The sequence below is a fragment of the Synechococcus sp. MU1617 genome, from assembly GCF_020514235.1.
Lineage (GTDB): Bacteria > Cyanobacteriota > Cyanobacteriia > PCC-6307 > Cyanobiaceae > Parasynechococcus.
In genome coordinates this window covers 597,160-692,291 of sequence record NZ_VTLB01000001.1, presented here as the reverse complement: position 1 = coordinate 692,291, position 95,132 = coordinate 597,160, and the positions used below count along the sequence as shown (strand labels likewise).

Annotated in this window: 96 protein-coding genes, 1 tRNA gene and 2 pseudogenes (1 of these 99 running past the window's edge); 41 read left to right on the top strand and 58 right to left on the bottom strand. The window is 60.7% G+C overall.

Annotated elements, in window-relative coordinates:
* A pseudogene (locus tag FZZ90_RS03875) lies at positions 1-123 on the bottom strand (photosystem II D2 protein (photosystem q(a) protein)); the annotation flags it as partial.
* 188 nt (positions 124-311) lie between these two features.
* On the opposite strand from FZZ90_RS03875, the gene FZZ90_RS03870 reads away from it, so the two are divergent.
* A complete protein-coding gene (locus FZZ90_RS03870) occupies positions 312-848 on the top strand; it encodes a photosystem I assembly protein Ycf4 (RefSeq protein WP_115009215.1) in 537 nt (178 codons plus the stop codon).
* Between the two features lie 4 nt (positions 849-852).
* Positions 853-1,524 (top strand): peptidylprolyl isomerase, encoded by a 672-nt coding sequence (locus FZZ90_RS03865; protein ID WP_226424414.1) that lies wholly within the window; start codon positions 853-855, stop codon positions 1,522-1,524.
* A gap of 2 nt (positions 1,525-1,526) precedes the next feature.
* Here FZZ90_RS03865 and ilvN read toward each other — a convergent pair whose 3' ends face one another.
* Both ilvN and FZZ90_RS03855 read right to left on the bottom strand, forming a co-directional pair.
* On the bottom strand, positions 1,527-2,057 hold the full coding sequence (gene ilvN, locus FZZ90_RS03860; protein WP_226411007.1) for an acetolactate synthase small subunit: 531 nt from the start codon (positions 2,055-2,057) through the stop codon (positions 1,527-1,529).
* Positions 2,029-2,994 carry an alpha/beta fold hydrolase gene (locus FZZ90_RS03855; RefSeq protein ID WP_226424413.1) on the bottom strand — a complete coding sequence of 322 codons (966 nt, stop codon included), beginning with the start codon at positions 2,992-2,994 and terminating at the stop codon, positions 2,029-2,031. Before FZZ90_RS03855 ends, ilvN begins: the two co-directional genes overlap by 29 nt.
* A gap of 37 nt (positions 2,995-3,031) precedes the next feature.
* On the opposite strand from FZZ90_RS03855, the gene FZZ90_RS03850 reads away from it, so the two are divergent.
* Genes FZZ90_RS03850 through FZZ90_RS03830 form a run of 5 tightly spaced genes read left to right on the top strand, consistent with a single transcriptional unit; the run spans position 3,032 to position 6,392 of the window.
* The gene (locus FZZ90_RS03850; RefSeq protein WP_226424412.1) at positions 3,032-4,162 is read left to right on the top strand and encodes a N2,N2-dimethylguanosine tRNA methyltransferase; all 1,131 of its coding nucleotides are present in this window, start codon (positions 3,032-3,034) and stop codon (positions 4,160-4,162) included.
* A 28-nt stretch (positions 4,163-4,190) separates the two neighbouring features.
* Entirely contained in the window at positions 4,191-4,292 is a 102-nt protein-coding gene (petM, locus tag FZZ90_RS03845; protein WP_226424411.1) for a cytochrome b6-f complex subunit PetM, read from the top strand.
* A gap of 56 nt (positions 4,293-4,348) precedes the next feature.
* Positions 4,349-5,311, top strand: a complete 963-nt coding sequence (locus tag FZZ90_RS03840) for an NAD(P)H-binding protein (protein WP_226424410.1) — start codon at positions 4,349-4,351, stop codon at positions 5,309-5,311.
* Between the two features lie 53 nt (positions 5,312-5,364).
* A complete protein-coding gene (locus FZZ90_RS03835; RefSeq protein ID WP_011364934.1) occupies positions 5,365-5,580 on the top strand; it encodes a hypothetical protein in 216 nt (71 codons plus the stop codon).
* Positions 5,580-6,392, top strand: a complete 813-nt coding sequence (locus tag FZZ90_RS03830) for a methyltransferase domain-containing protein (RefSeq protein WP_226424409.1) — start codon at positions 5,580-5,582, stop codon at positions 6,390-6,392. The genes FZZ90_RS03835 and FZZ90_RS03830 overlap by 1 nt, the downstream gene beginning before the upstream one ends.
* Here the strand turns inward: FZZ90_RS03830 and FZZ90_RS03825 are convergent.
* Positions 6,340-6,987 (bottom strand): pseudouridine synthase, encoded by a 648-nt coding sequence (locus FZZ90_RS03825; RefSeq protein WP_226424408.1) that lies wholly within the window; start codon positions 6,985-6,987, stop codon positions 6,340-6,342. The genes FZZ90_RS03830 and FZZ90_RS03825 overlap by 53 nt on opposite strands.
* Positions 6,988-7,187: 200 nt before the next feature.
* Between FZZ90_RS03825 and infA the strand changes: the two genes are divergently transcribed.
* Entirely contained in the window at positions 7,188-7,457 is a 270-nt protein-coding gene (gene infA, locus FZZ90_RS03820; protein ID WP_006041809.1) for a translation initiation factor IF-1, read from the top strand.
* A gap of 12 nt (positions 7,458-7,469) precedes the next feature.
* Here the strand turns inward: infA and trxB are convergent, their stop codons facing one another.
* The 3 genes from trxB to FZZ90_RS03805 form a co-directional block, all read right to left on the bottom strand.
* Entirely contained in the window at positions 7,470-8,852 is a 1,383-nt protein-coding gene (trxB, locus tag FZZ90_RS03815) for a thioredoxin-disulfide reductase (RefSeq protein WP_226424407.1), read from the bottom strand.
* Positions 8,853-8,958: 106 nt separating this feature from the next.
* On the bottom strand, positions 8,959-9,207 hold the full coding sequence (locus FZZ90_RS03810; RefSeq protein ID WP_226399074.1) for a hypothetical protein: 249 nt from the start codon (positions 9,205-9,207) through the stop codon (positions 8,959-8,961).
* A 96-nt stretch (positions 9,208-9,303) separates the two neighbouring features.
* On the bottom strand, positions 9,304-10,659 hold the full coding sequence (locus FZZ90_RS03805; RefSeq protein WP_370631026.1) for a DEAD/DEAH box helicase: 1,356 nt from the start codon (positions 10,657-10,659) through the stop codon (positions 9,304-9,306).
* A gap of 141 nt (positions 10,660-10,800) precedes the next feature.
* On the opposite strand from FZZ90_RS03805, the gene FZZ90_RS03800 reads away from it, so the two are divergent.
* On the top strand, positions 10,801-11,034 hold the full coding sequence (locus tag FZZ90_RS03800; protein WP_226424406.1) for a hypothetical protein: 234 nt from the start codon (positions 10,801-10,803) through the stop codon (positions 11,032-11,034).
* Positions 11,035-11,068: 34 nt separating this feature from the next.
* On the opposite strand, the gene FZZ90_RS03795 is transcribed toward FZZ90_RS03800, so the two are convergent.
* A complete protein-coding gene (locus FZZ90_RS03795; RefSeq protein ID WP_226424405.1) occupies positions 11,069-11,647 on the bottom strand; it encodes an EF-1 guanine nucleotide exchange domain-containing protein in 579 nt (192 codons plus the stop codon).
* Positions 11,648-11,763: 116 nt separating this feature from the next.
* Between FZZ90_RS03795 and FZZ90_RS03790 the strand changes: the two genes are divergently transcribed.
* The 4 genes from FZZ90_RS03790 to FZZ90_RS03775 are packed head-to-tail and all read left to right on the top strand — an operon-like array spanning position 11,764 to position 15,660.
* On the top strand, positions 11,764-12,912 hold the full coding sequence (locus FZZ90_RS03790) for a Re/Si-specific NAD(P)(+) transhydrogenase subunit alpha (RefSeq protein WP_370631025.1): 1,149 nt from the start codon (positions 11,764-11,766) through the stop codon (positions 12,910-12,912).
* A complete protein-coding gene (locus FZZ90_RS03785; RefSeq protein ID WP_115025338.1) occupies positions 12,912-13,208 on the top strand; it encodes an NAD(P) transhydrogenase subunit alpha in 297 nt (98 codons plus the stop codon). Before FZZ90_RS03790 ends, FZZ90_RS03785 begins: the two co-directional genes overlap by 1 nt.
* A complete protein-coding gene (locus tag FZZ90_RS03780) occupies positions 13,208-14,629 on the top strand; it encodes an NAD(P)(+) transhydrogenase (Re/Si-specific) subunit beta (RefSeq protein ID WP_226424403.1) in 1,422 nt (473 codons plus the stop codon). Before FZZ90_RS03785 ends, FZZ90_RS03780 begins: the two co-directional genes overlap by 1 nt.
* A complete protein-coding gene (locus FZZ90_RS03775) occupies positions 14,629-15,660 on the top strand; it encodes an alpha/beta fold hydrolase (protein ID WP_226424402.1) in 1,032 nt (343 codons plus the stop codon). The genes FZZ90_RS03780 and FZZ90_RS03775 overlap by 1 nt, the downstream gene beginning before the upstream one ends.
* A gap of 35 nt (positions 15,661-15,695) precedes the next feature.
* Here FZZ90_RS03775 and FZZ90_RS03770 read toward each other — a convergent pair whose 3' ends face one another.
* From FZZ90_RS03770 to FZZ90_RS03760, 3 genes are all read right to left on the bottom strand, one after another.
* Positions 15,696-16,841, bottom strand: coding sequence for a fatty acid desaturase (locus FZZ90_RS03770; protein ID WP_226424401.1), 1,146 nt, complete (start codon positions 16,839-16,841; stop codon positions 15,696-15,698).
* 223 nt (positions 16,842-17,064) lie between these two features.
* Positions 17,065-17,427 (bottom strand): ferredoxin, encoded by a 363-nt coding sequence (locus tag FZZ90_RS03765; RefSeq protein WP_226424400.1) that lies wholly within the window; start codon positions 17,425-17,427, stop codon positions 17,065-17,067.
* 2 nt (positions 17,428-17,429) lie between these two features.
* Entirely contained in the window at positions 17,430-18,677 is a 1,248-nt protein-coding gene (locus FZZ90_RS03760; RefSeq protein ID WP_226424399.1) for a 1-deoxy-D-xylulose-5-phosphate reductoisomerase, read from the bottom strand.
* A gap of 79 nt (positions 18,678-18,756) precedes the next feature.
* Between FZZ90_RS03760 and FZZ90_RS03755 the strand changes: the two genes are divergently transcribed.
* A complete protein-coding gene (locus tag FZZ90_RS03755; protein ID WP_226424398.1) occupies positions 18,757-20,076 on the top strand; it encodes a sodium-dependent transporter in 1,320 nt (439 codons plus the stop codon).
* 20 nt (positions 20,077-20,096) lie between these two features.
* Here the strand turns inward: FZZ90_RS03755 and FZZ90_RS03750 are convergent, their stop codons facing one another.
* Genes FZZ90_RS03750 through FZZ90_RS03735 form a run of 4 tightly spaced genes read right to left on the bottom strand, consistent with a single transcriptional unit; the run spans position 20,097 to position 26,039 of the window.
* Positions 20,097-20,339, bottom strand: a complete 243-nt coding sequence (locus FZZ90_RS03750) for a hypothetical protein (protein ID WP_226424397.1) — start codon at positions 20,337-20,339, stop codon at positions 20,097-20,099.
* Between the two features lie 20 nt (positions 20,340-20,359).
* Positions 20,360-21,841, bottom strand: coding sequence for a cysteine--tRNA ligase (gene cysS / locus FZZ90_RS03745; protein ID WP_226424460.1), 1,482 nt, complete (start codon positions 21,839-21,841; stop codon positions 20,360-20,362).
* A gap of 46 nt (positions 21,842-21,887) precedes the next feature.
* Entirely contained in the window at positions 21,888-24,848 is a 2,961-nt protein-coding gene (gene polA / locus FZZ90_RS03740) for a DNA polymerase I (RefSeq protein WP_226424396.1), read from the bottom strand.
* Between the two features lie 24 nt (positions 24,849-24,872).
* Entirely contained in the window at positions 24,873-26,039 is a 1,167-nt protein-coding gene (locus tag FZZ90_RS03735; RefSeq protein ID WP_226424395.1) for an efflux RND transporter periplasmic adaptor subunit, read from the bottom strand.
* 51 nt (positions 26,040-26,090) lie between these two features.
* On the opposite strand from FZZ90_RS03735, the gene ychF reads away from it, so the two are divergent.
* Positions 26,091-27,182, top strand: a complete 1,092-nt coding sequence (ychF, locus tag FZZ90_RS03730) for a redox-regulated ATPase YchF (protein ID WP_226424394.1) — start codon at positions 26,091-26,093, stop codon at positions 27,180-27,182.
* Positions 27,183-27,200: 18 nt separating this feature from the next.
* Here the strand turns inward: ychF and FZZ90_RS03725 are convergent, their stop codons facing one another.
* Together FZZ90_RS03725 and FZZ90_RS03720 are read right to left on the bottom strand one after the other, a co-directional pair.
* Positions 27,201-28,337, bottom strand: a complete 1,137-nt coding sequence (locus tag FZZ90_RS03725) for a hypothetical protein (RefSeq protein WP_226424393.1) — start codon at positions 28,335-28,337, stop codon at positions 27,201-27,203.
* Between the two features lie 6 nt (positions 28,338-28,343).
* Positions 28,344-29,633, bottom strand: coding sequence for an MFS transporter (locus tag FZZ90_RS03720; protein ID WP_255613574.1), 1,290 nt, complete (start codon positions 29,631-29,633; stop codon positions 28,344-28,346).
* A 77-nt stretch (positions 29,634-29,710) separates the two neighbouring features.
* Between FZZ90_RS03720 and FZZ90_RS03715 the strand changes: the two genes are divergently transcribed.
* Positions 29,711-31,285, top strand: a complete 1,575-nt coding sequence (locus FZZ90_RS03715) for an alpha/beta hydrolase (protein WP_370631024.1) — start codon at positions 29,711-29,713, stop codon at positions 31,283-31,285.
* On the opposite strand, the gene FZZ90_RS03710 is transcribed toward FZZ90_RS03715, so the two are convergent.
* The 13 genes from FZZ90_RS03710 to FZZ90_RS03650 form a co-directional block, all read right to left on the bottom strand.
* Positions 31,279-32,298, bottom strand: coding sequence for an ABC transporter permease (locus FZZ90_RS03710; RefSeq protein WP_226424391.1), 1,020 nt, complete (start codon positions 32,296-32,298; stop codon positions 31,279-31,281). The two genes, FZZ90_RS03715 and FZZ90_RS03710, sit on opposite strands and share 7 nt — an antisense overlap.
* A complete protein-coding gene (locus FZZ90_RS03705; protein WP_226424390.1) occupies positions 32,298-33,857 on the bottom strand; it encodes an ABC transporter substrate-binding protein in 1,560 nt (519 codons plus the stop codon). The genes FZZ90_RS03710 and FZZ90_RS03705 overlap by 1 nt, the downstream gene beginning before the upstream one ends.
* An 89-nt stretch (positions 33,858-33,946) precedes the next feature.
* Positions 33,947-34,120: a hypothetical protein gene (locus tag FZZ90_RS03700; RefSeq protein ID WP_370631017.1), complete on the bottom strand. Its 174-nt coding sequence runs from the start codon at positions 34,118-34,120 to the stop codon at positions 33,947-33,949.
* 164 nt (positions 34,121-34,284) lie between these two features.
* Positions 34,285-35,604: a homoserine dehydrogenase gene (locus FZZ90_RS03695; RefSeq protein WP_226424388.1), complete on the bottom strand. Its 1,320-nt coding sequence runs from the start codon at positions 35,602-35,604 to the stop codon at positions 34,285-34,287.
* Positions 35,605-35,679: 75 nt separating this feature from the next.
* Complete coding sequence (locus FZZ90_RS03690; RefSeq protein WP_226424387.1) at positions 35,680-36,102, bottom strand: SufE family protein; 423 nt, start codon at positions 36,100-36,102, stop codon at positions 35,680-35,682.
* 7 nt (positions 36,103-36,109) lie between these two features.
* A complete protein-coding gene (locus FZZ90_RS03685; RefSeq protein ID WP_226424386.1) occupies positions 36,110-36,553 on the bottom strand; it encodes a hypothetical protein in 444 nt (147 codons plus the stop codon).
* Between the two features lie 11 nt (positions 36,554-36,564).
* Complete coding sequence (locus tag FZZ90_RS03680) at positions 36,565-37,113, bottom strand: 5-formyltetrahydrofolate cyclo-ligase (protein ID WP_226424385.1); 549 nt, start codon at positions 37,111-37,113, stop codon at positions 36,565-36,567.
* A complete protein-coding gene (ruvC, locus tag FZZ90_RS03675) occupies positions 37,110-37,574 on the bottom strand; it encodes a crossover junction endodeoxyribonuclease RuvC (RefSeq protein WP_226424384.1) in 465 nt (154 codons plus the stop codon). The genes FZZ90_RS03680 and ruvC overlap by 4 nt, the downstream gene beginning before the upstream one ends.
* An 18-nt stretch (positions 37,575-37,592) precedes the next feature.
* Positions 37,593-38,681: a magnesium chelatase ATPase subunit I gene (gene bchI / locus FZZ90_RS03670; RefSeq protein WP_226424383.1), complete on the bottom strand. Its 1,089-nt coding sequence runs from the start codon at positions 38,679-38,681 to the stop codon at positions 37,593-37,595.
* A 20-nt stretch (positions 38,682-38,701) separates the two neighbouring features.
* Complete coding sequence (locus FZZ90_RS03665) at positions 38,702-40,054, bottom strand: DUF3370 domain-containing protein (RefSeq protein WP_226424382.1); 1,353 nt, start codon at positions 40,052-40,054, stop codon at positions 38,702-38,704.
* Positions 40,051-41,199, bottom strand: a complete 1,149-nt coding sequence (locus FZZ90_RS03660) for a serine hydrolase (protein WP_226424381.1) — start codon at positions 41,197-41,199, stop codon at positions 40,051-40,053. Before FZZ90_RS03660 ends, FZZ90_RS03665 begins: the two co-directional genes overlap by 4 nt.
* A 28-nt stretch (positions 41,200-41,227) precedes the next feature.
* Positions 41,228-41,974, bottom strand: coding sequence for an RNA methyltransferase (locus FZZ90_RS03655; protein WP_226424380.1), 747 nt, complete (start codon positions 41,972-41,974; stop codon positions 41,228-41,230).
* 9 nt (positions 41,975-41,983) lie between these two features.
* Positions 41,984-42,397 (bottom strand): c-type cytochrome, encoded by a 414-nt coding sequence (locus FZZ90_RS03650; protein ID WP_025362444.1) that lies wholly within the window; start codon positions 42,395-42,397, stop codon positions 41,984-41,986.
* 56 nt (positions 42,398-42,453) lie between these two features.
* Here FZZ90_RS03650 and petG point away from each other — a divergent pair, with 56 nt between their 5' ends.
* A complete protein-coding gene (gene petG, locus FZZ90_RS03645; protein ID WP_071823076.1) occupies positions 42,454-42,570 on the top strand; it encodes a cytochrome b6-f complex subunit V in 117 nt (38 codons plus the stop codon).
* Positions 42,571-42,583: 13 nt separating this feature from the next.
* On the opposite strand, the pseudogene rsmD reads toward petG, so the two are convergent.
* The 5 genes and pseudogenes from rsmD to FZZ90_RS03620 form a co-directional block, all read right to left on the bottom strand.
* Positions 42,584-43,120: pseudogene (gene rsmD / locus FZZ90_RS03640) on the bottom strand (16S rRNA (guanine(966)-N(2))-methyltransferase RsmD); the annotation flags it as partial.
* Positions 43,117-43,758, bottom strand: coding sequence for an imidazole glycerol phosphate synthase subunit HisH (gene hisH, locus FZZ90_RS03635; protein ID WP_226424379.1), 642 nt, complete (start codon positions 43,756-43,758; stop codon positions 43,117-43,119). The pseudogene rsmD and the gene hisH, both read right to left, overlap by 4 nt.
* Before the next feature lie 26 nt (positions 43,759-43,784).
* Complete coding sequence (gene trxA, locus FZZ90_RS03630; RefSeq protein ID WP_009790257.1) at positions 43,785-44,108, bottom strand: thioredoxin; 324 nt, start codon at positions 44,106-44,108, stop codon at positions 43,785-43,787.
* A gap of 180 nt (positions 44,109-44,288) precedes the next feature.
* Positions 44,289-45,452 (bottom strand): GuaB3 family IMP dehydrogenase-related protein, encoded by a 1,164-nt coding sequence (locus tag FZZ90_RS03625; protein WP_226424378.1) that lies wholly within the window; start codon positions 45,450-45,452, stop codon positions 44,289-44,291.
* Positions 45,453-45,501: 49 nt separating this feature from the next.
* On the bottom strand, positions 45,502-46,053 hold the full coding sequence (locus tag FZZ90_RS03620; RefSeq protein WP_226424377.1) for a CAAD domain-containing protein: 552 nt from the start codon (positions 46,051-46,053) through the stop codon (positions 45,502-45,504).
* Positions 46,054-46,143: 90 nt separating this feature from the next.
* On the opposite strand from FZZ90_RS03620, the gene gyrA reads away from it, so the two are divergent.
* The 4 genes from gyrA to FZZ90_RS03600 all read left to right on the top strand — a co-directional run bounded on the left by gyrA (position 46,144) and on the right by FZZ90_RS03600 (position 60,832).
* Positions 46,144-48,741 carry a DNA gyrase subunit A gene (gene gyrA / locus FZZ90_RS03615; protein ID WP_226424376.1) on the top strand — a complete coding sequence of 866 codons (2,598 nt, stop codon included), beginning with the start codon at positions 46,144-46,146 and terminating at the stop codon, positions 48,739-48,741.
* 2 nt (positions 48,742-48,743) lie between these two features.
* Complete coding sequence (crtL, locus tag FZZ90_RS03610; protein ID WP_226424375.1) at positions 48,744-49,982, top strand: lycopene beta cyclase; 1,239 nt, start codon at positions 48,744-48,746, stop codon at positions 49,980-49,982.
* A 203-nt stretch (positions 49,983-50,185) separates the two neighbouring features.
* A complete protein-coding gene (locus FZZ90_RS03605; RefSeq protein WP_226424374.1) occupies positions 50,186-52,891 on the top strand; it encodes an autotransporter-associated beta strand repeat-containing protein in 2,706 nt (901 codons plus the stop codon).
* 138 nt (positions 52,892-53,029) lie between these two features.
* The gene (locus FZZ90_RS03600) at positions 53,030-60,832 is read left to right on the top strand and encodes an autotransporter domain-containing protein (RefSeq protein WP_226424373.1); all 7,803 of its coding nucleotides are present in this window, start codon (positions 53,030-53,032) and stop codon (positions 60,830-60,832) included.
* A 93-nt stretch (positions 60,833-60,925) separates the two neighbouring features.
* On the opposite strand, the gene FZZ90_RS03595 is transcribed toward FZZ90_RS03600, so the two are convergent.
* Entirely contained in the window at positions 60,926-62,521 is a 1,596-nt protein-coding gene (locus FZZ90_RS03595) for a 1,4-alpha-glucan branching protein domain-containing protein (RefSeq protein ID WP_226424372.1), read from the bottom strand.
* Between the two features lie 109 nt (positions 62,522-62,630).
* Between FZZ90_RS03595 and FZZ90_RS03590 the strand changes: the two genes are divergently transcribed.
* Both FZZ90_RS03590 and FZZ90_RS03585 read left to right on the top strand, forming a co-directional pair.
* Positions 62,631-64,253 (top strand): 2-isopropylmalate synthase, encoded by a 1,623-nt coding sequence (locus tag FZZ90_RS03590; RefSeq protein ID WP_226424371.1) that lies wholly within the window; start codon positions 62,631-62,633, stop codon positions 64,251-64,253.
* Between the two features lie 10 nt (positions 64,254-64,263).
* Positions 64,264-65,088 (top strand): carbohydrate ABC transporter permease, encoded by an 825-nt coding sequence (locus tag FZZ90_RS03585; RefSeq protein ID WP_226424370.1) that lies wholly within the window; start codon positions 64,264-64,266, stop codon positions 65,086-65,088.
* Here FZZ90_RS03585 and FZZ90_RS03580 read toward each other — a convergent pair.
* Positions 65,005-65,319 carry a hypothetical protein gene (locus FZZ90_RS03580; RefSeq protein ID WP_226424369.1) on the bottom strand — a complete coding sequence of 105 codons (315 nt, stop codon included), beginning with the start codon at positions 65,317-65,319 and terminating at the stop codon, positions 65,005-65,007. The two genes, FZZ90_RS03585 and FZZ90_RS03580, sit on opposite strands and share 84 nt — an antisense overlap.
* 62 nt (positions 65,320-65,381) lie before the next feature.
* On the opposite strand from FZZ90_RS03580, the gene FZZ90_RS03575 reads away from it, so the two are divergent.
* Complete coding sequence (locus FZZ90_RS03575; RefSeq protein WP_226424368.1) at positions 65,382-65,627, top strand: Nif11-like leader peptide family RiPP precursor; 246 nt, start codon at positions 65,382-65,384, stop codon at positions 65,625-65,627.
* Positions 65,628-65,645: 18 nt separating this feature from the next.
* On the opposite strand, the gene FZZ90_RS03570 is transcribed toward FZZ90_RS03575, so the two are convergent.
* Positions 65,646-65,855, bottom strand: coding sequence for a hypothetical protein (locus FZZ90_RS03570; RefSeq protein WP_226424367.1), 210 nt, complete (start codon positions 65,853-65,855; stop codon positions 65,646-65,648).
* A 70-nt stretch (positions 65,856-65,925) separates the two neighbouring features.
* Complete coding sequence (locus tag FZZ90_RS03565; protein ID WP_226424366.1) at positions 65,926-66,372, bottom strand: hypothetical protein; 447 nt, start codon at positions 66,370-66,372, stop codon at positions 65,926-65,928.
* 90 nt (positions 66,373-66,462) lie between these two features.
* On the opposite strand from FZZ90_RS03565, the gene FZZ90_RS03560 reads away from it, so the two are divergent.
* The 4 genes from FZZ90_RS03560 (at position 66,463) to FZZ90_RS03545 (ending at position 68,198) form a co-directional block, all read left to right on the top strand.
* The gene (locus FZZ90_RS03560) at positions 66,463-66,711 is read left to right on the top strand and encodes a hypothetical protein (RefSeq protein ID WP_226424365.1); all 249 of its coding nucleotides are present in this window, start codon (positions 66,463-66,465) and stop codon (positions 66,709-66,711) included.
* A complete protein-coding gene (locus FZZ90_RS03555; protein ID WP_226424364.1) occupies positions 66,711-67,013 on the top strand; it encodes an MTH1187 family thiamine-binding protein in 303 nt (100 codons plus the stop codon). The genes FZZ90_RS03560 and FZZ90_RS03555 overlap by 1 nt, the downstream gene beginning before the upstream one ends.
* Before the next feature lie 82 nt (positions 67,014-67,095).
* Entirely contained in the window at positions 67,096-67,584 is a 489-nt protein-coding gene (locus FZZ90_RS03550; RefSeq protein WP_226424363.1) for a hypothetical protein, read from the top strand.
* Positions 67,585-67,592: 8 nt separating this feature from the next.
* A complete protein-coding gene (locus tag FZZ90_RS03545) occupies positions 67,593-68,198 on the top strand; it encodes an RluA family pseudouridine synthase (RefSeq protein WP_226424362.1) in 606 nt (201 codons plus the stop codon).
* 109 nt (positions 68,199-68,307) lie between these two features.
* Here FZZ90_RS03545 and FZZ90_RS03540 read toward each other — a convergent pair whose 3' ends face one another.
* Complete coding sequence (locus tag FZZ90_RS03540) at positions 68,308-70,398, bottom strand: HDIG domain-containing metalloprotein (protein ID WP_226424361.1); 2,091 nt, start codon at positions 70,396-70,398, stop codon at positions 68,308-68,310.
* 70 nt (positions 70,399-70,468) lie between these two features.
* On the opposite strand from FZZ90_RS03540, the gene folD reads away from it, so the two are divergent.
* From folD to FZZ90_RS03515, 5 genes are read left to right on the top strand one after another with little or no spacing between them, the layout of a single operon-like run.
* Entirely contained in the window at positions 70,469-71,350 is an 882-nt protein-coding gene (gene folD, locus FZZ90_RS03535) for a bifunctional methylenetetrahydrofolate dehydrogenase/methenyltetrahydrofolate cyclohydrolase FolD (RefSeq protein ID WP_226424458.1), read from the top strand.
* 8 nt (positions 71,351-71,358) lie between these two features.
* Complete coding sequence (locus FZZ90_RS03530) at positions 71,359-72,036, top strand: TIGR02466 family protein (protein ID WP_226424360.1); 678 nt, start codon at positions 71,359-71,361, stop codon at positions 72,034-72,036.
* A gap of 40 nt (positions 72,037-72,076) precedes the next feature.
* Entirely contained in the window at positions 72,077-72,967 is an 891-nt protein-coding gene (gene crtE, locus FZZ90_RS03525; RefSeq protein ID WP_226424359.1) for a geranylgeranyl diphosphate synthase CrtE, read from the top strand.
* The gene (locus tag FZZ90_RS03520) at positions 72,964-73,476 is read left to right on the top strand and encodes a divergent PAP2 family protein (RefSeq protein WP_226424358.1); all 513 of its coding nucleotides are present in this window, start codon (positions 72,964-72,966) and stop codon (positions 73,474-73,476) included. Before crtE ends, FZZ90_RS03520 begins: the two co-directional genes overlap by 4 nt.
* Entirely contained in the window at positions 73,473-74,924 is a 1,452-nt protein-coding gene (locus FZZ90_RS03515) for an AAA family ATPase (RefSeq protein WP_226424357.1), read from the top strand. The genes FZZ90_RS03520 and FZZ90_RS03515 overlap by 4 nt, the downstream gene beginning before the upstream one ends.
* Before the next feature lies 1 nt (position 74,925).
* Here the strand turns inward: FZZ90_RS03515 and FZZ90_RS03510 are convergent, their stop codons facing one another.
* The 7 genes from FZZ90_RS03510 to FZZ90_RS03480 form a co-directional block, all read right to left on the bottom strand.
* Positions 74,926-75,612, bottom strand: coding sequence for a GAP family protein (locus FZZ90_RS03510; protein ID WP_226424356.1), 687 nt, complete (start codon positions 75,610-75,612; stop codon positions 74,926-74,928).
* A gap of 129 nt (positions 75,613-75,741) precedes the next feature.
* Entirely contained in the window at positions 75,742-76,116 is a 375-nt protein-coding gene (locus FZZ90_RS03505) for a hypothetical protein (protein WP_226424355.1), read from the bottom strand.
* Positions 76,117-76,201: 85 nt separating this feature from the next.
* Positions 76,202-76,525: an acylphosphatase gene (locus tag FZZ90_RS03500; RefSeq protein WP_370631016.1), complete on the bottom strand. Its 324-nt coding sequence runs from the start codon at positions 76,523-76,525 to the stop codon at positions 76,202-76,204.
* Positions 76,522-77,877: a cobyrinate a,c-diamide synthase gene (locus tag FZZ90_RS03495; RefSeq protein ID WP_226424353.1), complete on the bottom strand. Its 1,356-nt coding sequence runs from the start codon at positions 77,875-77,877 to the stop codon at positions 76,522-76,524. The genes FZZ90_RS03500 and FZZ90_RS03495 overlap by 4 nt, the downstream gene beginning before the upstream one ends.
* A gap of 14 nt (positions 77,878-77,891) precedes the next feature.
* On the bottom strand, positions 77,892-79,178 hold the full coding sequence (locus FZZ90_RS03490; protein ID WP_226424352.1) for a glucose-6-phosphate dehydrogenase assembly protein OpcA: 1,287 nt from the start codon (positions 79,176-79,178) through the stop codon (positions 77,892-77,894).
* Positions 79,179-79,234: 56 nt separating this feature from the next.
* Entirely contained in the window at positions 79,235-80,758 is a 1,524-nt protein-coding gene (zwf, locus tag FZZ90_RS03485; protein WP_226424351.1) for a glucose-6-phosphate dehydrogenase, read from the bottom strand.
* Between the two features lie 168 nt (positions 80,759-80,926).
* Positions 80,927-82,117: an FAD-binding oxidoreductase gene (locus FZZ90_RS03480; RefSeq protein ID WP_226424350.1), complete on the bottom strand. Its 1,191-nt coding sequence runs from the start codon at positions 82,115-82,117 to the stop codon at positions 80,927-80,929.
* Between the two features lie 161 nt (positions 82,118-82,278).
* On the opposite strand from FZZ90_RS03480, the gene FZZ90_RS03475 reads away from it, so the two are divergent.
* Positions 82,279-82,800 carry an SRPBCC family protein gene (locus FZZ90_RS03475; protein WP_226424349.1) on the top strand — a complete coding sequence of 174 codons (522 nt, stop codon included), beginning with the start codon at positions 82,279-82,281 and terminating at the stop codon, positions 82,798-82,800.
* 173 nt (positions 82,801-82,973) lie between these two features.
* On the opposite strand, the gene FZZ90_RS03470 is transcribed toward FZZ90_RS03475, so the two are convergent.
* Positions 82,974-83,046 (bottom strand) — tRNA-Glu (locus FZZ90_RS03470).
* Between the two features lie 47 nt (positions 83,047-83,093).
* Complete coding sequence (locus FZZ90_RS03465) at positions 83,094-84,245, bottom strand: histidine kinase (protein ID WP_226424348.1); 1,152 nt, start codon at positions 84,243-84,245, stop codon at positions 83,094-83,096.
* A gap of 108 nt (positions 84,246-84,353) precedes the next feature.
* Here FZZ90_RS03465 and FZZ90_RS03460 point away from each other — a divergent pair, with 108 nt between their 5' ends.
* From FZZ90_RS03460 to pepN, 3 genes are all read left to right on the top strand, one after another.
* A complete protein-coding gene (locus tag FZZ90_RS03460; protein ID WP_226424347.1) occupies positions 84,354-84,941 on the top strand; it encodes a hypothetical protein in 588 nt (195 codons plus the stop codon).
* A 217-nt stretch (positions 84,942-85,158) separates the two neighbouring features.
* Entirely contained in the window at positions 85,159-85,458 is a 300-nt protein-coding gene (locus FZZ90_RS03455) for a cAMP phosphodiesterase (RefSeq protein ID WP_226424346.1), read from the top strand.
* Between the two features lie 180 nt (positions 85,459-85,638).
* A complete protein-coding gene (pepN, locus tag FZZ90_RS03450; protein WP_226424345.1) occupies positions 85,639-88,242 on the top strand; it encodes an aminopeptidase N in 2,604 nt (867 codons plus the stop codon).
* Here the strand turns inward: pepN and FZZ90_RS03445 are convergent.
* The 5 genes from FZZ90_RS03445 to FZZ90_RS03425 form a co-directional block, all read right to left on the bottom strand.
* The gene (locus FZZ90_RS03445; protein WP_226424344.1) at positions 88,232-88,447 is read right to left on the bottom strand and encodes a TFIIB-type zinc ribbon-containing protein; all 216 of its coding nucleotides are present in this window, start codon (positions 88,445-88,447) and stop codon (positions 88,232-88,234) included. The genes pepN and FZZ90_RS03445 overlap by 11 nt on opposite strands.
* Before the next feature lie 64 nt (positions 88,448-88,511).
* The gene (locus FZZ90_RS03440) at positions 88,512-88,781 is read right to left on the bottom strand and encodes a hypothetical protein (protein ID WP_226424343.1); all 270 of its coding nucleotides are present in this window, start codon (positions 88,779-88,781) and stop codon (positions 88,512-88,514) included.
* 8 nt (positions 88,782-88,789) lie between these two features.
* Positions 88,790-89,038 (bottom strand): hypothetical protein, encoded by a 249-nt coding sequence (locus FZZ90_RS03435; RefSeq protein ID WP_226424342.1) that lies wholly within the window; start codon positions 89,036-89,038, stop codon positions 88,790-88,792.
* Between the two features lie 355 nt (positions 89,039-89,393).
* The gene (locus tag FZZ90_RS12870) at positions 89,394-89,561 is read right to left on the bottom strand and encodes a DUF4278 domain-containing protein (protein ID WP_226424341.1); all 168 of its coding nucleotides are present in this window, start codon (positions 89,559-89,561) and stop codon (positions 89,394-89,396) included.
* Between the two features lie 254 nt (positions 89,562-89,815).
* Positions 89,816-90,214 (bottom strand): hypothetical protein, encoded by a 399-nt coding sequence (locus FZZ90_RS03425; protein ID WP_226424340.1) that lies wholly within the window; start codon positions 90,212-90,214, stop codon positions 89,816-89,818.
* 84 nt (positions 90,215-90,298) lie between these two features.
* Between FZZ90_RS03425 and FZZ90_RS03420 the strand changes: the two genes are divergently transcribed.
* The gene (locus tag FZZ90_RS03420; protein WP_226424339.1) at positions 90,299-91,030 is read left to right on the top strand and encodes an AhpC/TSA family protein; all 732 of its coding nucleotides are present in this window, start codon (positions 90,299-90,301) and stop codon (positions 91,028-91,030) included.
* Between the two features lie 16 nt (positions 91,031-91,046).
* Here FZZ90_RS03420 and FZZ90_RS03415 read toward each other — a convergent pair whose 3' ends face one another.
* Positions 91,047-91,586 (bottom strand): rhomboid family intramembrane serine protease, encoded by a 540-nt coding sequence (locus tag FZZ90_RS03415; protein WP_226424338.1) that lies wholly within the window; start codon positions 91,584-91,586, stop codon positions 91,047-91,049.
* Positions 91,587-91,630: 44 nt separating this feature from the next.
* On the opposite strand from FZZ90_RS03415, the gene FZZ90_RS03410 reads away from it, so the two are divergent.
* Positions 91,631-93,166 (top strand): NAD(P)/FAD-dependent oxidoreductase, encoded by a 1,536-nt coding sequence (locus tag FZZ90_RS03410; protein ID WP_226424337.1) that lies wholly within the window; start codon positions 91,631-91,633, stop codon positions 93,164-93,166.
* A 43-nt stretch (positions 93,167-93,209) separates the two neighbouring features.
* Positions 93,210-93,410 (top strand): hypothetical protein, encoded by a 201-nt coding sequence (locus FZZ90_RS03405; RefSeq protein ID WP_226399143.1) that lies wholly within the window; start codon positions 93,210-93,212, stop codon positions 93,408-93,410.
* Here the strand turns inward: FZZ90_RS03405 and FZZ90_RS03400 are convergent.
* Together FZZ90_RS03400 and FZZ90_RS03395 are read right to left on the bottom strand one after the other, a co-directional pair.
* On the bottom strand, positions 93,401-93,637 hold the full coding sequence (locus FZZ90_RS03400) for a DUF6737 family protein (RefSeq protein ID WP_226424336.1): 237 nt from the start codon (positions 93,635-93,637) through the stop codon (positions 93,401-93,403). The genes FZZ90_RS03405 and FZZ90_RS03400 overlap by 10 nt on opposite strands.
* A complete protein-coding gene (locus FZZ90_RS03395) occupies positions 93,615-94,217 on the bottom strand; it encodes a PCC domain-containing protein (protein WP_226424335.1) in 603 nt (200 codons plus the stop codon). The genes FZZ90_RS03400 and FZZ90_RS03395 overlap by 23 nt, the downstream gene beginning before the upstream one ends.
* An 84-nt stretch (positions 94,218-94,301) precedes the next feature.
* Between FZZ90_RS03395 and FZZ90_RS03390 the strand changes: the two genes are divergently transcribed.
* Positions 94,302-94,538, top strand: a complete 237-nt coding sequence (locus FZZ90_RS03390) for a CopG family transcriptional regulator (protein WP_115009451.1) — start codon at positions 94,302-94,304, stop codon at positions 94,536-94,538.
* Between the two features lie 8 nt (positions 94,539-94,546).
* Here the strand turns inward: FZZ90_RS03390 and FZZ90_RS03385 are convergent, their stop codons facing one another.
* Positions 94,547-95,132, bottom strand: the 3' portion of a protein-coding gene (locus tag FZZ90_RS03385; RefSeq protein WP_226424334.1) for a transporter substrate-binding domain-containing protein. Its footprint extends 488 nt past the window's final position; only the last 586 of its 1,074 coding nucleotides appear in the window; its start codon lies beyond the right edge, outside the window — the gene reads right to left on this strand; the stop codon is at positions 94,547-94,549.

Below are 95,132 nucleotides of genomic sequence, written 5' to 3'. Positions count from 1 at the left end.
GTAGGCCGTTGGGAGAAGAAGAATGCCGGACCAGCCGACAAAAACGAAGCGGTCGCGCTTGAGCCAGTCATCGAGGACGTCAAACCATCCCCGCTGTGGCGCGCGTCCTACAGCGATCGTCATGAGAGGTGAACGGTGCGGAAAGCCGCAGGCTGTGGGATACGCCGCGACCTTAACAATCTTCAAGCGACCTGCGGGGCTGATTTGCGTGAGCTGAAACCCGCTGTATCGCTCTGTTTCTTAGGGATTTTTTCCTATTCCGTCGTCGGAGCCATTCTGCGGTCACAATGGCGCTTCGTTCTGGCTGGGTCATGTCCGCAGCAGTGCTCGAGCAACCCGTGCTCGGCTCCCGTCGTCTCTCGAATTTTTTGGTGGCCTCTGCCGTCACGATCGGGGGCGTGGGCTTCCTCCTGGCTTCTCTCTCGAGCTACCTCGGTCGCGACCTGCTTCCTTTGGGGCATCCCGCTGCGCTGGTGTTTGTGCCGCAGGGGTTGGTGATGGGCTTGTACAGCCTTGCTGCGGCGTTGCTGGCCACCTACCTCTGGTATGTGATCGCTGTGAATGTTGGTGGCGGCAGCAATCGCTTTGATAAGGATGCCGGTGTAGTGACCATCAGCCGCCGCGGTTTCCGCAAACCCGTTCTGGTGGAAATTCCGCTCAAAGACGTCAAGGCGGTGAAGGTGGAGGTGCGTGACGGCTTCAATGCCCGACGCCGGGTCGCCCTGAGAATCCAAGGACGCCGTGACATGCCTCTCACCCGCGTTGGTGAACCGCTTCCCTTGGCGCAGCTGGAGAAGGACGGTGCTGAACTTGCCCGCTTCCTGGGCGTCAACCTTGAGGGCCTTTGATCCGATGCGTCGTCTTCGTTCCTTGACGCTGCTGCTGCTCATCCCGTTGTTGGTGAGTTGCAGTCCTTCCCCGCGTGCTTCGGTGGTGACGGGTTGTGCCGACGCTCAGGCGGCCTGCCTGCAGGGGCTGGCCACCGTCACCATGCAGACGAGCCAGGGCGAGTTCACGATTGAGGTGAACGGCGATGCCGCTCCCCTCACCTCCGGAAATTTCATTGATCTGGTGCGGCGCGGGACCTACGACGGAACGATGTTCCACCGCGTTGTTCGCGAGCCCGTCCCCTTCGTGGTGCAGGGGGGCGATCCGCAATCCAGTGATCGATCGGTTCCCCTGGGGCAGCTCGGTACCGGCAGTTTTGTGGATCCCGATAACGGTCAGGCGCGGATGATTCCGCTTGAGATCAAGTTCCGATCCGAGCCGCAGCCCCGTTACAGCCGGGTCAGTACCAATCCGGCTGAACTTGATGGTCTGGAGTTGCCCCATGAGCGTGGGGCGGTGGCCATGGCCCGCTCCCAGGCTCCTGATTCCGCCAGCGCCCAGTTCTACGTGGCATTGCGTCCCTTGCCGGAACTCGACGGTCGTTACGCGGTCTTCGGCCGTGTCGTGAATGGCATGGAAGTGGTTGATGCGATCCAGCAAGGAGATCGCATCACCAAGGCTGTATTAACTGAGTGAACTCAGGCCGGCACGCGGTTCTGGCTTGGGGACACTTTCAGCATTTCCGTGTTGACGCCTGAGGCTCGCTCAAGCGCAACCTTGCCGGTGCGCGCGATTTCGAGAATGCCGAAGGGGGCCATCAACCGTTCAAGGGCCACCAGCTTCCCGGGATCCCCAACCACTTCCAGGGTCAGGGCTTCATCGGCCACGTCTACAACCTTGGCCCTGAACACCTGAACGAGTTCGATCACGGCGCCCCGGGATGCTGCCGGTGCTGAAACTTTGAGCAGCATCAGCTCGCGCTCCACTGCTGGCCGCTGGGTCAGGTCGAGGACCTGAAGCACATTCACCAATTTGTCCAGCTGTTTGGTCATCTGCTGGAGCGTTTGGTCATCGCCCTCCACCACCATCGTCAGGCGCGACTGTCCTTCGGCTTCTGCTGGGCCGACGGCCAGGCTGTCGATGTTGAAGCCGCGTCGGGCGAAGAGTCCTGCGATCCGGCTCAGTGCGCCGGATTCGTCCTCAACCACCACCGAAAGGGTGTGTTTCATCGCCGCTGGTCGTCCCCTGCCGGTCTGGTCCTCCCAAGTTACGGTCCAGCCAGGGCAACAACACAGCCAGGAAGCGATCGGGCGCTTCGTCGTGGGGGCAATGACCGCAGTGATCCAGCACCTTCAGCTCGAGTTCAGAGTGGCTGGCGGCTACGGATTCCCCAATGGCTAGGGGCACAAATCGATCCTGACGGCCCCAGATCAGAAGCATGGGTGACCGCAGTTGTTCGAGCAGTGCAGGGGCTGTAGCGCCACGGGGACGGTTGGCCATGCCCAAGCTCATCCCCCTCAGGGCCCTGGCGGCTGTGGGGCGCCGGGCAGGGCGGGCAATCAGCTGCAGCAGCTCTGGGTCGGATTGGATCGATTGCCAATAGGCCCCCTGAAGCCCGGCTTTGAGTAAGCCAGTGCGCGCAATCAAGGGCACCACAAGCTCAAGCGGAAGCAAGTGCAGCACCAGTGCGAGCAGGCGCCGCTGCCAACGCCGCCGCCAGGGAGCCCGTCGTTTCGGCAGCGGTTGAATCAGGGCAGGGTCCGGCAGGGGCGCGGCGACCACCGCCCGCACCCGGTTCGGCGCTAACACCGCGGCGGTGAGCGCTGTTAGGCCCCCCAGGGAATTGCCGATCACCACCGCTGGCCCCTGCACCACCTGATCGAGGAATGCACACGCCTGCAGTGCCCAGAGCCGGTTATCCATCGGCCGCGCCGGCTGGGCGGATTGACCGAAACCCAGCAGGTCCAGGCTGTAGACCCGCCAGCCCTGATCAGCCAGGCGCGGCGCGCAGTGGCGCCAGTGTCCGCTGGCAGCGCCGAAACCGTGCAACAGCAGCAGGGCAGGGCCCGCTTCAGGGCCGCTGACCCGCCAGTGGCAGGGCCAGCCTCTCCACGTCCAGGAGCTCTGGACACCCCACTCGGCAGTCTGGACAGCAGCAGGCGGCACCCTTCTGACCTCAACCGATCATCACTATCGCGAAGGTTTGGCTGAGCTCAGCCTTGGCCCAGGCTTTTTCAGGTCCGAGTCGCGTCCGGCCCGGGACCTGTCGGTGTTGCTGGCCCGTCACCAGATCCTCCACGCCACGCAGCCCCTGCGCTGGCTTGATCTGATGGCCGGTTGCGGGATCCGGGCCCTGCGCTGGGGGTTGGAGGCGCTGGGCAACCCGTCCGTTGAGACACAGCTCTGGATCAACGATGGGGATCCAGATCGGCTGCCGCTGATCCAGGCCAATGTGCAGGGGCTGGAGTGTGCAACTCGGCTCACAGCAGATGCCGCAGACCTGCTGCTGCACCGGTCGATTGTTCAGCGCCACTGGTTCGATTTCATCGACCTTGATGCCTTCGGTTCTCCTGGGCCTCTGATTCAGCCGGCGCTCCAGGCCCTTCGCTTCGACGGCTTGTTGTTTCTGGCCTCCACGGATGGCCGGTCCCCCACCGGCCATGACCGGCCGGGCGCAATCCGCAGTCTTGGAGCCGCCGCTCGCGTCCACCCTTCCAGCTGGGAAATGGCCCTGCGTCAGCAGATCGGGCTGGTGGCGCGGCAAGCCTGGATGCTGGGGCGCGGACTGCAGCCGCTGTTCAGCTTCAGTGAAGGCCGCACCTTTCGTCTGGCCCTGCGCCTGCGGCGCCAGATTCCAGCGGGCGATGAACAGAAGCTTGGGCTGGTGGCCCGTTGCGAAAGCTGCGGTGCCCAACGGGTGCAGCCTCTGCTGAAGCTCAGCGGCTGGCCGGCCTGTGACTGCGCGGCTGGACAGGGGCGGTGGAGCATCAGCGGCCCGTTGTGGATCGGTCCCTTGCAGGAGCCGCAGCTTTTGCAGCAGCTGCTTGCCGATGCTCAGCAGCTGGGGAGTCAGCAAATCAGCCCCGCCACGCTTCGGCTGATGCAGCGCCTGCAGGCGGATCCCGGCGATCGCCCCACGGTCTGGCCCACCGATGAGCTGGCCCGGCGGCTGGGTATCGGCGGGCCGCCAGCGCTGAGGCCATTGGTGAAGGCGCTCCAGGCCGCGGGCTATCGCGCCAGTGCAAGCGGCGTCATGGCAGGGCAGGTGCGAACCGATGCTGAATTACCGAAGCTGTTACAGATCTGCACCAGCCTGCGGGGGGAAGGGATTTAAATGGGCGGGTGATCGCTTTGCCCAGACCATGGCTGCTGAGATTTTTGGAACTGCTGCGATCTTCTGGGTGTTGATTCCCATCGGCCTCGCTGGCGGTGCTCTGCTGCTGAAACTGCAGGGCGAAGACTGAAGCAGTCGCTTCGAAGCTGGGCCCATTAGGCTCCCCTCTTCGTAAGGAAGGCGCCGATGCAAGTGCTTGTGGTGGGTGGCACGGGCACCCTGGGACGACAGATCGCCCGTCGTGCTCTTGATGCCGGCCACCAGGTGCGCTGCATGGTGCGGACCCCTCGTAAAGCTGCCTTCCTGCAGGAATGGGGTTGTGAACTGACCCGGGGTGACCTGTTGGAGCCCGACAGCCTCGATTACGCCCTCGAGGGCATGGATGCGGTGATCGATGCATCCACCAGTCGCCCCAACGACCCCCGCAGCATTTACGAAACGGATTGGGACGGAAAGCTCAATCTGCTTCATGCCTGTGATCGAGCAGGGTTGAAGCGTTTTGTCTTTCTCTCCTTGCTGGGCGCCCATCAGCACCGCGACGTTCCCTTGATGGACATCAAGGCCTGCACGGAGAAACTGCTGGAGTCGTCGGATCTCGACTACACGATCCTTCAGGGTGCTGCCTTCATGCAGGGGGTGATCAGTCAGTTCGCCATTCCTGTTCTGGAGAGCCAGACCGTGTGGGTCAGTGGCAGCCCCACGGCCATTGCCTACATGAACACTCAGGACATGGCCCGCTTCGCCGTTGCGGCACTCGAGCGTGAAGAAACCGTGCGGGGCACTTACCCCGTTGTTGGCCCCAAGGCCTGGAACACCGGTGAACTGGTGCAGCTCTGTGAACGCTGCAGTGGCAGGACGGCCCGCGTGTTTCGGGTGCAGCCCTTCCTGATCAACCTGATGCAGGGGGTGGCCTCCTTCTTTGAACCTGCCGTCAACGTGGCGGAGCGGTTGGCTTTTGCGGAGGTCACCGGTAGCGGTCAGACCCTGGATGCCCCCATGCAAAACAGCTATGCCGCCTTCGGTCTTGAGGCCTCGGAAACCACGGACATGGAGGCCTACATCGGTGAGTACTACGACACGATCCTGAAGCGCCTGCGCGAGATGGAAGCCGATCTCGACAAGGACGCGAAGAAAAAGCTGCCCTTCTGAGCCTTGATCCCTCTTGGTTCTTTTGTACTATCGCCTCAATTGATCCTTTTCTGATGGCTGTCGCTCAGCTCAAAAATCTGCAGCGGCGTCTGCAGTTGTTGTCGGATGAGGCGGAACAGGGCCTCAACCGCGTTTGCGGCCATGAGCTGTGGAAGTCGGTGGGTCCTGATGCGGTGGATGGTATGGCGGATCCCGACCGACGGGCCGAGGCCAACTACTGGTATGGCCAGTGGAATGTTGTGCGTGAGCTGCAGGAGGCAATCGGCTGATGGCGGAGTCGTGCTGTTCGTCCCCAGTGCCGCAGTCTCTGGATCAAACCCAGGCGGTTGAAGCCCGCTATGGAGCTGCTGCCCAAGAGCAGGAAGCCTGCCTTTGCACCCCGGTCGGCTTCGACCCTGCCCTGCTCAGGGTGATTCCGGAAGCTGTTATTGAGCGTGATTACGGCTGTGGTGATCCCACCCGTTGGGTGAAGCAGGGGGACCGCGTGCTCGATCTGGGGAGCGGCAGCGGCAAAAACGCCTTCATTTGCAGCCAAATTGTCGGGCCATCCGGCAGTGTCACCGGTGTGGATCGCAACGCCGACATGCTGGCCCTGTCGCGAGAGGCGATCCCGGTTGTTGCCTCAGCCGTGGGCTTCGACAACGTCTGTTTTGTTGATGGAGCCATCGAAGCCCTGGATGCCCCCACGGCTTCAGGTGAACCCCTGATCGCTGACGGTTCGATCGAAGTGGTGCTGAGCAACTGTGTGCTCAACCTGGTGAATCCATCGGCGCGGGACAGGCTCCTTGCCAACATTCGCCGGGTCCTGGCCCCCGGTGGTCGCGTCGCTATCAGCGACATCGTTTGCGATCAAGTGGTGCCACTGCGTTTGCAGCAAGACCCTGATCTCTGGAGCGGCTGCATCAGCGGCGCCTGGCAAGAGCAGGCCTTCCTGGAGGCATTCGAAGCTCTTGGCTTTGAGCAGGTTCGCTACGCCGATCGCAGCGAGCAGCCCTGGCGTGTGGTTGAGGGTATTGAATTCCGGGCGGTCACCCTCGTCGGCGCCCTCCCCGCCGAGGCCCAGCGCTCGAGCTGCTTCTGATCAGGCGGTTCAGCCGTTCCTGTTCGGCGGCAGTCACCGCACGCCAAGTACCGGGTTGAAGGCCCGCTAGGTCCAGCGGTGGACCGTTGTCCATCAAGTCGATGCAGCAGCGCACCAAACGCAACGTTGGCAGGCCAACAGCCGCTGTCATTCGGCGCACTTGCCGGTTGCGTCCCTCGGTGAGGGACAGCTGTAGCCAACTTGTGGGAATCGCAGCGCGGTAACGAATTGGAGGGGTTCTGTTGGGCAACTGCGGTTGCTCCTGACCCTGAAGCCATTGCGCCTTCGCTGGCAAGGTGCGGCGACCCTGAACCACAACCCCATCGCGAAGCTGTTGCAGTTGATCGGTATTGGGGGTTCCTTCCACCTGTGCCCAGTAGCTGCGCCAGTGGCCAAAGCGAGGGTCAGTGAGGCGCTGTTGCAGTCGGCCGTTGCTGGTGAGGATGAGCAGCCCCTCGCTGTCGGCGTCGAGCCGTCCTGCGGCATACACCTCCGGCACATCAACAAAGTCGCTCAGGCAACGCCAGCGGCTTCCCTCCTCCGGCGTGAATTGACTCAAAACCCCGAAAGGTTTGTTCAGCAGCAGCGTCGTCAAGTCAGCTTGCGTTTTCGCGCATCCTCCACAGGTTGACCACGCCGATGGAGATCAGCAGCAGGCCGAGATCCAGGCTCAACGGGGGGAGAATCACGGCAGTGGGTGTGTGTCGGCGTTGGAGCCTAAGGGCTGTGTTCTCTCTGCGGTGTGCAAGTGGCCTTCTAAACTGACTCCAGCAAGACAGAACTGGCCACCAGCGCATGATCGAAACCTCGGGCGTGATCGAGAAGGAACAGGGAAACGGGTTCTATCTGGTCACCCTCGAGCAGCCTGCTGGTCACCAATGTCTCTGCAGAGCCGCTGGAAAGCTCACCAAGTTCCGGATCAAATTGCTCGCTGGTGACAAGGTGCTTGTGGAGATCAGCCCCTACGACCTCACCCGCGGCCGAATCACCTACCGCGAGCGCAACGCTGGCGCCCCCGGCGGTCGTCCCGGCGGTAATCGCCCCGGTGGTCCCCGCCGTCGCTGAGAGCCGCTGCCCTCAGACGGCAGCCTGAAGACAAGCTTCAATCGCAGCTTTGAACTCACTGCGTTGCTTCACGCCGCGCCACTGCTTCACCATGGCCTTGTTGTGGAAGAGCTGCACCGTGGGTGTGCCGTTGACTCCGGCCTGTTCGGCAATCTCTTGATCCGCTTCGATATCGATGACAACGGCTTGGGCGGATCCACCAAGTTCTTGAATCACCCGCTGCAGTTGGGGCTTCAGTACGTGGCAAGGTCCGCAGCTGGGTGAGGTGTAAATCACCAGCAGAGGCTTTGAGCTGTCGTGATACAGCTTGCGCAGGGCAAAGCTTCCCTTCTGCCACTGAGCTTGGGGGTCGTAGGTGGCTTCTGTGGTCACATCCACATTCACAGGACGTTCCGCCACCGCCGGCTCCACGTCCTCACGCTGCACCCTGGTAGCCAGGTTGTGGTGACTCAGCCAGCGCTCTGCTGCCAAGGCCGCTTTGCACCCACTGCCAGCTGCGGTGATGCCCTGTCGCCATTCGGCATCGGCCACATCACCGGCCGCGAAGACGCCTTCCATGGACGTTTCCGGCCGTCCCGTTTCCGTTTTCAGATAACCCTTCCCGTCCAGATCCAGTTGCCCCTGAAGCAGATCGGTGTTGGGGGTATGTCCGATGGCATAGAAGAGTCCTTTGACCGAGAGGGTGGTTGAGCTGCCCTTAATGCGATTGAGCAGGGTCATCGACTGCATCCAGTCGTCCCCGCTCACGTCGTCGATTTCGCTGTTCCAGTGCACCGTGATCGCGTCGTTGGCCAACACCCGATCAGCCATGGCGGCGCTGGCGCGGAGTTTGTCGGAGCGCACCACCAGATGCACATGGCTTCCGTATTTGGTCAAGTACACCGCCTCTTCACAGGCGGAGTCGCCGCCGCCCACCACGGCGAGTTCCTCGTTACGGAACTGCGGTGTGGCGCCGTCACAGATCGCGCAGGCGCTGATGCCCTTGCTCCAGAAGGTTTCTTCCGAGGGAAGTTGGAGGCGGTTGGCACTGGCTCCGGTGGCAATCACCAGGGCGTGGGTGCGGATGGTCTGACCTTCGACCTCAATGCGATAGGGCCTGGCGCTGAGATCAATGCCGTCGGCATCTGCTTCCAGCAGGTGGGTGCCCCACCGCACCGCCTGGGACTTCATCAAGTCCATCAGATCGGGCCCGAGCACACCATCAGGGAAGCCCGGAAAATTTTCAACATGGGTGGTGGTCATCAACTGGCCGCCAGGGATGCCGCCGCGTTGAAATCCAGTGATTAGCAGTGGTTGCAGGTTGGCCCGTGCTGCGTAGATGGCAGCTGTGTAACCGGCTGGTCCTGAGCCAACGATGACCAGATTTTCGATGCGATCCGTACCGGCTTGACCCACCGCTTAAGCGAACTGACTATGAGTTAAATCTAAAGCCCTGCCGGAGCCTGCGCGAGAAAAGGCTTGAAGACGAATGAATGCGATTCAGAAGAATTTAAGAAAAGATTCAGATTTCAACTTGTGAGTCGTTCGATGTGGGGTCGTGAATCGGGCGTCGTTTGCTTGGGTTGCGCGGAACTGCCAAAACATTGGCCTCAAGCATCTCCACGTTTTCGCCAATGCATGTGATCCATTCGCAGAATTCTTGCGTTATCGCATAACTGTCTTCATAGCGCTCTTCCTTGTCCAGCACTGCGATGCGAGTGGATGCCCAGCCCGTTGCAACGACGATCCGGCGTTCCATTGCAGCATCCATGATTGTCTCCTCGATGTTGATCAGGTTGGCGGATCGGGGGCCCCATTCGGCCGTCCATTTGCACAAATTCGCATTTTCCTCTGGCCAATGCTGTGCTCAGTGCTGCAAAAAAGCGGGCAATTCCGGCGTTTTCAGCCGGATGACAGCGCCGGCTCCGTCCTCCACCGCTTCCAGGGGAAGGCTTGGTCCGCGCCAGGCTCCAACCCCCGGCTGCTCGTCCTCGGCCTCCTGCTCAAGAGGGCGAAGCACATAGGGCTCGGCCACCGACCATGAGCGGGCGTAGTCCATCAGCAGTGGGTCCGCTGGAGCAAAGACGAAGGAGGCTTCCCTGGGAATGGCTTCGCGGGCGGCCAGTTCGGGGGTCATCCGCACGGCTCGGGTGATGCCCTGCACAAAACGGCTTCGGGTCACCACGGTGGTCAGGTAGGCCACCACCCGCAGGCGTGGTGCATCAAAACCTTCCGCGCACATATCGATGCTCACCAGCCAATCGGCGTTACCGCTTTGGAAGGCGTTCAAGCGTTCCGTTGCTTGGGGGCTCTGGGAATGGATCAACTCCACCCGGTTGCCGTCGTCAATCAACACTCGGCTGATGGCCTCGGCGTGGCTGATGTCGCGGGCGATCACAAGGCCAGCAGCCTGCGGCTGCCGCTCGCGCAACTGATTCAGCTTCTGCTGGGCGCGCAGCAGAACCTGCTGGCCAATGCTGCTGCTGTCGGCCAGGCGGATGGCGCGACGCAGGTTGCGCGCGCGCCAGCTTTCCCGTTGTTCAGCCGATAGGGGCGAAACGTCGCGGTCGGGTTGTCCTTCGCGGCTGTGTTCCACCCAGCCGTCCTGAAAGCGGAACTCCAGGGGGCGCACATCCCCTGCGGCGATCAAGTCCCTGGGTTCAACGCAGAGGTCCGGACGGATTTGCTCAACCCACCCACCGTCATCCAGCCGCACGCGCATGCGCCGGGCGGCGCAGAACGCCAGGTTGTCGGCACGAAAGGGGGTGCCCGTGAGCCCCAGGCGCAGCCGCACGCTGCTGGTGATCTCCAGAAAGGTCTGCCCCCAGGCGGTGGCGTCCGGCTCGTCGGGATCAACGCCGAGATGGTGGGCCTCATCGGCGATCGCCATGCAGGCGCTCAGGTCCCATTGCGCGAGCCGTGCCCCCAGAGCCTCACGCTGGCGACCGGCACCCTGATAGGTCACCAACAAACCATCGGCTCCCTGGCTTTGCTCCGGCGGGCAGGGCCACTCCTCCAGCCGCAAGTCAAGACGCGCCGCGGCGGTTTTCCACTGGTTGAGGATTGAGGTTCGGTGGCAAAAGACCACGAAATGGTCCAGCCGGCCTTGATCGCGCATGGCCCGGAATCCCAGCAAGGCCCCGAGGGTTTTGCCTGCCCCTGGGCCTGCAAACACCAACAGGTCGCGGCTGCTGCCCCCAAGCTCGAGCCTGCGCCGCAGCAGCTGGATCAGCTGTTGCTGCCACTGCCGGGGTTGGACGGTGGAGCGGCTGAGCTCGGCTTTGTGCGTTCCCGGGAGGTTGAAGCTGACGGCTGAGATATCACCTCTTGGGAAGATGAGTCTTTTTAACCATTCTTTTGCGCTGTGGCATCTCTACTGTCCGGCCATCAGCCCCATCGGGATCGGGTCCCGCCCATCGCCATGGCCCAACGTCGTTTTTTCAGCAGCCCCCTCGACCAGCAGCGCGACCAACTCGATGGCTGCTGGGAACTCGATTGCGACATCGATCCGTTGATTCTTCGGGCACGTGTCATGCACCGCCGCGGCGAGGTGAACTGGGCCGTCGGCCTCGAACAGGAAGTGCTGCCGATCGTTTGATCTGGCAGCACGTCATGACTCATGAGCGCTTGGTTCAGAGCGCTTCGGCGTGGTTGACCACCAGGTGCTCCACCTCCATCAAGGCCTCTTCCGAGGCGGTGCGGGCAGCGGTGAAATCCCCATTGGCTGAATCCAGCAGCTGTTGAGCGAGCCGATCAAGCAGCTCTTCTTTCCGTTCCTCAAGCATCGCCACGATTTCGGTTTCCACCAGGGTGCGCACCGCCTTGATGCGTAGGTCATCGTTTTCCGCTTCCGCGAAGGTGCCCTGCACGAGTTCCTGGATGAACAGGCGGTGCACTTCACTGCTGCGCAAGAAGCTTTCCGTGGCGTTGATCATCCCGTCCACCAGAGTGCGATCGGGCTCGCTTTCGCCGTCATTGAGCTTGAACTCCCAGTCGAGATGTCGCCGCTGCCAGCCGGCTGTATGCAAGCTCGGCATCACGCTTTGCGAGAAGGTGTCGACGGAGATTTCATAGATCCGCTCCGCCAGCCGTTCACACCAGCCTTTGCCGTGCAACTGGAGGGTGGACTGCATGGTTTCCCGTTCGACGGCATGGCCACCGTGGTGGCTGTGACAGAGGCCGTCGGGACACTCGATTGCGCTGAGACCCATGGGGAGCACAGAGGGTGCACTTCACGTAGCAAGAACGACAGAAGCTCTGTGCGTTCTTCAGGAAGTTTCCTCGATCTCGAGAAGGCGACCTTCTACCCTTGCTCGGGTCGGTGGTTGTGTTCGTCTTGCCCAGACTTGTTATACCGGTGGAGTCGACACCGGGAGAAACCCGTGTCGCGGCAACACCGGACACGGTCAAGAAATTTATTTCGTTGGGCTGCAGCGTCTCAGTCGAACGCGGAGCCGGTACCTCCTCCGGATACCTTGATGAGGCCTACGCCCAGCAGGGCGCGGATCTTATTGAGTCGGGAGACACGTCGGCCTGGAACCAGGCAGACGTTCTGCTCTGCGTTCAAACCCCGAGTGCATCCATTCTGGGCCGCCTTCGCCAGGGAGCGCTGGTGGTGGGTCTGCTCTCCCCCTACGCCAATGAGGAGCTGACGGCCGCCCTGAAGCGCAGCGGCCTCTCCGCCATGGCGCTCGAGCTTTTGCCCCGGATCAGCCGGGCGCAGTCTGCTGATGCGCTGTCCTCGCAGGCCAACATCGCTGGCTACAAGTCGGTGCTGCTGGCCTCCGCCGCGCTGGACCGTTACTTCCCGATGCTGATGACGGCAGCGGGCACCGTTCAGCCGGCCAAGGTGGTGATTCTCGGAGCGGGTGTGGCAGGGCTGCAGGCGGTGGCCACAGCACGCCGTCTGGGTGCAGTGGTGTACGTCAGTGACATCAGACCGGCGGTAAAAGAACAGGTCGAATCCCTTGGAGCTCGTTTCATCGAGCCCCCAGAGATGGAGGAGAAGCCTGCGGAATCTGGTGGCTATGCCAAACAGGCTTCCGACGCCTTCTTGGCGGCCCAGCGTCAGCAGCTGTCTGATCAGCTGGCCGAGGCCGACGTGGCCATCTGCACCGCCCAGGTGCCGGGCCGTCGCGCTCCGCGTCTGATCAGTGAAGACATGCTTGATCGGATGCGCCCCGGCGCGGTGGTGGTTGACCTGGCCGTAGCCCAGGGCGGTAACTGTGCCGACACCGTTCCTGGTCAGACCGTGGATCGCAAGGGCGTGAAGCTGATCGGTGGCAACGATCTGCCTTGCAGCGTTCCCAATCACGCCAGTGCGCTTTACGCCCGCAACCTTGTGGCTCTGCTGGAGCCCACCTTGAAAGACGGCGTCCTCAGCCTCGATCCCGAGGATGAACTCATCGCCGGTTGTCTGATTGCCCAGGACGGCACCATCCGTCGTGGCGATGTCCTTACCCCAGGTTCCAACTGATGTTTGTTGAATTCCTCTGGGTTCTCCTGCTTGGCAGCCTGCTTGGGCTGGAGTTGATCGGCAAGGTCCCCCCCACCCTGCACACTCCCTTGATGAGTGGTGCCAATGCCATTTCGGGCATCACCGTGTTGGCAGCGCTCACCGCCATCATCAAGGCTGGCGATAACACCGTGGTGTTGTTGCTGGGTTCCGTTTCGCTGGGCTTTGCCCTGTTCAACGTGATCGGGGGCTTCCTCGTGACCGATCGCATGCTGGCCATGTTCAGCCGCAAGCCTGCTCGTAAGGAGAACCGCTGATGACTGACCTTCTCAAATACGCGATCGAGCTGGTTGCGGTTCTGTTGCTGGCACTCGGCATCAAGGGTCTCTCCAAAGTGCGTTCCGCCCGGGGTGCAAACCAGCTTGCCGCTCTGGCCATGGGCCTTGCGGTGTTTGGTCTGTTGCTCAACTACCTCGGCACCAGCGGCATCAGCATCGCCGCCTGGACCTGGATCATTGCTGGAACGTTGGTGGGGGGTGTGCTCGGTGCCATCACCGCCCAACGGGTGCCGATGACGTCGATGCCGGAGACGGTTGCCCTCTTCAACGGCTGCGGTGGCATGTCGTCGCTGCTGGTGGCCTTAGCTGCGGCGCTTTACCCAGCGGTCCTTGATGCGGCAGGCCCCGTGGCCGTGGTGTCGATCGTTGTCTCCGTGTTCGTGGGTGCGATCACCTTCACTGGTTCGATCGTTGCCATGGCCAAGCTGCAGGGTTGGCTGTCCACGCCGACCTGGATGCAGAGCAAGGCGCGCCATGCCGTAAACATCGCGCTGGCGGTGGCATCCCTGGTGGGTGCTGTTGAGATGTTGCGCAACGCTGATTCGAGCACCGGCCTCTGGCTGGTGGTGGTGGCCTCCGGCCTGCTGGGGATCGGGGTGACGCTGCCGATCGGCGGCGCTGACATGCCCGTGGTGATTTCCCTGCTGAACAGCTATTCCGGTGTGGCTGCGGCTGCTGCCGGTTTCGTGGTGGGCAGCCAGTTGTTGATCGTGGCCGGAGCCATGGTTGGTGCTGCGGGCCTGATCCTTACCCAGGTGATGTGCAATGGCATGAACCGTTCACTGGTGTCTGTGCTGTTTGGTGGCGCCCTCGGGGCCACGGCGGCCACCGGTGGTGGCGGTGGTGAATACACGAACATCACCAGTTGCAGTGTTGAAGAATGCGCCCTCACCCTTGAGGCTGCTGAACGGGTGGTGATTGTTCCGGGCTACGGCTTGGCCGTGGCTCAGGCGCAACACACGCTCAGGGAAGTGACTCGGGTGCTCGAAAGTGCTGGCATCGATGTTGCCTACGCCATTCACCCGGTGGCCGGCCGCATGCCGGGTCACATGAACGTGCTGCTGGCTGAGGCGGATGTGCCCTACGAGCAGCTTCAGGAGATGGATCAAATCAATCCCGAGTTCCCCGCAACCGATGTGGTGTTGGTGCTGGGTGCCAATGATGTGGTCAATCCCCAGGCCAAGAGCGACCCCAATTCGCCGCTCTACGGCATGCCCGTTCTGGATGTGCAGGACGCCCGCACGGTGTTCGTGGTGAAACGGGGCATGAGCGCTGGTTACTCCGGCATCAAGAACGATCTGTTCGAGTTAGCCAACACCTCGATGTTGTTTGGTGATGCCAAGAAGGTGCTCGGCGATCTCCTGGTGGAACTCAAGGATCTGGGCCTGGGCAAGAAGTGATGGAGCGCGGCGTGGATAACCCCCAGCTGCGCGAGCGGCTGGGGGTTCCGTCGTTTGAGCAGCGCTGGCCCTGGTTCGGTGGTGACCTGCAAACCCTCCGCGACACCCTGCGTGAGGTGGATCTTCCCCACGATCAAGGGGTTCCGATCGAAATTCCCGTGCCAGCCCTTCCCAGTGGAGCTGCGGCTGCAGGGTCTTTGCTTGCCCTGCTCGATCAGCCGGAAGGGGACGCCAGAGGTTTGGTTCTCCTGCTCCATGGCCTGGGGGGATCCAGTTCTCGGGAAGGTCTGAGGCGGATGGGGGTAGCGCTGCAAGCCGCGGGTTTCGCCGTTTTGCGGCTGAATCTGCGCGGTGCTGATCCAGGCCGGCATTTGGCGGGTGGCACCTACGCAGCGCGCTGCAACAGCGATCTGCTGCCGGTGATTGCCCGGGCGCGCATGTTGGCGGCGGGTCGACCGCTGCTGGGGGCGGGCATCTCCCTGGGCGGCACGATGCTGCTCAATGCTGCTCTGGCCTCGCCCGGCGTGCTTGATGGCCTCTTCTGTGCCAGCAGTCCCCTGGATCTGGCCGCCTGCAGCGCCTCGATCGAGCGACCGCGCAATCGGGTCTACCAACGCTGGCTGCTCAAGCGGTTGGTGCGTCAGACCTTGGCGGATCCCTTTGGTGTGAGCGATGAAGAGCAGGTCACGCTGCAAGCAACGCCCCCTCGTTCGATCCGTGATTTCGACAGTGCCGTGACGGCTCCCCGCTGGGGGTTTGCGGATGTGGAGGCTTACTACCGCGAAGCCTCACCCCTGCAGCATCTGGTGCCTGCCTGCAAAGCGATGCCGCCCACCTTGCTGCTGCAGGCTCTTGATGATCCCTGGGTTCCTGCGTCCTCTGCGATGGATCTCGCTGAGGTGCTGCCGCCGGATGCTGCGATTCGCACGTTGTTCACACCTCGGGGAGGGCATAACGGCTTCCATGGCCGTGACGGCTGCTGGGGAGATCAGCTGGCGGCGGCCTGGCTCAGGGATGTTGTTGCTGGCTAAGCCGTGATCCCCTCTGGATGCAAGCCTTCTGCTCTTCAGTAGTAGAACGCTTGATCGGTTGGGTTCTGGTAAACAGCTCCACCGCAGCGTGTTGCAATCCTCCACAGTGCTTTGTGGATCGGGGTTGAGTCGTAGCGCACCAGCTCAGGGAACTTCTGCCTCAGAACTTGAGTTCCTCGCCAGGCGTTGTAATGCGGAATCGATGAATTGACGTGATGGCACACATGGGTTGAGCCGATTCCGTGGTGCAGCAGGTTGAGGATTGGCCCGTAGGGACGATCAACCGTTTGTAGTGCTCCCTTCGACCAACTCCAGGTCTCGTTGGAGAAGTGAGGGATGTCTGCATTCGTGTGCTGCAACCAGGTGTAGGTCGTCAGCCACATGTTGATCACCAGGTAAGGCAGGCCGTAGACGCACAGCACCCGGAGCAGGGAAAACTGCACTGAGGCGATGATCAAAAGGGCAACCATGGCGAGCAATCCGAGATTGGATCGCACCATCCACTTGCCGAATGAATTCGGGAAAAGGCGGCGTTTGCCGTTGAAATTCCGCTTGCGATTCCAAAAATGAGAGGTGGGGGAGTCGTAATCTTCGCCGCCAGTGGCGCCCAGAAAGAGATAGAGCTGCCAGCCAATCACAAGGTGATTGAAGAGAGAAATGATCCCGAAGAGTGTGGGATTCATATCCCTCTTGAGCCGCTCGGTGGTTCGTCCCATCGGTGATGTTGACCGTGGCGGGACGTGGGTTTCTCCTTGCTCCAGGTGATTGCAGTGGGCGTGATGCACTGCATGGCTATGGGCCCAGCTGTAGTAAGGCACAAGCAAAATGCTGTGAAGCACAAAACCCACAACGCCTTCAATTCGGCGGTTGGGGTGGAAAGCGTGATGTCCGCATTCATGGGCGATCACCCAGCAGCCCATCGCGATCGTGCCGGTGATCACGCCGTAGAGGAGCCAGAGGGGTGCGGCGACTGCAGAGAGCGGAAGTCGGGTTCCAATGCCAACGGCCAGCAGCGAAAGGCCAACGGACATGGCCAGACTCGACCATGACTTCGCCGGGCTCAACTTGGAGAGCTCTGCAGGCAAAGCGCTGAGCAGCTCAGCTTTGCTGGGATAGGAGATTGAATCAGCGCTGTCTTCAGGGGCTGTATTTGCTGGTCGGATCGATGTTGCAAATGCCAAATGGAAGCCTCAAGACAAGCGCTCATTGATTGGCGCTTAAGAATTTAATCATAATTGTTTGGGCTGCGGTCCGTGGAAGCCGTGGTGCTGGAGGGGACTAAAGGCAATTGTGTTGATTTTGTTGTTCAGAATTCAGTCTGAATTTCAAGCCCCTTGGCTCGAGGGGCTATTTCTGGAACGTGGATTGAGCCTTTCGGCATTGCGTTGTGGGGTTTTTTGGGGATTAAATCTTGCCTGCAGGGAGATCGTTATTTTTCTCGAAAGGTGTTCTTTTTAAAACCCATTCTTCGACAGGTTGTTGGCCAATAATGTGCTGTTCAATGATTCTTTTGATCCGGTCCGGTGAAACATCCGCGTACCAAATCCCGTCTGGCCAGACCAAAAGAATGGGTCCTCGTTCGCACACCCTGAGGCAGTCCGCTTTGCTGCGCAGAACAATCCCCTCCGGGCGCTCCGTGTTTTCGAGATTCAGTTCACGAACAACGCTCTTCAGTTCATTCCAGGTTTGTGCCCCAAGCGCTGAATCGCAGCATTTGGCTTTGGTGGCGGTTGCGCAGAGCAGGAGGTGATGGCTGACCCGTTGCATGCCTAAGCGGCGAGCGCTCCCATGGGCAAACGGGTGACACCACGGTCCACCTGTTCCCGCACGGCGGTTCGCGCCCACTGATCCACCCGCAGCACGTCGTCCAATTGGGGCTGGGCCATCAGATCGGGTTTATGCCGCTCGCAGGCGGCCTCGATCACCGTGGGGATGTCGAGGAAGTGAATCTTCTCCTCGAGGAACTGCGCCACGGCTTCCTCGTTGGCAGCATTCATCACCGCAGGCATGGTGCCGCCTGCGCGTCCAGCGGCGTAGGCCAACTCCATGCAGGGGTACTTGGCGGGATCGGGGGCCCGGAAGGTGAGCTGACCAACTTCCGTGAGATCCAGTCGCCGCCATGGCGTCTCCAAGCGTGACGGCCAGCTGAGGCAGTAGAGGATGGGTAGCTTCATGTCGGGCCAGCCCAGCTGGGCCAGCACAGACGAATCCGCCAGCTCGATCATCGAATGGATGATGCTCTGGGGATGGATCACGATCTCGATGTGGTCGTAATCCAGACCGAACAGGTAATGGGCTTCGATCACCTCCAGACCCTTGTTCATCAAGGAGGCGGAATCCACGGTGATCTTGCGGCCCATGCTCCAGTTGGGATGACTGGTGGCATCGGCCACGGTGGCCTTTTCAAGGTCGGCGGCTGTCCAGTCGCGGAATGCGCCGCCAGAGGCTGTGAGCTGAATCCGGCGCAGACCTGGCGTGGGTACGCCGGTGGACAGGCGTGCGTTTTCAGCCCAGGGGGTTCCCTGCAGGCACTGGAAAATCGCCGAGTGTTCTGAATCCGCCGGCAGCAGTCGGCTGCCGCTCTTCTTCAGCTCCGGCAGCACCACGGGCCCGGCCGCAATCAGCGTTTCCTTGTTGGCCAGGGCCAGATCTTTGCCGGCGCGGATCGCCGCCAGGGTCGGCAACAGTCCAGCGCAACCAACAATGCCCGTCACCACGAGGTCGGCGCTGTCCCAGGCCGCAGCAACGTTGAGGCCGTCAGCACCTCCCACCAGCTGGGGTGCATCGGTGCCTGAAACGCCAGCGTCCTTCAGACGCTCCTGCAGTTCGGGCAGGAGATCGGCATCCGCCAGGGCCACCACCTCAGGGCGATGCCTCTGGACTTGTTCAACCAAAAGCTTCAGGTTGCGGCCGGCCGTGAGGGCCACAACCCGGAACTGCTCTGGAAACTCCTCAGCGATCTGAAGGGTCTGGGTGCCGATGGAACCGGTGGATCCCAGCACGCTGATGGCTTTCATGCTGTTCCGGCAGTTGCGACAAGTCTCCCACCAGGACCGTTGAACGCTGGCAAGCTGGCGCACAGCTTGTGGAGCGCGCATGGCGAAGGAACAGTGGCGATCGGGACTGGGTTTTGTCCTGGCGGCTGCGGGCAGTGCCGTGGGTCTGGGCAATCTCTGGGGCTTTGCCTACCGCGCCTCCCAGGGAGGTGGCGGCGCATTCCTGCTGCTTTACGTGGTGATTGTGCTGTTGGTCTGCCTGCCGGTGCTGGTGGCTGAAATGGTGCTGGGGCGCAGCACCGGCCAAAGCCCCTTGCTCGCGCCAGTCGCGGCAGCCGGTCGCCGTTGGCAGCCCATGGGCTGGCTGTTCGTCTTAGCTGCCAGTGGAATCCTGGCCTTCTATGCCGTGTTGATGGGGTGGACCGGGGCGACGTTGGTGCAGACCCTCACTCAGGGACTTCCGGCGGATATCGCCTCGGCGGAAGCCTTTTTCGCCGGCCTCAGTGGCGGCCGCTCCGCCTTGATCGGCCAGCTGCTCAGCCTGGTGGCGACCGCTGCTGTGGTGGCCGCCGGCGTACGTGGAGGCATTGAGCGGTTGTCCCGTTGGGGGCTGCCGCTGTTGTTTGTGCTGCTGATTGGTCTCGCGGTTTGGGCCGCTGGTCTTGATGGAGCCTCCGAGGGCTATCGCACGTTCCTGCTCCGCTGGGACAACAGTCAGCTTCACGACCCCACCACGGTTCGCAATGCCTTCACCCAGGCCTTCTTCTCGATTGGCACCGGTATCGGCTGCATCCTGGCCTACTCGGCCTACCTGAGTCGGCGCGCTCACCTGCCACGGGAAGCCGTGGCGGTGGTGGGGATGGACACTGCTGTCGGATTGCTGGCCGGCATGGTCACCTTCCCCGTGGTGATGAGCTTTGGCCTCCAGGATGTGATCAGTGGCTCCACCCTGGGCACGATCTTCATCGCGCTGCCCACGGGACTCGGCTCGCTTGGCGCCACAGGTCAGCTTGTGGCAGTGCTCTTTTTCGCGCTGGCCCTGATTGCTGCGATCACCTCAGCGGTGTCGCTGCTGGAGGTGCCGGTGGCGTGTTTGATCGATCGACTGGGGTGGAGCCGGTCCCGGGCCGTTTGGGTGTCCACGGCGTTGATCTTTGTGGCGGGTCTTCCAGCGGCCACCTCGATGGAGGTTCTCGGCTGGATGGATTCCGTGTTTGGGGGCCTGTTGCTGATTCTGGGGGGCTTGCTCCTGGCCTTGTTGCTGGGTTGGGTGCTTCCAGCTCGTTTTCAAGAGGAGCTCAGCCATTCGGGGAGCCCGATCTGGCTGCAGCGCTTTTTGCTGGTGATGCTGCGCTGGATTTCGCCGCCGGTGATCACTGTTGGTCTGGTGATCAGCGTGATTGATCTGATCCCCAGCTGAAGGATTCGCTTCGCCAGTGCCTACGGCTGATCCGAAGAATTGAGCATGGATTCCATCTTGCGGATCCTGACAAGCATCTTGTCCCAGACCTCCGCTTTCCAGGCTTGCTCCGCATCGCCACTGGATTCAGCCAACTGCTTCTGAGCCGCGAGCTTCGCCTCGAGATCCTCGCCGGCATCCAGGGCCTTCATCAGCTCCATCTCGAGCTTGGCGGTTTCCATGAAGTTGAGCTTCTTCAGCCAGAGCATGGGGAGCGACAGCATTGGGGTTCAGTCTGCCGGGATCAGGCGCGGATCCACTCCGTCACCCCGCCGGGTTTGTCGATCAGCTCCACCCCTTGGGCGGCGAGCTCATCCCGGATCCGGTCGGCCTCCGCAAAATCCTTCGCCGCTTTCGCTGCCTTGCGCGCCGCGATGGCTGCATCAATGGCGCCGTCGTCGAGGCTGGTGGCAGCTTCCGCTTCCGCGAGCAGTCCCAGTACTGCCGCCAGGTGTCGCAATAGCTGCCAACGCCCCTCCAGACCCTTCAACTCCGGCTCAGGCAGGGCGGCGTCTTCCCCCCGTTCCAGCCGGTTGGCGAGGGCCCGCAGGGGCTTGGCCAGATCGAACAGCACGGCCAGTCCTCCCGAGCTGTTGAGGTCATCGTCCATGGCGCTGATGAAGCGTTGTTCGAGCTCCACCAGAGCGGTCTCGACTGGACCTCCATCGGCGGTCATAGCCCCCTCTGTGAGCGGTGCGGCGGTGCTCCAGCCGAGGTTGTCGCCTTGGCGATCGCCAAGGCTCAGGGCTGCATTCAGCCCCTTCCAGCCAGTGGCTGCGGCCTCAAGGGCCTCGGCGGTGAAATCAAGTGGTTTGCGGTAGTGAGCCTGCAGCACAAACAGACGCAGGGTCATCGCCGAGACGCCGCTTTCCAGCAGCGCACGGATGGTGGTGAAGTTGCCGAGCGACTTGCTCATCTTCTGCCCGCCCACATTGACCATGCCGTTGTGCATCCACACCCGGGCCAGGTCCTGACCAGTGGCGGCTTCGGATTGGGCGATTTCGTTTTCATGGTGCGGGAACACCAGGTCGGCTCCACCCAGGTGGATGTCGATCGTGTCGCCGAGTTCCGCCCGCACCATGGCTGAGCATTCGATGTGCCAGCCCGGGCGTCCCTCACCCCAGGGGGAGGGGAAGCTGGGTTCTCCGGGTTTGGCCCCTTTCCAGAGCGCGAAATCGAAGGGGTGCTGCTTGCGGGCCTCTTCGGCATCGGCCACGCGCCCGGCGGCGTTGTCCTGCTGTTCGCTCAGATCCCGTCCGCTGAGCTTGCCGTAACCGGCATGCTTCATCACCGCGAAATACACATCCCCCTCAGCGCTGTAGGCCGCTCCCTTGGCTTCCAGTTCTCCGATTAGTGCGCGGATGCCATCCAGGCACTGGGTGGCGCGGGGCATCCGGTCGGGCCGCAGGATCCCCAGGGCGTCCATGTCCTGGTGGAAGGAGGCAATGTTTCGCTCGCTGACCTCCGTCATCGAGGAGTTCTCCTCGCCGGCCCGTTTGAGGATTTTGTCGTCGATGTCGGTGAAGTTCTGAACGAAGGTCACCTCGAGACCGCGCCAGATCAGATAACGCCGCAGCACATCCCAGTTGATGTAGCTCCGGGCATGGCCCAGGTGGCAGAGGTCATAGACCGTCACGCCACAGCAATAGATGCTGGCCTTCCCCGGGGTTAGGGGTGTGAACGGCTCGGTGCGGCGGGTGAGGGTGTTGGTGAGCCGCAGGGACACAGCCATTCAGAAGCTGCGGCTGAGGCTACGGCCTGTTCGGCTGCGTTTATTTCGCCTCCATCCAGTTCGCGCCGACGCCGGTCTCCACCACCAAGGGAACACTCAGCTCGACGGCCTGTTCCATGGTTTTCACTACCAGCTCTCGCGTGGCGTCCAGGGCGTCCGGTGCCACCTCGAGCACCAGTTCGTCGTGCACCTGCAGCAGCAGTTGGGTCGGTAGGCCCTGACGTTGCAGGGCGTCTTGAAGCTGCACCATCGCCACTTTGATGATGTCGGCACTCGACCCCTGAATCGGGGCGTTGGCAGCCGCCCGCAGTTGCTGCGCCTCCATGCCACCGCGGCGGGCCACATCCAGGTCGATCTCCAAGGGGTCTTTACCCAGCAGCCGGCCCAGGCCGTTGCGATCGAAGTGGAATGGGCGCCGGCGGCCGAGAATGGTTTCCACGTAGCCGCGGCTGAGGGCGAGCCGCTCCTGCAGTTCGAGGAAGGCGAACACCTTCGGGTAGCGCTGTTTGTACTTGGCTAAAAACTCCTTGGCTTCGCTCTGGCTTACGCCGGTTTCCCGGGCGAAGCGCTGGGCTCCCATGCCGTAGATCACACCGAAGTTGATGGTTTTGCCGAGCCGACGCTCGTCCGGACTGACCTCGTCTTTGTCCAGCAGCAGCCTGGCGGTCAGCGCGTGCACGTCATCGCCGCTGCGGTAGGCCTCCTGCAGCACCTCTTCGCCCGAGAGGTGGGTGAGGATACGCAGTTCGATCTGGGAGTAGTCGGCGCTGAGCAGGGTCCAGCCCTCTTGGGGCAGGAAGGCCTTGCGGATGCGCCGGCTGTACTCGGTGCGTACGGGGATGTTCTGCAGGTTGGGGTTGCTGCTGCTCAGGCGCCCGGTGGCCGTCACCGCTTGGTTGAAATCGGTGTGCACCCGCCCGGTTTCCGCCTCCACCAGCTGCGGCAAGGCGTCGATGTAAGTGCTCTTGAGCTTGCTGAGCACCCGGTGCTCCAACACCAGGGGTACCACCGGGTGGTCGTTGCCGAGTTTCTCCAGCACGGTGGCGTCGGTGCTGAAGCCGGTTTTGGTGCGGCGGGATTTCTTGCGATCCAGGCCAAGGGTGTCGAACAGCAGCTCCCCCAGCTGCTTGGGCGAGGCAAGGTTGAACTCCACTCCGGCGGCTGCTTTCGCGTCGGATTCCAGTCTCTGCAGGGTGGTGCCCATCTCCTCGGAAAGGCTCTTTAGATAGGGCACATCAATGCGGATGCCAGTGGATTCCATCCGGGCCAGCACCGGTTCCAGCGGCTGCTCCACCTGCTCCAGCAGCGGCAGCAGTTGGGGGCCCATGGTCTCCAGTTGACGGCGCAGCAGCAGGGCGAGGCGGCGGGTGACGTGCACGTCCATGCCGCAGTACAGGCTGGCGGGCTCCAGCGGCACATCGGCGAAGGTTTGCTTCTTGCCCACCAGATCGGTGAAGGCGGTGGGCTGGAAGCCGAATTCACGTTCGGCCATCAGCTCCAGGCCATGTTTGGCTGCGGCATCGCGCAGGTAATCGGCCAGCAGCGTGTCGATCACCACGCCCTCCAGGGCAACGCCATGCCGCAACAGGATCAAGCGGTCGTATTTGGCGTTCTGCAGGGTCTTGGGGTGGTTGCTGCTGGCCAGCCATGGAGCCAGGGCGGTGAGCACGGTTTCCAACGGAAGCTGCTCCGGGCTGCTGTCTTCGCTGCCTTTGTGGCCCAGGGGGATGTAGGCGAGCGCATCCAGGGCCTCTCCCCAGCAGAGGCCGATGCCCACCAGTTCAGCGCGGAACGGGTTGAGGTCGGTGGTCTCGGTGTCGAAGGCGACAGGCATGTCGCTGTCGGTGCAGGCCATCAGCTTCTGCACCAATGCGTCCAGGGCCGTCTCGGTCTGGATCAGCTGCGGTTTCAGGGCTGGCAGCCCCACGTCGTCATTGGTTGCCGGCTCGGTTGCGGCCTCGACAGCGGGTTGTTCCGAGCTGGCTGCGCGGCGGGTGGTCTTGGCGGCAGCAGCCTCCGCATTGGCCCCATAGCCCCCTTCCGAAAAGGCCGCCACAAAGCTCCCCACCTGGCGCAGCAGGCTGTTGAGCTCGAGGTCTTCCAGGCAGCTGCTCAGGCCATCAGCATCCACCGACGACAACGGCAGGCTGGGTTCCTTGGGCAGGGGAACATCCACGAGAATCTCGGCCAGCTTGAGGGAGAGGTAGGCGTTGTCGCGGTCGGCGCGCAGCTTTCCTTTTAATGCACCTTTGATGGCTCCCCGACTGGCTTTCGGCCCTTCAGCTTCCACCTGCTCGAGGGTGGCGTACACCGCATCGAGGTCGCTGTTGTCCTTCAGCAGGTTGATGGCTGTTTTCGGGCCAACACCACGCACGCCGGGGATGTTGTCAGAGCTGTCACCGGTGAGGGCCTTGAGGTCCACCACCTTGTCGGGCATGACGCCGAGCTTGCCGAGCACCCCCTCTTCGCGGATCAGCGTTGGGCCACTGCTTTTGGCGTAGGGCCCCCCGCCCATATAGAGCACCGCGATGTCGCGGCTGTCATCCACCAGCTGGAACAGGTCGCGGTCGCCCGAGAGGATCCGGACGCCCCATCCCGAGTCGGCCGCTCGGTTCGCAAGGGTTCCCAGCACATCGTCGGCTTCGTAGCCCGGTGCCATGCAGAGGGGGAGCTGCAGGTGCGTTTCGAGGATCTGCTGCAGCTGTTCGAGGTCCTGGAAGAACACCTCAGGCGCCACATCCCGATGGGCCTTGTAGTTGGCGTCAGCCTTGTGGCGAAAGGTGGGTTCGGCCGTGTCGAAGGCGATGGCAACACCTTCGGGCTTCAGGGATTTGCTGTTCTCCAGCAGGGCTTTGAGAAAGCCATAAGTCACGCTGGTGGGCCGGCCGTCTTTGGTCGCCAGACCCCCTTCCCCTCCTTTGCTGAAGGCGTAGAAGCTGCGGAATGCCAGGGAATGGCCATCCACAAGCAGCAGGAGGGGCTTGGCGGTGGCCTCGGGCATGACTTTGGTGGAGACGTGGGTGGATCAATCGCGGCGATCAGCCCAGGGGGGCAGATCGATGAACACGCGAGTGCCTGATTCGAGACCGTTCAGGATCGCAGTCTGGTCGCCGCTGCTGTTGCCCAGTTCCACCGGCTGGAAACGTGGTTTCTGCTGCTCATCCACCAGCAACACGCCAGGTTTGCCGTCCTCGATCAAGATCGCCACCGTGGGCACCAGGATTTTTGGTGCACTGCGCCCAGTCTGGAAATTGATGTCGGCGGTCATGCCGATCTTCAGTGCTTTCTGCGGGTTGACGAAGTTCAGCCTTACCTCGAAGGAGGTGACGTTGTTCTCTTTCGCGGCGCGGGGGGCAATTTCATTCACCGTTGCCTGGAAGCGTTCATCGGGGAAGGCATCCACCCGGATTTCGGCGTTCTGGCCGGTCATGATGCGGCCGATGTCGCTTTCTGGAACGCGGGCCCTCACCTCCAAGCCTTGCGAGAGCTCAACGATCGAGGCACTGGTGGCACCGGCTGTGGCCGAGGCGGCGGTGGTGGGGGTCACAAACGATCCCGGTTCGGCGTAGCGAGCTGTGATCGTCCCTGAGAAGGGGGCACGGATCGTCTTTTCGCGGCTCTCCTGTTCCAGTTGCTCCACCCGTTCTCTGGCTGCAGCCAGGCCCGCCTGTCGGGCCAGCAATTCGAAGCGCGCATCGCTGAAGTCATCAGCGCTGATCGCGCCGCTGCCATACAGCTGGCTGCGACGCTCGAAGTCCTCCCTCTTGTTCTGGTAATTGGCTTCGGCCTGGCGCAGCAGAGCCTGCCTTTCCTGCAGCCGATCATCGAGATCGCCGCGATCCATCACCGCCAGCACCTGCTCTTTCTCCACCACATCCCCCTCATCCACCTTCAGCTGAGCCAGCAGACCCTGCTTGCGCGGACTCACATTCACCTTCAGCTGAGCCTGCAGTTCACCACTGGCAGTGATCACCCCAGAAAGCACGCCACGTTCCGCGGTGGTGGTGAAGGGCTTCAGATCCCGTTGACGGTTGCTCCAGGGTCCGAAACGCAGCAGCAGCCCACCGCCGCACAGGGCCAGCACCAGTAATCCCACCATCGCGGCTTTGGGCCGTCTGGATCGTGCTTTTGCCACTGAGGCCAGCTCTGCTTCAGGCGATGGGGACGCAGGGGAGCGCAAGGACTGCAGCATGGGCCCACAAAACTTCACAACAGTCTCGCCGTTGGCCGGTAGATTCCGCCGATGCTCAAAGCCGGAATTGTCGGATTGCCCAATGTGGGCAAGTCCACCTTGTTCAATGCCTTGGTCGCCAACGCTCAGGCGCAGGCTGCCAATTTCCCGTTTTGCACGATCGAGCCCAACGTCGGCACCGTGGCGGTGCCCGATGAGCGACTGGACCGGCTCACGGAACTGAGCAAGAGCCAGGACACCATTCCAACCCGGATGGAGTTTGTGGACATTGCCGGACTGGTGAAAGGTGCCAGCCAGGGCGAAGGCCTGGGCAACAAGTTTCTGGCCAACATCCGCGAGGTGGACGCGATCGTTCACGTGATCCGCTGCTTCGAGGACGATGACGTCATCCACGTTTCGGGGACCGTGGGTCCGTCCCGTGATGCTGAGGTGATCAACCTGGAGCTGGGTCTGGCTGATCTGGGTCAGGTCGAGAAGCGCCGGGAGCGTCTGAAGAAGCAAATGCGCACCAGCAAGGAGGCGCAGGTGGAAGACGCTGCTCTTGAGCGGATTCAGGCGGTGCTCGAGAACGGTGGTGCGGCTCGCAGCGTCGACTTAAGCGATGAAGAAGCGGCGATGATCAAGCCCCTGGGGCTGTTAACCGCCAAGCCGATCATCTACGCCACCAATGTGAGTGAGGACGACCTGGCTGAGGGCAATGCTTTCTGCACCGAGGTGGTTGAACTGGCCGCCAAGGAAGGTGCCGAAACGGTGCGGATCTCTGCCCAGGTGGAAGCAGAGCTGGTGGAACTGGGAGATGAGGAAACCGCGGATTATCTGGAAGGTCTCGGGGTGACGGAAGGTGGTCTGCAAAGCCTGATTCGGGCCACCTATCGGTTGCTGGGGCTGCGCACTTACTTCACCACCGGTGAAAAGGAAACAAGGGCCTGGACCTTCAAGGCCGGGATGACAGCTCCGCAGGCTGCCGGTGTGATCCACACCGATTTCGAACGAGGCTTCATCCGCGCTCAGACCATCGGTTGGGAGAAGCTGCTGGAAGCAGGCTCACTGGTGGAAGCACGCAACAAAGGTTGGCTGCGCAGTGAAGGAAAGGAGTATGTGGTTGATGAAGGCGATGTGATGGAGTTCCTCTTCAACGTCTGATCACGACCGTTGCCCGTCTTATGTGCCCAACGTCATCCTGATCAGTTGTTTCAGTGGTGAGGCTGTGCCGGATGTTTGTTGTCGCTTGATGCGATCCAGCAAGCGTTGCGCCGCAGCATGCATGCGAACTTCGGCTTCGATGGATTGAGGGGCATAGGCCGTTCGCCTGCGTTGTGTGGCTGAGTTGGTTGTGGAGAAGGCCTCGTCCCAGCTGCAGTTCCAAGCAGCCTGGGCAAACCTGGCGTTGTTTGTTTCGAAATGACGCGTCACCTTTTTGGTGAGCTTGCGTGAATAACCCCAGAAGGATGGGTCGTTCCAGCGTCGCTGACGCTCCTCGTTGAGGATGATTTGGGAGGAATTGCCAATGGTCTTGGGGGAAATGTTGTTTTCCCTGAGGAGTTGGCTGAGCACCCGGGCTAGCCACACTCCTCGGGTTCCTGGACTTCGGTTGTAGTGCTTCTGGGGGCAGGGTTTCCAGGGCAGTGCTGTTGAAAGGTTGATGGTGAGAATGAACTGCTCAAAAGGATCTACGCCTCCTTGGCGGAATGGCAGGAAACTCACCTTCAAACCCTTGGCCTTCGCCTTCAGTAAAGGCTGGAAATAGTTCCAGAAATCAAACACATCTTGCCGGCGTTTGATTTTGCCTCGCTTGGGTTTTTCGTTTTGAAGTTTTCCCTGCAAGGCATCGTCAACAAACTGCTCAAAGGTTTGGTGGTGATAAAAACGCCGCAGTGAGTAGATGTAGCGCGAGTTGATGTAATCGAGCTGGCTGCGAATGAAAATCACGATGTGAAGCTCATAGCCCGCCGCATCGGCCATGGCCTCAAGCTGTCGGATGCAGTTCGGATCTGTGAGTGGTACGGCGAATTGCTCGGCGCTGAGCAGACGATGCGGGCCCTCTGGTTGTTGCTTGAAGAATGCCTTCCAGCGTTTGCTCCTCCGTTTGCACAGCTCAGCGGCCAGTTTTTTCGGTTTGGGTTTGCATTCCAGGGGGTCCTGCAGGCTGACGCCATGGCTGCTCAGAAGATCGCGATTGCGGTGCAGCCGTTCCTGGATGTAGGTGGAGGCTGTTTTGTGCGTGCCGGCGTGCACGATCAGTTGTGGCCGTTGGCTCTGAAGGGGCTGGTCTGCCTGGCCTGATCTGGTCTGCGTCATGGTCCTTCAGTGCGGAGTCATTCTCCTCGTTTCTGCTGAACCAACAGAGCCATTAGCTCTGGCGACCGTTGCTGGCGGTTCTTGCGGGAGTGCAGCGTCAGCGGCTGCCGTTGTCCTGTAGCGCGGCTTGAGGCTGCGCAGGGTGGGGAGCACGATCAGGCAGGCCCCACCCATCAACAGCCAGAGCAGCAGGCCATTGTTCTGAAGATCCAGCAAGGCTCCTCCAGCCAGGGGAGCCACGATGGCGCTGATGGCGAAGCACTGGGAAAACAGCGCCATCGCCAATCCACGGCGATGTGGTGGTGTCTCTTCAATAACGGCTTCCGTGGCCGTGGGCAGGAAAGCGGCCTGGGCGAACGCCATCGGCAGCAGGGCTGCCAGCACCAAGACCGTTCCGTTTTCGAACAGGCAGGACAGGGCAAGCAAGCTGCAGCCCAGGCTGAATCCCGCCAGGCTTAAGCCGAGGCCGAAGGCAACGCTGCGCTCTGACAGCCAACGGCCCACCGGCCACTGCAGGCTCACCAGCAAGGTCAATTGGAGGGCGATCAGGGCACTGCTGTGGCTTTCGCTCAGAGCCGGTCGCAACAGCCCGCCGCGCACCAGATCCAGGGGAAGCGCACTCTGTTGAAGAGCCAGGATTCCGGTGGCCACCACACTGATCAGCAGCACCGGCAGCAGGGGAAGCAACCAAGGCAGCCGGGACGTTGGCGGTGGATCACCCGGCTCTGGGCTATTGCCGCTGAGGTTGCGGTAAGGCGGACCGTCCTGGAGGGGGACAAGGCTGATCAGCACCAACACAGCGCCCATGCACACCGCTTCAACGCTGTACACCGTCCGCAGCACTCCCAGAGTGGCGGCAGCGGTTCCGATCAGCGTGCCGATGCCAATGCCGAGAGCATCGGCACTGCGCACCAAGGCGTAGCCCCGTCCGGAGGGCAGGTTGCCGCAACTCAAGGGAACGGCCAATTCGATGGCAGGCCAGTACAAACCCGCTGCACAGCCCAGCAGTAGTTGTCCGAGCAGGTAGCTGTTGTAGTTGTCGGCCTGCAGCAGGATTAGATCGGCCGCAATGGCCAACAGGGTTGTGCCCCTGACCGGCCAGGAGCAGCGGATGCCGCGATCGAGCAGTGCTCCGCTCAGCAGACGCACCACCGTGCCGATCAGGGCTGAGACGGCCAGGCCGCTGCCCACTTCACGCGCTGAAAAGTCGATTGCATGAAAGATCAGCGGCGTCATGAACATCACCCCGCCGGCACCGATAGATGCCAGAAACCTCAGTCGGGTGACGTTTCTCAGCGGTGATGGAAACTGGTTCCACCACCGCAGAGGGTCAGGCGTTGCTGCGCGGACGCTTAACAGGACGATCCATCGCGATGGGCTTGATGGGCAGTCTGCTGCTCAGCACGTGTCCATCGTGGCCTGTTGGCTCCACAGAACGTGTGGAGGTCCAGATTGATGGCGTGGTTCTTCCGGTTTCGGTGGCGGAGCTCGGTGCGTTTGTGCGCTCGCCGACGGCTGATCCAGCGCAGCTCTCGCGATCGGAGCTGTCCACCTGGATGGGTCTTCTCGCGCCCGATAGCCGACAGGGGCTGATCCGTCTGCTCAAGGCACCGATTCTCTCCCGGCGCAGCCTTGGGCGTCAGCTGCTGAGCAGCTGGGGGGCGGGTCCGCTTCTGGATGCGCTGGGGGAATTGATCCGCGTGGAGGATGGCAAACGCATCAATCGTTCGCTGGTGCTCTCCACGCTGGAGCAGTTGCTCGAACGGCAGGAAACCGTTTCGACGTTGGATGTGTTGGAAGCGTTGCCCACCCAGCAGCTGCGTCTTGATTTGGATGCGTTGGTGGCTGCCGCCAACCGCTGGCGGCTGGAATTGGAGCGACATCAGACCTTGATGCGGACCTTGGCTCAGAAAGAGGTCCGCCTGCAGCTCCTCAAGGGGGCTGAGCGTTCTGTCTCTGCCGAAGCGCCTCGTCAGTCAACGCTTGCGGTGGACCATCGTTCGCGTCCGTTGCAGGTGGAACGCTGGATCCCCCAGTCGCCCCGTGAGGACCGGACCTGGGTCTTGATGATGCCGGGGCTGGGCGGGGACCCCAACCACTTCCACTGGCTGGCGCGTTCGCTGATGCAGGCGGGCTGGCCCGTGGCGGTGCTTGAGCATCCCGGCAGTGATGCGGCCGCCGTCCAAGCGTTGCTTGAGGGCCGTCAGTCGTTTGACGGCGCCGCAGCACTCCGCGATCGGTTGGCTGATCTTGCTGCGGTGCTGGACGCGCAACGACGGGGCGATTTGAACATCCCTGGGACCGAGGTGGTGCTGATGGGGCATTCCCTGGGTGCCTTAACGGCTCTCTTGGCCAGTGGGTTGGAGCAGGTGCCCGGAATGGAGCAGCGCTGTAAAGGGGCCCTGGTGGGCTTGCCCCTCACCAACCTCTCGGAATTGCTCCAGTGCGAACTGGCGGCCGGCCGCGCGCTCGAGGGCAACGCGATGGCTTCGTTGCCACGGGCGGTGGTGGGGCTCAACAGCTTTGGCGGTCTGATCTGGCCGCACCGCTCCCGCCAGGCGTTGCCGATTCCGCTGTTGATTGTGGGTGGGACGCTCGATCTGATCACCCCTCCTTTGGATGAGCAGCTGCCTCTTTTGGCTGGATTGGCGGAGCATCCCTACAGCCGGGTGGTGGTGGTTGAGGGTGCCAGTCACTTCTCGCCGATTCGTGTGGATGGCCAGGGCAAGGCGTCAGAGGGGGACGACCTCTTCCAGCTCGGCGAAGAGTTGGTGGGGGTCAATCCCCTCAGCGTTCAACGGGTGATTGCCCATGAAGTCATCCGTTTCCTTGACACCCTCAGCTCCGAGTCACCGCGCAACGATGCCGTTCACCTGATCGAAGCCAGTTCCAAGACGCGCTGGCATCGCTTGGGCCGTCGCCCGGCCTTGCAGCTGCTGGATCAGTAGCGCACCCGCGGATCGAGGGCGGCCACCAGCAAGTCAACGGCAACACTCACCAGCACCACCAAGGCGGCGATTACCACCACGATCCCCTGAACGACGGGGTAGTCCCTTTGATTGATGGCTTCCTGTAGCCGCAGGGCGATGCCTGGCCAGGAAAAGGTGACCTCGATCAGCAGGGCCCCACCGATCAAGGAGGCCACGGTGATGCCAGCGATGGTGAGCACCGGCAGCAAGGCATTGGGCAGTCCGTGGCGAAGGATCACCTGGCGCTCACTCAGGCCGCGGCTGCGTGCCGCTTCCACGTAATCGCCGCGCAGGGTGCGTCGCAGGTTGAGTCGCAGAGCTGTTGTGAAGGTGCCACTTAGCAGCAGGGCCAGGGTTCCTGCGGGCAGGATCAGGTGACGCACGGTGCCTCGGAAGGCGGCCCAGTTGTTCTGAAGAGCGCTGTCCAGAAGGAAAAATCCGCTGCCCTCGGGGGGGAGAAGGCTGGGGGGGAATCGCCCGCCCACAGGCAACCAGCCCAGGCTGACGGCGAACACCAGCTGCACCAGCATCGCCACCCAGAAGGGCGGCAGGGCATAGGTGCCCAATCCGTAGAGGCGACCTCCGAGGTCAATCTTTCCCTCGGGCCGTGCGATGCCGCTGAAGCCAATGCTTAGCCCGACCACAGCGGCAACAACCAGGGCGATGACGCTCAGCTCCAAGCTGGCAGGCAGGGTTTTGCCGATGATCGTTCGAACCGGCTCTTGGTTGATCAGGGCTTGCCCCAGATCGCCGTGGATCAAGCCGTTGAGATAACTGAGGTATTGGTCGAGCAACGACTGATCCAGGCCCAGCCGAGCGCGCATGGCGGCTTTGGCGGCAGCGGGGGCCCGGCTGCCGAGCACCGCATCCACAGGATCCCCTGGGGCAACGCGCAGTAACAGGAACACCAGGCTGGCGATCAGCCACAACATCAATGGCGCCAGGGCGAGGCGGGTGGCGCTGTAGCGCGCGAGGTCTCGGGCGCGTCCCATCAGTTGTTCGTCGCTCCTTCGTGGCGGCGCTCCAGTTCAGCGAGTATCAACTGACCACTGCCATCAAATTGTGGAGGGTTGAGGTTCAGCTGGGCCCAGGCCCGAGGTGAATCCAGCCAGACGGGGATGTAGGCGGCACCATCGGCAGAGAGATGGTCCACACGATCCAGGGCGGTGCGGCGGGCATCGCCCGTCAGCGTGTCGGATTCCAGCAGGGCTTTCTCCAATCCGGGGGCACTCCAGAAGCTGCCGCTGATCGCTGCTTCTCCATCAACGCAGGTGTCGCCCTCCACTGAGGTGCAGCTCAATAGCGGCGTCAGATAGGCCTCCGGATCGGGGTAGCTGCCGCGCCAATCCAGCATCACGGCCTTGAAGGCCCCCTCCCCCAGCTGGCGGTAGATGGTTGTGGATTCGACGCCATCCAGATCCAACACAAGGCAGTCGGACAGGTCCCGTTGCACCTGGGCCTGCCAGGTGAGGGCCAGCAGTTTGTCGGCGGGCACGTTGGAGCGGAAGGTGAGCGGAAAGCGCAACGGGCTGCTGTTGCAGTAGCCCGCTGCCTGGAGCAGCTCGCGGGCCTGCTCGGGGTTGTGTTCGGGCCAGGGGGGCATCGCGCCGCCAGCAAGGCTGGGAGGCACCAACGCCCGCAACGGACGGCGCAGCCCGTAGCTCACCCGTTCACTGATCTCCTTTCGATTGAGACTGACGGCCAGGGCACGCCTGAGGTTGGGGTCTTGGAACGGCTTCTGGTTGCTCAGCAGGGTGATGTAGCCGATCTCCATTGCTGGACCCACCGACTCGTGCAGATCCCCCGCGATCGCCCGTTCATGCAGGGTGTGGCGCTGGTCTTCATCGATCGAGGCGGAGAGCAGCAGATCCACCTCGCCACTGCGCAAAGCCCCATACAGCGCCGTGGAGTTGCTCAGTGTGATCAGATCGAGGCCGTCGTTGCGTGGTGCTTCACCCCAGTACTGGGCAAAGGGCTCCAAGCGTTGCTGATGTTCGCTGAAGCGGGTCAGCTTGTAAGGGCCTGTTCCAACAAAGCGTTCGTGCAGAAAGCGGTCTTGGTGGTTGCTGTAGGCCGTCGGTGAAATGGGGGTGAGGTTGATCGACGTCAGCAGGCCCTGCAGGGATGTAGAGGGGCGACTGAGGCGCAGCCGCAGGGTGTGGGTGTCGGCTTCCTCCACCGAAGCGATGCGATCACCCACCACATAGCTGAGGGTCCCGATGCTGAGGAAGCGCCGAAGGCTAAAGGCCATGGCTGCCGCGTTAAACGGCGTTCCGTCGTGGAAAAGCACATCGGTGCGCAGGGAAATCGTGACGGTGCGGCCGGCATCACTCAGAAAAGGAGCCGATGCCGCCAGCCTGGGTTCCAGCGAGCCATCCCGCTTAAGGCGATACAGCGGGTCCCCTAGGGCGCTGATCAGCTGTATGGCGCTGAGGGTGCTGGCCTGGGCTGGATCCAGGGAGCTGATCCGCCCTGCTGAGGCCACTGTGATGCGGCTGGTGGGGGGCGGTGCCTGGCACCCCACCTGGGTGAAGGCCAGGGCGAGGGCCATCAGTGCGCCAGCGAACGTCCATCTCGTGGGGCGATCGATGCGCTTCAACGGGCCTCAACCATCAACAGATCGGCCCATTCAACAGGGAGTTAAGCGACCTGGCGAATCCTCTCTAGAGAGATTTCGAACACTGGTGATCCCTCGTTGCTCTGCAGAGGCCAGCGGCGCACCCAGCAGCGGTCGTGGTCGCCATCCACACCGATTACCTGATAGGTGTCGTCGTCACTGTCGAGGTTGACGCAATCTCCCTGGTGAACAGACATCGGACTGAACCCCTCGTCTAGGGAACAGCCTTGACCCGGTTTCGATCGAGTGAGGTTCTGCATGAACCGTTTCGAGCACACATCTGAGAATTCAGACCTGTGCAGTGAAAGTTCTTGACACTCTGACGCATGCCCGGGCACGGGCGCCAGCACTGGCGGACTCCTCAGAGGCAGCCGAGGTGAGCGGCCAGGCCCGAAACTTCCGGCAAGGCCTGGATCGCTTCGAGGGCTTCATTCATCTGGCGTTGGCTCACTTCATGGGTGATCACAACGATCTCGGCACCGGCATCGCTGGCGTTGAATTGCACGATCGACTGGATGGAGACATTGCGTTGGCCGAAGCAGCCGCCAACGTTGCCAATCACGCCCGGCGCGTCTTTTGTCTTGAAACGCACATAGTGGCGTTGGCGAATGTCGCCTGAGTCGACGAGGGAGCAAGGCCGCCAGCTGCTTGCTGCTAAGAGGGGATCCACTTTTCCAGGCCCGTCACTGGCCTTACGGATACCGGCGATGTTGAGGATGTCGGCCACCACCGCAGAGGCCGTTGGTCCAGCACCAGCACCTGGCCCATAAAACATCACCCGGCCGATTGGGTCTCCTTCTACAAGGATGGCGTTGTTGACGCCGTTCACGCCCGCCAGGGGGTGGTCCTTGGGAACCAGCGTGGGCTGCACGCGCAGGGAGAGCGGCAGGGGATCGTCACTGTTGGGCATGCGTTCGGCCATTCGCTCGGCCACGGCCAGCAGCTTCACGCCGTAGCCCAGTTGGTTGGCGTAATCCACATCCACGCCCTGCAGGCCACTGATGCCGTCGGTGGGAACCGCGGAGCGATCCACGCTGCCGCCGAAGGCCAGGGTGGCCAGGATCGCGATCTTGTCGGCTGCATCAAGACCGTCCACATCCGCTGCCGGATCGGCTTCGGCGTAGCCCAGCTCCTGGGCATCCTTGAGCACCGCGTCATAGGCGGCTCCCTCCTCTGCCATGCGGGTGAGGATGTAGTTGGTGGTGCCGTTGATGATGCCGCTGACGCGGTTGATGCGGTTGCCGCCCAGGGACTGCTTCAGCGGCTCAATGATGGGAATGCCGCCACCAACGGCAGCTTCGATCAGCACATAAACCCTGGCGGCGGCCGCGGCTTCAGCGATTTCCTGACCGTGGCGCGCGATCACGGCTTTGTTGGCGGTCACCACGGATTTGCCGGCTGCAATCGCTTGGAGAATCAGGCTGCGGGCCGGCTCCAGACCACCGATTACCTCCACCACCACGTCCACCGCAGGGTCCTGGATTACCGCCGATGGATCGGTGGTCAGCAAGCTTTCGTCCAAGGCCACGGGCCGGGGACGGTTCAGATCGCGGACGGCAACACGGATCAGCTCAAGCTCACCCACCAGCGGGTGGCGTTCGCTGGGGTTCTGGAGGATTGAAGCCACCCCACCGCCAACCGTGCCCAGCCCCAGCAGACCCACGCCGACCTTTCCTGCCATCCCCTGTGATCCGTGTTGGAACGATTGCGAGCGACTCTATGTATTGACGTGACTTTGCTTCGGTTCTCCTTCTGATCAGCTCCCCAACTGACGTGCCTGCTCCTGCATGGCCAGGAGGATGTTGAGGAAGCCATTGGCGCGGGAGGGCGTCAGGCTGGCCTGCAGGCCTGTTGCCGCAATGAAGGCCGGGTCCACCGCCTGCACCTGGGCCGGCGTCAATCCATCCAGCCCCTGGATCAACAACGCCAGCAGTCCCTTGGTGATCAGCGCATCGGAGTCGCCCTGCCAGCGCATCACCCCCTCATCGAGGGCACCCCGCACGAACACCTGCGACACACATCCCTTCACCTTGATGTCGTCGGTCTGCTCCTCGGCCGGCATGGGAGCGAGCTTCTTGGCCAACCAGAGCACGTACTCGTAGCGGCGTTTTGGATCGGCGGTGCCGCCCAAGCGCTCGACCATCCGGTCGAGGGCATCACTGCCGGTGCTGGTGGCCATGCGGGGCTCAGTCGTTTCGACGTCGCACGCTAACCAGCAGCCCCACCATCACCAGGCTGAAGGGGAACACGACCACCTCGTTCAGATTCACTTCGCCATCTTGAACGGGGAGTTCGAGGTAGTCGCGGTGGCCTGGACCACCGTCCACTTGGAGATCAACGGTGCCGTTGCCCACGCTGCTGAGATCGATACTCAAGCGTCCCTCCGTATCGGTTCGGCCCAGTTCCAGCCCTGGAGTGCCATCGGCATTGAGCAGGCGAACAACGGCCCCTTGGGTGGGTTCACCGTTGGAAAAGCTGCTGCTCAATTGCAGGTCGCCATCGAGATAGTGCAAAGCGCTTTCGATCTGATGGGCCCTGGCGGGAGCGAGAACTGCGCCGTGCAGCACCGAGCTGAGCAGAACCAGTGGAGCCAGCAGACGCAGCATGGAAGGGCGATCAATGGTGCCCATGATGCGGCCCCTCAGGCGGGCCGACCAGCACCCTGCTCCGTGATCCAGCCGGTAAACGGAACATCCCAGGACTCTCGGGGCAACGGTTCGGCCGCAAGGCAGGTTGAGGGCAGCACCACCCAGGCCGGCACGGCAGCCCAGGCGGGATCAGCCCTGAGTCGGTCGTAATACCCACCGCCGTAGCCCAGGCGGATTCCAGCGCCATCCACCGCCAGCGCCGGTACCAGCAGCAGCGCCAGCTGATCGGGCCCAAGGGCGTCTCCCGCGGCAGGCGCGGGAATGCCGCAGCCATCGGGCTGAAGCGGGTCTTGGTCCCAGCTCCGGTAGATGAGTCCGCCGCTGCCATCGGCCACTGGCAAGGCCAACGGCGGATGGGGGCCATCCCGCAGCGGCCGTAAATCCGCCTCCCCCGGCAGGGGCCAGTAGATCCCCAGATGGCTGTTGCCGCAGTTGGAGCGCCCGATCAGCTCCCTCACCGCGTCCTGAATGGACCGCGTGGCTGTCTCGTCCAGATGGCGCTGCCCTCTGTAGTGAAGGCGCAGGGTTGCCTTGGCGCTCATCGCTGCAACCAGGCCGTCAACGCCACAGCGAGGGCATCGGCCGCATCATCCGGTCGGGGCGGTTCATCCAGGTTCAACTCCCGCATCACCGCTTCCAGCACTTCATCCTTATCGGCATGGCCGAACCCCGCTACGGCGAGTTTGATCTGCATGGGAGGGAACTCCACCATCGGAATCTTGAAGCGGGCCAGGGTCATCACCACCACGCCGCGCGCTTGCACCACATTGATGGTGTTGCTGGATCGGTAGAAGAAAAACTTTTCCACGGCCGCCAGTTCCGGTCGCCAGATCCGAATCAGCTGGCGCAGGTCGCCAGCGATCTCCACCATGCGATCACCATCGGAGCGACCGGAATCGGTCTGGATGATGCCGCAATCGAGCATGCGCTGGCATCCGTCCTGGATGTCGATCACCCCGTAGCCCACCCGGGCGAGGCCCGGGTCGATGCCGAGGATCCGCATGGGCTGATTGTGGGGGGATCAGGCGGCGAGGGCCAGTTCGAAATCAGCGCGGTCGCTGCTCTCGCTGCGTTCGAACACCTTGCAGAACACCTTCACCACCCGGTCGCCGGAATCCACCTGCTCCAGGGGGTCCTTACGCAGGCGATGGCGCAGGCAGCAGGAGGCCACGCGGGCCACATCGTCCTCGCTCACTTCCGTGCGCCCTTCAAAGGCGGCCAGGGCTCGGGCGGCACGGTTGGTGACGATGTCACCCCGCAGACCATCCACATCGAGCTCGCCGCAGACGGCGGAGATGCGCAGGCGCAGATCCTCATCAATGCTCACCTGGTCGAGGCGTTGCTGGGCCTCCACCACCCGTTGTTGCAGGGCGTTTTGATTACCCTCCACGGCGGTGCTGAAGCCATCGGGATCGCTGTCAAAGGCGGTGCGCTGGTCCACCACCTGCACCCGCAGCTCTGGATTCCGCACGGTGCGCACTTCCACGCTCATGCCGAAACGGTCGAGCAGCTGGGGGCGGAGTTCCCCTTCCTCGGGGTTGCCGGAACCGATCAAGACGAAACGCGCCGGGTGGCGCACGGAGATGCCTTCCCGTTCCACCGTGTTCCAGCCTGAGGCGGCTGAATCAAGGAGGACGTCGACGAGGTGGTCGTCGAGCAGGTTCACCTCATCCACGTAGAGCAGGCCGCGGTTGGCTTTGGCCAGCAGGCCGGGCTCAAAGGCCCTCACGCCTTCACTCAGCGCTTTTTCAATGTCGATGGTGCCGCAAAGGCGGTCTTCCGTCGCACCGAGGGGCAGGTCCACCATCGGCACCTGCCGCGGTTCGGTACTCAGGCTTTCCCCCTGTTGCATCCGCTCGCGCACCTCACTGCTCTGCAGGTCGGGATCGCTGGCAGAGCTGTTGTAGGGATCGCCGGCGACAACGTCGATGTCCGGCAGCAGATCGGCCAGGGCACGGATCGTGGTGGATTTGCCGGTGCCGCGGTCCCCCATGATCATCACGCCGCCGATGCGCGGATCGATCACGTTGAGAAGCAGGGCCAGCTTCATCTCCTCTTGACCGATCACTGCAGTGAAGGGGAAGACCCTGCGCTTCCGGGGTGCAGTCACGAGCAATTCTCTTGGCGTGCTCAGGATTGTTTCACAGGCTGCACGGTGATGACCTGGGGTGGCGTGGCATCAGCGGGATAGACCAGCCGAACGCGCACCTGCTTGGCTTCCCCTGGCTTGAGCATCAGCTGTCCCAAGGACGGCCCCTGCTGCCCCTGGCGCAGCACCAGGTGCTGGGTCTGGCGTCCCTTGGGAACACCCTCTGGATCCTCCAGACCCGTTGTCTGCACGGGGCCGCGGAACATCACCGGACCATTGAGGTCATCGCGGAAGCGCAGGAAAGAGGGTTGGCTGTTGCCTTTGAGGGGCGAATCCAGCGACAACTGCAGCGTCACCGCGGCTGAACCGGTGTTCTTCAGCGGCAGGGTGAGGTCGTATTCCACCCCGTAGTTGCCATGGGCGGCCCAGGCGGTGCCGGGATAAAAGCTCTTGAGTTCAGCGGTCTGCACCTGGTTGGTGGCGAGGGTTCCGCGCTCCAGGCTGCTGATCGGCCAGGAGATGGGGGCCTTGGGTGCGGCAAGCACCGAGCTGCCCGGGTCGGTGATGCGCGCCCGCCAGCTGCTGCCGATCTGAACACCGCTCACCCGGGAATAAATGATTTTCCCCTTGCTGCCCCGTGGGGTGGGTTGATGCTCCTTACTGCTCATGCGCTGGTCTTTCAGCAGCTGCAGCCAGTGCTGCTCGCTTGGCGCATTCCCGTCGTTGCCATGGGCGGCCAGGGTGGCCATCGCCACCGGCCCGGAGCTGTGGAAGCGCAGTTGCAGGTTGCGGCCGTTGAGCAGGGGGTCGAGACCGGCCACGGGTATGGGTAACAGCAGCAGTTGTGTGGGTGAGCCTGGAGCCAGGGTCCAGCGGCGCTTGGCGAGTTCCGCTGCGCTGCGACCGGCCAACAGATCTCCGGCAACGCGGCTGCCGGGTCCTGCCGCCACTACGTCGGTGGTCTCTGGCATCAGGCTCGGCAAGGGCAAGAAGGGGGCCTGGGTCTGGCCGGACTCCGTGGCCTGCGAAAGCGAGGTGCTGCCCGAGATCAGCTGCAGGGTCACAGGTGCGTTCCCCAGCGGAGCCGCCAGTACCGCCAGCCACAGGGTTGAGCTGGGGTTGCCTTCGGCATCCCCGGCATACACGTGGTGGCTGAACAGGTCAAAGCGACCGTTGAGTACCACCGGAACTGACGCCTCTTCCCCGTCGGGAAAGGTGGAGATCAGGATGCCGTCGTCATCAATCAGTTCGGGGTTGTTGTCGTTCACCATCAACACGCTGTCGAGGGCTCCCGGTAAGGGGCGAACGCTCTGCTGACGCTCAATCACTTCCGCAGCGCCAGGCAGTCCCATCACGGTCAGCCAGGCAGCAGACAACAGCGGGGCGAGCTTCATGGTTTGGGCGGGACAGGGATGGGTTTGAGGTGCGGTGCCATGGCGGCGGCGAGCTGACGGATCAGTTCGGTGGATCGGGGGTCATTGAAGGGGCCTTCCACCAGAAATCCCGCCACAGCGCGTCTGCCGTCGGGGAGTTCGATCAGCCCGGCATCGGCGTAGGCGATGCCGATGTCACCGGTTTTGTTGTAGACGCGGTAACCCTTGCGGGCCAGGCTCGCGTCAGGTGCCCCCTGCGCCCCACCGAGGCCGCGCATCAAGCCTCTGGGGAGCAGCGTGTTGGTGACCGACGTCCCCATCACCTCGCGAAACAGATCCCGGCTGCGGGGAGCGAGCAGCTCGCCGCTATCCACCAGGGCAATGGCCCGGCTGAGATCCCGGGCACTGGTGGTGTTGGTCCCGTCGAGATCCGGCAGCCAGTTGTTCACCACAGTGGAGGGGAGGTCCAGCTCCTGAAAGCGGGCATTCACTGCGTCCATTCCCCCCGCCCGAGCAATCATCAAGTTGGTGGCGGAGTTGTCGCTGACCCGGATCATTTCCGTCGCCACCTCATGGGTGGGGAAGCGGCTGCCAAGGGGCCGGGAGGCCATCCAACCGGCCCCTCCCCCCACAAGCTCCTCGGTGAGCGTGAGCGGCTCGTTCCACTGAAGCGTTCCCTGATCCAGCAGCTCCAGCACCGCGAGAAGGATCGGCGTCTTGATCGAGCTGGCGGCGGCCATTGGTCGCTCCGCCTGCATGGCCGCAAAGCGTCCGTCGTCAAGGATCAACATGTAGGCGCTGGCCTGCAGATCGGTTTGTTGCGCGGCCAGCTCCACCCATCGCTGCGACAGCGCCTTGATTTCTTGCCTTGGGGCAAAGCGTGCCTGCTTGAGGCCCTTCGCGATGGCTGGCGCAGCCTTCGTGTGCTTTTCGGCGTCCTCAGCGCTGGGCGGCTCCACGGCGTCGCCGAGCAGCGTGGTGATCAAGGCTTGATCGGCCAGCCAGCTGGGCAGTGAGATTTTCTGCTGTTGCACGCCCGGGGCCAGCAGCCGCAGGCCTGTGCCGGTGAGCAGTCCCAGACCCACCCCCATTAAGACCAGCCGCAGGATGAGCTGGGCCGGTCCTCTCCAACCGGCGGAGCGACGTGAAGAACGACTGCTGCTCAACCTTTCAGCCGTGAATGTTCGGCAGAGATTAGGGGCGGTTGGCGCGGATGGCCCAGCGCAGTTGGCGCACCATCCCCCGCAGCAGAGCGACTTCTTCGGCGCGCACCGTGGCGCGTTGCAGCAGATCCCGCACCTTGGCCATCCGTGCGGCGGCGGTGTGCTCCAGCAGGAAACCGGCTTCCAGCAGCAGGTCGGTTGCGTCGTCCAGCAAGGCTGACAGTGCTTTGGCGGCCGCCGGGTCCGGTGATGGGGGTTCGATGCTGCGGGTTTCGGTTGTGCCGCTGTTAAGGCGGGCTAACTCATGCAGCACCACAGCTACGGCGTGGGACAGATTCAGCGAGGGATAGGACTCACCGCTTTGCAAGCAGAGAACCCGTTGGCAGAGCCGTAGCTCACTGTTGCTGAGGCCGCGGTCTTCCCGTCCGAACACCAGGGCCACGGGGGCGTCAGCGCTGGAGCTGATGCCATCGCTGGCCAGCAACCAAGCCAGGGCCTGCTCGGGTGTTTGCAGGGGAATCTCACCATGGTCGAGGCGTCCGCAACTGCCCACGGTGCGACGGCAGTCGTTGATGGCCGTCAGCAGGTCGGGCACCACGACGGCGGCCTGAAGCAGTTCCTGCCCATGCACGGCCATCTGTAGGGCCTGTTCGCTGAGATGGTCACAGCGGGGGGCCACCAGCCGCAGTTCGCTCACCCCGAAGTTGGCGCACAGCCTGGCCACGCTTCCAATGTTCAGGGGGCCGGCCGGCTCCACCAGCACGACGACGGCATTCAAAGCAGCGGCTCAGCTGAGGGTGTGCAGGTAGGCCAGCAGGTCGGCCATGGATTGTGGTTCCATCTCAAAGCTCGGCATGGGGGGAGTCTCGCCGCTGATGATCTGGTGCACCAGAACGGGGTCTTTGAGCTGGTTGCTGACGCCCTGAAGTTGAGGGCCCACCAATCCCTGGCCGGCAAGACCATGACAACCAGCGCAATTGATCCGGAACAGCTGTCCGCCGTGGTCAACGGCCCCTTGCAATTCAAGGCTGGCCTTGATGTAGGGGTCCTGCTGGGCGCTCCCCAGAACCCAGAGCACCAGCACCACGCAGGCTGTGGCAGCCGACACCACAAGGGCCGCGATCAGGCCGCGACCCCGATCGCTCGAATCATTTGCATCAGCTGATGCCGATTCGGCCGCAATTCGTGACGGCTGGACCACAGACCTGGAGTTCCAATGAGAGAATTCTCCCTAATTCTGATTGCTGACGCGAATCAATGATCGAACCTCTGCTCTGCGGCATCGTTCTGGGTCTGATCCCCGTCACGCTGATGGGTCTGTTCGTTGCGGCATGGAACCAGTACCGCCGTGGTGGCAGCGCTCTGGGGGGTTGAGCAGCAGCACGCTGCTGATGCCATAGCGGCGCTGATCCACAACCGTCCAACCTGCGCCCGGCACGGGGTTCAGGTTTGAGCGGTGTTCACACACCACCAGGGAGTCCTGGTGAAGCCAACTCCCCTGGGCGAGGGCGAGAAAGCAGGGTTCGTAGAGGCCCTGGTCGTAGGGGGGGTCGAAGTAGACGATGTCGAAGGGCTCCTGGCCCCAGCCCTTTTGCAGCCATGAAATCAGCTCCCGCCGTTCGGTGCGGATCTCCGGAGCCGGTGATCGGCTTGCTGCCACCGCACTGAGGTTGGAGCGGCTGACGCGGATGCACTGCGGATCTTGATCGACGGCCACCACACAGCTGGCACCCCGCTGCAACGCCTCGCAGCCCATCACGCCGCTGCCGCTGCAGAGGTCGAGCCAACGGCAATCATGCAGTTGCGGGGCAAGGATGTTCATCACGGCCTCGCGCACCCTGGAGGTGGTGGGTCGAGCGGTGCGTCCCCCTGGGCTCAGCAGACGTCGACCACCGCTGAGACGCAGTTGCCCGCCACCGCTCATGGGAAGGGCGCAGCCCCGTTGCGCAGCCAGATCAACCAGCGCTTGAGCATCTGTTCCCCGGCATCGGACGACTTCTCCGGATGGAACTGGCAGGCGCCGACTCGACCCCGCCAGACAACAGCGGTGACCTCCTGATCGCCGAAGGGGGCCGAGGCCTTGAGGTTTTTCGGGTCGGTGGGAACGGCGGCATAGCTGTGCACGAAATACACCCATTCCGACAGGGCTTCGCTGCTGAGCAGCGGGCAGTTGCCGTGATGCTTCAACGGGGCCCAGCCCATGTGGGGGATGCGCTCGCCGCTGTTGTTGGGAAGGCGTTCCACCCGTCCGGCCAGAAGCCCCAGGCCTGGATCGTTGCCTTCGTCGCTCTGTTCAAACAACAGCTGCAGGCCAAGGCAAATGCCAAGCAAGGGGCGGTCCTCTTGCCCCCAGCGCAGCAGATGGGGCACGAGCCCCGTGGCCCTGAGGTTGGCCATGGCCGGATCAAAGGCGCCGACCCCCGGCAGGATCAGCGCATCAATTCCGTCCAGATCATCGGCGTGCTGGATCAGTGAGCAGCCTTGATCAAGCCGCTCAAGGCATTTCTCCACGGAGTGGAGATTGCCCATGCCGTAATCGATTAACCCGAGGTTCAGACTCAACCGGTTGATCCGTTCTGGAGACGGATTCAGAGGTACTTGGAGATGGTGCCTGAGAGGGTTGCCTTGGGAACAGCGCCCACAACTGTGTCCACCTTCTGCCCGCCCTTGAACACCATCAGGGTCGGGATGCTGCGGATGCCGTACTGGCTGGCAACGTTGGGATTCTCGTCGGTGTTGAGCTTGAACACCTTGATCTGACCCTCGAATTCCTTGGCGATTTCCTCAACGATCGGAGCCACCATGCGGCAAGGTCCACACCAGGGTGCCCAGAAGTCCACGAGAACGGGCACGTCGCTTTGGAGCACGTCCTGCTCGAAGGATGCGTCGGTGACAGCAGCAGCGCTGGACATATGAGCAGGAAGATTTAGAGAGAATTTAGCAACGGTTTCAAGCGAACACACAGCTCTTCCCTGCTGGGAAGGGATCTGTGACAGTCGCTCTCCACAAAGAGTGAAAGCCCGATCGCGCCGGGCCGGGGGGTGTGAGGAGTGTGTGGGCCGAAGCCCGCACACCTCCAATTTAGCGCTGCTCTACTTGCCCATCCCGAGGTGCTGGGCCTTTTGGTAGACCTTGCCCTCCGTCAGCAGGGAGGGTGCCACGACCACCTCCACCTGCTGCATCTGCTTGATGGTTTGGGCTCCCAGGGTGCCCATGGATGTCTTCAGGCAGCCCAACAGGTTGTGGGTGCCGTCGTCCAACTTGGCCGGGCCGCGGAGGATACGTTCGATGCTGCCGGTGTTGCCCACATTGATGCGGGTGCCGCGGGGTAGCACCGGGCTTGGGGTGGCCATGCCCCAGTGGAAGCCCCGGCCGGGAGCCTCCTCAGCACGGGCGATGGGCGAGCCGATCATCACGGCGTCGGCGCCGCAGGCGATGCATTTGCAGATGTCACCGCCGGTGACGATGCCACCGTCGGCAACGATCGGCACATAGCGACCGCTTTCCTTTTCGTAATCAGCCCGGGCGGCGGCGCAGTCGGCAACCGCCGTGGCCTGGGGAATGCCCACGCCGAGAACGCCGCGGGAGGTGCAGGCGGCACCGGGGCCAATGCCCACCATCACACCGGCTGCGCCTGCGCGCATCAGCTGCAAGGCCACGTCATAGGTGACGCAGTTGCCGATCACCACGGGAACGCCCATGTCGCGGCAAAGGGCTTCCAGATCCAGGGTTTCTTGGCCTTCAGGTCCGGTGTGGTCCGTTGAGACCACGGTGGCCTGCACGAAGAAGAGATCGGCTCCGGCTTCGGCAATGGCCTTGCCGAAACGCATGGCGGCCACTGGTGTGCCGCTGACGGCAGCGATGCCTCCCTGGGCCTTGATGTCTTGAATGCGTTTGCGGACCAGGGCCTCTTGAACCGGCTGGCTGTAGATCTCCTGCATCAACGGGACGAATTCGTCCTTGCCAACGGCGGCGATGCGATCCAGAACCTGGTTGGGGTCTTCGTAGCGGGTCTGAACACCCTCAAGGTTGAGCACGCCGAGGGCGCCCAGTTGGGACAGGCGAACGGCCATGCCCACGTCCACCACGCCGTCCATGGCGCTGGCGATAATGGGAATCTCGCGCTCGATTCCCCCCAGGGTCCAACGGGTATCGGTGACCTCGGGGTCCACCGTGCGACCCCCAGGCACCAGAGCGATTTCATCGATTCCGTAGGCCCGGCGAACGGTCTTGGAGCGTCCGAGCTGAATGTCCACCGCGCGACTTCAATAAAGTCAGATCAAGCTACCAATCGGGATGATCGCCTCAGCTTGATCGGCCTGTCACACGGCTCCAGGTTGAGCGGGCGCCGTTGATGAAGTTGTCCCGGTCGCTGTTGCGAATCAGGTTGCGCAGGGCGAAGTTCACCAACCAGATCACGCCGGCCAGCTCCAGCAGGCCTGGCACCAGAGGGATGCTGTTAATGGTGCTGAGCACACCGGAATAAACCGTCGCCACCAGGCTGAAGACGATCAGGCCGCCAACCACCCGCAGGGGCAGCTGGGCCTTGGTCCAGAGCTCAGCCAGATCGTTCTGCTCGAGCCAGTCCTTCACCTTGCCCACCAGCAGCTCCCATTCGCCACCGTCCAATGGATCGCCGTCCTGATCGGTGCTCTCCTGAGCAGGGATCGACACGGTGGAGGCGATCACCGGGTCGGGTGTGGGCGCTGGAGTGGGCGCGGGTGTTGGGGCAGGAGTGGGTGTGGGTGCCGGAGTCGGTTCAGGCTCCGGCGTCGGTGCAGGAGTGGGTTCCGGGGTTGGCGTGGGGTCGCTGCCTGGGATTTCGGCTTCAGGGCGCGGCTCGTCGACAGGACCCATCACGTCAGTGGAAAGCTTCGGGATTTTATCCGGACTTTTCGGTTGCTTCCACCGTCCGAGATAGACTGATAAAGGACGTCTGATGCACGTATGACGGATTCTTTGGGGCCTGGAGGCGGCGGTCCCGGCGGTTCCGACGATCGGATCATTCAGACGGACTTACGCAACGAGATGTCGCGCTCCTATATGGAGTACGCGATGAGTGTGATCGTGGGTCGGGCCTTGCCCGATGCCCGCGATGGCCTCAAGCCGGTGCATCGCCGGATCCTTTACGCGATGTATGAGCTGGGCCTCACCAGCGACAGGCCCTACCGCAAATGCGCCCGTGTGGTGGGCGAAGTGCTCGGCAAATATCACCCCCACGGCGACACCGCCGTGTACGACGCCCTGGTGCGCATGGCCCAGGACTTCTCCATGTCGATGCCCCTGATTGATGGGCACGGCAATTTCGGCTCGGTGGACAACGATCCACCGGCGGCCATGCGATACACCGAATCACGGTTGCGGGCGCTGACCACCGACAGCCTCCTGGAAGACATCGAGGCGGAGACGGTTGATTTCGCCGATAACTTCGACGGCTCCCAGCAGGAGCCGACCGTGCTTCCGGCTCGGATCCCGCAGCTGCTGCTAAATGGTTCAGCGGGCATCGCCGTGGGGATGGCGACGAACATTCCGCCCCACAACCTCAATGAGCTGATTGATGGCTTACTCGCGTTGATCGCGAACCCTGAGATCACCGATCAGGAGTTAATCCAACTGATCCCTGGCCCGGATTTCCCCACCGGTGGTCAAATCCTGGGGCGTGAAGGCATCCGCGAGACCTACCTGGGCGGCCGCGGCTCGGTGACCATGCGCGGAGTGGCCAACATTGAAACGCTCGAGGTGCCGGGACGCCCCGATCGCGATGCCGTGATCATCACGGAGTTGCCGTATCAAACCAACAAAGCGGCGCTGATCGAGCGCATCGCAGAGCTGGTCAACGACAAAAAGCTCGAGGGCATCTCTGACATCCGCGACGAAAGCGACCGCGATGGCATGCGGATCGTGGTGGAACTGCGCCGTGACGCCTACCCGCAGGTGGTGCTGAACAACCTGTTCAAGCTCACCCCGCTGCAGAGCAACTTCAGCGCCTACATGTTGGCGCTGGTGAATGGCGAGCCAATCCTGCTCACCCTGCGCAAGATGCTCGAGGTGTTCCTCGACTTCCGGGTCGAGACGATCGAGCGCCGCACCCGCTACTTGCTGCGCAAGGCGGAAGAGCGCGACCACATCCTGCTGGGCCTGCTGCTGGCGCTTGATCAGCTGGATCCGATCATTGCCTTGATTCGGGCTGCTCCTGATACGGCTACGGCTCGGCAACAGCTGCAGGAGCGCCATGGCCTCTCCGACGTCCAGGCCGACGCCATCTTGCAGATGCAGCTGCGTCGTCTGACGGCTCTGGAGGCCGACAAGATCCGTCTTGAACACGAGGATCTGGTCACCAAGATCGCCGACTACAAGGACATCCTTGGCCGGCGTGAGCGGGTGTTCGGCATCATCCAGGACGAGCTCGGTCAGCTGCAGGAGCGCTACCCCATCCCTCGTCGCACGGAGATCCTTGACCTCGGCGGTGGGCTCTCCGACATTGATCTGATCGCCAATGAGCGTTCGGTGGTGCTGCTCACTGAGACCGGTTACCTCAAGCGGATGCCGGTGAGCGAATTCGAGGCCACCAGTCGCGGCACCCGCGGCAAGGCCGGAACCCGCAGCCAGGGTGAGGATGCGGTGAAGCTGTTCATCAGCTGCAACGACCACGACACCTTGGTGCTGTTCAGCGACCGCGGTGTGTCGTATGCGCTCCCCGCCTACCGCGTGCCCCAGTGCAGCCGCACGGCAAAGGGCACCCCGGTGGTGCAGCTGTTGCCGATTCCCCGGGAAGAGGCGATCACCACGTTGATTCCGGTGTCGGAGTTCAGCGACGACACCGATCTGCTGATGCTCACCCGAGGTGGCTTCATCAAACGCACCCGCCTTTCGGCCTTCAGCAGCATCCGCTCCAATGGTCTGATCGCCATCAACCTGGAGGAAGGCGATGCCCTCACCTGGGTGCGCCTGGCGGTGCCCGGCGACAGCGTCTTGATCGGCTCCAAAGCCGGGATGACCATCCACTTCCGCCTCAGTGATGAGGAGTTGCGGCCTCTGGGCCGTACGGCCCGCGGCGTGCGGTCGATGAACCTGCGCGATGGCGATGCCCTGGTGAGCATGGATGTGCTTCCGGTGGAACTCGCCGATCAGGTGGCCGCCAGCGCAGAGGAAGAAGAGGATGCCGCCACCGAGGGGCCCTGGGTGCTCGTGGCATCGGCTTCGGGTCTGGGCAAGCGGGTGCCGGTGACGCAATTCCGCTTGCAGAAGCGGGCCGGCATGGGCCTGCGGGCGATGAAGTTCCGCACTGACGCCGATCAGCTGGTGGGGCTGAGCGTGCTCGGTGCCGGTGAAGAGCTGCTGCTGGTGAGCGAGAAGGGGGTGATCGTGCGCACCAGCGCCGATGCCATTCCCCAGCAATCCCGTGCGGCCACAGGGGTGCGTCTGCAGAAGCTCGACAAGGGCGACCGGCTGCTGAAGGTGGTGTTGGTGCCGCCGGAAGCGGACGACGACTCCGCTGACGACACCGAGTCCAACGACACTGAAGCTGAAGCGCAGGACAGCTGACCTTGGCTGAGCCGGTGGATGTGCTGGTGCTGGGGGGTGGTCCTGCTGCCCTCTGCATCGCCTCGGAACTGAACCAACGGGGCGTGGCGGTTGCCGGCATTGCCCCCGACCCAGTCGTCAATCCCTGGCCGAACACCTACGGCATCTGGGCCGATGAATTGAAGATGGTTGGGCTCGAGCACTTGCTGGAGCACCGCTGGAGCGACACCGTCAGTTATTTCGGCGACGGCGGTTCAAGGGCTCAGGATCAGAGCCATACCCACGGGATCGACTACGGCCTGTTCGATCGGGCTGCCTTGCAGCGTTACTGGCTTGAGCGGGTCGATGGCGTGGTCTGGCATCAAGACACGGCCGAACGGGTGGAGCTGAATGGTTCAACCACCAGCGTCAGCTGTGGATCGGGAACCACATTGCAGGCGCGCTTGGTGATTGATGCCTCCGGTTCGCGCACGCCCCACATTCGTCGCCCGGATCAGGGGCCGGTGGCGGGCCAGGCGGCCTATGGCGTGGTCGGGCGTTTCTCCAAACCGCCCATTGAGCCGGGCCGGTTTGTGTTGATGGACTACCGCTGTGATCACCTCAGCGCGGAGCAGCGCAGCGAACCACCCACGTTCTTGTATGCGATGGATCTGGGTGATGGGGTGTTCTTCGTGGAAGAAACTTCGCTCGCTTTGGCGCCCGGTGTTCCCTACGACGTGCTTAAGCAACGGCTCCAACAGCGCCTGGATCTGCGCGGCGTGGAGATCACCGAGGTGATCCATGAGGAGTTCTGCCTCTTCCCGATGAATCTGCCGCTGCCGGATCGCAGCCAGCCGGTGCTGGCTTTTGGAGGTGCAGCGAGCATGGTGCATCCGGCCTCGGGCTACATGGTGGGATCGTTGTTGCGCCGCGGACCTGATCTGGCCCAGGCCATTTCCGTAGCTCTCGCCAATCAAAACCTTGGCTCAGCTGCTTTGGCGCAACGGGGTTGGCAGGCGCTCTGGCCGATCGAGTTGGTGATGCGCCATCAGCTCTATCAATTTGGCCTGGGCCGCTTGATGGGGTTCAACGAAGCGTTGTTGCGCACCCACTTCTCAACGTTCTTCTCCCTGCCGCGGGAGGAGTGGTTTGGCTTTCTCACCAACACGTTGCCGCTGCCACGCTTGATGGCGGTGATGCTGCGCTTGTTTGCCCTATCGCCTTGGCAGTTGCGGCAGGGGCTGGTGCTGGGGGCGGCGCAGGATCAAGCTCCACGTTTTTGAGATCCGCGCAGAGCTTGGTTCGCTCCCGGTGATCCGTTTCGATGTTGACGGCGAAGCGTTCGTTGTGGATTGAATTCAGCTGTGGCTGCTGCCGAGATAAGCCTGAATACAACAGTTGCTACTGAGTCTCAGGAGACTTGTTCTTTTCGGACCCTCCATCACCTGCATACGGTCTAAGAAGCAATTGATCAAGTGTTCTTTGCATGGCAGCGCGTTATTGGCTCAGTGCTCTCGCTGCGTGTGGAGCGATCAGTGTGTCGTTAGCGCAAAGCGCTGAAGCTGCTCCTCAGGGTTTTAAGGATATTGCCGATAATACATTTAATGCTTTTGCTGAAGAATTCAGCTCTGAAGAAGTTTTAATCGCCGATAAAGGAGGTAATGGTAATAAGCCACCGGGTGGTGGTACTTGCAATAATGATAAAAATAACCAAAATCAATCTGGCCAGGAATGCGAGTCTGAAGAAAATATTTCCGGTGAAAAGCCCCCCGTTGATCGAGATCCAATTGTCAACTCTGACCAGGTTGACGTGTATGAATTGCCAGATGAATACAAAGTAATCTTGCCTGGTGAGGACGGTAAAACATTTTTTGGAATTTCTTACTCCATGTGGTCAAGACCACAAGTCAATGAGGGGAATCTTCCGGGAATTTCTGTCGGCAAATGGTATGAAGAAGCAGAGACAACTGGCAAATTCTTTCCTTGGAGAAATAATGTTGAGCTAGCTCAAGGGCTTTCTGCTGGCTACCAACAATATGCTAAAACTCGGCTTAGGGATAAGTTAGATGCTTCTGACAATATCAACCTTTATGGATATGATAATGGAGGTGGTTTTGTCTATGGCCGCCACGATAGCAATGAATTGCCCGATGGCAATCAACGTCCAGATGTAGATAAAGATTCAACAGCTGGTGAGGGCCTCCTTTATTTTTACAATAATATTTCCTATCACACGATTGGTGTGGGTGGTGGTGCGGGCCGAATCCAAGCCTTTGGGGGGTGTGAGGTCAACACGATTTCGCAAGGTAAAACGGTAAGCACATCAAAGATTCTTCCTAAAGATGATCTCTGTCGTTGGGATGGAGAGAAAGTAGCTTCGGATTATTATGTGCCGTTGTTAGATGGTGGGGAGCTTTCTGCTGATAAGTCAAACGAAAATCAGATTGAATTGTCCAATCAGTTTTTTGTGTCGGATCAAGGTGGAGTGGTTGATAATGAGGGGAAAAATCTTGTTCTGCAGGGGGCGATTCAATCGATCGCTAATACGTCTGAAAATCCCAGTCCACTATCTTTTGAGGGCATAGGATCAACGTCTCTTCAGGGCGACAACTCTTATATCAACCCTACGGTAGTTACAGAAGGTGTTCTCGAAATCACCAACGTCAATGGATTGGGCTCTGCTGATGCAGGCACCCGTGTGGAAAAGGATGCCGTTCTGAGAATTTCCGTCAGTGGCCAGTCAACACCTCAGGGTTCAGCAAGTAACGACGCAAAGATCAATGAAGAAATCACCTTGGCTGGTGGTGAATTGGATCTGAATGGCAACTATATTGATCTAAAAAATGGCGCTGTCTTAGAAGGTGAAGGTGTTAATTCAACTATTAGGGTTAAAGATGGTAGTACTGAAGTCTTCGCGAGAAGTATAATTTCTGGTGAAGGCGGTCTGATTAAGGATGGCAAGGGCTTTCTCCGCCTTGGCGGTGTAAAACCGCAAACCTATGAGGGAGCAACGATCATTGAGGCGGGTGAACTGCGTTTTGCAGATACCACATCCACCCCTAGCACAACTGAGGTAACGGTAAATAAAGGCGCAACACTGCGCTTGATGGGAGGACCAGATACAGATGGCCGCCTCAATACCGTTAGCTCTATCGAAGGGGAAGGAAGAATTGTCTTAAATACAGATAATGCGCACCTCAGTGTCAATGTCCCGGAGGGTAAAAATCCTGAGTTTGAAGGGTCCATTCTTGGCGGTCCTGAAGCTAATTCTTTGCAAGGAACCTTCATCAAGGATGGTTCTGGAAAATTAATCCTGTCGGGAAAAAATGCCTATGGATCCTTGATTGTTGAAGGAGGTCAGTTGGATATTAATGGTGAGAATATTAATCCTGATGGTATGGATCCATCTGAGGCTTCAGTATCTCTCAGACTTGGACATGACCTATCCGTAAAAGGTGGTACTGCTTTACGGGTTACTGGACATGATGTACATACAGAGTATGGCCCAAGGACACCTGGTGAGGAAGCCTCATCGGAAGGCACGATAGCTAAGATCGAAAACCATGCTTCACCAATTATTGAATTCGATGATTCAATCAATGAATTAACTGTCGAGAATGGCAGCCTATTGGTGGCTAGTTTTACCGGTGCATTGCCGACCGAATATGACGCCTACAAAGATAACTGCAAAGAAGGGTCAGATGAAGAAACGTGCTACTCCATTCGACCGCAAATAGTGTTCGGAAATGGCGCCGATTCAATGTTCAACAATGGTTTGGTTGTTGGCCCTGGGGAAGCAGGAACTGGGAATCATTTGCAGCTTCGTTTCAATGCTGGGAATGATGTTCTTGAGAATGGGAATGTGGACGACAGAAATGGTAGTTGGCTTGGATGTGTGACGGCTGGTGCTGATGATCAGGGATTTAATGGGTACAAGTATGAGAACACCTGTGACGATGCGAATAGAAAAACAGGTGGCAATTTGCCTTATGCAAATAGTAAGGATGCCAAGAGGAATTATACGGTTAATGTCTTCATGGGGGGCGGAAATGATGCATTCACTAATCACCAAGGAAGTTATCTCAGAGGTAGCTTTAATGGTGAATCAGGCGACGATACTTTAGGGAACCAGGGTGTTATTCGCGGCAATATTGTGATGGGTAAGGGAAGCGATACGGTTACTTTTCAATGAGGTGGTGCAATCAATAATGGTATATCGCGAGGAATTGGTGTTCTCGATGATCGTCTTGCCCTAGGCACAGCAATCAAGATCGAAAATGATAATTCTCTAGACACTGATGTCAATAAGCTCAATTTGTTTGGAAACGCGGTGGTTTCTTACCGCAATTCTTTGGGTTGGGGGGTTGAAAAAGGCTTAGAAAATTGTGGTGGTAAAAAGTCGACAACAGACCGCAGTGATTATGGCTGTCGTTGGGACGACGGTGGATATGGTTATGCCGCCATTGTCGGTAGTAAAGGTAAAGATAGTATTTGGGTGAAAAAGAAGAGCGATGGTACGCAGCCCGTCGCGATTTGGGGTTCCGTTGAATTAGGCGCTTCTAATGATGCGCTGCGACTAGGGAACACACAGGATGAATTTGGTGGAGATCTGCATCTCGTAGGTGATTTGGATCTGGGATCGGGTAATTCTCAAATTATTTCGATCGATAAGTATTCTGATTTTTCTGTCAGAGCCATTCGTGGCGACAATATTGATTTTCAGATCTCGGGCCTAGCCACATTGGGTGGTGACTCTGAACTGGGTGTGTTTAAAGCTGATCGTGATGTTGATTTAAAACAAGGAAGTACCCTCAGTTCTTATTCGGGTACAACCACGATTAAAGAAGGCGGCACGTTGCGTGCTGGTCAGGCTTGGAGTTTGAGTTCTGAATCCATCCATCAAGTGGATGGAACTTTGATCTTGGGGGACAATCCAGAACGAGACAATAATAAAGGGCGAGAAGATCAAGAGATTGGTGAGCTGACAGGAGAAGGTCTAGTTACTTTGCAAAAACAATCTCATCTTTTTTATGGTGGTTTGAACGGAGATGTTGAATTCTCAGGTACATCTCAGGGTGATGGAGCACTTGTTAAAAAAGGATCGGGAACAACGACCTTCTCTGGCACATTTCGCCACACTGGTTTTACCAAGGTGCATGATGGAACATTATTGCTGCAAGAAGACGAAAGCCTTAGCGGCGATTCGACAGTATTAATTTCATCTTCTAAAGATCAACCAACTTTGGATCTTGGTGGAAGTACTCAAAGTGCTCCTTCCTATAATTTGCATGGTGGTACTCTAAAAAATGGAACGATTGGTAGTGCACAAATTAATGTAGATAGGCGTACAAATAATATTATCGATGGCATTGATGGCGAGCCTGTTACTATCAAGGCTTCATCGGATAATGATTTCGAGGGAAATGTCAATTTGACCTTTATGGGTTCAAATAATTTTAAGACCCTTCAAATTGATCGTGCCACTGTTTTGATTGATGAGTCGGCCAGCGTTGATTTTTCAGAGAATATTCTTGGTGGTGATTTTGTTTCAAGTGGGGCTGCTTTTGAACTATCCGACAAATTAGATGTTCAAGGATCGTTAACGGTCGACGGTTCGATTGATCTGGGCTCAGGCAATGATCTGATGCGAATTGGTAATCGAGGTTTAATCAATTTAGGAGATGGTGAAATCATCGATGGTGGATCTGGTGATTATGATGTTTTCTGGAATCAAAATGCATCGCTTTCCTTTGATTCATCCAATGTTCAAGGCTTCGAGATTGTTGACTTGAAAGGCGAGGGCCTTGCTTATCTTGGTGATAAGGCGAGCCTGATTATCACTGCTGCCAGCCGTGATGTTGATAATTCTATTTACCAAGAATACGGATCGATTGTTTCTACGGCTACCAACTACGAGCTAAATTTTAGTTCCGACACCACTATTAAAGATTCTGAGGACGGTATCAATGTTGGCCTGCTCCAACTGAATGGTGATTCAACAATTCACCTAAGGCAAGGATCACTGGATGTTGCTGCTCTCCAGTCAAATCCCAAGGGTAAAACCCACGAATTCATTCTTGGCGCACCACTTGAGGTGTCCTCCGACGCGTCACTAAAAACGTTGCGTGAATCAATGGTCAGTCCTGGCAGTGGTGCTGATTTGGATCAGGTCGCGTCAGGCCGCTTGTCCATTGGTGCGTCTGACCAATCCATTGCGACGATCAAGCAAAAGGGTGGGCTGTGGAGTTATGAAGGCGATTATTCATCCACTGATCTTTCAGGTCAAGGTGTTGTCGTCGTGGGTGATGGCAACGACGATTCAGAATCATCCGCAACGTTCAAGTCGATCACAGCAGAAGGCTCCCGACTGCTTCTGATTGGTGCGAGAAACGATGGTGTTCTGAAAGTCACGAATGGTATTCACGATTCATGGTCACCAGTTCGAAAATCTGATGGTGCAAAAAAGGCGTCCTTGATTTCTAATGGTGAGGTGGTGCTGGGAGTCTCTGGTGGCAATAACCCGAGTACCTACAAGGGCCTTACTGTTGCCATGGAAGATGGCTCGATCACGACCCTTGAAGACGATGCGATTGGTCCACAATCACCCACCTTGGTTCGAGGTGAGCTCCAGATTGGTGAATCGGGAGGCAGTGGAAGTGGAGTTAGCCAGAATTTTGCCCGACGTTTGATTGTTGGACAAACAGGATCAATTCAGAATGGTGATCTCTCAATTACAAGTCTTGCCAATGCTGGTGATGTGGAGATTGATTCGCTCACGATCAACAACGGGATGAAGCGCTTGTTGGATGTTTTGGAACGACAGGGTCTTGATGATAATGCGCCAATACGCAAAATTAAAGCGCAGGGATCGCTGAAAAATTTGGGTGGCACCATTGAGATCGCTGGTGAACTCAAGTATCAAGACAATGACGACGCAACGGATGGGCATGCACTTATCAATGTTCGTAATCTCAGGGATGTAATTAAATACTTGAATGATGGTGGTGATAAGCCTCAGCCTGGAACATTGATCGCTCAGAAGATTACTATGGGCGAAAATAGAGATATCATCTCAAATAGTGGAACAATCTCCACAACAACGCGTCAATCTACCTCCATTGATCTTGGTGGTGGTAATGACCTTATCCTCAACCGCGGCAGCTTTGATATTGGTGAATCGATTATTGATGGTGGTGAGCCACTGGAAATTACGGGTTCGATTCTTAACCGCGATACTCGTACCGTTAAGGGCCTTAACATCTTTAGACAAGGGTATGATCGCCTCTCCATTAATTCTGAAAACCCTTCTTCCAATTCATCGGGTTTAGTAGAGTCTCAACTCGTCAATTTTGCTGCTATTAAGTTAGAGGCTGGAGGTGACTGGATCTTCCCACAGGGCAACGACTGCCGTGTGACTGGCAATGGTCGCATTTTTAGTGAGGATAAAACTGATTGTGTCGGTATTGTTGGTCAAAGGGATAAGTCTCAGTTTTTAAAAATAACGAATGGCGCCAATGTTGAAACTGGCGTGATGGAGCTGGGACGCTCTAGTCGTAACAGCATTGAAGTGCTTGATGGATCTCTGACGGCTGGATTGATCGATGGAGTTATTGGAAGTGAGCGAATTAATGTCAATTCTGGAGATATCACTTTTGATCGCACTGTTAATAACTCTTTCAACTCTTTGGTTGTTGGCGAGAATTCTTCTTCCCCAACTGTGAATGCACAGGCGATTCATAATATTGCTTCGATACATGTTGTGAATGGATCTCTGGATGCTGATCTTCTGCATGCGACTGATCTGGAGGATATCGGCCAGAATCCGGAGCTAAAGATTGGTGCTTCGATCGATCCTTCGTCTATATCACTCGATCAATCCTTGGTTGAACAGATCTCCAGCAGTGTTGTTAAAGGCTCTTTGAAGGTCGATGAAACCGAGGGCTATTCCAAAGCGCTCCAACTGGGCGGCATGTGGGGTTATGAAGGTGATTTTGGTGATATTGATCTTGATGCCCAGGGCATCGTGACAACAACACGATCTGATGACGACACTTCAATTAAAGATGATGGCGAACAGGACGATATTGATGAGGTGACGTTTAAATCGATTACTGCTGCTGGTGATCGTCGTCTGTTGGTTGGTGCACGACAGGATGGCAAGCTCACCATCCTCGAGGGATTGCATGACAGTTCGCTCACGGAAATATCGAATAAAGCAGCCATTCTCAACAATGGTGAAATGGTTTTAGGTGATGTAGAGGGGCAAAGTGATCAAACGCCGAGCACTTACCGAGGCGCCACGGTGGTGATGACAGATGGCAGTCTTCAAACGCTTTATGCCGATGCGATCAGCCCTGAATCCCCCACCTTTGTTCGTGGCCTTTTAAGTATTGGCGATCAATCGACAGGTGAAATTAAGCAAAATTTTGCGAAACGATTGCTTGTTGCTAATACGGGCAGAATCGAGAATGGTGCTTTATCAGTAACCAGTCTCACCAATGCTGGTGATGTTCAGATTGATTCGCTCACGGTCAACAATGGCATGAAGCACTTGTTGGATGTTCTGGATGATCGTGGAGTTCTTGATGATGATTCACCATTGCTCCGAATAAAAGCTCAGGGATCTCTGAAAAATCTGGGTGGCACCATTGAGATCGCTGGTGAACTCAAGTATCAAGACAATGACGACGCAAAAGATGGTGGTCATGCGCTGATCAACATCCGCAACCTGAGGGACGTTATTCAAGGCGATAAGCCCCAGCCAGGAACTTTGGTGGCCGAGAAAATCACAATGGGCTCGAATAATGATGTCATCTTGAACAGTGGAATTATCTCTACTACAACAAGGGATAAAGGTAAGACTTCAATCAACCTGCGTGGTGGCAATGATCTCATCTTGAACCGTGGCACTTTTGATATTGGTCAATCGATCATTGATGGTGGTGAGGAGTTAGTTCTTGAACTTACTAAGCCGGTGCAAGGCCTCAACATCTTTAGGCAGGGCCTTGATCCACGTTCTGACTCTTCTGATAATTCTTCTGGATTAGAGGAGACTCAGTTGGTCAATTTTGCTGCTATTAAGTTAGACGCTGGTGGTGATTGGATTTTCCCGCAGGGGAAGGATTGTCAGGTGCGGGGTGGCAAAAAGAAGTTTAGTGCTCCATTGACGAAATGTGTTGGCATTACGGGTGAAAAAGAAAACGATCAAACAATTATTATTGCCGATGGAGCTCGAGTTGAGGCAGGAGTTGTCGCTTTGGGGCGTGATAGTACCAACACGATTCATGTCGAGAAAGGATCTCTGCGTGCTGTGTTGATCGAGGGCGGTAATGAGTTGCGTCAGCGTTTTCGAGACAGCCGTGGCTTTGTTTCGAATGATCTTCCAGTGCAAAAGGAAACAATTGTGTTGGGAGAGAACAACTCCGATGCCGGCGGTGAGTTGATTGTTGGTGGTATTGTTGATATTGAGGCGATTCATCAGTTGGGCGGCACATGGTCGTATGCCGTTAATGCCTCATCAGACGACTTTGGCGTATTTCCTGACACCACGGCAGCGGGCACGATTGAAGTTAAGACGACTGACCTGAACCACGATTTGAAGGGTACAACCTCTGTAAGTCGTGCAACATTCCAGCGGATCGATGGTGAAAGTAACGACTTAAGCATTGAGGTTGATTCCAATGCATCCCTTGGTGTGATTGATGGAATTCATGGTGCCAATACATCACTTACCACTTTGGGCGAAGTCCGCCTCTCGGGAGAGAGCAGCTACGCCGGTGAAACAACCATTCAGGATGGAGCAACTCTCTACGCCGAAAATAATTTCGCATTGTCTGACAAGTCGTCTGTTGTGATTGAAAAGGGTGGCCTTTTGGATCTTCAGGGATTTGATCACACCATCAATTCCCTCTCTGGTGGCGGTGACCTTCTCTTGAGCCCGAGACAGTCCACGGCCGATGCCTCAGGTGATGAGATCGAGGGCGCTGATTTAGAGATTCGATCCGGGGTGTTTGAGGGCACGATTGATGATGGTGGTTTGTCTGGCCTCGGCTCCATCACAAAAACATCTGAAGGAGATCTCACTCTTTCTGGCGTCAATACATATTCCTCACCCACCTTTGTGAAGAAGGGCAGGTTAATTTCAGCCAGCCCATTGGCCCTCAGTCCCTACTCAGACTTCACTCTGTCTGGAAATGGAATTCTGGATCTCAGCACCTTCCCAAGGCAATCTTCTGGCGGGAATTCCGTTTATAGCGCTTACCTGAAGAGTCTCAAGATCGCCGGTGATCCCCAGGCCATGCTGACGGTGTCTTCTTTGGCGCCTGTCAAGATTAAGGAGCGGCTTGAATTTGATCAAGGACGGATTGCTGCATTCCTTGATTCCGGAACGGATGCAACAGCACCAATTCAAATGGATAAAGCTGCATCTTTTGTTTTTGCTGAGAGCAACGATTCTGGTGATGCCAAGCTTTATATGGTCATGGCTGACGATGCTTCACGTCAGCAGGAAGGCACCTGGAATGTGATTGATGGTGAGGTTGAAAATGCTGACCAACTCGCCAAAAACACCTATCTGCTTGTTCCTGCTTTGGCGGATGAGATTGCTGAAGGAGATGACGATCTTGTCACGATCGGCGAGCGTGTTTACCGCGTTGCTCGATTCGATGGTGTTGATGAACCTCTAGCGGCGGCTGCCCTCTCTGATGTGCGGCTCGAAGAAGGATCGTTGAAGATGGTTGTCGTCCAAAAAGATCTCGGCGACTTAAAGGAGGATCTCAAGGGTGATGATGATGAATCTGGTGATCCCGATGCCGATGGCGATGGTGAACTTGACCAATTGCCTGGTTGTGATGTGGGTGATGATCTGTGCGACGTGATTAGTGATATCGATGGTGATGATGATCAGGCCTTGGAGGAAGAAGAAGAGGTCGCTGGTGAAATCATCGACGGTTTACATGATGGTCTAGATGATGATGAACTTGATCTTCCCTTTGGCTTTGATTACGGCCAATTGGCGCGGTTGGTGAGTAGCGGCTTAGCGCCCCGGAATGTGGATGCTGCTGGCCGTGGCTTGGCGCTGCACAACAACTTGCTGGTGGATGCGGTGTTTGAGCGGCAACCGCTGCGTCAGTTCGAGGAGCTGGTGGCTAGCGAAGCGGATCTGCAAGACAAGGCCGTTGTTGAGGAAGGGGAGGGTGCTGGTGATGTGAGCTTTGTCGATCTGCAGGATGACGAGCTGGATCTGGCCAAGCGTGATGGCGTTAGCGCCTGGGTGAAGGGATTCGGCGGCAACAGCCGGGCTGATGAGTCGTCGATTTTGTACAACGACTACGACTTGAACGCCTACGGCACCAGCTTTGGTGTGGATGTGGCCTTGAGCGAGACGTTCCAGATCGGTGCCTATGCCAATTACGGCGATCTGAATGTGAACCAGCACAGTGGCGAGACCGGTGGCGGCAGCTGGAACCCCGAGGGCTGGGGTGGCGGCTTAACGGCCCATTACTCCACTCGCCATTTCTATGTGCAGGGCCTGCTGGGGGCGAGTGAATTCAGTGGTGAGCAGTCGCGCAACATCCTGCGGATTAACGACGACTTGGGCGGGAATACAGCCCGGGGTGACAAGAGCGTTACCAGCTATCTGGGCGCACTTCGGATTGGTGCCCCGTTCAAGACTGGTGGCGTGGTGCTCGAGCCGCAGGGCCAGGTGGTGTGGACCCGCAACCACGAACAAGGCTTTGCAGAGACCAATGGCTCCGAGAAGAATCTGCGGCTGAAGTACAAGAGCCGCACCACCAACTTTGCTGAGACGGAGTTGGGCATGAAGCTGTCGGTGCCGATCCGCACCGGTGAGCGGGCATTGCTGGTGCCGAGTCTGCGGGCGGCCTGGCTCGCCGATTGGAACACCAATAACGAGGGCCAGGAGATTGGCTACAAGTTCACCGACAAGACGGTGAATTTCGAGTCACAGCTGGGCACCGAGAACGGCGCCTTGATCGAGGCGGGCCTTGATTACACGGTGCAGAACGTCAACGGCATCTCGGTGAAGCTGTACGGAAGAGGCGGTATGGAGTTCTGGGCCAGCGACCGGGGCACGACCTGGCGTGCGAGCGGCGGTGTGACCTTCCAGTTCTGAACGGGACAGTTCTGATCAGTAATCAGGAAGCCATTCCCTCAGTTGAGGGAGCGCTGAGCATCCATGCCTCCCCCATTTGGGGGAGGCATTTGTTTATGCGCTGGGTGCAGCAGGCTGTGCGGTGGGCTGGACCGGGGCCCAGTCCAGCGGCTGAATCATTGGGAAAAGGCGGTCGTCCGTCTGCACCTCCTCGAGCCAGCCCTCCGGTAACTCGGCAGTGCCATCGATCGCCTGCATCAGTTGCCAGAAGCGGCCCAGGTGGCGCTCCACCCGTTCTTTGGCCAGTTCGGTGGTGGTGCCGGCTCGGAGGATGAAGCTCCAATCCGACGACTGCGCCAGCAACAGTTCCCGCGCCGCCTGCTGCAGCCATTGCATGGCCTGCTCGCTGCCCACGCCGCGGCTGCAGCGCTGCACCATCGCGGCGCTGGCCTTTTCCCACTCCGGGATGATCCAGGCGTTGCTGTCGTTCAGCCAGTAGTCGTGATAGCCGCCTTGTCCCCAGCTGGAGGGGGAGGGATCACAGAGCTGAAGTTGGCCAACGCTGTTCAGCACATCGCGTAGCCGGGTGAAGCTCACCCCCTCATGGGGAGCCTGCCGGAACAGCTGGCTGAGAAACGCCGGCCCCTCAAACCACCAGTGGCCAAACAGTTCCGCATCGAAGGGGGCTACCAGCAACGGCGGCACTTCCATGGCATTCCCGAGCTGATCCAACTGCCGCCGCCGGCCCTGCAGGTAATCGGCGGCATGCTCTTTCACCCGTTCAGCCGCCACTCCCGGTTCATAGGGCTGTTTCCGGTCCAACGGTGCACTGTGATCGGTCACCCGATGCAGCTTCAGACCAAGCGGGCGGGGTTGGTCGAGCCCCAGGGGCTTCAGCTCTTCGATGGGCAGGTCCCAGCCCAGATCGCGATGGAACTCCCGGTAGTGGGGATCGCCGGGGTAACCGTCCTTGGCCGACCAAACCGGCAGGGTTGCATCACTGTCACGCCCGAAGAAGGCCACCCCGTTGCGGCTGCAGATCGGGGCGTACACCCCGTAGCGGGGTCTGGGTCGGCCATGCAGCAGCCCATGGCCATCCAGCACGGCGTAACGCAGCCCGGCATCGCGCATCCAGCGATCCAGGCCTTCGTAATAAGCGCACTCGGGCAACCAGATCCCCAAGGGGCGTTCGCCCACAAGACGTTGGTGTTCCCGCACCGCCGTGCGCAGTTGGCCGCGCACCGCTTCCGGGTGATGGCGCAGCAGGGGCAGATAGCCGTGGGTGGCGCCGCAGGTGAGCAGGTCCACCACTCCATCGCGTTGCAGGGCAGCGAAGCGTTGGATCAGGTCACCGTCGCAGGACCGCCAAGCCAGCCGATGCCGCTCGATCGCGGCCGCCAGGTGTTCGGCGCCCTCACGCAGCGATGGATCCGCTTTTGGCAGAAGATCCAGCCGTTCGTTCAGCCACTGGGGGAAACGCTGCTTGAGGTCTTGATCACTCAGCAGCGACAGCAGCGTCGGCGACAAGCCGATGGTGAGTTTGGGCTGCTGGTTGGGGTCGGCGCTGGCCAGCTCCAGCGTTTCCAGCAGGGGCAGGTAGCACTCGATCAGGGCCTGGAAAAACCAGTCCTCTTCCAGGGAGCCAGGTTGTGCCGATCGCACGTAAGGCAGATGGGCATGCAACACCAGGGCGACAGCGCCTTTGGTCACGAACAAGCCCAAACGGTGGCTGACATTAATCCGTTTCCCTCTCGGGGGCTGAACTAGGATGTACTAACTCATAGTCATTCCGACTAAGACCTCCGCTGGAGCCTCTTCCATGGCCAAGGACCCCGGTCGCGTCCTGATTTTTGACACCACCCTCCGGGATGGTGAACAGTCGCCCGGGGCGAGCCTCAACCTGGAGGAAAAGCTGGCCATTGCCCAGCAGCTGGCGCGGCTCGGTGTGGATGTGATCGAGGCGGGATTCCCTTTCGCCAGTCCTGGGGACTTCGCCGCCGTGCAGCGGATCGCCCAGCAGGTGGGTGGCGACAACGGCCCGATCATCTGCGGCTTGGCCCGTGCTTCGCGGGCCGACATCAAGGCCTGTGCGGATGCCGTGGCGCCAGCACCACATCGGCGCATTCACACCTTCATCGCCACCAGCGACATCCACCTCGAGCACAAGCTGCGCAAGAGCCGTGCCGATGTGCTCGGCATCGTTCCCGAGATGGTGAGTTATGCCCGCTCTCTCGTTGAAGACGTTGAGTTCTCCTGTGAAGACGCTGGCCGCAGCGATCCGGAGTTCCTCTACGAGGTGATTGAGGCAGCGATTGCTGCGGGTGCCACCACGATCAACATCCCCGACACCGTCGGTTACACCACCCCGTCGGAGTTCGGTGCCCTGATCGCAGGGATCAATCAGCACGTGCCCAACATCGGCGATGCCGTGATCTCCGTGCACGGCCACAACGATCTCGGCCTGGCTGTGGCCAATTTTCTCGAGGCGGTCAAGAACGGCGCCCGTCAGCTCGAATGCACGATCAATGGCATCGGCGAACGGGCCGGTAATGCCTCCCTCGAGGAGTTGGTGATGGCATTGCACGTGCGCCGTCGTTACTACAACCCCTTCTTTGGTCGGGATGAAGACAGCCCCACGCCGCTGACGGCCGTGCGCACCGAAGAGATCACCAAGACCTCACGCTTGGTGTCCAATCTCACCGGCATGGTGGTGCAGCCCAACAAGGCCATCGTTGGTGCCAATGCCTTCGCCCATGAATCCGGCATCCACCAGGACGGCGTTCTCAAGAACCGGCTCACCTACGAAATCATCGATGCCAAGACCGTGGGGTTGTCCGACAACCGCATCTCCCTCGGCAAGCTGAGCGGCCGCAGTGCCGTTCGCGCCCGTCTTGAGGAGCTGGGCTACGACCTCACCCGTGAGGACCTCGATGAGGCCTTTGCCCGCTTCAAGGAACTCGCTGATCGCAAGCGCGAGATCACCGACCGTGATCTGGAGGCGATCGTCAGCGAACAGGTGCAGCAGCCGGAAGCCCGCTTCCAGCTCAAATTTGTACAGGTCAGCTGCGGCAGCAGCCTGCGCCCCACCGCCACCGTCACCCTTCTCGATGAAGAAGGCAGTGAGACCACAGGTTCGGCGGTGGGCACTGGTCCGGTGGATGCCGTCTGCCGTGCCTTGAATGATCTGGCCGGTGTGCCCAATGAATTGATCGAGTTCTCGGTCAAGTCGGTGACCGAAGGCATCGATGCCATGGGCGATGTGACCATTCGCCTGCGCCGCAACGGTGCGCTCTATTCCGGCCACGCTGCCGACACCGATGTGGTGGTGGCGGCGGCCATGGCCTTTGTCAATGCCCTCAATCGCCTGGTGGCCGGAGAGGAGCGCCAGTCATTGCATCCGCAGAAGGATCCTGTTGTTCTGGAGACCCGACCGACGCTCTAGAGCCGACGCCATGCGCACCTCCACCGCCCGGGCTGTTCAGCTGGTGCTGCTGATTCTTCTGGCCCTGCTGGTGCTCACCCCGTTGCTCTGGTTGGTGAGCACTTCGCTCAAGGGTCCAGCGGAAGACATCTTCAGCAGTCCGCCGGCGTTGCTGCCCGCCCAGCCGAGCTTCGATGCCTACGTGCGGCTGTTTCAAGACAATCCCCTCACCACCTATCTGATCAACAGCACCGTGGTGAGTGGCCTGGCGGTGCTGGCCAACCTGCTGTTCTGCTCCCTTGCCGCCTATCCCCTGGCCAGGTTGCGCTTCGCCGGCCGAGGCCTGGTGCTGGGTTTGGTGGTGGCCACGATCCTGATCCCGTTTCAGGTGGTGATGATTCCGCTGTATCTGCTGATGGTGCAGCTGGGCCTGCGCAACACCCTGCTGGCCCTGGTGATTCCCCAGGCGGCCACCGCCTTTGGTCTCTATCTGCTGCGTCAGAGCTTCCTCGGCGTTCCCAAGGAGCTGGAGGAGGCGGCACGGATTGATGGCTGCAGCCGTCTGGGGGAATGGTGGAACGTGATGATCCCCGCCGCCAAGGCCGATCTGATCACCCTGGCGATGTTCGTCTTCATCGGCACCTGGAGTGATTTCCTCTGGCCGCTGGTGATCCTTGACGACCCATCCCTCTACACCTTGCCGCTGGGCCTGCAGCAACTCTCCAGCAGCTTTTCGCTGGATTGGCGGATCGTTGCCGCCGGCTCGGTGGTTTCAATCCTGCCGGTGCTGGTTTTGTTTGTGCTGTTGCAGCGCTTCATCCTGCCCAATGCCAGTGGGGATGCGGTGAAGGGATGAAGCCGCCGTGGTGCGTACGGCTGCGAAGGCATCCATGCGTTCCTGCATCACACCCATCTGTTGGCTGAGCAAGGCGCTATGGGCACGGTTCGGTGCGCGCTCCTCCAGCTGATCGATCCGTTCCTGCAGCGCCTGGATGCGTTGGTTGTGCTGCCGCAATCCCTGCAGCAGGGTCACCACCAGAACACTCACCAGCGCCAGGCTGCCGCAGCTGATCAGTTTCAACAGCATCCAACCTCCCCCACTTGGGCCGATGCTGACTTGAATGGGGGCACTCAACAAGTTGTGCCGGGATGTCTCTTGAGGATCTGGATCGGTTTCTGACGCTTCGCGACAGCGACCCTGATCTGGCCAAGGCCCTTGCTCAGCCCATGGATCTTGAGCGGTTTCTCGGGCTCGCTGCCGAGCATGGCTTTGCCTTGAGTGAGGCGGATGTCTTCGCGGCACAGCAGCGTGAATGCCAGGTGCAAACGGCAGCTGAGCTGCAGAAGGATCAAGCCGCCGAATCACGGCGCCTGCGCAATTTCATCCACGGCTGATCACCACCGCCGTTCAATTCACTGATCCAGCTTCACCACGTCCGGTGTTTCCCCATGCACTTCGCCGATCCAACGGGCGTGGTTCACGGCACCTTCGTGGGTGTGAAAGATCCAGGCGTCGTTAGGGGACGTTTGGCGTTCGATGCGTTGATCCACGGCATTGACGCCGAGATAGCCGCCGGCTGAACAGGAGCGCAGCACGTAGCGTTCGGCGTACTTAGTGAGCATTGGCTGAGAGGGCTCTATCTGTTCGCTAGCGGTGCCTTGCTGCGGCTTGGCGCGAACTGCGGAATTGCTTTTACTTTTCTTCCTTGAGGGTTAATAGGGTTTGTTGTTGCCAGCTCAACCCCGTGGGTGCTGCCAAGCGGCTCTGATGTCCTCCCTCACGGAACCAAGGGGTGCTGAGGGCCTCGATCTCCAGGTCGTCCAAGTTGAGAGACCAGATGTCCTGCAGGTAGCGGCGCAGTTGCTCCGGCTCGGGCGGATGGGGCTGTTGCCAGTGCACCACGGCCAACTGCCCCGGCCGTGAGCGGAGAATCGCGAGGCGGTGATTCGGATCGCCGTCGTTGGCGGGCTGAATCGACTCCTCCAGCTGCTCATCGCAGACGTAGAGCCGCAGCGGAGCGTTGCCGTCGGCTTGGGGAAGTGGATATTTGTTGAGATACAGGGCCCGTGCTTTTTGAAATGCTGCCCCCGGAGCCTTCACCATCAAGGCGTTGTAGGCCTGCTGCAGCTGTTCACTCATGCCCTTTCCGTCCTGTTGCTGGATCCAGTGTGTGAATGCCGCTGGGCCCCGACCATGGGAAGATGGTGACACTTCCGGGATTGGACTGCGATGGCCAAGCATCGCTCCCGCTACCGGTTGGTTGGCCTCGACGGTCAACCGCATCCGGTGCTCGACGCCCCCTACGACACGTTGGAACTGGCCCTCGCTGATGCCAGCGATTGGTGCACGGGACAAGGCTCCCGATGTTCCATGGGTCAGCAGGGCATTGCGGTTGAAGTGCGAACTGACAGCGGCAGTTGGCGCACCGTTGGTTATCCGCCGAGCTGCTTAAGCCGATCCAGTGCGATAGCGGGCTGATGTGGGTCAGTGTTGACCTCTGCGTGGTGCCGATCGGTGTCGGCGTCAGTCTTTCGCCTTACATCGCAGCCTGTGAGCGGGTGATCGCTGCCACCGGCTTGAGCCATCAGCTGGGTCCCAATGGCACGGCGATCGAAGGCCCGTGGGACGAGGTCATGGACTGTGTGCGGGCTTGTCACGCTGAGTTGCACGGCATGGGCGTCCCGCGCCTCTACACAACGCTCAAGCTCAACACCCGCACCGATCGGCAGCAGTCGTTCGCTGAGAAGGTCGCCTCAGTGGAAGAGCTGCTCGGCGATTGAAAATCTGTAGAACTTCGGTGCGTTTCGATCCGGTCTGAGCCGATCTTGAGACCAATGAGACTGTTGTGTGGTCCCTGGCTTGATGGGTCGCGGTTTCAGGGCTGCGCTGTTGGCACTGCTGGTTGTGCAGCTGACGGGCAGTGCTGTTCAAGCATCAACGTGGGATCGCATCTCCAGTTACCTGCGTCTGCTGCAGCGGGCTGGGGTGAATGCCCTGGTGGCGAGAGACTGCCCGTTGGGCTTACTGGGGGCCTTCCATGAGGGCAAGCAGGCCCTGTTGATGTGCGGCAACAACCTGCCAGACGATCCAGCGGTGGTTTGGGTGGTGCTGGCCCATGAATCAGCCCATGTGATGCAGTTGTGCAACGGCGGCAATCTGATGCCGGCGGCCTTGCTCAGCCGTGAGATGGAGGTGGCCCGCCAGCAGGACCCCAATCCTTTTCACGAGTTGCAGCTATATCACTCCAGTCAGCATCACGTTGAGGCCGAAGCCCGGCTGATTCAGGCCCTGCCAGCGGAGCAGGTGGTGGCCTTGTTTGAAAAACACTGCGCCAAGCGGCTCTCCCCTTGAAGCTGCTGATGCGGGACCCATGGCTGATCGCGGTGGATAAACCCGCCGGCCTGCTCAGCCAACCGGGCCTGGGGCCGGAGCAAAGCGATTCCGTGATCACCCGCTTGCAGCAGCAGGATCAAGGCCTGCGCCTGGTTCACCGCCTGGACCGCGACACCTCGGGGGTGCTGCTCTTGGCCCGAAGCGCTGACGCCCTGCGGCGGCTTAGTGCCCTGTTTGCTGAACGACGGATCAACAAGCTGTATCAGGCGGATGTGGAGGGGGAGCTTCACGGAAGCGGCTGCATTGCCAGCCCCCTGGCGCGCCTCTCGCGTCAACCGCCGCGCTACGGCAGCCACCCCGAGGGACGTCTGGCGCTGACGATCTGGCGAGCACGCGCCGCTGGTGCCCGCAGCACCCGGCTCTGGTTGCGTCCGCTCACGGGGCGTTCCCATCAGCTGCGGGCCCATCTGGCCGAACTGGGCCACCCCATCGTGGGCGATCCCATCTACGGGGATGCCGGCCGGTCCTGCCGCTTGCATCTGCATGCCCAGGCCTTGAGCTTTCGCCATCCCTTCACCCAGAAACGCGTTCGTTTGATCGCGCAGGAGCTTCCCTTTGCAACTCAATGCTGAATTCGGACACTGCGCAGTGGCGACACCACGGCGATTCCCCTGGCATGAATGCCCTGTTCACCAGTGCTGTGGCGTTGTGGTCGTTGTAAGGCGATGAGACCCCAGGCCATCAGCGACGGGCTGGGATCGGGTAAGGAATGCGGCGGTGGCGCATCCGCCGCCACACCTGCACGAAGGCACGAATCACCAGTTCAACTTCGCTGCGGTTGAGGCTGCTTTTGCGCAGTTGTCCATCCCGCTGCCGCGCTTCCACGATCCGCCGCACCGTGTCCACTGCCTGGGCATCGGAGGTGTCGGGAGGGAGGGATCGCAATGCCGCCTCACAGCCATCCGCCAGCATCAAAATTGCTGTCTCTTTGGAACGGGGTTCCGGGCCCCTGTAGCGAAAACGGCGTTCCTCAATCGCTCCGCCGCGCTCCTGGGCCTTGTGGAAGAAGTAGCCCATCTTCAAGGTGCCCTGGTGCTCAGGGATGAAATCTGCGATCCGCCGAGGGAGGCGGTGGCGCCGGGCCAGCTTCAGCCCCTCATCCACATGGGCTTGAAGCACCGCTGCACTTGCCTGGGGGTCATCCAGTGCGTCGTGGGGATTGGGCCCGTCCTTCTGGTTCTCGATGAACCAGTCCGGCGCATGCAGTTTGCCCACATCGTGATACAGCGAGCCGGTCCGGATTAGATCCACATCCGCGCCAATCGCCCGCGCCCCCTCCTCCGCCAGGCCGCAGATCATCAGGGTGTGTTCAAAGGTCCCTGGGGCTTCGCAGGAGAGGCGGCGCAACAGAGGCCGTTCCTGATCCGCCAGCTCCAGCAGCCGTGCCCGAGTGAGCAGGCCGAAGGATCCTTCCAGCATCGGGATCAGCAGCAGGCTGAACATCAGCACAACCCCCAGCAGCAAGGCATCGGTAGCCAGTTCATCCAGGCTTGGATTCAGGCTTCCCCAGAGCCGCAGGCCGGTGAAGGGTTGCAGCTGCAGCAGAAGCCACTGGCCCACAAGGGCGCCGATCGGCAGCAGCACCGTCAGTTGCAGCAGCTGGCCGCGGCTGCGTTGCCGGCCCGCGATCAAGGCCCCAGCGGCGGCCACGCTTGCCGCCACCAGCAGGCGGCCATCCCCAAGTCCCTGCACGGGTTCTGGCCAGAGCAGCGCGGCCACCCCCATCCAGACCAACCCGCAACCGGTGCCCAGTCCCTCCGCCAGCAGCAGGCTGGGCGGCACAAGGATGGCCAGAGGGCTCACGGTTCCCTTGAACCAGAGTTTCGCTCCCTGCACCAGCAGCAGCAGCCCCACCGCCAGCAGGGCGTGGCGCACTTCCAGGCCAGGCCGTTCGCGCCGCATCACCAACAGCATCACTGCGCAGGCTGCAGCGGCTTCAGCAAACCGTTGGAACCAGATCAACGGTTGGGGTTCGCGGCGCACGCGGCCGAAATAATCCAGCACGTCGTAGGCCTGGGGGCTGATCGGCTCGCCTTTGCGGGTGATGAGATCCCCCTTGCGCACCTCGATGGTGGGGATGGCCTGTTTGGTCAGCTGTTCTTCGATCAGCTGTTTGCTCAGGTTTGGGTCGGTGCGCAGGTTGCTGCTGCCGCGCAGGGCGCTGGTGAGCACCTTGCCGGCCAGGGAGCTCGCTGCAGGTGGCTGCAGGGCAACCGGCTTGAGTTGAAGGTTGGCCGCCTGGCGTAATTGCTCAACGGCCAGATTGCTCACCAGCCCTTGGCTGAGCATGCGATCAGCGGTGCTGCGCACCACCTCATCCCAGGCCAGATGTTCCCGTTCACTGCGTCGTTCCAGCCATTTCTTCTCCGGCTCAGACAGGTTCACCGGCCCGATCCGTGCCCCAGATCCGGTGTTGGTGACCTCCTGCAGCTGCAGCAGTTGTTGCTCGAGCCGTTGTTTGAGTGCTTGGGTTTGCTCCTGATCGATGACCTGCACCACCGATCGCGCCACCAAAGAGGCCCGCTGCTGCTCGAGGGCGGTGCTGTCCTGCACCAGGGCATCTTTCGGAGCGATGGCTTCAAACGGGGCCAGCGATCCGGGTTGGACTTTCGGCTTAATCAGCCAGGGCAGGCTTGAGGCTGCGGCCACGGAAAGGCACAGCAACAGAACAACGAGGGTCTGCAGTCGCGTCCAGCGCAGCAGGCGACCGCCTGGGCCTTCGAGCCGCACCCAGTTCCGCCAAAGGCTGCTCAGCCGAGGAACGCGAACCAAAAAGGACCCTGTAGCGGTCTAACGCTAGCTCTCTCTAGAGGGCATGCTGGACGGAGTGCACGGGGATGCCATGGCCCTGCGTTTGGACGGCAAGGTGCTGGCAAGGGATGTGGAGCATCGTCTTCAAACCCTGATTGAGCGGCGTTTGGCCGAGGCGGGGCGACCGCCGGGCTTGGCGGTGCTGCGGGTTGGTGATGATCCCGCCAGCGCCGTCTACGTCGCTAACAAGGAAAAGGCCTGTGCTCGGATTGGGGTGGCCAGCTTTGGCGATCACCTCCCTGCCGACACGCCTCCAGCGCAGGTGCTTCAAACGATTGAACGATTGAATGCCAACCCGGAAGTGGATGGGATCCTCCTGCAGCTTCCCCTCCCCGCCGGCCTCGATGAGGGGCCGCTGCTGATGGCCATCGATCCTGAAAAGGATGCCGATGGTCTACACACCCTCAATCTTGGACGGCTGCTCAAGGGGGAACCGGGCCCGCGCAGCTGCACCCCCGCAGGGGTGATGGCGATGCTGCGCAGCAATGGCATCGATCCAGCGGGCAAGCGCGCTGTGGTGATCGGCCGCAGCATTCTTGTGGGGCAGCCGATGGCTTTGATGCTGCAGGCCGCCAACGCCACCGTCACCATTGCCCACTCCCGCACGGCCGATCTGGCGGCCCACACCCGCGAAGCCGACATTCTTGTGGTGGCAGCCGGCCGTCCTGAGTTCATCGGGGCCGAGCACGTGCGGCCGGGAGCGGCGGTGGTGGATGTCGGCATCCACCGCAAGCCGGAAGGCGGATTGTGCGGTGATGTTCGAGCGGCTGAAATTGAGTCGATCGCTTCTGCCCTTTCGCCTGTCCCCGGCGGTGTGGGACCGATGACGGTGACGATGCTTCTGGTGAACACCGTTGTGGCTTGGTGCAGACGCCACAACCTTGACCATGATTTGGACGATCTCGTGCCCTGATCGGTTCCATGGCGCTGCACTGGCTGTTCCCCACCCCCGTTCTGCAGGTGGATCTCGAGCCGGATGCCGCCACCGCCGCAGCCATGCAGCAGCAGCTGGAGCAGTTCGATGCCCAGGTGTATCAGCACCCCGAGTTCAGCGATCGCAACAACCTCACTGGGGATCTGTTGGGCCATGCCGGCCTGGATCAGTTGCATCGCATGGATGCGTTCCAGTGGCTGAACGGCCAGTTGGCCGAGCAGGTGTCGGCTTATCTCCGTTCGCTGTTAGGCCCGGATCACGGTCTTGTGGCCCATATCCAAAAAGCCTGGCCCGTGGTGTGTGCGAGGAATGGCGGAACGGTGGATCTCCACAGCCACCGCAATGCCCAGTTGAGCGCGGTCTTTTACGTGTTGACGGATTCGGCCAACGAGAGCGGGGAGCTGGAATTTGAGGCACCAGACGATTACTTCAGCCATGTGATGGCGATTCCTTACCGCGACGCGGCTGTCTCTGGTGGTGTGTTCGCGCCGCTGCCCCACCGTCTTCTGCTGTTCCCCTCGGACCTGCGCCATCGGGTGCTTCCCTACGAGGGAAGCGGCCCCCGCTATTCGGTGTCCTACGACCTGGCCATCACCACGGCGCCAGGCAAGGGACGCGAGATGCGAACACCCCATCCGATGGATTGGGTCCCCCTCGGCAGCTAAGGGCTCGGCCTGAGAGAATCCCGCCAGCCAGGGTCCACCCATGAGCGCCGAGTTCGATTTCAAGGCCTATCTCGGCAAGGCCAAAGAGCAGGTGGAAGCGGCCCTCGATGGATCCCTTGGTCCTGAGCGGCCGGAGTCCCTCAGGGAAGCGATGCGCTATTCGCTGCTTGCCGGTGGCAAGCGCCTGCGCCCGATTCTCTGCCTTGCCGCCTGCGAGCTGGCGGGTGGGGAGGCGACGCAGGCCCTGCCCACGGCGGTGGCGCTGGAAATGATCCACACCATGTCGTTGATTCACGACGATCTGCCGGCGATGGATGACGACGATCTGCGCCGTGGTCGTCCCACCAACCACAAGGTGTATGGCGAAGCGGTCGCCATCCTTGCGGGTGATGCCCTGCTGACCCGCGCCTTTGAAATGGTGGCGCTGCGCAGTCCGGATGTGCCGGCTGAGCGCCTGCTCAAGGTGGTGGGAGAACTGTCGTTGGTGGCCGGGGCCCCTGGCTTGGTGGGCGGCCAGGTGGTGGATCTGGAAAGCGAGGGCAAGGAGGTGGATCTTGAAACCCTCGAGTACATCCACCTCCACAAAACCGGAGCCCTGTTGAGTGCTTGTGTGATCACCGGGGCGATGATCGGCGGCGCCGATGAGGCGCTGATCAAGGCCCTGCGCATCTATGCCAGGGGAATCGGCCTCGCCTTCCAGATCATCGACGACATCCTCGACATCACGGCCAGCAGCGAGGTGCTCGGTAAAACCGCCGGCAAGGACCTCATCGCTGATAAGACCACTTATCCCAAGCTCCTGGGGCTCGATGAGTCCCGCCGCCGGGCTGATGCGCTGGTGGACGAAGCGAAAGAGTCCCTTCAACCCTGGGCGGAGAAGGCCATTCCCCTGCTGGCGTTGGCCGACTTCATCACCAGCCGCGACCGATGATCGACGCCACGCCTTCCCATGCGGTCCTGCGGGAGTTCTTCGACAACAGTTCGCTCACCTGGGGCTTGATGGCCTGTGGCGTTGCCCAGCTCTCGAAGCTGTTCCTTGAGTTGATCCTGCATCGCCGTTGGCGGCCGTCCGTGCTGATCGAAACCGGCGGCATGCCGTCGAGCCACTCCGCCCTGGTCACAGGCACGGCGGCCTGTGTGGGCTGGACCCTGGGCTTTGATCACCCCCTCTTCGCCCTTGCGGCGATGGTGGCGTTCGTTGTCATGTACGACGCCAGTGGCATTCGGCGTAATGCCGGGCTGACGGCGGAACGGGTGAATGGCTTGCCTGATTCGCTCTGGCCGGAGGCTCCGGAGAAACCCCTCAAGGAAAGCCTGGGCCACAGCAGGCTGCAGGTGCTGGTGGGCAGCCTGATGGGTCCCGCCATTGCTCTGCCTGGCTTGGAGTTTGTGGGATCACCGCTGCATCTGCTGTCGGGTCTTGGAGCTGGGCTGGGGTGACCGCCGCCGCGGAGCTCACCGCTGATCAGCTGGCTGCGGCGGATGCCTTTGCGGCCTGGCTGCAACAGCCCGTGGATGGCACGCCCTTCGTGCTCAGTGGTTTTGCTGGCAGCGGCAAGACATTTCTTTCCATGCGCCTGCTGCGTCAGGTGGAAGCCAGCGGTTTGTGTTGGACCGTCGTGGCCCCAACCCACAAAGCGGTGGGGGTCTTGCGCCAGGCCTTGGAGTTGGAGGGTCTCCAACCCACCTGGTATCCCTCCACCATCCATCGCTTGTTACGGCTGAAGCTCAAGCGCTCCGCCGACTCTGAACTCTGCGAACCCACCGAGCAGACGGCCATGGCCCTGGAGAACCTGGGCCTTGTGCTGATTGACGAAGCCTCGATGGTGGACAGCACTCTGTTGGGTATCGCCCTCCAGTGCGCCCATCCGTTCAAGACCCGTCTGGTGTTTGTCGGCGACCCGGCCCAGTTGCCACCGGTGGGCGAGCAGAACAGTCCCGTGTTTGCGATGCAACGGTCCTGTTCTGCCAGCTTGACCCAAGTGGTGCGGCATCAAGGCCCGGTGTTGCGGCTGGCGGCGGGTCTGCGGGAGGGGCGCCTGCCCTGCCAGATGCCACCGCTGCTGCCGCCGATTCGTTCACCGCAGGGGCAGGTGCGCAGCCTGGTGCAACGAGAGTGGCTGGATCAGGCCCGGCGTGCCTTGCGGGACGCCTCGGTCCAAGACAACCCCGACGCTGCACGCATCCTCTGCTACACGAACCGCACCCTGGATCGTTTGGTGCCCCATGCCCGCCGCGCGATCCATGGGGAAATGGCGGATCAGATGCCAGTGCTGCCCGGTGAGGTGTTGATCACTCGAACCGCGGTGATGGCCCCGGCCTCAAGGGATGGAGAAGAGGCCGGAGAAGAACCCGACATGGTGCTCGGCTCCAACCGTGAAGTGACGGTGCGGGACGTGAAGCCGGAGGCCTGTGACCTGGCGGATTTCGGCCTGTCCTCCGCCGACGGACCTGTGCCTGTGATCGAGACCCTCTCCGCCTCGGTGAATGCGGGGGATCTGGAGCTCACCCTGCGCCTGCAGCCGCCGATTGGCAGCTCTGGTCGTCAGGAGCTCGATGCGGTGATGCAGCGGCTGCGCAAGCAGGCCCGTGATGCCGGCAAGAAAAACGGTCGCGCGATCTGGCGGCAGTACTTCCTGATTCGTGATGCCTTCGCTTCCCTTGGGCCGGCGGCGGTGCTCACGGTGCACCGCAGTCAGGGCAGCAGTTTCGGGGATGTCTTTGTGGCACCGGATGTGTTCCGGGCCGACCCAGCCATTCGCCAGCAGCTCTGTTATGTCGCAGTGTCCCGGGCCCGCACGGGGGTTTGGTTGCTTGGCGGGGAGACGTCGCCTGATCTGCGCGCTGCCTGGCAGCGCGAATTCGACACCACCCGGGATCCCGTATGAATCAGGAGAGCATCAGGCCGCTGATCCCCTGCCAGCCGAGATAAGTCCCCAGCCCGAAACTGAGGCTGCCCACCACAAGTTCTCCCCGGCGCAGCAGGGCGGTTTTGCCGCGTTGCAGTAGCGGAAGAACCCCTTGGCGTCCGATCAACACCGCCAGAAACGGAACCAGCAGCAGGGCAGTGGCGGCGATGCTGAACCCGATGCTGCAGGCAATCTCTTCCTGCAGGGGCAATTGCGCGGTCAGGATGACGGCGGCGCCTTTGGCGAACAACAACAGGTCGTCGGGACTGATCACTTCAGTGACGCTGCTGATCAGCAACAGCAAGGGAAGCGGCATCCCGGCGAAACGGTCCACGGCGCCGCTCCAGGTGGGGGCTGCTCCGTCATCCAGCACCCCTCGGATCAGTTCACGCCCGCCCAGGGCAATTAAGGCGCCGCCGCCGATTAGATCCAGGCCGGTGCGGTGGTCGGATCCATGGGTCATGTCCAGCAGCAGTCCGTGGCCCAGCGTCAGCAGCCCGATCACCGCCAGGGCGCTGGTCAGCAGCCAGCCGCCTACAAACAAGCCCCCGCGCCGCAGCGGCGAGCCCCCCAGCAGCAGCAGTAGCAGCAGAACGATGTGGATGGGCGACAGCGCCACGCCAAGCCCGTAGGTCAGCAGTTCCGTCCAGATTCGGGGCTCCGCCATCGGCCTTCAGAGGCTCAGGATCAGGGCCGCCAGGCCAATGCTCACCCCCAAACTCACAACACCGAGAAGGGCTCTCCAGAAGGCTTTGTCTTTGGTGTCGAGGAAGTTGCTCAAGGAACGCCAGGGGCTTCAGTCGTCAGTTTTGCCATCTGGCAGCAGGTAAGGAAAGGTGCGACGGATCGGGCGGTGCAGCGACCGCAGCGTTTTTTTGTAGTGCACGCCGGGCACAACGCTGTAACGGCGCCCCAGCACCAGCGCATGGTCCAGATCGGCCTCGCAGCTGCGGATGTCGGTCTGGACAGGCCGCGCCTGCGTTGACACCGGTGCAGCGGCGGGAATCAGGGCTGAAAACTGTCCTTCCCCCTGCCGCCAGCTCTGACAGGCGTCGAGGGCCTCTGCCGCGGAATCGAACACCTTCTTGGTGGTTTCCCGTCGCGTGCTCATGGCCTCCATGCCGAGCAGGGGCAGCGCGGTGATCAAAAGGACAAATCCGAAGCGGAGCATGCGACTGGCGCGAAGGTCCTGCTTCAGCCGTAGCGAGATAGGCGGAGCGTGGAACCCCCCTTCGCAATCTTTTCGCCTGAGTGTCTCAGTAGCGCACTTCGAACCAATCGTCGCCCGTAACCGTGAGCTGGCTGGGTGTCACCCGAAGCACCCTTGCACCCGGCGGCCCGACTTCACACCAGGCCCGAAGTTCAGATAAGGCCAGCGGTGGCCCTTCGGCTTGAACTTCCACACGGCCATCACTGAGGTTGCGCACCCAACCGCTGATGCCGAGATCCAGGGCGCGCCGATTGCAGCTGGCGCGGAACCCCACCCGCTGAACGCGGCCTTCGATCACCCAGCGCCAGCGTTCGGCGAAGGGTTGGATTCGCGTGGGTTGCTGGCGGCTGACGAAGCGCTTGCTGATCACTTCTCCCCGGCTTCTAGCGCGGCGCGCCATCGGGAGCAGATCGTCGTAGAGCTCGCCCAGTGCAGGTGAACCCAGCTCGCGTGAACTGTCTGATCGACCCATCCTTCCGAATGTCGATGGACTTTCCATCCCTCAATGTCCCACAGCACTGACCTGTCGGAGGACGGCCGTTTGGTGTGCAGTTCCCAGCGGTGAAATTCGTGACCCACCAGCTGCTGACCGCTCTTCACAACAGGGCTGTCCCGCCGGGCCTGCAGGCGGCGATAGCCCACCTGCAGCGGGCCGCGCTGGGCCGTGAAGGGAAGCAGGCCCGCCATGCGGTGGCTGGTGCCATCGAGGTCGGTCAGCTGGTGTCCGAGCACAAGCATCCCGCCGCATTCGGCGTAGATCGGTCGCTGCTGCACGAAGGCCCGCAGCGAGCTCAGGCTTCGCTCACAGCCGCTGAGCTGGGCGGCGTGCTGTTCGGGGAAACCGCCCGGCAGGATCAGTCCCTTGGCTTCTGAAGGGATGGCCTCATCGGCCAGGGGGCTCCAGCGGAGCACGGGCATGCCCATGTGCTCCAGCAGTTCACTGGTTTCCTGGTAGCGGAAGTGAAAGGCGGCATCACTGGCTAGTGCCACTGGCAGGGGCTGCCCCTGTTCCACGGGAATGTTGGCCAGGGGCTGCGACCCGGGGCGGGGTGCCTGCAGCAGGGGTTCCAGGCGTTCCAGGTTCAGGTGCTGGCTGGCCAGAGCGGCCCAGGCCTGGCGTCGCTGCTCGGGGGCCTCCAATTCATGGGCCGGGGCCAAGCCGAGATGACGGCCCGGCAGGGCCAGGGCTTCGCTGCGCGGCAGGCAGCCCAGCAATGGCACCCCCATGCGCTCCAGCACCTCGGCCAGCAGCTCCCGGTGCCTGGGGCTGCTGACTTTGTTGAGCACCACACCCGCGATGTGCAGCTGGGGATCGTGATCGCGGAATCCGCGCACGATGGCGCCGAGGGAGGCGGCCTGACCACCGGCATCCAGCACCAGCACCACCGGCAGGTTCAGCAGGCGGGCCACGTCGGCGGTGCTTCCGGTTGTACTGCTGCCGATGCCATCGAAGAGCCCCATCACCCCTTCCACGAGGGTCAGCTCAGAGGCACCTCCGTAACCGTGAAACGCCTGGCGAACCCAGGTTTCCCCGCAGAGATTGAGATCGAGGTTGCGACAGGCCTGACCCGAGGCCTGGCTGAGCAGCTGGGCATCGAGATAGTCCGGTCCCACCTTGAAAGCTTGAATCCGGCGGCCGTTCTGCTGGGCCCAGCTCAACAGCGCCAGGCTCAATAGGGTTTTGCCGCTGCCACTGGCTGGTGCAGCGATGACAGCGGCCATGGCTCAGACGCGGATCAGCCCAGCAGCCTGGCAGCCAGCGGAGCCGCAGCGGCCAGCAAGGGGTTGGTGCTGTCGTGCCCGCCGCCCAGCAGGCGGGCCACATCCATTTCAGGGGTGTCGTGCTGCACGGGAACGACTTCCTCATGCAGATCGAGGTTGGCCATGCCTCCCCCCTCCAAACGCATGCAGCCCCCGGAGTCAGCGCAGAGAATCACGCACACGCCTTGCCCGTTCTCCGGTTCGGCAATGAGTCGAAGCCCCACCATCTGTCCGGCGTGCACGTTGGGCTGCCCCATCGGCACAGCCATCAGTTGGAAGCTCACCTCCGTGCCATCGGATCGCTTGAACTGGGCGGTGGTGCCGTCTTCGATCGCGGTGGTCGATACAAGCGTCCAGCCCAGTCGATCGGCGATCCAGGCGGCCAGCAGCAGCCCCTGGGCGGGGTGATGGCCCTCAACATCAATGTCGAGACGGGTGATGTGGCTTAAGGCATCACGCCGTTGTGGCGGGTCGAACACCATGGCGAGGGTCTCGCGCCAGCTGCGCAGGCGCAGCCAGTTGAGATCGTTCACCGCCTGGCCGCTCTCCACGCGGCTGCGCAGCAGCTCAAGGCATTGATGCGGATCCCCCAAAGCGGTGTCGATGATCAGGCGCCGTGGTGCGCTGTTGAGCCGTTGCATCAGCTCCGGCGCTTCGTCGATGCAGCCGTTCCACCAGACCCAGGCCGGCATCGATTCCGGCAGCAGGGGTTCGAGGATTGAAAGGCCCTCACTTAGGGCGCTATGGCCGCCCCGCAGCACCACAACATCTCCACAGGCGGTGGTACCCCCCCCTTCCTCAGGCAGCGGGCAGTAGGCGGCCACGAGTGTTTCGAGGGGCTGCGCCGCATCGATCGTTGGCGCCAGGGTGATCAACCGCCGGGGCATCAGCGCACTCAGGGCTGGATCGATGTACTGCCCACGCAGGTCTTCTGCGCTCGCCCGCCCTTCAAAATCAGCCACCGCCTTCACCACGGCCCCATCCAGCGGCGGCGTGCTCAGGGGAAGGTCGGCATCCAGCACCGCTTGGCGGCCCGCAGCGATCAAGGCGGCGGACTGCTGTCCGGTGACGGGCCCCGGCAGACGACCACTGCGGACGAGTTGCTGCTCGGCCCAGGCGGGTTGCCAGATCAGCAGGCAGAAGGTGTTGGCCCCGGAGCCCGTACTGCCCTGCTGCTCGGGGGACCAGAGCTGTTCGAGGTAGTGGGGGACCTCCGCAGGTGCAAGTTCCAGCGGGGTTTGCAGGGTGAGCTGAGGGGACATGGTGACGGATGAACGAGTCGTGCAGAGCTGAGAAGCTGGTCTATGGAAGAGCCGTATCAGGGGCGTCGCCAGAGCAGTCCGTCTTTTGCCAACAGGGCGTCTGCTGCGGCAGGTCCCCAGGTGCGTGATTCGTAGGGATGAACCGGCAGCTGCCAGGGGCTGTCTTCAATCAGTTCCAGCAGCGGGGTGTAGAGCCGCCAAGCCGCCTCCACTTCATCGCTGCGGGTGAAGAGGGTGGGATCGCTGAGCATGGCGTCAGCCAGGAGCCGCACATAGCCCTCATCAGAGGGTTCACCGAAGGATTCGTCGTAGGAGAACTCCATATCGATGGGGCGGCTGCGCATGCCAGAGCCGGGTGATTTCACCTCGAAGCGGAATTCAGCCCCTTCATCCGGCTGGATGCGCAGGATCAGCTGATTGGCGGTGGGGCCTCCGGTGGCCGCATCAAAGAGATGCACTGGTGCTTCACGGAAGGTGAGCACCACCTCACTCGTGCGCTTGGCCAGCCGTTTGCCGGTCCGCACATAGAACGGAACCCCCTGCCAGCGCCAGTTGTCGATGAACAGCTTCATCGCCACATAGGTCTCGGTGGTGCTGTTGGGATCCACGCCGGGTTCATGGCGGTAACCGGCCAGAGGCGATTCCGCGGAACCACCGGGTCCGTACTGGCCGCGGATGCAGCAGTTCCAGGGTTCGAGCTCATCGGCCAGGCGAGCAGCCTGGAGCACCTTGGCTTTTTCGTTGCGGATTGCTTCCGGATCAAAGCGTCCTGGTGGTTCCATGGCGGTGATCGCCAGCATCTGGGTCAGGTGGTTCTGCACCATGTCCCGCAGAGCACCGGCCGACTCGTAGTACCCGGCGCGCTCTTCCACGCCCACGGTTTCAGCGGCAGTGATCTGAACACTGGAGATGTAGTTGCGATTCCAGATCGGCTCGAAGATCGTGTTGGCAAAGCGCAGAACCATGATGTTCTGGACCGTTTCCTTGCCCAGGTAATGGTCGATGCGAAAGATCTGGTTCTCCTGACCGCAGGCCTGGACCACCCGATTGAGGCCCTGGGCACTGCCGTAGTCGCGACCGAACGGCTTCTCGATCACCACCCGGCTGCGTTTGGGGTCCTTCAACAGGCCAGCGTCGGCGAGTGAACGGCAGCCACTGGCATAGAACTTGGGGGAGACGGAGAGATAAAAGGTGCGGTTGCCGCGGGTGGCGCACTGTTGATCGATCTGCTCGAGCCTGGCGTGCAAACTCAGCATGTGATCGCTGTTTTGTAGGTCGACCGGCTCGTAGAACAGCTTGCCGACGAACTGCTCCCAGGCCTGGGGATCGTCCTGAATCGTGCTGGCGAGCGCCTCCGCCATTTTTCCGCGGAACTCCTCGTCACTCCACGGCCGTCGCGCACAGCCCAAAAGGGCGAACTCACTGGGCAGACGCCGTTGTTTGAACAGCTCAAACAGGGCTGGCACCAGCTTGCGGTGGGTGAGATCACCGCTGGCGCCGAAGATCACCAGACACTGCGGCGCGATCACGCGCTCCTGGCGCAGTCCAACCCTGAGGGGGTTCGTCATCGTGGCAACCATGGAGTGTCCAGGCTTCTGACGCAGGTTTAGGCACGGAACCGGCAATAGACATGGTCTCGCCGCTTTGTTTCCGTGTTGGTTTCAGCGTTTGTTGCCAACCGAAAAAAAAGTCCACCCCTCGGGGTGGACTGGAAACGATTAATGGCTGATCGAACATCTCTTGATCGATCAATAGGTTTCAACGTGCCAGCGGTCGGCCTTTTTGAGCTGAGGGCGCAGTTCGGCCCAGTCCAGACCCTTGGCGGCCGCGGCGGCGGTCATGGCCTCATCAATGCCCGGCTCCATGCCGCGCAGACCGCACATGTACACATGGGTCTTGGGGTCTTCGATCATCGCGAAGATCTCTTCGGCATGTTCGAGAACGCGGTCTTGGATGTACATCCGGCCGCCCTTTGCGTTCTGCTGTTCCCGGCTGATCGCCTTGGTGTAGCGGAAGTTGTCGGGGTACTCCTTCTCGTAGTGGAGGAAGTCCTCGTCGTAAAGCAGGTTGGCGGTTTTGGGCGCACCCATGAACAGCCAGGCTTTGCCTCGGAATTTCCAACCGTTGGTCTCCTGTTCGCGGGGTTCGAACATGCGACGCAGATAGGTGCGCATCGGAGCGATACCGGTGCCGGTCGCCAGCATGATGACGTTGGCCTCCTCATCGTCAGGAAGAAGCATCTCCTTGCCGACCGGACCGGTGATCTTCACCTTGGTGCCGGGTTCGATGTCACAGAGATAGGTGGAGCAGACGCCGTAGATCTGTTCACCGGCATCATTCTTGTATTCAAGCTGGCGAACACAGAGGGAGACGGTGTTGCCTTCCAGGTTGTCGCCGTGGCGGGTGCTGGCGATGGAATACAGGCGCAGTTTGTGGGGCTTGCCGTTGGCGTCCTCACCCTCGGGAATGATGCCGATGCTTTGGCCCTCGATGTACTTCAGCTGGGGGTCACCACCGGAGAGATCAAAGGTGATGTGCTGAACGCGACCGATCGCACCGTCCTGAAGCAGGGAATAGTTCTCGGTGACCGTCCCCATGAAAGGGGTTTTGGGCTTGTAGGTGTTGACCGGAACGTCGGCGTGGGGCTTTTTCTTCGGGGCGCTTGACGTCACGGCTTTCTTGGCGGGTTTTTTGGCGGGTTGTTTGGCAGGTGCCGGGGTGGCGGCAGCGGGAGCGGCAGAACGCTCTTCGCCCGCACCGTTCACAGAAACGATCTTGGCGCCCGTGGCCCCCAATCGTTTGAAAAGTGCGGAAAACTGGTTCATTGCAACGGTGTAGGTCCGCACCACGGACGGCTTGGAGCCGGCCTGGGGACCACGAGCCACAACAGTGAACAGAGCTTCATTGCAGTGCTCTGTCGCTGCATTGGACACCCGCATTGAAATCACCTGACTTTTGTGGCGCGACTATAGGCGTGGCCTTTGATTTCACACAAAAAGGTTGCTGTTCGGAACAGAATCTGATGTGATCCAGGCAACCTCCTTAAGATCCTCAAGTTCGGCCCCTCATCTCGGCGTCTCTTTTGGTTTTCCCCCAGACAATGTTTGGACGCGGGCTGCAAACCTCCGCAGATTCAGGGACTGCGATTGAGCAGACCATGGAGCGGCTACCTCAGGGGACGCGGCGTTTGGCAGCTGAACTCAAATCTCCTTTGCCCGTTCAGCTGCTCTGGGATGTGCTGACGGATTACGAGAACCTGTCCCGCTTCATCCCCAACCTCAGTAGCAGCGAGCTGATCCAACGCCAGGGTCAGACGGTGCGGCTCCAACAGGTGGGTAGTCAGCAGCTTCTGGGGCTTCGCTTTTCGGCCCAGGTTCAGTTGGAGCTGACGGAATACCGACAGGACGGACTACTCCAATTCCGCATGGTGAAAGGGGATTTCCGACGCTTTGATGGCACGTGGCAGATCCGTCAACGTCCTGACGGCAGCTCACTGCTTTATGAGCTGACGGTGCAAGGCTGCCTCGGCATGCCGATCGGTCTGATCGAAGAGCGGCTGCGGGACGATCTCTCCAGCAACCTCAAGGCCGTGGTGCAGGAAGCACACCGCAGAAACAACTGAGATAGAGATTTCGGTTGGGGTTCGGTTCTTGGCCCAAGTTCAATTGGACCTGATCGAGGAGCGAGGGCGCTCCATTCCTCTTGCGAACTCAAGGAATTGGTGCCCGAATCGCACCACAAAAACTCTGAACTGATACTCGGCTCATCGCCAAAACAAACTTGGCGATGACGTCATACCCCCAAGGGGATTCGAACCCCTGTCGCCTCCGTGAAAGGGAGGTGTCCTAGGCCTCTAGACGATGGGGGCGAGGCCGTAATCAGCGAGCGTTCTGTGCTCCTGATCACTTGTGAACACTAGGGCTTGGTCGGACCCTCCGTCAAGACAGCTTGACCCCATTCCACGCCTTGTCCTTGCCAGATCGGCACCGTGAAGGTGAAGCAGGCACCCTCGCCAGGGTCCGAAACCACCCAGATCTTGCCGCCGTGCACTTCGACGATGCGGCGACAGACCGCAAGCCCCACGCCGTAGCCGGTGGTTTGGTCGGAGGTTTGCGGCAGCCGTACCCGATCTAGAAAAATTCGCTGCTGTTCCGCTTCCGGAATACCCGGGCCACTGTCACAAACGCTCACCTCCACACGCTGGCTGGTGCGGTGCAGCATCGTGAGCGAGATGTGCCCGCCATCGTTGGTGTATTTCAGGGCGTTTTCCAGGAGATTCAGCAGCACCTGGCGCATGCGCCGCTGATCGGCAAAGACCTTGGGCAGGTCAGCGGGAATATCGGTTTTGATCTCAACGTTGCGGCCCAGCCATAATTTTTCAAGCTCGAGAATCACTTCGGCTGAAACGCTGGCCAGGTCAAGCCGCTGTGGATTGAAAAGGGTTTCCCACCGGGTGGTGCCCACTTCGAGCAAATCCTTCGATAACGCCTCCATCTCTTGAAGGCGGCGGGTGATCACATCCTGAAAGCGATCCATATCGATCTGGCCCAGCTTCTGGCTTTGCAGGGCCAACGCCGCTGCCGTGAGTGGTGTGCGCAGTTCATGAGCCACCATGCGCAACAGCCGTTCCTGAGCACTGACGCGATCGATCAGCGTTTCGTTCTCCTGGCGCAGCACCAGCAGTTGATCTTCCAGCTGGAGTTCCTTCTGGGTGCGACTGCCATCGAGTTCGGTCGGCCTGAGGCTGAGGCCAAGGCCGCTCACCACCCCATCCTGTTTCCAGCGGGGCACCCACCCTTTGAGTTGCTGAAGGATGTTGCTTCCTGCGAACACCTGTTTGGGGTTCGGCGCCAGTTTGATCAGCGCTGGCGTCACCACGAGGCGATGCAGTTCAAGCAGTTCGGGTTGCTGTGAGGGATCGGCAACCTGCAGGGTGACTTCGAAGCCCAGGTCTTCCCGTTCCAGGAATTGCACCAGGGAACGGAGGTCCTGACCCGACAATTGATGACGTGCTGCCACCAACAGCAGGATCAACGGTTGACGTGTCTTGGGAGAGTCCTTAACCACGCGGACTGCAAGACAGCAAAAACCGATGCTCACCTTATGGGTTTTTGACTGGGCCGCCAGCAGCGCTAAGACGAACAGGAATACTCCGTTGCGTCATCGACGCGGTCCATGTCGCTTTTTTCCGCGCAAAACCGTGTTCCTCTGACCGTTCCGGGGGGAGTGGCTGATCAGCCTTCGATTCAGGTTGATAGCAACCTGCGCCGCTGGTTCAACCGCAATCTGGGATTGTGGCGTTCCCGGCGGCAATACACCTTCAGCGACGATCAGGTTCTCCACTTGGACATCAACCTGAAGATGGAGGCCTTCGCCCATCCCGAGGCCGGCGAGAGTCGGTACCGCTTCAGTTGGTGGTCTGATCAGGAAGACCAGCATTCCGACGAATTCTTCGCCCGTAAGCCCTGGTTTGAACGCAGTGGTGTGATGGAAGCCACGTTGTGGGGCCATCAACTTCAGAGAAGTCGCGGTTACCTCACGGGAGACCCGGTGCGCACCCGGCTGCGTCAGGTGGATGAGCACGAAACCATCCTCGAATCCCACTATCAGCAGTGGGACATCCTTGAGCACATTCGCCTTGTCGATCAAGACCGCTATCGCTACCGCGCCATCTACAGCTGGGAGAACGGTGAGCTCTCGATTGTTGAGCACCATCACGAGATTCGAATGTCCGATCCCCTGCCGCCAATCGAGGACGACTAAACGGCGCCGTTGTGTTGATGGCCCAGTTCAACAACCGCGCCTAAGCCTCGGCCAGCTTTGGCATGGGCGGTAAGTTGCCAAAAATTGACGCTGCCCGGGAACCAAGGTGATTCGTCGTTCATTTGCTGCCGCAGCTCTTTTGCTGGCAGCCCCCTTGCTGTCACCCGCAACGGCTCTGGCACAGTCCTCCAATGACAAGCCCACTCCTGCCACAGCCATGGAGGTCAACACCTATGGCGTGATGTCGATTGCCACCTTCTGTGAGGCAAGGGCTCAAAAGATTGATTTCAGCAAGTCTTTGGCCGTGGCTCTTGCTGGTCAGTTGCATGTGATTTATGGCAAGCACGGTGGTTTGCTTCCCGGCAGCAAAGAGCCCTTGCCAGAGAAGCAATTTCTCAATAATGCAGGATTCATGATTGTTGGAGGAGCGCTGAAGTTCTGCCCTAAATCAGTCCCCGCAGCAGAAAAGGCTCGTTTTGAAAAAGCTGCTGCCTCATTGAAGCCCTCCAAAAAATAATTCTTTTTCAGTCTTCAGTACTTGCAACGTCTGGCCGATCAGGTCAGACGTTTTTTTGTTCGTATTTTCTGTTTTCTTCTGCCCTTTGACGTCTGGCCTCTTGGCTGAACTGTCTCGCCTGAAACGCCTCGGTTTTGAGGTTCGTCCGTCAGGATCACTCCGTGCTCGCGTCGTTAGGCCATGACTGCTGCTACTTCGATTCGTCTGGCGGACTACACGCCATGGGCGTTTGAGCTCCCCGCCATCGCCCTGGACGTGAACATCCAGAGCGACCATGTCGTTGTGTCATCCAGGCTCAGCCTTAAGCCGCGCCGGTCCGGAGAGCCCCTGGTGCTGTGCGGCATCGATCTGGCCATCGAATCCCTGGCGATCGATCAGACGCCTTTGCAGCCCGAGGATTACAGCTTCACCGACGGACGCCTCTCCATTCCCAACGTGCCGGGCCAGCCGTTTGTGCTGGAGACCTGTTGTCGTTTGGACCCCTACTCCAACAGTTCGCTCGAAGGCTTGTATGCCAGTGGTGGTCTGCTGAGCACCCAGTGCGAGGCCGAGGGATTCCGGCGCATCAGCCTTCATCCCGATCGTCCGGATGTGCTGAGCCGATGGCAAGTGCGGATTGAGGCCAGTCGCACCAGCTGCCCTGTGCTGCTGAGCAATGGCAATGCGGTTCAAGAGGAATCCGTTGGCGCTGATCGTCATGCGGTCACTTGGGATGATCCCTTCCCCAAGCCCTCCTATTTATTCGCCCTGGTGGCCGGGGACCTCAGAGAGATTCGTGATCACTACACAACGGCTTCGGGCCGGCAGGTCACCCTGCGATTGCATGTGGAGGAGGGGGATGAACCCTTTACGGCCCACGCCATGGCTTCATTAAAGCGATCCATGCAGTGGGATGAATCGGTTTACAACCTTGAATATGACCTTGATGAATACAACATCGTTGCCGTCCGTCACTTCAACATGGGCGCGATGGAGAACAAGAGTCTGAATATTTTCAACTCAAAGCTTGTACTAGCTGATGCGGAAACAGCCACCGATGCTGAGCTTGAACGCATCGAAAGTGTTATCGCTCATGAATACTTTCATAACTGGAGTGGAAATCGCATTACATGCCGGGATTGGTTCCAGCTGTCGCTCAAAGAAGGCCTGACGGTTTTTCGTGATCAATGCTTCACCGCAGATCTGCATTCGGAAGCGGTTAAGCGCATTGAAGATGTTGCGATGTTGCGCAACACCCAATTTCGTGAGGACGCAGGCCCCACGGCGCACCCGGTGAAGCCAGCGGAATACCAGGCGATCGATAACTTCTACACAACAACCATCTATGAAAAAGGTGCGGAATTGATCCGCATGCTGCGCACCCTGCTTGGACCCGATCGGTTCATGAAGGGAATGGAGGTTTATGTGCAACGTTTCGATGGGACGGCCGCCACGACGGAAGACTTTGTTCAGGCGATCGCTGATGGCGCCACCAGCCAGGGCGAGCCCCTTGGCTTTGATCTGGAACGTTTCAAGCGCTGGTACCACCAGGCAGGAACTCCGGAACTCAGCATTGATCGGCAGTGGAACCCCGAATCGGGTCAGCTGACGGTCGACTTGCACCAGGCGACGCCTCCGACGCCGGGGCAAGCGGACAAACAGCCCCTGGTGCTGCCGGTTGCCCTGGCCCTGGTGGCTGAGCAAGGCCGTGTTGGTGAGGAGCAGCTGTTGGTGATGGAGGCTGAACGCGCCAGCATCACCTTGCAGGGCCAGCCTGGCGACACCCCCCCTGCCCTTTCGGTGCTGCGTCGCTTCTCGGCGCCGGTCCACGTGCGTCTGGAGCAGCCGCTGGAGGAGTGCCTCCAGCTGTTGGCTTCCGATGATGACCCCTTCTGTCGCTGGGATGCGGCCCAGCGCCTGGCACGCCAGGTGTTGTTGGCACGGGCTGAAAAACAGCCGCAGCCTGCCGTGGAGGCGGCACTGATTCAGGCCTTCGATCAGAGGATCTGCGCCTATGACGGCGGTGATGGCATGGACCTGGCGGCGCTGCTGGCGCTGCCGGGAATGGCGGAACTGGAGGCGTTGCAATCCCCAGTGGATCCGCTGGCGCTGGATCAAGCCTTTCGGGCGTGGTCTCAGGAGATGGGCGTTCAACTGCAGTCGTCCCTGCGCCGACTCCTAGAGCTGGCCCGAGCTGACTGGACCTTGGCTTGGCCATCTGGTCAGGGCGGCCGTGCCCTGACGGCCTTGGCCTGGCGCTGGCTTGCCGCGGCGGGCGATGCCACGGTTAAAGCGGAGGCGTTGGCGGCGGTTTCCGGTCCCTCGATGACCCTGGCGCGTGGGGCCCTGCGGGCCTTGCTGCCGCTGGAAGGCGCTGAGCGTGAGCAGGCGTTGGCGCTGTTCTACGACCGTTGGCAGGACAAGCCTGTGATCCTGGACGCCTGGTTTGCGATGGAGGCATCAGCTCCCAGGTCCAACGCTTTGGAGCGGGTTCAACAGCTTTTGGAGCACCCGCGCTTCGATCCCCTCGCGCCTAATTCCCTTCGCGCTGTTCTCGGTGGATTCACCTCAAATGTTCAGGCATTTCATGCCGCCGATGGCAGTGGTTACCGGTTCATGGCGGAGCAAATTGCAGCGGTCGATTCCCGCAATCCGATCACCGCGTCACGGATGGCCAAGGTGTTCAGCCGCTGCGGCAGTTACGGCCCCGAGCGCCAAACCGTCATGCGTCAGGCCATTGACCAGTTGGCCGCCAAGCCCTTGTCGGCGAACACGGCCGAGGTGGTGCAATTGCTCACGACGTGACCACCACCAGCACGATTACCGCGATCAGCAGGATCACCAGCCAGCGTTTTTTAGTTCCGGTGCTGCGACGGCTGCTGCCCGGTGCGGAACGCCCGGCTCGGCTCCCGGCCGCCAGGCCGCAGTTCTGACAGACCAGCCGACCGGCCATGGATCGGTCGGCAAGAAACCGGCGGCTTCCGCAGTTCTGGCAGACGGTGACGGCCAAGGTCTCTCGATCAGCGTTTCACCAGCTTGCCTGGCCTTGGTGAGTCAGGCAGGCACTCACTGATTCAGTCCCGCTCCCAGCCGTCGCAGCCGGCTTTGGAGCGTTGGCGTTTGGTGCGCCGGTAGCTCTCGTTCTGTTGAGCCAGAGCGTCACTGGCCGCAGCAACGGCTGTGCTGTCACCGCTTTCAGCAATGATCAAACGATTGATCGCCATGGCGTTGCCCAGGCGGTTCAGCACCTGATCGATTAGGCGGCACTGATCAAATTCGGCGCGCCCCGCAGCCGGGATCCCCAACAGGACGAGGCTCCAACACGCAGCACGCCAGCCTTTCATCGATCAGCTCAGGGGCTGTAGGTGATGGTGCACTGATAGCGGCTGCTGGCTCCCACATCAATGCTTTTGCAGTGTGTGTCGGAAATCGTTGCCCCTTTGGGGATCACCCGCATCGCCTCAGCGGTGGCGAACTGCTTGGACGGCCCTTGGGCTGTGGCCCGCTTGCCGCCCGCAAGAGCCATGGATCCCAAAAGGAGGCTGGCCATCAATAGAGCCACGTGTCGCATCGTCAGCGCCCGATGGGATTGCTTCTCCATTCGGTTTACTCAGAACGAGTTCAGGTGACAGCCTTTCTGCGTTCAGCAGCCGCCTCGGCACCAGCGTTGGCGTTGCGGTTTTGGTTCAGCGTTGACTGCGGTTCGTTGATTCAGGCTGGGAACTGGAGGTGGCGGCAATAACGCTGCGGGCTGAACGGGAAGACGTCGCGATCCCCATGCGGCATCAAAGGGAACCACCACGAGAGGGATAGGTTCCGCACTTTTTGCCGGCCAGGCCAAAGCACTGGACGCGATCAGGACTGTGATCAGAAGTCTCATCGCGCCATTTTTGCCGATCCTGTGGCGTCATGCCGTCACGTCGGCTGCCTTCTCAGTGCCCCAGCCCAACGCCTTCCTAGACTTTGGAGTAAGAGACGCCGCGGTAGGTCAGAGCAACAGAATTGCGAACGGATTGGATTTGCTCAGCGCGATAGCTTTTTCCCATGTATTTCAGTTGGATTGTTGGCCTCGTAGATACTGTTTCTGTCTTTGCATATTTGTTGCCCAAGAAAGTGAGTTCCATTGAGTAAATAGGGATGGATTAAAACTTTTTGAGTTCTACGTCGTTGTAAAAAAGCCGCAAGGTTCCACTTGATACCTTGTCCTTTAGCAATTGTTAAGGCTGCGTCGGTTTGATACAAGTCCTGCTCTCCAGCCCCGTCTTGACAGGGGAAAGGGGGTTGATGCCAGTTGTGGGATGTTGTGTTGGTTGTTGTGAAGCGGTTGAAATATTTGTTGGTTTTGCTCGTGCTGTTCAACTTGTCTTGATTGAGTCTCTCAGGCTTGAGGCTTGGGGTGTTCCTTGTTTTGCGCTGTGCTGCAACGCTGGCATGCAGTAATTCTGTCTTTGTGGTGTTCCGGCAGCGTCAGCCGAAAAGGGTCCACGTCGAATTCGTAGCCGCAGGAGCAGCGGGCGTGGAACTTCAGTTTTTTCGCTTTTTTGAGTCGTTTCAAAAGGGTGACATTGCCAAAAACTTGCTCTGGCTTGAATCGCTCCAGCTTGGTGCGTTCTTCGGGGGCATCTTTGACCCGTGCCTTGTGCAGGGCGTTGCGCACGGAGTTTTCACTGCCTTTGCCCAGGATTTTGGGGATCTGAAGGATTGATCGCCCTTCCTGCAGATACAGCCGCTTGATCTCTTCGATCTCAGCACTTGTGAAGCCAGATTTCTTGCCCACCTGCTTCCTTCTTTTGATTTGAGTCTCTCAGGCGGCGCGCAAGCGCCATCCACGTTTTCGACGGCGAAATGTCAGCCTGTCGAGATGATTCCACTGGACCCACTACTGCAACGGCTGGCCGGGGTTGCCGGCATGGAGGGCGGCTCGAAGCGTCTTGTTGTTGTGCTGGGCCAGCTGGGAGATTTCGACTCGATCGAATACGCCCAGGCGTTGGTGCCGCGGCTCCCCCAGTTGGCGGCGCTTGGGGTCAAGGTTCAGCTGTTCGGCATCGGCAATGCCGCCAGCGCCGAGCGGTTTGCTGCCTTCACCGGGTTCCCCCTGCAGCAGCTGATCGCTGATCCATCACCGCTGTTGCATGAATCCCTGGGGTTGGAGGCCGGCTTGAAACTGCCCGGTGGGCCCTGGCCTGGCTTTTTACTGATGTGCGCCGGCGTGGGCTCGCCGGGCACCCTGCGCGAGGTGCTGCGCGGCTACACCGGGGATCGCTCGGCTGCCCAGATCTTCGACGACGACGAGTTGGTTGAGGCGTTTCCTCTGCCGCGCTTCCGAGGTGCTCTGTTCCGCCGGGCTGGTGGCGAGGGGTTCCAGCGGCCGTTTGAGCTCGCCACCAAGCGTCTGCGCAACATGAACGAAGTGCTCAGCAACTGGCGCACCTATGTGCCCTGTGACGACTACATCACCCAGCGCGGCGCCACCGTTCTGCTCGATGGGGATGACAGCGTGATCTACTCCCACCGCGATCTAAGCCTGCTCGGCTACTCAGCCACCATGGAACGCCCCCTGGCGTTTCTCGATGAGGTTTTGTCTGAGGGCTGAGCTCAATCGGCTGTCTTCAAGCGGCGGAAGGCTCGCGATACACCGCAAGAGCTGCCACCAATCCCCCGATGAAGCCTGCGCTGTGGCCGATCCAGCTCACGCCGGCGGGTGAAACGCCGGGGATCAACGCGATCAGGGCTGAGCCGTAGAGCCAGAACGCCACCAGGCCTAGGACGATGGACAAAATGCGACGTTCCAGCCAGCCGATCAGCAGCAGGTAGCCCAGCAGTCCGTAAACCACGCCCGAGAGTCCATGGCTGCGGGCCGGCCAGAACAGGGCGACGGGAATGTTGATCAGCAGCACCGACAGCCAGACGCTCAGGTAATCGCGCATCCCCCGGCTGAGCACCAGCCAGCTCAGGGGCAGAAACGCCAGGCTGTTGGAGATCAGATGCCCCAAGCCGGCATGGCTGAATGGCGCTGTGATGACCCCCCACCACGGTTGATCCGGGCCCATTGGCAGGTTCCACTGCCCCGCAAAGATCAGTTGGTCGATCAGCTCCTGCCCCCAGGCCAACGCCAGGATCAGCAGGGGCAGCAGCAGTCGAGCGCGCATCGTCTTGCGCCAATGATCACAATGATGACGCGAATGCTGGGCGGATGATCAGAAGCGATGTCGACGTTCTGGTGATCGGCAGCGGCATCGGTGGGCTGTGTGCCGCTGGTTTGTGTGCCCGCGCCGGCCGTGAAGTGCTGGTACTGGAAGCCCACCAGCAACCCGGTGGAGCCGCCCATGGCTTTCAACGCCAGGGTTATCACTTTGAATCCGGTCCATCCCTTTGGAGTGGTCTGGGACGTTGGCCCAGCAGCAATCCCTTGGCCCAGGTGCTGCGCGCGCTGGGGCAGACCGTCGAAGTGATTCCCTATCGCACCTGGGATGTGCTGTTGCCGGAAGGGGATCTGCGCATCGCCGTTGGCCACGACGATTTTGAGGCTGTGGTGCGCAGCCTGCGCGGCCCTGAGGTGGCCGCCGAATGGCGGCGTTTTGTGGAGGCGCTTCAGCCGATTGCCGCCGCTGCCGATGCTTTGCCCTTGCTGGCCCTGCGGCCTGGGGTGGATGGCATGGCGCAACTGCTGAAGCGCGGCGGACGCCTTTTGCCGCACCTTGCGGCGATGCGTCACCTCTCCGGTTCCTTTGGGCCCCTGGTGGATCGTCACCTCAGCGATCCCTTCCTACGCCACTGGGTGGATCTCCTCTCCTTCCTGATTAGCGGCATGCCGATGGGAGACACCAACGCTGCAGCCATGGCCACGCTGTTTGGCGAGTGGTTTGAACCGGAAGCCCATCTCGACTACCCCGTTGGCGGTAGTGCTGCAGTGGTTGAGGCCCTGGTGCGTGGCCTGGAGGCCCACGGCGGCAGCCTGCAGACGGGCACGGCGGTGCAACAGCTGCGGGTGGAGGGGAATCGTGTTGTGGGTGTGACCCTGGCCGATGGAACGCAGATTGCGGCCCGGCAGGTGATCTGTAATGCCGACATCTGGTCCACCCTGGAACTGCTGCCGAAGTCCGTGGCGCCGAAGTGGCAGCATCAGCGCCAGGCCACGCCGGCCTGCAACGGCTTCTTGCATCTCCATCTGGGCTTTGATGCCACGGGGCTGGAGGATTTGCCGATCCACACCGTCTGGGTCGATGACTGGGAGCGTGGGATCGACGCCGAGCGCAATGCCGTGGTGTTGTCAATTCCGTCGGTGTTGGATCCCTCCATGGCGCCGGCCGGTCGGCATGTGCTGCATGCCTACACCCCGGCCAGCGAGCCCTGGGAGCTCTGGGCTGACTTGGAGCGCGGCAGTGCGGCGTATCAGCAGAGAAAACAGGAGCGATGCGCTGTGTTCTGGCGGGTGCTTGAACGCCGTATTCCCGACATCCGCGACCGCTGCGAGCTGATCATGGAGGGAACGCCGCTCACCCATAGCTATTTTCTCAATGTGCATCAGGGCAGTTATGGCCCTGCCCTTTCAGCGGCTGAAGGTCTCTTCCCGGGCGTGACGACACCTCTGGCCAATTTCTGGCTTTGTGGTGCCAGCACCTTCCCCGGTATCGGCATACCCCCCGTGGCGGCGAGTGGTGCGATGGCGGCCCATGCTGTCCTCGGCCGGGAGACGCAAAACAGTCTGCTGCGGGAGCTAGGGCTTTGAAGCAGCTGCGTCATAACCTCGCTTTGGAACGCCGACGCTGTCCATGACTTCCAACGCCCGGATCGATTCGCTGCAGCTGATGCTCACGGATCTGCGCATGCGCAACGAGCCGATCCGTCACAAGGCGGCATTTCGTGGTTGCCAGCCGGAATTTCAGGCGTTGGTGAGTCGTTTGATCGAGCAGCTGGAAGGGGAATTGCTGGATGAGAAGCAGCGGTCCCGATCAGCCTCACGTCAGGCCTGATCTGAGGCTGATCGGTAGGCGGCGGGAACGAGCACCAGAAACAGCAGCCACCAGGCCATTACGCCCAGGGCCAGGGGAAGGCTGATCCAGAGCTGATGCAGCAGGCCCCAGGACCCACCCACCACAAGCACCCCTGTGGAGACGATGGACCAGGGCTGGCACCACCAGGGTTTCAGCGACCAGAAGGGCGGCTGTTCCGGAGGCTCAGCGGAGGGCGTCGAGTTCACCTGCGGCTTGCATGGCGGCGAGATCGTCGTAGCCACCAATCACGGATCCGTCGATGAACACCTGGGGGAAGGTGGTCATTCCACTGCGCTGCTGCACGGCTTGGAAGGCTGCGTCGTCGTTGATGGTGGTGACGGTGTGGAGCAGATCCAGGGTTCTCAGGATGCGCAGGGCACGGCTGCACCAGGGGCATCCCGGCAGCACGGCGATCTCGATCCGCGGCGCTGCTGTTTGGCGTGCGGGGCGGCCTTTGCGTTGCTCGAGGACCCCAATCAGGAGGTCGACGCCTTTCTGCACGATCGTGCCGGGCTCCAGGTGGCCTCCCCAGACCTGGCAGGCTCCATCCGAGAGGCTCAGGTGCAGGTGCACGCCCTCAGGGGAAAAGGTTCCATTGAGGGTGATCACCTCAAGGTCGCCTTCCAGCACGGTGGGCTCCGCCTGGCCGGGGCACTGGAACGACGCCTTGGTCAGGTTGCCAACCACGCCGAGAACGAAGCCGCTGATGCCGTCCCTCTGGGCCAGTGCTTCGAGGCTGAGGCGCAGATCACTACCGGGAGCAAGCTTCAGCGGCAGGGGTTGCATGGCGCCTCAAAAGAGTGCTCAAGATTACGCAATCTTGTCTTGCACGATATTGTTTATGTGTTGTGAGTATATTTTCACGAAATCGTGTCCCTCCTTCAAGACCTGGTTCAGGAGTTGCAGCAGCGGATCGAGGGCCAGGCTGCGGCTCCCAGCACGGCTGCGGTGGCGGATGCGGCCGGCTCGGAGCGCATCAACGTCACCCTGCCCCGCGGGGTGATGGACGATCTCAAGCGCCATGCTCTCGCTGAAGGGCGCAGTTGCGGCAATCTCGCCGCCTATCTCTTGGAAGAGGCCCTGCGTCGTCATCGCCCCCTGGGCTGAGGCTCCGTTCAATCCAGAAACTTGTCGGCGATGGCTTCCGCCTGGCCACTCTGTTGGAGCTTCAGGATCGACACCCCCATACGCGTGCGCAGATAGCTGTTGGGGGGCAACACGAATCCGTAGGTCTCATCCGAGAGGGTGAACGGTGCGATCCGCACATCAAGCTCGGGGTTCTGTTTGAGGTGGTAACGAAGCGAATGCCGATCGAAGATCAAGGCGTCGGCCTTGCGATCCAGCACCAACTGAACGGCGCTGTCGAGGCTGGGTGCTGGCACGACGCGCATCTCGCGGTTTTCCGCGAGCTCCATGCCATCGGTTCCTTCGACGACGGCGACCCGGCGGCCGCTGAGCTGTTGAGGACTGTCAATGGCTGCTTCGGTGGTCCCCGAGAGAAACAGCGTGAAGGCTGAAGCCAGGCTGGCGGTGAGGGACGACACCGCGATCAGCGAGATCACCATCCAGGCGCCGGTGATGCCCCGGCCGGTTCGTGTGATCGGCGCCTTGTCGCCGTAGCCAACGGTCGTCAACGTCACCAGGGCAAACCACATGCCGCTGCTGATGCCGGGCAGCCAGTCGCGGGGGAACTGTTCACTG

What these genes read in the sequence shown, in the direction of transcription:
- trxA (WP_009790257.1), bottom strand. Translation starts at nt 44,108, where the DNA reads ATGTCCAGCGCTGCTGCTGTCACCGACGCATCCTTCGAGCAGGACGTG.
- FZZ90_RS03605 (WP_226424374.1), top strand. Translation starts at nt 50,186, where the DNA reads ATGGCAGCGCGTTATTGGCTCAGTGCTCTCGCTGCGTGTGGAGCGATC.
- FZZ90_RS03565 (WP_226424366.1), bottom strand. Translation starts at nt 66,372, where the DNA reads ATGAGTGAACAGCTGCAGCAGGCCTACAACGCCTTGATGGTGAAGGCT.
- FZZ90_RS03735 (WP_226424395.1), bottom strand. Translation starts at nt 26,039, where the DNA reads ATGCTGCAGTCCTTGCGCTCCCCTGCGTCCCCATCGCCTGAAGCAGAG.
- FZZ90_RS03760 (WP_226424399.1), bottom strand. Translation starts at nt 18,677, where the DNA reads ATGAAAGCCATCAGCGTGCTGGGATCCACCGGTTCCATCGGCACCCAG.
- FZZ90_RS03570 (WP_226424367.1), bottom strand. Translation starts at nt 65,855, where the DNA reads ATGCTCACTAAGTACGCCGAACGCTACGTGCTGCGCTCCTGTTCAGCC.
- FZZ90_RS03765 (WP_226424400.1), bottom strand. Translation starts at nt 17,427, where the DNA reads ATGCAACGGGTCAGCCATCACCTCCTGCTCTGCGCAACCGCCACCAAA.
- pepN (WP_226424345.1), top strand. Translation starts at nt 85,639, where the DNA reads ATGACTGCTGCTACTTCGATTCGTCTGGCGGACTACACGCCATGGGCG.
- FZZ90_RS03705 (WP_226424390.1), bottom strand. Translation starts at nt 33,857, where the DNA reads ATGGCCCTCGCCCTGGCCTTCACCCAGGTGGGGTGCCAGGCACCGCCC.
- FZZ90_RS03830 (WP_226424409.1), top strand. Translation starts at nt 5,580, where the DNA reads ATGGCGGAGTCGTGCTGTTCGTCCCCAGTGCCGCAGTCTCTGGATCAA.
- FZZ90_RS03545 (WP_226424362.1), top strand. Translation starts at nt 67,593, where the DNA reads ATGCGGGACCCATGGCTGATCGCGGTGGATAAACCCGCCGGCCTGCTC.
- infA (WP_006041809.1), top strand. Translation starts at nt 7,188, where the DNA reads ATGATCGAAACCTCGGGCGTGATCGAGAAGGAACAGGGAAACGGGTTC.
- FZZ90_RS03585 (WP_226424370.1), top strand. Translation starts at nt 64,264, where the DNA reads ATGCGCACCTCCACCGCCCGGGCTGTTCAGCTGGTGCTGCTGATTCTT.
- FZZ90_RS03560 (WP_226424365.1), top strand. Translation starts at nt 66,463, where the DNA reads ATGGCCAAGCATCGCTCCCGCTACCGGTTGGTTGGCCTCGACGGTCAA.
- folD (WP_226424458.1), top strand. Translation starts at nt 70,469, where the DNA reads ATGGCCCTGCGTTTGGACGGCAAGGTGCTGGCAAGGGATGTGGAGCAT.
- FZZ90_RS03435 (WP_226424342.1), bottom strand. Translation starts at nt 89,038, where the DNA reads ATGGAGAAGCAATCCCATCGGGCGCTGACGATGCGACACGTGGCTCTA.
- FZZ90_RS03510 (WP_226424356.1), bottom strand. Translation starts at nt 75,612, where the DNA reads ATGGCGGAGCCCCGAATCTGGACGGAACTGCTGACCTACGGGCTTGGC.
- FZZ90_RS03690 (WP_226424387.1), bottom strand. Translation starts at nt 36,102, where the DNA reads ATGGCCACCAGCACCGGCAGTGATGCCCTCGACCGGATGGTCGAGCGC.
- FZZ90_RS03685 (WP_226424386.1), bottom strand. Translation starts at nt 36,553, where the DNA reads ATGGGCACCATTGATCGCCCTTCCATGCTGCGTCTGCTGGCTCCACTG.
- FZZ90_RS03495 (WP_226424353.1), bottom strand. Translation starts at nt 77,877, where the DNA reads ATGGCCGCTGTCATCGCTGCACCAGCCAGTGGCAGCGGCAAAACCCTA.
- FZZ90_RS03725 (WP_226424393.1), bottom strand. Translation starts at nt 28,337, where the DNA reads ATGACGCAGACCAGATCAGGCCAGGCAGACCAGCCCCTTCAGAGCCAA.
- FZZ90_RS03550 (WP_226424363.1), top strand. Translation starts at nt 67,096, where the DNA reads ATGGGTCGCGGTTTCAGGGCTGCGCTGTTGGCACTGCTGGTTGTGCAG.
- ruvC (WP_226424384.1), bottom strand. Translation starts at nt 37,574, where the DNA reads ATGCGGATCCTCGGCATCGACCCGGGCCTCGCCCGGGTGGGCTACGGG.
- FZZ90_RS03530 (WP_226424360.1), top strand. Translation starts at nt 71,359, where the DNA reads ATGGCGCTGCACTGGCTGTTCCCCACCCCCGTTCTGCAGGTGGATCTC.
- FZZ90_RS03870 (WP_115009215.1), top strand. Translation starts at nt 312, where the DNA reads ATGTCCGCAGCAGTGCTCGAGCAACCCGTGCTCGGCTCCCGTCGTCTC.
- FZZ90_RS03620 (WP_226424377.1), bottom strand. Translation starts at nt 46,053, where the DNA reads ATGGGTCCTGTCGACGAGCCGCGCCCTGAAGCCGAAATCCCAGGCAGC.
- FZZ90_RS03810 (WP_226399074.1), bottom strand. Translation starts at nt 9,207, where the DNA reads ATGGATGCTGCAATGGAACGCCGGATCGTCGTTGCAACGGGCTGGGCA.
- FZZ90_RS03455 (WP_226424346.1), top strand. Translation starts at nt 85,159, where the DNA reads ATGGAGGTCAACACCTATGGCGTGATGTCGATTGCCACCTTCTGTGAG.
- FZZ90_RS03840 (WP_226424410.1), top strand. Translation starts at nt 4,349, where the DNA reads ATGCAAGTGCTTGTGGTGGGTGGCACGGGCACCCTGGGACGACAGATC.
- FZZ90_RS03750 (WP_226424397.1), bottom strand. Translation starts at nt 20,339, where the DNA reads ATGCTGTCGCTCCCCATGCTCTGGCTGAAGAAGCTCAACTTCATGGAA.
- FZZ90_RS03505 (WP_226424355.1), bottom strand. Translation starts at nt 76,116, where the DNA reads ATGCTCCGCTTCGGATTTGTCCTTTTGATCACCGCGCTGCCCCTGCTC.
- FZZ90_RS03460 (WP_226424347.1), top strand. Translation starts at nt 84,354, where the DNA reads ATGTCGCTTTTTTCCGCGCAAAACCGTGTTCCTCTGACCGTTCCGGGG.
- FZZ90_RS12870 (WP_226424341.1), bottom strand. Translation starts at nt 89,561, where the DNA reads ATGGAACTCACTTTCTTGGGCAACAAATATGCAAAGACAGAAACAGTA.
- petG (WP_071823076.1), top strand. Translation starts at nt 42,454, where the DNA reads ATGATCGAACCTCTGCTCTGCGGCATCGTTCTGGGTCTGATCCCCGTC.
- FZZ90_RS03680 (WP_226424385.1), bottom strand. Translation starts at nt 37,113, where the DNA reads ATGAGCGCCAAGGCAACCCTGCGCCTTCACTACAGAGGGCAGCGCCAT.
- FZZ90_RS03785 (WP_115025338.1), top strand. Translation starts at nt 12,912, where the DNA reads ATGTTTGTTGAATTCCTCTGGGTTCTCCTGCTTGGCAGCCTGCTTGGG.
- zwf (WP_226424351.1), bottom strand. Translation starts at nt 80,758, where the DNA reads ATGGTTGCCACGATGACGAACCCCCTCAGGGTTGGACTGCGCCAGGAG.
- polA (WP_226424396.1), bottom strand. Translation starts at nt 24,848, where the DNA reads ATGCCCGAGGCCACCGCCAAGCCCCTCCTGCTGCTTGTGGATGGCCAT.
- FZZ90_RS03710 (WP_226424391.1), bottom strand. Translation starts at nt 32,298, where the DNA reads ATGGGACGCGCCCGAGACCTCGCGCGCTACAGCGCCACCCGCCTCGCC.
- FZZ90_RS03415 (WP_226424338.1), bottom strand. Translation starts at nt 91,586, where the DNA reads ATGCGCGCTCGACTGCTGCTGCCCCTGCTGATCCTGGCGTTGGCCTGG.
- FZZ90_RS03440 (WP_226424343.1), bottom strand. Translation starts at nt 88,781, where the DNA reads ATGAAAGGCTGGCGTGCTGCGTGTTGGAGCCTCGTCCTGTTGGGGATC.
- petM (WP_226424411.1), top strand. Translation starts at nt 4,191, where the DNA reads ATGGCTGCTGAGATTTTTGGAACTGCTGCGATCTTCTGGGTGTTGATT.
- FZZ90_RS03835 (WP_011364934.1), top strand. Translation starts at nt 5,365, where the DNA reads ATGGCTGTCGCTCAGCTCAAAAATCTGCAGCGGCGTCTGCAGTTGTTG.
- FZZ90_RS03420 (WP_226424339.1), top strand. Translation starts at nt 90,299, where the DNA reads ATGATTCCACTGGACCCACTACTGCAACGGCTGGCCGGGGTTGCCGGC.
- FZZ90_RS03490 (WP_226424352.1), bottom strand. Translation starts at nt 79,178, where the DNA reads ATGTCCCCTCAGCTCACCCTGCAAACCCCGCTGGAACTTGCACCTGCG.
- FZZ90_RS03795 (WP_226424405.1), bottom strand. Translation starts at nt 11,647, where the DNA reads ATGGGTCTCAGCGCAATCGAGTGTCCCGACGGCCTCTGTCACAGCCAC.
- FZZ90_RS03865 (WP_226424414.1), top strand. Translation starts at nt 853, where the DNA reads ATGCGTCGTCTTCGTTCCTTGACGCTGCTGCTGCTCATCCCGTTGTTG.
- FZZ90_RS03755 (WP_226424398.1), top strand. Translation starts at nt 18,757, where the DNA reads ATGGCGAAGGAACAGTGGCGATCGGGACTGGGTTTTGTCCTGGCGGCT.
- FZZ90_RS03480 (WP_226424350.1), bottom strand. Translation starts at nt 82,117, where the DNA reads ATGCGGGTGTCCAATGCAGCGACAGAGCACTGCAATGAAGCTCTGTTC.
- FZZ90_RS03590 (WP_226424371.1), top strand. Translation starts at nt 62,631, where the DNA reads ATGGCCAAGGACCCCGGTCGCGTCCTGATTTTTGACACCACCCTCCGG.
- FZZ90_RS03520 (WP_226424358.1), top strand. Translation starts at nt 72,964, where the DNA reads ATGATCGACGCCACGCCTTCCCATGCGGTCCTGCGGGAGTTCTTCGAC.
- FZZ90_RS03715 (WP_370631024.1), top strand. Translation starts at nt 29,711, where the DNA reads ATGGGCTTGATGGGCAGTCTGCTGCTCAGCACGTGTCCATCGTGGCCT.
- FZZ90_RS03700 (WP_370631017.1), bottom strand. Translation starts at nt 34,120, where the DNA reads ATGTCTGTTCACCAGGGAGATTGCGTCAACCTCGACAGTGACGACGAC.
- FZZ90_RS03775 (WP_226424402.1), top strand. Translation starts at nt 14,629, where the DNA reads ATGGAGCGCGGCGTGGATAACCCCCAGCTGCGCGAGCGGCTGGGGGTT.
- FZZ90_RS03665 (WP_226424382.1), bottom strand. Translation starts at nt 40,054, where the DNA reads ATGAAGCTCGCCCCGCTGTTGTCTGCTGCCTGGCTGACCGTGATGGGA.
- FZZ90_RS03580 (WP_226424369.1), bottom strand. Translation starts at nt 65,319, where the DNA reads ATGCTGTTGAAACTGATCAGCTGCGGCAGCCTGGCGCTGGTGAGTGTT.
- FZZ90_RS03475 (WP_226424349.1), top strand. Translation starts at nt 82,279, where the DNA reads ATGTTTGGACGCGGGCTGCAAACCTCCGCAGATTCAGGGACTGCGATT.
- FZZ90_RS03695 (WP_226424388.1), bottom strand. Translation starts at nt 35,604, where the DNA reads ATGGCAGGAAAGGTCGGCGTGGGTCTGCTGGGGCTGGGCACGGTTGGC.
- gyrA (WP_226424376.1), top strand. Translation starts at nt 46,144, where the DNA reads ATGACGGATTCTTTGGGGCCTGGAGGCGGCGGTCCCGGCGGTTCCGAC.
- FZZ90_RS03410 (WP_226424337.1), top strand. Translation starts at nt 91,631, where the DNA reads ATGATCAGAAGCGATGTCGACGTTCTGGTGATCGGCAGCGGCATCGGT.
- FZZ90_RS03575 (WP_226424368.1), top strand. Translation starts at nt 65,382, where the DNA reads ATGTCTCTTGAGGATCTGGATCGGTTTCTGACGCTTCGCGACAGCGAC.
- ilvN (WP_226411007.1), bottom strand. Translation starts at nt 2,057, where the DNA reads ATGAAACACACCCTTTCGGTGGTGGTTGAGGACGAATCCGGCGCACTG.
- FZZ90_RS03555 (WP_226424364.1), top strand. Translation starts at nt 66,711, where the DNA reads ATGTGGGTCAGTGTTGACCTCTGCGTGGTGCCGATCGGTGTCGGCGTC.
- FZZ90_RS03405 (WP_226399143.1), top strand. Translation starts at nt 93,210, where the DNA reads ATGACTTCCAACGCCCGGATCGATTCGCTGCAGCTGATGCTCACGGAT.
- ychF (WP_226424394.1), top strand. Translation starts at nt 26,091, where the DNA reads ATGCTCAAAGCCGGAATTGTCGGATTGCCCAATGTGGGCAAGTCCACC.
- FZZ90_RS03780 (WP_226424403.1), top strand. Translation starts at nt 13,208, where the DNA reads ATGACTGACCTTCTCAAATACGCGATCGAGCTGGTTGCGGTTCTGTTG.
- FZZ90_RS03395 (WP_226424335.1), bottom strand. Translation starts at nt 94,217, where the DNA reads ATGCAACCCCTGCCGCTGAAGCTTGCTCCCGGTAGTGATCTGCGCCTC.
- crtE (WP_226424359.1), top strand. Translation starts at nt 72,077, where the DNA reads ATGAGCGCCGAGTTCGATTTCAAGGCCTATCTCGGCAAGGCCAAAGAG.